We start from the raw sequence: 115,343 nt of genomic DNA on the forward strand, positions 1-115,343 counted from the left end.
GTTTCACTCCCCTGTGCGGGGTACTTTTCACCTTTCCCTCACGGTACTGGTTCACTATCGGTCTCTCGGGAGTATTTAGCCTTGCCGGATGGTCCCGGCGGATTCTCGCAGGATTCCTCGTGTCCCGCGATACTCAGGATACCACTATGCTTCCATCGGTTTCGGGTACGCAGCTTTCATGCTCTATGGCGGCGCTTTCCAGCGCCTTCCCCTCGCCTTTGTCTTGCAATCTCGTGGTCCTACAACCCCGCGGGTGCCGTAACACCCGCGGTTTGGGCTCTTCCCCGTTCGCTCGCCACTACTGGGGGAATCATTCTTATTTTCTTTTCCTGCAGGTACTAAGATGTTTCAGTTCCCTGCGTTAGCCTCTGTCATTGACAGATGATGTCCCTTCAGGACACCGGGTTGTCCCATTCGGAGATCCGCGGGTCAAAGGTCATTTGCACCTCACCGCGGCTTTTCGCAGCTTATCACGTCCTTCATCGCCTCCGAGAGCCTAGGCATCCACCATGTGCCCTTATCTACTTCCTTTCCGTCTTGCGGTATTGCTACCGCTACGGATTATACTCTTGGCTCTTGCGTCTTACTGTTATTGGGTTTGTACAACATGTCAAAGATCTTCTTCCAATTGACAATTGATAATGGACAATTGACAATTCTGGACTGTGGAGAATAACGGATTCGAACCGTTGACCCCCTGCTTGCAAAGCAGGTGCTCTAGCCAGCTGAGCTAATCCCCCTTCGTTTTCCGGGCGGCAAAGGTACGCTTTTCTGTACGTTCCGCAAGCGGATGCCCGGACTTTTTTTTTCGGAGTAGTCCCAGGCAGAGTTGAACTGCCGACCTCTACATTATCAGTGTAGCGCTCTAACCAACTGAGCTATAGGACTGTCAGTCTAACCTCAATCTGCCCGGACAGTGCCCGGCTTCTCTGGTTCTCCTTCATATCTTTACAAACAAACATCAGCAGTACAAGACCGGATAGAAAAGCCTACATCCTATCGGAATCTCAAAGCTCCAGAAAGGAGGTGTTCCAGCCGCACCTTCCGGTACGGCTACCTTGTTACGACTTAGCCCCAGTCACCGGTTTTACCCTAGGACGACCCTCGCGGTTACGTACTTCAGGTACCCCCGGCTCCCATGGCTTGACGGGCGGTGTGTACAAGGCCCGGGAACGTATTCACCGCGCCATGGCTGATGCGCGATTACTAGCGAATCCAGCTTCGTGGAGCCGGGTTGCAGGCTCCAGTCCGAACTGGGAGGGGTTTTCGGGATTGGCATCCTGTCGCCAGGTAGCGGCCTTCTGTACCCCCCATTGTAACACGTGTGTAGCCCCGGACGTAAGGGCCGTGCTGATTTGACGTCATCCCCACCTTCCTCGCATCTTACGATGGCATTCCCGGCAGAGTCCCCAGCATTACCTGATGGCAACTGCCGGCAAGGGTTGCGCTCGTTATGGCACTTAAGCCGACACCTCACGGCACGAGCTGACGACAACCATGCAGCACCTCCACAACCGCTATTGCTAGCTGTCGCGTTTCCGCGACATTCGGTTGCAGTTCAAGCCCGGGTAAGGTTCCTCGCGTATCATCGAATTAAACCACATGTTCCTCCGCTTGTGCGGGCCCCCGTCAATTCCTTTGAGTTTCACCGTTGCCGGCGTACTCCCCAGGTGGAATACTTAATGCTTTCGCTTGGCCGCTGACCATGTATCGCCAACAGCGAGTATTCATCGTTTACCGTGTGGACTACCAGGGTATCTAATCCTGTTTGATACCCACACTTTCGAGCATCAATGTCAGTTACAGCTTGGTGCACTGCCTTCGCAATCGGAGTTCTTCGTGATATCTAAGCATTTCACCGCTACACCACGAATTCCATGCACCTCAACTGCACTCAAGGCTCCCAGTTTCAACTGCAGTCCTACGGTTGAGCCGCAGAATTTCACAACTGACTTAAAAGCCCATCTACGCTCCCTTTAAACCCAATAAATCCGGATAACGCTCGCATCCTCCGTATTACCGCGGCTGCTGGCACGGAGTTAGCCGATGCTTATTCATAAGGTACATACAAACGCCTACACGTAAGCGACTTTATTCCCTTATAAAAGAAGTTTACAACCCATAGGGCAGTCATCCTTCACGCTACTTGGCTGGTTCAGGCTCGCGCCCATTGACCAATATTCCTCACTGCTGCCTCCCGTAGGAGTTTGGACCGTGTCTCAGTTCCAATGTGGGGGACCTTCCTCTCAGAACCCCTATCCATCGTCGGTTAGGTGGGCCGTTACCCCGCCTACTGCCTAATGGAACGCATCCCCATCCTTTACCGGTTCGCACCTTTAATTGAATCCCCATGCGGAGACCCAATACCATCGGGTATTAATCTTACTTTCGCAAGGCTATCCCCGAGTAAAGGGCAGGTTGGATACGTGTTACTCACCCGTGCGCCGGTCGCCATCCGAATTTCATTGCTGAAACCCTATGCTGCCCCGCGACTTGCATGTGTTAAGCCTGTAGCTAGCGTTCATCCTGAGCCAGGATCAAACTCTTCATTGTAATGAATTTCTTTAATCTCTTTTGCCCGGATTCCGATTTCCTTTTGACTTATTGTCCAGGTTTTGACGTTGACCTTTCATACCCATTCCGCTGATAACCAATCATCAGCAGAGCTCTTGTACTACTTGTCTGTTTGTTGCATTCTTTTCAAGTATCTAACGCTTTGCAGCGGCTTTCCTTATCGAAAGCGGATGCAAAGGTAGAGCTTTTGCATATTCCCTCCAAACATTCTACGCACTTTTTTTGAATATTTTTTGAGCCTTTCTCCTAAGGGTTTCATTAACAGATATGTTTTACAACATGTTTTTCGGGGATTGTTACGGGGATGTGACGGGAAAACGGGCGGGGAATGGTGGATTGGGATGGAGAGAGCAGGATGTTTGTTTGCGTTTGTTTACATTTTAAAAGGGAATTACAGAATTGACGGGTATGGAAAACCTATATAATAATGTAGGGGCGACCGGTCTGGTCGCCCGGTCCAATCATTATTGCCACGTTATTATGGGCGACAATATTATTTGTTGGCGATTGAATGGTGGTAATTGGATGTTGGCGATTGGTTGTTTATGGAATGTGCACTGATGAACCAACCATCCGTTATTGGGTCGGGCGTTATTGGACCATTCATTGTTGGACCGGGCGACCAGACCGGTCGCCCCTACATTCGTGTGGTGGACGTCCCGGAATTACGTTTTGACAAAATGTCAAACGAAGGTTCTGAGAGTGCCAATCCTCGCACCAAAATACGATTTGGTGGATTTCGTGGTATTCTCAGGCGATTCGCAAAATGCAGATTGTTGCATACAGGGGCGTTGGAACGACATTACGGAGGATGTTGAGGTTGAAGGAGTATCATTGTTCTGTTTCCCGTTCCTTACATCCCTCTTTTTATTACCTTCCGATTTGTTGACAGCACCCTTCTTCTAGAGAGTGAAACTCACTTCTTTTTACTTTCATTTTCCAAAGATTTGACTTCCGGGCACGAAACAATTGTGTTTGGCAGGTGAAACTATATTGTTTGAGGCGGCAAACTATATTGTTTGGCGCGCGAAACAATATTGTTCCGGGCACGTTTTGCCTGTTTTTCGAAAATGAAATGTATAGTTTTCTAAAATGAAGGGTATTTTCCCGGCATTCCGTTTGCAATCATTCACGTTTCGTCTCCAGATTATCGGATTTTTGAAAAGGACGAGTTAGCGAGAAAGGTCATTTTTCATGCCTGATGATAGTAAATACCTCAATTCGCTGACATCCTGTTATTTTTCCTTATCAGGAGAGCAACTTCCTTACTGCCCGACGGCAACGCTCCAAATCTTTTGCATCAACCGGTTTTTGACGCGTGCCTCCCCGCTCTATGCATACACGCAAGCGGAAGCCACTCCATTTCAATACTTCCTTCAAGGCACGAATCACCCCTCTCGTCTGATTAAACCATCTATTAAATGGATAGGGAGTCGTGGAAGTGCTCACCATAATCGCCAGCTTTCCTTTATGCAGCGGACGGGGACCATATTTCCCCTCTCCAATCAATCCATACACCATCCGATCAAGCAGGACTTTAAGCGTTCCCGGCATATTGCCCCAATAACAGGGTGCTCCTATTATCAAAGCATCACAACAATTAATCCGATGCAACGTGCGTTGTGCATCGTCTTCCGGTAAAACGCATTCCAAACGCGAACGACACACCATGCATCCGGTACAGGGAGCTACCTGCAAATCGGATACATTGACCCAATCGACATGTACACCGTGTGCCAGCGCTTCCTCACGCATGGCTTCAAGCATACGCGAGAGATTGCCCTTCCGACGTGGACTGGCATTGATAATCAGCAAATGTTCTACCTTACTCATGGATTAAATGATAATTTCCTCCCAAGCACGTTGATTCATAGACCTGCAGGGCATGCACCAACGTTTGTTTGATTTTCTGCTCTTCCCCTGAACCCGTTGTCGACAGAACCAGTAAAGGCAAGTCATACTTCCGGAAAACAGATTCTTTCAGTTCATCCCTCAGACTCTGCTCCGTCCCTTCGCGATGGAAACTGTAGCCATTCACTTCAATTCCCATGACCGGTAATTTACTGACTCTGTTAAACAGCAAAAAGTCCACATGGGTCTTTGCATGCGAAGTGTATTCATACTCCCGTTGCTCCAGCATCTGTTCTTTATGACGGAAAATAGAGCGTAACGGATAATGCAATACAACCTTCAGGTAAGCATATCCTCCTTCTTCCAGCACTTTCAGGATCAGCGGATAAAGTAAGTTTTCCGAATCATATTCCGAGACTTTCGGGTGCCGTTCCAGGTATTCCAGACGTTCTTTCGTGTAATGTTCATACAAATAATCAAAAATGGACGAGACCTTACTTTCAACGACCGCACAGTTCTGATAGCTGATGTAATGCAGCAAATCTGTGAGATTGCCCTCCTTTTCCTGCTTTTCTCCGGTCATCACCAGACAGAACTTCTTCTTTGCCCGGGAAACAGCCACATTCAGCATGTTATCATCATCACAAAAGGGTGTAATCTGATTATCCACAGCACTGAACACGATAGCGTCATTCTCCCGTCCCTGATACTTATGCACCGTCGCTGCCAGATCCGGTCTGCCAAACTCCTTATTGATGGCATCCACCTGATTATTGTAAGGAGTAACGATGCCCACATCATCAAAACCAGCCAGCGCGGGGAATACCTCACTCCTGATTACATCTATCTCCCGCTGGTTGCATTTATTCCGGGCATGATTGCCTGCAACTGTCGTGAAAGCACTCAAGACATTCTCTTCTCCGGAGTCAGGAGTCATAATCAGCAGTTGCCCTCCATAGAACTTCTGGTTGCAGAAATTGATGATACGCGGATGGCAACGGTAATGTTCGCACAGCAAGGTCTGCGGAACCTCTTTAATCACTGCCCCAATCGAGGTCAACAAACTGTAAGAGGCACAATCGTAACCTTCCGCCAAGTGATAACGCTCCTGCACAATCTTGAAACGCTTCCTGTCATCTTCCGTTACCACATTGGGCAACTGTTGCGAATCTCCCACAATCACAGCATTGCGTGCACACGTCAATGCCAGGAAGCCCGTCTCAACAGCTACCTGCGATGCTTCATCGACGATGACATAATCATAAATGGTATTTGCAGCCAGACAGGAACGTGCCGAAAAGGTCGTGCTCAAGACGATGGGATATTGCTTCAAGACTTCGGAAGAGCGTTTCCACAGGTCTTCCTCCGAAACCAAGACCGGACGTCCGTCACGATACTTCCGGCAAAGGGCATCTTTCAGCAGGAGCAAGGAGTTCTCAGTCAAGACTGTCATCAAGGCTCCGGCATCCTGACGCTCCAGCGCTGACTCCAAAGCAGCTATAGCCTCACAAAGTTCCCGGCGACGCTTCGGGTAATACAAGGTCTGCAACCTCGTAATCAACGGAAGCAGATTTTCCCGCTCCATCCGTTTGGTCAGCCGGAACCAGTAACGGCAGAGGAATTTCAGCAGAAGCCACCTGAATCGTCCGCTCCAGCCATGGATGCCGACAGCAGCATCTTCATCCACATAAGGCTGAAGCTCCAGCCACAACCTGAGCAACTTACCAGAAGTGAGGGAGGTGCTTTCCCGAGCGTCCTCTTCACCCAGAGCATGTTCCTGCTTGAAATGCTCCCATTCCAGGTTTGCAGCTTCCAGCTCCTGCCTCTTAACCGCCAAGTCATTCTGTAGGGAGAACACTGCATCCAACTGCCTGGAGGCTGTGTCTACCTTCTTTTGGGCATCCTGCACCTCCTCGCTTTGCCAGGAGAGCAACTCCTCGGGAAGAGGAGGTTGGGAACGGATAAATTCTCCCTTATTCTCCTTATTGCCTAAGGGAGCGACCATGAAATCAAGACCATACTTTGCCAGCTTCTCCCGGATATTATCTGTTGCCGAATTGTTTGCCGACACCACCAGGGCGGTCTTGCCACGCATCACGATGTTAGCCAGGATATTCAGAATCGTTTGCGTCTTACCTGTTCCGGGAGGCCCCTGAACGATGCAGACCTGATGGGTGAAGGCTTGTCTCACCGCCTCTTTCTGACTGGCATTGCTTCCAAACGGATAAATCAGGTTTCCCGGCTCGGTCCTTTTAGGGGACGCCGAATACCCCAGGTAAAGGGAAGCTACCGTATCGTCGCCTACATAGCTGATAGCCGCATACTGCTTTTCCAGTATTCCTTGCACCGCCTCGTTCTTCCGGGGTTCTCCATTCTTGCCCAACGGATTCAGCCCGGCGATATGCTTCAGATAATCAAAGACGTCGTTGCTCCTGGAGTTGCACAAGCAATTCGTCACGACCCGGATACATTCACCGGGATAATCCCGGTAACGCCCACTGTGAAAGACAATCCGCCAGAAGTCCTGCTCATCGTAAGCATAATGCCACACGTCCTTGAGTCCGGACAGTTCCTGGCCATTCAGAAAGATACGATTGACATCCGGGGCCGGGTCGACCCATTCACGCATCCGGTTGCCCAGGCATGCCAGGTTCTGCCGGCTATACCTGTAATATTTGCTGCTGTTCGTGAAGCGTACCCGGTACATGCCGGCATCATCCTGCTCGAAAGAGGAAATCTCGGCACTCTTCGGCACCCATTTCCCTTCCTTCTTAATCAATATATAATGGCTCGGTTCATTCATGGTCCTAAAACAAACAACGGGTTGACACGTTCATGAGGGGGACGAAGTTCCGGACGAACATTACACTCCTCCACTCATCAACCTGCCAACCCGTCACTAAGTTACTTGCTTGTATACGTGCTGACTCCGCACCGGCGTATGGCGGACATCAATAAGCTCGGGCAAAGAGCACACGGCGTGCCGACGGTTTACCGGTCAGCATGTCCACACCCGGCTGGAGACTTTCCTCGTCGGCATCAAACGGAATGCAACGGATGGTTGCCTTGGTTTCTTCCTTGATGCGCTCCTCTGTCTCGGTCGTACCGTCCCAGTGAGCCAGGATGAAGCCACCCTTCTCTATCTGCTCCTTGAATTGATCCCACGTATCCACCTTGAAGGTGTGAGACTGACGGTAATTCAGTGCCTTCTGATAGATATTGGCTTGAATCTCATCCAGCAGGTTCTTCACATATTCCTCGATACCGTCGCAAGAGACTGTATGCTTCTCCAGCGTATCACGACGCATGATTTCCATCGTGTTGTTCTCATAGTCACGGCCTCCCATCACCAGACGGACGGGAACGCCCTTCAGTTCGTAATCAGCAAACTTGAAGCCCGGACGCTTGTTGTCGGCATTATCATACTTCACCGAAATGCCCAATGCACGCAGACGGTCGACAATGCCAGCCACCTTTGCATCAATGAGCTTCAACTGCTCGTCACTCTTATAGATAGGCACAATGACAACCTGAATCGGAGCCAACTTCGGGGGCAGCACCAGTCCGTTGTCATCCGAATGGGACATGATGAGCGCACCCATCAGACGGGTCGACACACCCCATGACGTAGCCCACACGTAGTCCAGTTTGTTATCCTTGTCGACAAACTGCACGTCAAAAGCCTTGGCGAAGTTCTGTCCCAGGAAGTGCGAAGTACCGCTTTGCAATGCCTTGCCATCCTGCATCAAGGCTTCAATGGTATAAGTATCCAACGCACCGGCAAAACGTTCATTGGCAGACTTCACGCCTTTCATCACCGGCACTGCCATGTAGTTCTCTGCAAAATCCGCATAGACTCCCAGCATCTTCTGTGCTTCGGCCTCTGCCTCTTCACGAGTGGCATGTGCCGTGTGTCCCTCCTGCCACAAGAACTCAGCCGTACGCAGGAACAGACGGGTACGCATTTCCCAACGCATCACATTGGCCCACTGGTTGCACAAGATGGGCAGGTCGCGGTAAGAGCGGATCCAGTTCTTATATGTACTCCAGATAATCGTTTCCGATGTCGGACGGATAATCAGTTCCTCTTCCAGCTTGGCAGCGGGATCGACAATCACCCCACTCCCATCTTCGGCATTTTTCAAACGGTAGTGGGTCACTACGGCACACTCCTTGGCGAAGCCTTCCACATGTTCAGCCTCACGGCTCAGGTATGATTTCGGGATCAAAAGCGGGAAATAGGCATTCACGTGTCCGGTCTCTTTGAACTTGTCATCCAGCACACGCTGCATCTTCTCCCAAATCGCATAGCCATAGGGCTTGATCACCATACATCCACGCACGGGTGATTGTTCAGCCAGGTCTGCCTTTACGACCAAATCGTTATACCATTGCGAATAGTTCTCGCTACGCTTGGTCAGTTCTTTCAATTCTTTTGCCATTGCTTTATCTTGTTTTGATTATTACTCTTCGATTTTTGCGAATGCAAAAGTAGTAATTTTCTAAAAAAGAGGCTCCATCTTTGACTTAATAAGTTAGGCGGAAGCGCGTGCGGTATCCGTACATTATTCTTCTACCTCCTTCTGTCTCCTTGTCTACCCTTCTGCCGACAGAGCTGCTACCTCGCCATGAAGAAGCAGAAAATTAGACTAAATATTAATAAAAGCGGACTTTTTTAGCAACACTTTGTCAGATAAAGCCTATATTTGTCGATACAAAACGTGACATTAAATCATTAAAATTGACATGAATATGAAAGGTATCAAAACAACTTCCTTGTTACTCAGCGGCCTGTTGGTATTGGGCAGTTGCGGTAATATGAACAACACCACGAAAGGTGGATTAATCGGTGCCGGCGGCGGTGCTGCATTGGGCGGCATCATCGGAGGTCTCGTAGGCAAAGGCAAAGGTGCAGCTATCGGCGCAGCCATCGGTACGGCTGTCGGAACAGGTGCAGGAGTCATCATCGGCAAGAAAATGGACAAAGCTGCAGAGGCAGCCCGTCAGGTAGAAGGTGCACAAGTGGAACAAATCACCGACGCAAACGGCTTGCAGGCTGTGAAGGTAACATTCGATTCGGGTATCCTCTTCAACACCAGCAGCTCTGCCCTGAGCGCATCGGCACAAAGCGCACTGAGCAAGTTTGCCAACAATGTCCTGAAGCAGAACAACACCATGGATATTGCCATCAAGGGTTATACCGACAATCAGGGATGGCGCAACAGTACGGCTGAACAAAGCGTACAGAAGAACATCCAGCTGTCACAACAACGTGCACAAAGCGTTTCTTCCTACTTGCTGAACTGCGGCGTAGCCTCCAGCCAGATCAAGTCAGTTGAAGGTCTGGGCGAGGCTAATCCCGTAGCCGACAACTCGACCAAGGAGGGACAGGCACAGAACCGTCGCGTAGAAGTCTACATGTACGCCAGCGAACAGATGATTCGCGATGCCGAAGCAGGTAAGTAAAATCATCACATCCATATTAAATGAATTGTCAGAAAGGAGGCACCTCACGGCGCCTCCTTTCTTGGTTTTCAAAGGAAAGCTTCCCGGGCTGCAAGGGGGACAGACACCGGAAAGCTCTAGAGAAAAACATAAAGAGCATGCTATCAGTAACCTTAAACCCAAATCGGTCATTAGACCGCTCAAAGTTCTCTTTGTTTCAAAAGAGCAAGCTCTTTGAGCATCTTGTCCACCTCTGTCGGCATCTTCTTCCTCGTTCTGTCTCGACGTAGCCCGCTACGTCTTCAACAAAACGAGAAACAAGCTGCAGGACAGATGCGAACAATCTACTCAAACTCAAATGACCGATTTGGGTTAAACCCAAATCATGCTTATACTATCCGGCGGATAGACTTCGTCTATGCCGTACTTCAACCGACCAAAGTATGATACTTAGGCCCCCTAAGTATCATACTTTGGCAGGCTAAGTATTATACTTTGCCTCATCTAAGCCGGGCTTGTGTCTCATCTGTCCCGCCGATGTCTTCGATACGGAACTGATGGAATGTCAGACTGACGTTCCGGTCATTCGGATGCATACCCGGCTGTACCGCGACACAGACCGACATGCCATCGACAGCTTCCAGCACATAGGAGTGCCCGTCTCCGGAAAGCATCCGGTACCACATCCCGTTCTGGGTATACAGGAACTTGATGGCATTCGATGTCTCATACTCCCAGGTTATCCGGTAATGAGACAGCTCTCCTTTACTGAAGGTGAACATACAGGTCTGTTCGTCGTAGTCCACATAATCCAAGTCTGTCACATCTTCCTTCAAGAAGTTCAATACCGTCACCCTTGTCAGTGAATCCGTCGTGAAGGACACCAGGTTGGCATCGGTGCATTCATACTGGAAAGGTTCGTCCAATGTCAGCTTGGGCAAAGGCTGATACTCCGTTGTCACAGCGTCATCGTCGCATGAAGTCATGGAGAAACTCCCCAAAAACAAACCAGCCATCAATGCAAAACGTCCGTACATAAGTAAATCTCGTTTAGTTATATGAGTTATTTTGTTTGAAAAAGGTGAAGGGACCGGTTCACACTCCGTTCAAATCATCTCTAAACCCGTTTATTCCGGTCCCTTCGACCACTCAAACCGATGCAAAATTGAAAAGAAGAGCCTATAAACTGCTTGTTTGATTCTGTACTAAATTTGTCTATTACTAAACAACGTACTCCCTGTCCTACTATTTGGAAAGTCTGTTTGTCAATATGGAAATAATATGACAATACGAATGGAAACTATCAGTAGCGGAACTCTATCCGCGAACGAAGGAAGATGAAAGACTTATTTACCAATTCCGGTTACTTATCAATTCTATTTAACAGAAACACAAATCATTCGGTAACTTATCGATAGATTTTGGTCATTAATCTAGAGAAACTCTCCCTTTATCTATTTTAAAACTATCCTTTTTTACAAATTCCTATCTTTGCTTGCCTACTTATCCAATGATACGACTATGAAATTCGAAGAAATCCTCCATAACTACCAGATACGTTCCTATTCAGAGCATGGGATTGCCTTCCATCGCATCACCCCTTCGTTTTATGAGGAAAGTTCTGCGGATGTCATCATTGAGGAACACTCCATCCTCATCGTCACGGCGGGTCAGCTGAACATCGAACTGGCAGGCAAGCCCTATTGCCTCACCGGCAACAGCCTCGTGGACACCGGGGATGAAATGATTCCGCTGCGCATCCTGCAACAGTCGGCAGACATACAAGCCAGCCTGCTGATTCTATCGAAACAATTCCGGAGAGAACTGTTGGCACGACGCCCGACCTTTCCCATCTCCTATCTCATGCGTATCAAGCTACACCCTATCCTGACCGTCGACACGGAACGGCTCCCCTCCCTCCGCCGATGCCTGGACAACATCGTCTCATCCATGGACGAGTGTTCCCATCGGTTTCAGAAAGATATCCTGCTCTGCAAAACACATGTATTCCTGATGGAGCTGGCAGATATACGTCTGCAACCGCACCTGGCAGAGCTACCGGGCAACAAGCATGCAGAACGATTGTTCCTGGAGTTTATCAACCTGCTGTCCAGACACGTCCGGCAAGAACATGGAGTGGGATTTTACGCTTCGGAGCTGTGCGTCACCACCCAATATCTGGGACGCATCGTCCGTCAGTTTACCGGAAAGACTGTCTATCACTGGATTTGCGAAGCACTGGTCCGCGAGATTGCCCAGCTTCTGTCAGACACGGACGCCAGCCTGCAGGAGATTGCCGACCAACTGCACTTCTCCGACCAGGCCGTCATGTCCAAGATGTTCAAACGCCTCCAGGGTATCCCTCCGTCAGTCTACAGAGACCAGATCGCCCGAAGGAGGACCGAGCTGCCCGCGCCGCACAGCGTGTGCTGACCCCGAGGGGCGTCAGACACCACGCAGATTCTCCAGCTTCATCTTACGCAACTGGTAAAGCAGCATGCCAATGGCTGCCAGAGCCGCCAGGAAATCGGAAATCGGCATGCTGAACCACACTCCTTTCACGCCATAGATGGGAGGAAGCAGCGCCAGACCGGGTAAAAGGAACAGCAGCTGACGGGAGAGGGAAAGGAAAATGGATATAGCCGCCTTGCCTATGGACTGGAAGAATTGCGTAATGATGATTTGTGAACCGATGATGGGAAAGACTGCCACACCAATCTGAAGGGCAATCGTCGCCTGATGCGTCAGTTCTTCGTTGTTGGTAAACATGCCCACGAACAAGCCCGGGAACAATTCGCTGATAAGGAAACCGAATGTCGTGATGCACGTCGCTGCCACAATGCCCAGCTTCAGTGTCCGCTTCACACGGTCAATGTTTCCGGCTCCGTAGTTGTATCCGCTGATAGGCTGCATCCCCATCGTAATGCCCATTACAATCATTACGAACAGCATTTGAATACGGTTCAAAATACCAAAGGCACCGATAGCAAGGTCGCCTCCGTAGTTCAGCAACCGGTTGTTGATAAAGATCACAATACAGCAGGCACACACATTCATGATGAACGGCGACATGCCGATGCTGAAGATATTACGGATGATACGCGGACGCAGACGCAGGCTGACACGCTTGAAGCGGATGTAGCTTTTCTTGTTCACGAAATGCGAAAGTACCCAAATCATACCGGCAAACTGGGAAATGATGGTCGATATGGCAGCTCCACGGATTCCCCATTCCAGCACAAAGATACAGACCGGTGCCAGGATGATGTTACACCCGACGGTAAGCATGGCTGAAAACATGGCCTTTTTCGGATAGCCCGTGGCACGCATCATGTTGTTCAGACCGATGGTCACATAAGTAATGGGACTGCCCAGGAGGATCACCTGCATGAAGTCCCGTGCGTATGGCAACGTCTCATCACTCGCTCCGAAGAAGTAAAGCACCTCGTCCAGGAACAGCAAGGTGATGCCACCATATATAAAGGCATTGATAACACACAGGATAGCCACATTGCCCAACACATCTTCTGCCCCTTTCACATCCTTCTGTCCCAGACGAATGGACGAGATGGAAGCTCCACCCACGCCCACAAGGGTACAGAAAGCCACCAACAGGTTCATCAGCGGGAAAGTAATAGCCAGACCGGAAATTGCCAACGGACCGACGCCGTGACCAATGAAAATGCTATCGATAATGTTGTAGAGTGAGGTTACTGTCATGGCAATGATGGCGGGAACGGAATATTGTACCAATAATTTCCCAATGGGCGCACTGCCCAAAATGTGAGGATTGTTCTCTTCCATAAATAGCGCTTTTTGATTTTGGGGTGCAAAAGTACAACAAATTCACGTCGCTTGTCTACATTTTTGATTTGCATCAAGTGTGTTTCATGTTTTTTAATAACTTGCATTTCGCATACACATCGGGCTTGCAATGCACAGGCCCCGGTCACTGTCTGAAGACCGGAGAGCCTTGCGCCTTGCAAGCCCGATAAAATCAGTCTAAGAGAGTCTGTTACTTGGCAGGCAGCTCGTCCAGTAAGGTCTTGACAGCTGCTTCCAACTGTGCATCACGCCCTTGAAGGACATCTGCCGGAGAATTATAAATCAGCACATCAGGCTCCAGTTCATGATTCTCCGCATAGTTTCCTTCCATATCCACACAGCCCACTTGCGGTATACCGAACACGAGGCTGGGGTCAATCTGGTTCTCCCACCATACTGCTGTCATCGTTCCCGGTACGGGAGCACCGACGAGCTTACCCAGCTTCAACGCCTGATAGAGTTGAGGCGTGCCGTGGGCATTGCTGTAGTTGTCTTCACAAACCAACATACAGGAAGGTTTCGTCCACTGGTTGAACGGGTCGCTACCGATGTACTGACCCTGTGCCACAAAACGTTGATATTCCTTTCCGCCCAACAGAACCATCAGGTCTTCATGGAGCCATCCGCCCCCATTGTGACGTACGTCGACCACGACAGCCTCTTTGTGACGGTACCGTCCGAGCAACTCGCTGTAAGTCTCACGAAAGCTCTCGCTGTTCATTGCCTCAATATGGATATAGCCCAAACGACCTCCTGACAGACGCTCCACTTCAGCCCGGTTACGTTCCACCCAACGATGGTAGAGGACCTTGTTCCACTGACCGGCACCGATACCACGTATGGTCTCTTCAAAACGTTCCTTGGTATCCGGATTATAGACAGCCAGACGTATCTTACGACCGACCTTGCCCTCCAGCAAGGGGAAGTAGTCTTCTCCCTTCTTCACCTCACGTCCGTCAATCTGCTCGATGATACAGCCTTCAGTCACCTTTGTCTTGATTTGGGCAAACGGACTCTTTGCAGGAATCTCCTTAATCTTCAATCCGTCTCCCTTGTAGGTTTCATCATAGAAGACACCCAGCGAAGCCGTCGGCATCGCCCCTCCCCGACCGCTATAACGCGCTCCGGTATGAGAAGCATTGAGTTCGCCCAGCAGCTCGCTCAACATTTCCGCGAAGTCATAATTGTTATTAATGTAAGGGAGGAACTTCTCATAGACCTTCTTGTATCCATTCCAATCCACCCCATGCAGGTCCTTCATATAGAACTTGTCTTTCACCTGCTGCCAAGCATGTTCAAAGATATATTCCCGCTCGGCATACGGACGATAATTGAAGAATGCCTCAAATTCAATGTGTTCAGGACGTCCGGAGCGCATATCGATTTCACGCATGCCTCCACCGCCACAAATGAAGATGCCGCCCTGCTTGGACTGTACCAGGTAGCCCCTGCCAATACCTTTCACCAGAATACGTGTACTGCCCTCCTTCAGGTCCCGTACCCACAAGTCCTGCGGACCTTCGAAAGATGTCAGGTAGTAAAGCATGTTACCGTCTTTGGAAAGGAGTGCGTCGCCCAGCAAAGAAGAGTTTGCCGTCAGGCGCATGACACGGTCACGACAGTTCTCCAAGTCGAAGGTGAGTGTCTCCTCCTCTTCCTTCTCCTTCTTGTCATCCTTCTTATGCTTCTTGCCCTTCTTCTTCTTGTCCTGTTCCGCCTTTTCCTTTGCCTCTTTCATCTTACGCTCCTTTTCAGCCTCTTCATACAAGGCAAGGTCTTCGTCATTCATTCTGAACTTCTCATAGGCTTCCAGATCGAAGAACATGATGTAGACGTCGCTTTCGGCTCCCCAGCTTCCATGGCTACGGAATCCGGCACGGTCGCTGCTCCATATCATGGCTTTTCCACCGAGTACCCACTTGGCACGTCCATCGTTGTAACCGCTCTGCGTCAGGTTGTGCATCTCGCCTTTTCCATCAGCCTTCAGCAGGACGATATCCTTATTGTTCCATCCGCCGACACCGATGAAGTCTGAAAGAATCCATTTGCTGTCCGGACTCCATTGGAACCACTGGTCGCCATCGGAGTAGGAATACTGGTATTTCTTATCCATCACGGTACGGACCTTCTTGCTCTTCAGGTTCATGACTCTGATGGCAGTTCTGTCTTCCAGGAAAGCCACTTCCTTGCCATCAGGACTGTATTGCGGCTGAAAGGAGGTCTTGCTCGATTTGGTCAGACGCTCTTCCTTGATTTCGGTCGCATACGTAAATTGCTTTTCATCCTCCTTTACCAACGAAGCCTGGTAAATCTGCCACAAGCCATCCCGCTCGGAAGCATAGACCAGGCTGCGTCCGTCAGGAGAAAAGTCGACATCCCGTTCCTGCTCAGGCGTATCAGTAATCTGTTTGGTTGTCTTGTATTCCACCGAAGTCACATAGACATCTCCATGTACGATGAAGGCAATTTCGTCGCCATCAGGTGAAACAGCCATTTCTGACACCCCATTCTGCAATACCTGTCGGATGACATCCCGGTCCAGACGATCCGACATGATTTCAATCTTTACCTTCTTCGGCTGCTTGCCGGGAGTCAGGGTATAAATTTCACCATCCAACCCGTAGCACAATGTTCCATTCTCTGCAATGCTCAGGAAACGTACGGGATTCACTGTATGCCTGGTTATCTGAGTCGACGACGCACTGCCCAATCGGCGCTTGAACACGTTGAAAGTACCGTTCTCTTCACTCAAATAATAGAAGGACTCGCCATCGGGTGCCCAGACCGGATCACGATCCTCACCCCGGAACGCCGTCAGCTTGGCATAACTCCCCGGGGTGCCCGGCGTATACATCCAGACATCACGTGCAATGGAAGACTTATGGTGCTTGCGCCAAGGGTCTTCGTACCCTTTCTTATCCTGGTAAAGCCATTGTTTGCCGTCCTTGCGAATGGAGATGTGCTCCATGGGCATGGACGAGAACATCCGGGGACGTCCTCCCTCCACGCTTACCTCATAAACCTGATTGAATGTGCCTGAAGGGAACTGCATGTCCTCTGCAGACGGCTGGATAGCGGCAGCAAACAAAACATGTCCGTTATCTTTAAAAACAATCGGAGTCTCACTGCCAGAATGAGTGGTCAGACGTTGAGGAACTCCTCCCTCACGCGAAACGATAAACACGTCCAGACTACCCATGCGATCAGATGCAAAAGCAATCTTTTTACTGTCCGGACTCCACACCGGCGCTGTGTCGTATGCCGGATGAGAAGTCAGCTGCATGGCACGCCCGCCACTGACCGGCACCGTGTAAATATCGCCTTTATAAGTGAAGGCAATGGTCGTCCCATCCGGAGAAATGGCACAATCCCTCATCCACCAAGGCGATTCCTGTGCCAACGCCCATCCGGTCAGGATACAAGCTGCGGCACTCAACAAAATTTTCTTCATGTAGAAAAAGGTTTAATGGTTTAATGAATGTCTGCAAACGTCCATTGTCACCTGATATGCTTATCACTTACCCAGTAAAACAGAATTCTTACAGATATCCACTATCGTTTGTTTTATATGATAAATACACTCTGCCACAAAAGTAGTGAAGTTTTCCAAATAACAAAGCGCGAACTGCACATATATTGCAAGTAAAAATCCAAAACTTGCATCTTTTTGTGCAATTCGCGCCCTGTCAGGATACTCGGATCCCCAACTATCATTCTGCTGTCTCGTCCCCGGCAGAAGCATCTTCAAACTCTGTCACACCGGCATTGATGAGAATGTTATACCACTGAATAAGTTTCTTTATGTCATTTGCATAAACACGGTCCCGATCAAAGTTAGGAAGTACCTGCGCAAAAAATTCCTGCAATTCAGCAAGACTTGCCTTCTTGTAATCGAAGTCAACAACGGCTCCATTCTGCTTGTTCTTAAGGGCTGTCAGTACCTGGCTCAAGGGGACGTCATCTTCTTCTGTATACATGGAAATATCCCCCAATGAAGTCACTTTGTCACTTGCATAAATGGGGATACGCTTCTTGGTAGCATCAAGTGTCTCGACAATCAACATGTTTCTTCCTTGCGAAAGCAAACGGTACAGTCCCGGCTTTCCGGAGACAGATAAAATAGTTCTCAACATAATTTTGTGTTTTATCTCTTAAAGTAATTTGTTTTCATAACGGGGAGCAAAGATACAATGCCCCGGTCAAGATACAAAGCCCGTATTTAAAAAAATGAAGTAGCCGAAGCCATTCTCACGGCCTATCAATGGATTTCGGAAAAAGCATTCAGTTGAGCCAATATCTGTTCCAACTGAGGCAACAATGGCGTCACTCCGTCATTGCGCACCACAAAGTCAGCACGGGCACATAGCTCTTCGTCAGGCAACTGATGCTCCATGCGCTTCCGTATCTGCTCTTCCCGAGCTGCATCCCGCTTCATGGCACGACATAAACGGACATTCCAAGGAGCCGACACAGCAATCACCTTATCGACTGTGTTTTCAAACCCTGATTCATAAAGGATGGCGCATTCCATCCCCACCAGACGGCATTGCCTTTGCCGTTCAGACCAGTGTTCGAAATCGGTCTTTACACGTGGATGAATGATTGCGTTCACACGGGCTATACGTTCAGGAAAACCAAAAATATAAGATGCCAGCACCTCCCTGTTTAACGAACCATCCGACGCATAGACCGCATCGCCGACCAATGCCGACAAGTCACGACGGATATGAGGGTCTGCCACTGTGAGTCTTTTGGCTTCATCATCGGTTTGATAAACAGGGATATCCATTATCTGTAACAGACGGGATACAACCGACTTTCCACTACCGATGCCTCCGGTTATTCCTAGTTTAATCATGGCGTTTCGAACGTATTCACTTGTTCTATGATAAAGTCGACCTCCGGTGGGTCAATACGGATGTAGCTCACATTGTTTGGAAAGCTTTTCAACTTAACCCGGTATTTATCAGAATTACATTTCAACAGTTCATCATACGTAACTGTTATCAGAAAATCATTCTCTGTGACACTCTTGAAATGCGCCAATCCCACTTGAAAAGTCAGCGACACCTTTGACGGGAAGGTCTTGAGCATCTTGTCTGCCGGGAAGTTCACCGGGTGAATGGGAATTTCCAATTTCTTTTCCGTATACATATCTGTACAGATTTCCACATCCACTCCTTCCGGAACAAACTTTGCTCCGAAAACCGGAGCCAGTGTCTCGTGCCGACGAATCGTGTCGTCAACCTGCGTACAAGCAAAGCTTTTCGTATAGACAGCTGTCAATGTATCCAAAATCTCTTCCGGAGCATAAACCAATATGGAATCCGGACTGACATGCATCTCAGAGATATAGTATTGCTTCTCCGTGGTGACCTTGCTCTGCACGACCACGGGAACTTTCTTTGCTTTTCCCCGTGTATATACGATGTCAAAAGCATAAGGACGTATGGCACCGACCTGTGTCGTATTCATCAGCTGCGAAGTGACCATTTTCTGAAATGAAGAGCTCTCCACACGAACGCGTCCGCTCTCATTTTCCAACTCGCCAAAATCCAACGTGAGCGGATAAAACGAACGTCCCAACATATAATTAATCAATACGGTTCCACGGTCTTTCACCTGTACCCGGACCGATGCCGGAGGAGGCATCGTCATCACCACATTGTCCGGGACATTCTCCACCCTTACAGGGATGGCCAGTTCCATCTCATAAGTGTCATTCAACTTCTGCAACATCCAGAAGAAGAAGGCAACGACCAGGAAAAATAAAAAAATCAGAAACTCCCTGCTTTTGGGACTGAGCAGGAAGTTTCTGACTGTACGTAACGTCCTTTGAACAAGAACAGATATATCTCTTTTCGCGGACATTGATGTCTTGATATATTAATGGAACGAATGGAAGTAATCACTTGGCAGCATTCTGAGTCGATGCCATATCCGCAAAAATCGAGTTGCGATCAATGCGTATTTTTACACCGGCTGCAATTTCCAGCACCACCACGTTGTCTTCCAGTTCCTTGATCTTTCCATAGATACCTCCGGCGGTCACGACAGACTGTCCGACTTCCAGATTCTTACGGAAGTTCATTATTTCCTTTTGTTTCTTGTTTTGAGGACGAATCATGAAGAAGTACATGATTGCAAAGATTGCCACCATCATAATGATGAAGGACAAGCTGCTTCCGCCCCCCTGCAATAATACTGTCATTAGGTTCATAGCGTTTTCTTTGTGTGTGTTTAAAATAACGTTTAATTATCGGTCGAACAAATATAAATCAATTCTTTGTCAACTTGCCTTCTTTTTTCAATTGATTAACAATTGCATCCAACATTCCATTGATGAATCCAGGACTCTTCGGCGTACTGTAGAGCTTTGCCAGTTCCACATACTCATTGAGCGAAACACTCACCGGTATATTCGGAAAACTGAGAATCTCAGCCAATGCGATTTGCATGATAATCAGGTCCATGAATGCTACACGGTCCAAGTTCCAATTACGCGTATTTTCCATCATCAGATGGCGGTAGTAATCAGCATTCAGAATCGTACGACGGAACAAACGGCGTGCGTATTCCTGATCTTCTTCATCCTTATATTCGGGAAGCAAAGGCTGCTTGGCTCCAAGCTTAACATCAAAACGCTTGATGGTCTTCAGCACGAAAGTATCGACAATCTCCTTATCATCGTTCCAATAAAGGCTCTGTTCCTCCAACAATACATCCAACTCGGGATTGTTAAAAATCAGATTCTTATAAATCTTTCTCCACAATTCCCAATCAGCCTCATAAGAGCGGTAGGGATCTGCCATATATTCCTGATAATACTCTGTTTCCTGAATCTTCTCATAGAATGATTTCACGAACTCTTCATCATTGTCCCAGCTCTTCTTTTGTGTCTCGGTAAAGGCACACAACTGCTCGTTGCACTCCAATTGCGCTACAAATCTGTTTTCAATGAATTTCATGTTGGGATTTAATTCTTCAGGAGTGGGGCGCATCTTGCTCTTCCCGGCCAATACACATTTCTCTGCATATTTAGTCACTTCGACCATGAGAAGCAATAAATAGTTGTATAAGTCGTAAGCTTTGTTTAGGCTAAAAAACAATTCTTTTTCAGCTGTGTCCAAATTCTTACCGCCATTCTGGTAATAAGCGTAGACAATCTGTACAACTTTCAAACGAATAAGAGCTCTGTTAATCATAACGGTTATTTAAATTCTTGTATTAGAGTGTGCAAATTTACATAAATTCCACATATCCCTATAATATACACCTGACTTTTTCTCACATCCTCCACATTTCTTTCTGTGACTGCCAGTAAAAATTCATTCCTGTGAATCGGAGAATCCCATATACCTTATTATATAGTATTCATTGGGAACCGACGGTACTAATGGCAAGAGACCTTCCCCTCATCAAGAGCGCACACACCACAACGTCCGCAGGCCAAACCCTTCAAGTTGCATTTTTCAAAAAAAGAAATATGGAGCAATCACTTTTTCACACACAAGCTTGGCTAATTAGAAAAAATTAGCCACCTTTGAAGCACATTTTTATATTTTAAGTTATGGAAGAGTTTAAAAAGAAAGGTGCTGTTGATGCAGACAAAGAGATTGTATTCTCAAGGGCTATCAAAGCCGGAAAACGCATATATTATCTGGATGTAAAAAAGAACCGTAAGGATGAAATGTTCTTAGCCATCACTGAAAGTAAGAAAGTCGTGTCTGGCGAAGGGGACGATTCACAAGTCAGTTTTGAAAAACACAAGATATTCCTATACAAAGAAGACTTCGAGAAGTTCATGAACGGCCTTCATGAAGCCATCGGATTCATAGAACAGGAACAGGGACCTATAGAGCCGAAGCATGGCAACAGTAATACCGAAAATGAGACTGAGACTGCCCCGATGTCAGATGAAATTAAAATAGACATAGACTTTTAGAGCCACCTGTTTGGATATTTCACTGAAAAAGCGTACTTTTGCGCCGCTTTTTGACACATCGTGTGATGGTGAATTAAGCAAAACAAACTTAATTTAGAGTAACACAAACATTTACGACAATGAAAACTATCGACGTAAAAGGTACAGCCAGACCTGAAACTGGCAAGAAATCGACACGCGAAATCCGTAAAGCCGGTAGCGTTCCCTGCAACCTCTATGGTACTAAGAAAGATGAAAATGGCAATATCGTTGCAACTTCTTTCACTGTACCCAATGAAGGACTCCGCAACCTGATTTACACTCCGCACATCTACACTGTAAACTTGGACATTGACGGCAAGACCTGCAAAGCCATCATGAAAGAGATCCAGTTCCACCCGGTAAAAGACAACGTGCTTCACGTTGACTTCTACGAAATCACCGAGGATCAGCCCATCGTTATGGAAGTTCCGGTTCAGCTCGAAGGTTTGGCTGAAGGTGTACGTGCTGGTGGTAAGTTGCAGCTGCAGGTTCGTAAGCTGAAAGTAAAAGCTACTTACGACAAGATTCCTGAAAGACTGGTTGTTGACGTAACCAGCCTGGGTCTTGGCAAAACAATCAAAGTGGGCGAATTGTCCTTCGAAGGATTGGAAATCCTGAATGCCAAGGAAACCGTTGTCTGCGCTGTTAAGTTGACGCGTGCCGCAATGGGTGCTGCTGCCAAGGCAAACTAATGCTTTTGACAAAACCTTTTAATCCTCATCAATGAAATATTTGATTGTAGGGCTGGGAAACATCGGTGATGAATACCGGGATACCCGCCATAACATAGGATTTAACGTATTGGATGCCTTTGCAAAGGCATCCAATATTGTTTTTAAGGATGGACGCTACGGAGCGACGGCTGATTTATCACTCAAGGGAAGGCAGCTTGTATTACTCAAACCTTCCACTTACATGAATTTAAGTGGCAACGCCGTCCGCTACTGGATGCAACAAGAGAAAGTCCCACTGGAGAATGTACTGATTGTAGTCGATGATTTGGCCCTGCCGTTTGGCACCCTGCGTCTGAAACCTAAAGGAAGCGATGCCGGACACAATGGATTAAAACATATCGCAGCGACATTGGGCACGGAGAATTATGCCCGCTTGCGCTTTGGAATAGGTAACAATTTCCCTAAAGGTGCACAGATAGACTATGTGCTGGGACACTTCAGCGAAGAAGAAAAACAGCAAATGGGTGAACGGATAGATACCGCCTGCGAGATCATCAAAAGCTTTTGCCTTGCAGGTATCGCCATCACCATGAATCAATTCAACAAGAAATGAGTGAAGCCAGAATAGACAAATGGCTGTGGGCTACGCGCATCTTCAAGACACGCACCATTGCAGCTGAAGCTTGTAAAAAAGGACGTATCAGTGTAAACGGAAGCCAGGTGAAACCATCGCGTATGGTGAAACCGGGAGAAGTAATTCAGGTACGCAAACCGCCTGTCACCTACTCATTCAAGGTTCTTCAGGCTATTGAGAAGCGGGTCGGCGCCAAGCTTGTTCCTGAAATTTTGGAAAATGTCACAACACCTGACCAATATGAATTGCTGGAAATGAACCGTATCAGCGGATTCGTGGATCGGGCACGAGGAACCGGTCGTCCGACGAAAAAGGAACGTCGCAGCTTGGATAAGTTCAATGAACCTGAATTCCTGGAAGACCTTGACTTCGACTTTGATTTTGATGAAGAAGACGAAGAAGAGAACAATCAGCCTGAATAACTTCAGCTGGCTATGGGAAAAGATGGATGGCAAGCTACTGCGACAAATTCCAGTGTACAATACACTTAAAATTATGCTATATTTCAGGAGTGCAAACACGGGATATCCGCGATTGCACTCCTGATTTTTTTACTTTGATTGAATCGTAAATGACTTAAGCCTCTCCAAATCTCCATTGAATACATTCATATCCACTCTCCCCTTAATACCGGGCAAGAGTCCCAAATCCGTGTGTTGCCAGAAAGCCCATTCACCCTGATACGTCAATGAGTCCACATAATAATGGGCAATCCAGAAAGGATAAGTATCGAGAGAGTCATCACTCAAATAGCGTTCCTTAAATTTGCGGGATGTATAAATTATCGGCTTTACCCCGTAATGCTGTTCCACTCGCTTCAACCAGTTCTTCACTTCCAGACGCAACGAGTCTTCACTATAATTTCCACGTGTCTCTACATCAAGGACCGGTGGTAAGTCATTCACAGTCAGTTCAACCTGCTGACAAAAGAAGTCAGCCTGTTTAATGGCAGATGAAGTATTGCTGAAAAAATGGTATGCTCCACGAATAAACCCGTGTTCACGCGCCCTGACAAAATTATGCTGAAACGTCGAATCAATCCAGTCGGAGCCTTCAGTAGCCTTCATAAATACAAAATGAATTCCCGAACCGGTATGCTCCGCCTTTGCCAGCTCCCCCCAATCAATGCTACCCTGATGATGAGAGATGTCTATTCCATGTACGACCGGATGACCCGCATACATGTCCCCAAAATCCCATCGGTAGAAATAGGGCTTCAAATAATAGGTATATAGAATACAGCAGTAGATGACAACAACTATGCCGGTACCAGTCCAAATGAGCCAACGTGGTGTTTCTGCCCATAACCGCCAGCCTTTCCGACTATTCTTCCTCTTTCTGTTCTTCTTCCCTGCAGTAACCGACCGCACCTTCCGCCGTGAAGAAGAAGATGCCGAATTACGCTTTACACTACGCGTCTTACGCACCGGCCTATTGACTGCATCCATCGGAGTTCTTGACACCATAACTTACTATATTCTACAAGAAAACGCAGATTTCCGCATTTCATTCATCAGCGGAAACCTGCGCTCTTTCCTATTTGCTGCTGCAAAGTTAATCAGCTTTTTCTAACTGCAATGTTTTTGTCGGCTTATCACACAGTTCAGAAGGACCAAAATATTGTATCGGACCCGGGAAGACATATTCCGTCTCACGTGCCCACTCCTCACGGTGGGAAGCAAACTCCTTGAAAGGACGTCCCTCCAAGTCTACCAAAGCCTTCTTGATAACCGGATGCTCTTTTCCACGACGATGCTCCACATTCAGCATCATGCTTAGAGGAGCTCCTCCGGCAACCCATTCATTGGCAGGTGCAACCGTATTGCGTACCGACGCCATGTAACCGGTCTTACCCGCAAAAATCAACTGGGCAGCCGTGCATCCCAGTGCGTAACAATAATCAGCATCGTAATTGGATGGGAAACCGCAACGACCTTCATAGCCTAAGAAGTGATGCTGGGTTGCGAACTTCCCGACATACTTCCCTTCTGCCTTCCACTGAGCCAACTTCGTTCCGACCATGGAGGAAAGCAATACTTCCGTTTCAATACGCGAAACGCAGACATTACCATGGGGATCACGGTCAAGCGTCAGCTGAGCTGCCACGCTCTCAGGCAGACTGGCAAAAATTGCCGCATTTTTAGTCGACAGGCGGGAAATCACCCAATTACGCTGTTCCGACTGCTTGGCGGTCTGTCCTTCCGTCGTATCTGCCAACAAGTCGTTCAATTCCGCAATCAGACTCTTCATGGCCGGGATGAACTCAATCAGACCTTCCGGAATGAGCACCGTACCAAAGTTCAATCCACGTTCCGCACGTTCTGCGACAGCCTTGGCTATATAGGTTACGATATCATCCAAGGTCTGATTCTTGGCAGCGACCTCTTCGGAGATAATACAGATGTTCGGCTGGGTCTGTAGAGCACATTCCAATGCAATGTGCGATGCCGAACGTCCCATTAATTTAATAAAGTGCCAATATTTACGGGTGGAATTACAATCACGCTCAATGTTTCCGATAATCTCTGAATAAATTTTACAGGTTGTATCAAAGCCAAAGGATGCCTCCACAATATCATTCTTCAAGTCACCATCAATGGTTTTCGGGCAACCGATTACCTGAATGCCAGCCTGTTTAGCCTGATAATATTCTGCCAGAATAGCAGCATTCGTATTTGAATCGTCTCCTCCTACAATAACGAGCGCCTTGATATCGAGCTTCTTCATGATTTCCAAGCCTTTTTCAAACTGTTCTTCTTTCTCCAGCTTGGTGCGTCCGGTACCTATCAAGTCAAAACCACCTGTATTCCGATACTCATCGATGATGTCAGCAGTCAGCTCTTTGTATTCATGATTAATCAATCCGCCGGGACCCAGGATGAAACCGAAAAGACGACTATCTTTGTTGCTCGTTTTCAATCCATCATACAAACCTGAAATGACGTTGTGTCCACCCGGTGCAGGACCTCCGGATAGTATAATACCTACATTGATAGCAGGATACTCTTTTTGCTTCGTACTCTCTACAAACCGAAGAATTGGCATTCCATAGGTGTTGGGAAACAATTTCTTCAACTCTTCTTTGTGTGTTGCCGGTTCTGTTTTGCCAAGTTCGACCACTTCAATGGCTCCTCGCAAAGCTTTTGGCAGTTTGGGCTGATACGATTTTCTCGCCAGTTGAAGTGTACTCTGTGTATTATTCATGTTTTTACATTTTAAAAGGTCAATCTATTAACTTTCCTTATATGTGAGCAAATTTCGTTGATTTTTCTGAATAATAAAAATAAAATCCATATCTTTACCGGAAAAGATTTCAAGTATTAACTCTAAACACTTACAATTATGGCAAATAAACGGACTTTAAAGAAAACAATTAACTATATCGCCGGAGAATTATTTACGGAGTGCGTCGTATTGAAAAGCTTTATTCCCGAGGTGAACGTGGAGAAGACCAACGACATTATGACAAAAGTATTGTACATGCAAGATGAATTCCTGCGTCGTGCCAACCACCCGGAACCCGGAAATGTCAAAGGCTATTACAAGAAACTGCGCGAAGACTTCAACAAGCAACTGCATGCCCTCATTGAAGAAATCGGCACCTTACACTAATGGCATGGTAACTGATGAAGAAAGCCATCTACAGCTTTATTTATCATAAACTCTTGGGATGGAAGCATAAGGTTTCCATCCCCGATTATGATAAGTACATCATTTGCGCCGCTCCGCATACATCCAATTGGGACCTGCTCATTGGCAAACTTTTCTACGGAGCCATCGGACGAAAGACATTCTTCATGATGAAAAAAGAATGGTTTTTCGAACCGCTAGGGTCATTCTTTCGCTTTATCGGAGGGATTCCCGTCAACCGGAGCAAGAAGAACTCCCTGGTAGACCAAATGGCAGAAGAAGCCACTTCACGCAAGACATTCCATCTGGCTATCACACCCGAAGGTACCCGCTCAGCCAACGGAGACTGGAAGAAAGGATTCTACTACATCGCATTCAAGGCACAAATCCCCATCCTGCTCGCAGGTATTGATTACCGGACTAAATGTATCACCATCGAAAAGGAAGTGTTCCCCTCCGGCAATATCGAGGAGGACATGCGCACCATCAAAACCTATTTCAAGAGATTCCAAGGCAAACATCCTGAGAACTTTACCACTGGAGATATTTAATCACTCGCAATGAAACACATCGGCATCCTCCTTATGCTCGCAGCTTGTAGCTTCGGCACGGGCGTCCATGCCCAAGGATTGGAACGGACCGTCGAAGAACGGCTCAAGGACTTTTTCTCAAACTACTCCACTTCACAAGCTCATATTGGGAAGAGCAGCCTGAAGTCTTTCCGGCTGGACAATCAGAAACGAACCCTATCCATCTACTCCAATGCCAACTTCGGCTATCAACCCTTTACCGAAGAGAACGTCAAGGGCATCTATCGTTCCGTCAAGCAGTCGCTGCCCGGACCTGTCAACTACTATGATATCAAGATTTATGCCGACGGACGTCCCATCGAGGAACTTGTTCCTAATGCGTTACGCCGTCGGAGTGACCGGGACAAGAGCCGTCTGTGGGAAGACATCCGCTACGAGAGTGCCCCATGGGTGCACAATGCATCGCGTCCGTTTGACATCGGACGGGGACTGACAAACTGCCACATCGCTTTATGGCAAAGCCACGGGAAGTATTTCAAGAACGACAAGAACGAATGGAGCTGGCAACGCCCCCGCCTGTTCTGTACCACGGAAGACCTGTTCACACAGTCGTTCGTCGTCCCTTATCTGATACCGATGCTCGAAAACGCGGGTGCTGTCGTATTCACACCACGTGAACGTGACTGGCAGAAACGGGAAGTGATTGTCGATAATGACACCGATTCGCCGGGCTCCATCTACTACGAAGATACCAACCGTCGAAGTCGGTGGAAGAATGGCATGGGAACGGGATTTGCCCAACTGAAACAGGTTTATCTGGACGGGGAAAATCCGTTCAATGACGGCAGCGTCCGTATCGTACCCACCACACAACGGAAAAAGGCACAGACCTTTGCCGAATGGATTCCGAACATCCCGGAAACAGGACGCTATGCAGTCTATGTGTCTTACCGCACACAACCGGAAAGCGTCACTGATGCCAAATACCTGGTATTCCATAAAGGTGGAGTCACTGAGTTTACCGTCAACCAACAAATGGGAGGCGGCACCTGGGTCTACCTGGGCACCTTCGAGTTTGACAAAGGAAACAACGACTACGGCATGGTCGTACTGAGCAACGAGAGCCGTGAACAGGGAGTCGTCTGCGCTGATGCCGTACGTTTCGGCGGAGGCATGGGGAATATCGCCCGGGGGAACAGCCCTTCTGCTGCCCGTGTGAGCGGCCTGCCCCGTTACCTGGAGGGAGCACGCTATCAGGCGCAATGGAGCGGTATGCCCTATCAGGTCTACGGCGGAAGAAAAGGCAGCAATGATTATCCGGATGACATCAACACGCGCTCCAACATGCTCAACTATCTCTCAGGGGGTTCTGTCTACAATCCCGGACAGCAAGGACTGAAAGTGCCTTTTGAACTCAGTCTCGCCTTACACAGCGATGCCGGATTCTCTGAAGAAAATGAGCTCATCGGCTCACTGGGCATCTACACCACGGACTTCAATGAGGGCAGACTGGCAGCGGGATTGTCCCGCTATGCTTCGCGTGATTTGGCAGATATGGTCTTGTCTGGCTTGAAACGTGACATCAGCAGCACATTCAATATTGATTGGGCACGGCGCTCGATGTGGAACCGCAACTACAGCGAAACGCGACTCCCCTCCGTACCTTCGATGATTCTGGAGATGCTTTCCCACCAGAACTTTGCAGACATGAAGCTTGGGCACGACCCGCGTTTCAAATTTACGGTGGCACGCTCGGTCTATAAATCCATATTGAAATACGAAGCCGTCATGCACGACAGGGATTATGAAGTGCAACCACTGCCGGTAGACCATTTTGCCATCCGCTTCACCGGGAAGAAAAACACGGTGCAACTGACCTGGTCCCCGGTGAACGACCCTCTCGAACCAAGTGCATCCCCCCGGGAATACGTGGTCTACACACGCATCGGCTATGGAGGATTTGATAACGGAGAAATCGTACGCGGGACCTCATTCACCAAGAAGCTGGAACCGGGACTGGTATACAGTTTCAAAGTGACGGCTGTGAACCGTGGCGGAGAAAGCTTCCCGTCCGAAATCCTATCCGCCTATCAGGCACAACGCAGCCGGGGGACAGTCCTCATCGTGAATGGCTTCGACCGGCTGAGCGGACCAGCCACGGTCGAAACGACCAACCTGCAAGGCTTTGACCTCCGCACTGACCCGGGAGTGCCTTATCTCTACAGCCCTGCCTTCTGTGGCAACCAACTCTGCTTTGACAAGGACGGCATCGGCAAGGAAACGGCTGACGGACTGGGTTACAGCAACAGCAACCTGGAAGGTAAACTGATTGCCGGAAACACCTTTGACTATCCTTTTATTCATGGTAAAGCCATCCAGGCTGCCGGACGCTATTCGTTCGTGTCATGCAGCGATGAGGCTGTTGAAGACGGACGGGTCCGGTTGACGGATTATCACATGGTAGACCTGATTCTTGGCGTGGAGCTGTCTCCGTTCTCACCTGCCCTGAAACGTGCCCTCAGCCACTACTGCCAGAACGGAGGACGTCTGTTCGTCAGTGGGTCCCATCTGGACAAGGAGACAGACCGAGCGTTTACCAATCTGCTGAAATACATTCCGGTGGATAACCTGCTTCATTCCCAGGAAGCCGAAGTCTTCGGTACGGGCATCCGCTTCCGGCTGCCCCGCACAGCCAACGAACAGACCTATGCAGTCCCCTCTCCTGCCTGCATTGCTCCCCTCTCTCCTGCCATCCAAAGCTTTATCTATCCCGGGAGCAATCAGGGGGCAGGCATTGCCTATCGTGGGACAGACTACCGCACGTTCATCCTGGGATTTCCTTTCGAAAGCATCTCGGATGAAGGAAGCCGTGCCCACATCATGTCCGGCATCCTGCATTACTTTGAGGACTGATTCTCGTCTGCACATACGCTGAGAACTCAATAAGCACGGGTGACGCAGATTGTTTCCGAACGCCACCGGCAGCCTGCAGGAGATTACCTTTTCCCCATCACGCATCATCAGCAAACTGCTGTAGTACAAACACACGCATGCCGGTCTGCCCGCAGCTTCTACGGACAGACCGGCATGAAATGAAAGAAGTATCACTTATCCGCAGTGGAAGAAACGACGTACCAGGGCCAGCATCTGATTGCTGTCCTTGCTGACGGTCTCATGCAACCGCGTGTCATCAAAGGCACGGAGGGTGCGGATGATGCCGTCAATCATGCGCGGACTGAACACACCTGCCTCCTCATAGACTTCCCGCTGGCGTTCCAGGCAGGCAGCCGAGTCGACACAACATACGGGCAACTGCTCCAGGGCAGCAAGCTTGGCTGCATTTTCAGCCTTGTGGATGTCCACATTCACATACTTGTCAGCCGCAATCCGCAGCGCTTCCTCCTTCGGCATCTCCAGACCATGGCGGCAAGCGACGCACAGACCTGCCATCAGCTGGTACACATCCGCCGAACTGTCAGGAGAACGCATCTCGACAGTCTGCTTCTGAGTCGTGTCATAGTGTGCGGGAGTCTCCAAGGGATTAGCCAAGGCACTCATGTCCTTGTCAGCCGTCCATCCCAAGGGTACACGGACGAGCACAGAGCGGTTGCGGTCTCCCCAGCAGACGTTCGTCGGCGCTTCCTGGTGGGGCACCAGACGGAAGTAGGATGTCGGATTCTTGTTGCCGAAGGCGGTAATCGACGGTGCCAGCACCATCATGCCGGCAATGGCACGACGGGCTTCCTCTGACAGTTCTCCGTTGTGGAGCATGCAGTTGCTCCCCTCCTTCATCATACGCATGTGAATATGCAAGCCCGAACCGGCTTTCCCGACCGTAATCTTCGGGGCAAAAGTCACATTCAGTTCATGACGCCACGCCAGGTTGCGGATGACCCACTTGGCAAGCATCAGCTGGTCAGCTGCCGACTCCACCGGGTTCGGCAGGAACTCGATTTCATTCTGCTCATAGACCTTGCCGTCCAGTGTGAAGTTGCCCACTTCGGAGTGCCCATACTTGATTTGTCCTCCCGTCTGGGCAATGTAGGTCATGCACTGTTTGCGGAACTCGTTGAACTTGGCGTATGGAGCCGACTCATGGTAACCACGCTGGTCGGTAGCCGGGAACATGCCGTCGTCCTCGGCAATGACGTAGTATTCCAGTTCACCCATTGCCTCGAATGTCATCCCGGTGGATGCAGTGAAAGCCTGTGCGGCACGGTGCAGCGTCTGTTCAGGAGAACAGTCCAACGGCTCTCCCTCCTTATTGAAATAAGAACAAAGCATGCAAAGGGTCGGAATCTCGGCAAACGGGTCCATGAATGCCGTGCGGAAACGGGGAATGACATACAAGTCGCTGTTGCCGGCTTCGATAAATGAGGGGAAGAGGCTGGAACCGTCCACCCGTTCGCCACTCGTCAGGATAGCCTCCAGGTAAGCCCGGTTATTAATCATGAAGTTCAGCGTCTTCATGCGCCCGTCCTCGGCAGGATACATGAAGTTCACCATACGGATGCCCTTTTCTTCAATATAGGTCAGAATGTCTGCCTTTGTGAATTCGGCGGCAGGTTTCTGCAAGAATGCAACCAGTGGGTTGGCATTCATCTCAATCTCTTTGTTCATAACTCATGTGTTTTTAATGATATTATGGCAATACGACCGATTGCCGTGACAAATGTAATCATTAAACGGGTTCAAACAAGGGATTGAAGCGTTATTTTAATAACAAAATGTCAGAATTCAGCTAACGAAGCTCCCGCCACAGGTGGAGCAGCGCCGTCACGGGATGATGCCACAACATACGCGGTCCGGCATAACGCATCACGGCGCGCATCCTTTCCCGCTGGTCCGGCTTGTAGCAATGGATGCGGCACTGACGGCAACTGCCCTTCGCTTCTCCAAACGGGCAGTGCGACAAACGGCTGTGTGCATAGGCCAGGAGTTCCTGACACGACGGACACAGTTCGGCATGGGCTTCCTTCCCCCGGCAGTAAAGGCGAATCATCCGTTCGACAATCTGCTTCTCATCTGCTATGCGTGAATACTGTTCCATAAAGAAAGCGTTACATTGAATCTCTGCAAAGATAACAGTACTTCGTAAATATCATGCCATCCGTCCGGTAGAAATGCAGGAACAGGAGCTGAAGGTCCCGGGATAAAGCCGACATGAGTACGGCATCGATGAGATACAAGCCGGGCTTATACAGACCAAAGTATTATACTTAGGTAGGCTAAGTATTATACTTAGGGTGCCTAAGTATTATACTTTGCTCCGTCTATCCGCCACTTATACGATATCTCGGAAGCACATGGACGGGATTAACCCATCGTTTCCCCGGACCGGAGCACCTACAGAAAGAGGGCATGTCAATCGGAGCCTCAAGCCCGCCTTTGACATACCCTCTCTTTAGTCTCTTTAATGTTTATCTCCTACAAAAACATAGTGTGTAATTAGTCCCTTTAATAATATGTCTGTTTTTCCATAGGTGTGAATGGTTGTTTCTCTTTAAAGCCTCCCAGAGGGGTGAAATCAGGATGATTGTTTCTTTCGTCCTTGCACTTGCAAAGGTATCCGAAAGCTGTTAAAACACCCGACAAAGACTTCTCAAACCCTCCGAAAAGGGCATAAAAAGCACCCTAATACACCCTAAAATCACCCTAAAAACGCATTCATGCCCATATTTTCCCCGTCAGGGTGGAAAATATGAGCATGACAGACGCACTTAATTGAAATAGTAGAGGAAGGTGGCAATGCCCTCCAGGGCCTTCTTGGAGGCACCTTCGATCTCAATGACGAATTTGATTTCTGCTTTTGCCACTCCGCGCAGGTTGGCCAGCGAGTGCAGGGTAGCGACCAGACGGAGGCGGTCTCCGGTCAGGACAGCCTGCCCAAACTTCATCTTATCGATACCATAGTTGATCATCATCTTCAGGTTGTTCACCTCAATAATCTGATTCCAGAAATAAGGCAACAGCGACAGGGTCAGATAACCGTGCGCGATGGTCGATTTGAAGGGGCTCTCCACCTTGGCACGTTCCGGGTCGACGTGAATCCACTGGTGGTCGAGCGTCGCATCAGCAAACTGATTGATGCGTTCCTGAGTGACTTGCAGGTAATCGGACTTACCAATCTCCTGTCCGAGCAGTTTTGCAAAGTCCTCATAAGAGTTGATAATTACTTTACTCATAACGGTCTTCTTATTTTAATGACTGATATTTAGCATCTGTCTGACAAGTGTCAGTATCGGACCATCCGCCGCGGATTCCCATGCCAGGAACATCCCAGGCAAAAGACTTCCTCCAGGTTGAATCCGTCCAGGGAGGCTTCCGGGTCCTTCGGGACAATCTGTCCGTTGTCGGTCACATACACAGGAAGGCGGTCGCCTTTCTCATTCTTCACATACACTGCCGCAACCTTACACTGCGGGCATACCAATTTACGCATAAAATCAATTGTTTAAAGTTTCGCATCGGCTCAGCCTGCCGACTGAGCGTGCACAGGTTTAGTTATTCATCACGACACCCCGACTCTTCAAACGGCGATAAATCACTATAAAAGTCGGGACAAGAAACAGGTCGGCAGCCATCCATGCCGTCGGGTCACCGAAGCAGACGGCAATGTAACCGAAGGCAGGCACGGCAAGCACACTCACCAGAATACGGGCAATCATCTCCGACACTCCCGACAGCATCGCCAGTGTGGTATACCCCACTCCCTGAATGCTGTATCGCAGGATGCACAGCAGTCCCAACATGGGGAAGAAGGTCGCAGCGACATGCAGGAACAGCTCGGTGTCCTTGATTATCTCGACTTCGGAGGCTGACACAAACAGCAATGCCATGTACTTGGCACCGAACCACAGGATAAAGAAGTTAGCCACGACATAGACTCCCATCAGCAAAAAGCTCGCTTTGATGCCAGACCAGATGCGTTCGGGCTTGCCTGCCCCGTAGTTCTGTCCGCAATAGGTTGCCATCGCCATACCCAGGCTCTCCAGCGGACAGAGGAAGAACATCTTGATATGCATGGCGGAAGTGAAGGCTGCCACGCAGGCTGTTCCCAATGCATTGTTGGCACTTTGCAACATGATGCTGCCAATGGCGGTGATGGAGAACTGCAATCCCATAGGAACCCCGATACCCAGCATGTTCAATGCCAACCGACGGTCAAACCGACGTTCGGAGGGTGTGGCTTGCAGAATCTCGAACTTCCGCATCATGTAGTGATAACAGAGGAAAGCCGACAAGCCCTGGGAGACGACCGTGGCTATCGAAGCACCCGCCACTCCCCATCCCAACACCAGGATACAGAAAAGGTCGAGCAGAATATTGAGGATGGTGGAAAACAACAGGAACCAGAACGGTGTCTTACTGTCTCCCAACGCACGGATGATGCAGGAAAACAGGTTGTAGAAGAACGTACAAGGCACACCGATAAAGGTAATGAGCAGGTACAGGTACGCATCGTAGAAGATATTTTCAGGAGTACGCATCGTACGCAGGATAAAGGCACAAAGCAGACTCGTCACAATGGCGATCAGGACCGACATGACCATCGTCAGCTTCAAGCTCGCCCACACATACTTGCGCATCGTCGAATAGTCATGCGCTCCGAACTTCTGGGCAATCGGAATGCCGAAGCCTCCACAACAGCCGTTGCAGAACCCGAGAATCAGGAAGATGACCGAGCTGCTTGCCCCGACGGAAGCGAGGGCATTTATACCTAAGAACTTACCCACGATGGCAGCATCAACCAATGAATAGGTCTGCTGCAACAGGTTGCCTAATAACAGCGGAAGGGTGAAGTTCAAAATCAGAGGCAATGGAGCCCCTGACGTCATTTCTTTTGTGGATGCCATAGAGTCTTTGTCCTAAAAAATCGTGCAAAGATACACAAAAGGTCAAAGAGGTTGTCCCGAAGTGATTGTTAAAAAGTGCTTGTATCCTATAAAGCAAAGGTGCGCCGGACCAGCCTGTAAGCTATTCCCGGCACACCTCTTATGTCAGTCTTCTTCCGAATGTCAGAACGTGAATTTCTCCATCTTCATCTGACAGAGCTGTTCGATCTTCGGAACCAATGTCTTGAAATGCCCACTCGCCGAATGTGCCGCCAGAGCGGTTTCATCGGTCCATGTTTCGCAAATCAGCAAGACATCGGGACGTGTGGAACTTTCAAACAGGTCGTATGCCACACAACCTTTGTCTTTCAGGGAAGCTGCAACCAGCTCCTTTGCCACATTAATCACTTCGGCACGTTGTGCCTCTTTCACTTGGATAAAAACATTCAATCTAATCATAGTGTCATTATTTGGGTCAATCATATCAATAGTGTTCCATCGCACGCAGCGCCTCATCGTATTCGATCGTGATTTCCTTCATGACTTCAGCCACGGTCTGTGACTGACGGAAGAGGGAAGCCACCTGCCCCAGCTCCAGTTCGCCATTCTCCAGGTCACCTTCGAAGATTCCCAGCTTCGCACGTCCGCGTCCCAACAGTTCACGCAGCTCATCGGCAGAAGCTCCACGGGCCTCCGCCTCCTCCACAGCCTGCCGGAAACCGCCTTTCACCAGACGGGTCGGCGACAGCTTCTTCAGTAGCAACTTCGTATCTCCTTCTTCCAGGAAGAGTCCGTGTGCCTTGAATCCCGGATGGGCGGAACTTTCCTCCGTCAGGGCAAACCGCGTGCCTATCTGCACACCTTCCGCTCCCAGAGCCATGGCTGCCAGCATCCCCCGTCCTGTCCCGATGCCGCCTGCGGCAATCAAAGGCAGGGAAGTGGCACGTCTGACGGCCGGGATGAGACAGAGGGTTGTCGTCTCCTCGCGTCCGTTATGTCCTCCGGCTTCAAAACCTTCAGCTACCACGGCATCCACTCCCGCCTCTTCGCACTTGCGGGCAAACTTCGACGACGACACCACATGCACCACCGTCATGCCATGTTCTTTCAGGAAGGGGGTCCACAACTTGGGATTACCGGCGGAGGTAAAGACAATCTTCACCTCCTCCTCGACCAGCAGGTTCATGATTTCCTCAATCTGAGGATACATCAGAGGCACATTCACCCCAAAGGGACGGTCGGTAGCTTTCCGGCATTTCTGTATATGCTCACGCAACGTGTCGGGATGCATCGAGCCTGCGCCCAGCAACCCCAGTCCACCCGCATTGCTCACAGCAGACGCCAGACGCCAGCCGCTGCACCACACCATACCACCTTGGATGATGGGATGCTCTACTTGAAACAAAGAAGTGATTCGGTTCATAAATGGATATTCGAGATTAGGTTAAAATTGTCATTGCTTGGGATAGCCCACGGGATTGTTCAGCAGTGGTATCTGATGGTCAGCCAGGTTCAGCAGCCGACGTACAGCCGGTTCGTCCATCGAAGCCCTCGGCACCGTGCACAGCCCCACGGAGGAGCAGAAGAGATTCACGTTCTGCGACACAATGCCGGCGTCCATGGCGGCCATCAGCTTCACACGCTCTCCGGTCATTTCAAAACGGGACAGATCCGACACAAAGAGCAGAATCACCGGGAATGCCTTTACAAAGTCCTGTGTCCGTGCCGGAGAGGGAGGCCCGGCGAGCACTTCCCGATGGTCGCCCTCGGCCACCGGCTGCAAAGCATGACGCTGCGGGAGGTACAGGAACACGCCTTCATCGGTGAACACATACACATCGATGTCCTGCTTGTTCAGTGCCGAAGGAGCCGTACGCCGTCCTTCCTCCGGACGGTTGATGCCATTGGCTGCCCATATCACATCCGACAAGTCACGAAGGCTGAGTTCCTCCGGCGAACATTCACGCACCGACACACGGTCGGAGAGAGCTTTCATCACTGCAGTTCCCCTGGTCTTGTCCGGTTCGGGAAGCTGTATTTCCTTCAAATCCTGTGCTTCGGCCAATGTCATGCAGCCCATTGCCACAGCAGCCATAATCAGTTTCTTCATAGGTCATTCGTCTTTATACGTCGACGAATATAGCAGATTCTTTCGATACAACACTGTTTAAGGTCGTTAAAACATTGCAGCCTGCTCCACTTTTATCCAATGTCCCGTAACCGGATGACGGAATTCCAGTTTCTCGGCATGCAAATAGAGTCTGTCGGCTGCATGTCCGTAGAGCGCATCCCCCACGATGGGAGCATCCAATCCCAGGGGATGGGCAGCATGCACCCGGAGCTGGTGCGTCCGCCCGGTCAAGGGGTAAAGAGCAATCCGGGTATGTCCTGCCGCATCTTGCTCCATCACCTCATAGCGGGTCACGGCAGGCTTGCCATATTCCTCACTTACCAGCTGACGCGGACGATTATCCGGGTCGGGACATAAAGGCAACCGGACGAAACCCGACTGCGGCGACACCTCTCCGTCCAGCAACGCCACATACCGTTTCTTCACGGCACGTGTCTCAAACTGAGCCTGCAAGGCTGCATGTACTTCCTTGGTCTTCGCCAACAGAAGCAGTCCGGATGTCGCCATGTCAAGCCGATGCACGACCAGCGGTCCTGTCGCTTGCGGACAATAACGGCGCATCCATTCCCAGACAGAGAGTTGCCCATCCTTCCCGGGGACGGACAGCATGCCTGCCGGCTTATCGACGACCAGCAAATAATCATCTTCCCACACGACACGGACGTTCTCCCTGTATTGCGGAAGTGCCAAAGGATTCGGGTCGACCTCCAACCCCTCCAGCATGTGCTTCAGGATGGGCTCACACTTGGTACGGCAAGCAGGATAGTAATAACCGTGGCGTCGTAATTCATTCTTTGGAGAACCTCCCCACCAGAACTCAGCCATACAGACCGGATGAAGCTGATGGAGGTAGGCATACTGCAACAGCTTCGGCGCGGCACACTCTCCGGCTCCTGCCGGAGGGACCGAGCGTCCGGCTTCCTGGAAAATGGTACATAAATCTTTCGCTTCTCCCCTGGCGTTCAACATACGGAACTGACTGAACAGAGCCTGTTGCAATGCCGCCGACCGCCGGTGCCTCTCCTGTCTCCATGCCTCCAAGCGGGCATCATACTGCTGCAATGCCTGTCGGCAGGCGGCTATCTTCTCCATCCAACGGCGTTCAAGTCGTTTATATTCCGCCTTCTGATGCTGGCTTTCGCGTACCAGCCTGCCCTGTTCTGCTTCGCTCAGGCTCCCCTGTCTACGCTGGAGGTTGCGGGCGGCCTTTGCCTCTGCCAGCCGGGTCCGCTCTTTTTCCAATTCACACTTCGACTGCTGTTCAGCCTCATCCAAAGCCCATTGTGCTGTCCGGTAGGCTTCACTCGTCCGTAACGCTTCCACACGATGGTTGATGGCAGAGATACGACTCTCCTCTTCCCGGAAAAATCCATCCGGACGCAATAAGTCATAGACCGGAGGAACAAAGTACGTGTGCATGTTCTTTCCGGCAAGAATCCCGGAGAAAGCAGCCAAAAAGCCAAGCTGTCCATCCGTATCCTTCACGACAAGGACTCCAAACATTTTCCCTTCCGATAACTCTTCAGCCCAGTCACCCCGGGTGGAAAGGTAGGCTTGCACTTGTTTCACTGCCTGCACACATAGCGGATGGGGGACGTAATGGAAGGGATACGTAAAACGTGCTGGAAGAGGGATTGCCTGTACGTCTGACTCAAAATGATGTATATGGGACTGCATGATTCTATACCTTATATTATATATACGCTACATTGGAAGAAACCGTTTGGGCTTGCAAAGATAAGCAATGACGGGGAGGAAGAGAAACATGCGTTTGCTCAATTAGTTGAAATTTCCGGGAGAGATATTAGGCTATCTGAAAGTTTATACATACATTTGGATAATCTTCTAAAACACATTCAAATGAACATTGAACATTATCCCGAACGGAAACGCTTCCAGACAGTCGTGGACGGAATCACGGCTTACGTCACTTATACCATAGAGGCAGACGCCTTGGACATACGGCACACCATCGTCCCGATGGAAATCGAAGGACGGGGCATTGCCTCCGCTCTCGTACGTACCGCTTACGACTATGCACGCAGTCAGGGGCTCAAGCCTGTAGCTACCTGTTCGTATGCTGCCGTATGGCTTAAAAGGCATCCGGAATACGGAGGCACGGAGAGTAAGGACTTTGGCGGTACAGACAGCTGTGCCCTGTAGGAATCATCATTTCATTCATTTCTAAACTGCTCTCCTTATGAAGTTGTGCCCTGTTTTCCTCCTTGCCTGTCTGCATGTGGCATTTGCCGGATGCAAACACACTCCTTCCGACACGATTCCCGTAGTGCCGGATACCCTTCGTGTGGACACAATCGCACCCCCTCCGGCTCCTAAACCGTTACTGACGGCTGGAGATATCGAAGTAAAAAAAGAACTGCTCTACGACAAGTATACCCTAGAGGATACCTACCCATACAAAGACACGACAAGGAGCTTTAAATGGGAAACAATCCGCGAGAAGCTGGCTATCGTGGAAAACATGCAGCGGGATACAACTGAAAAGTGGCTCGTCATGCAGAATTACAAGAATCGTAACCGGGAAGCTCCGGTTGTACGCAACTACCGGCGCAATTCATACGGCAGGGTTGCCGATACACTCGGTGTAGAACGCTACCAGTCAGTACCGCTCTATCTGCCTGAAGACACAGTGACGCCTGAACGCTACGGGAAAGATGGCACGTTGGCTTACCACAGTGGAAAAGAGGGAAGCTTCATCCGCATCCGTCCCGTAGAAATCGAAGGCGAATGGCTTGTCCCCGAACGTTATCTGAAGCCACTGCCCGACAGTACACGGTTTCATCATGTCATCATCGTGGACCGGGGCGACCAGAACATAGCCACCCTGGAACGCATGGCGGAAGGACAATGGGAAGTGCGCAGCATGAATCCTTGTACAACCGGCAGAAGATTGCCGCCCTATGCCCAACCCACTCCATTGGGCATGTATCTGCTGCAGGAACAAAAACGCCGGATGGTCTATCTCAAAGACGGGTCGCCGGACAAAGGGGGCTTTGCTCCTTATGCCAGCCGTTTCACCAACGGTGCCTATATCCATGGAGTACCGGTCAATGTGCCCCGAACGAGCGAGATTGAATACAGCTACTCCCTGGGGACGACTCCCCGCTCCCACATGTGTGTACGCTGCGCCACATCCCATGCCGGATTTATCTACGGATGGGCTCCGGTCGGACAATCGCTTGTCATTGTCATCGAATGAGGTTACACAGGTCATTTTTAACGTATTGCATGAGTTCTTATCAAAGAAAATGATTTATATTTGCGCCGAATTTAGCCCAAGAACTACATGCACAAGACAATCCTTATCCTCATTTCTCTCTTCATCCCGGCATTGTTTGTCCTGACAGGCAGTGCTTCCGTAGAACCCGCTCCTGCTCTCCAGCCCACGGAGGACGCATCCGTAGACAGCTGTGAGATGCTTTATGAGAAGCTCCATCTGGACAGTGTGGTCAGTCGGAGGGCTTTCCGGCAAGCCGTGGAGGGATACAAGAAGATTGAGCAACGGAGAAAGGATATACTTACCCTCATTGACTTCTCAAAACCTTCCACAGAGCAGCGGCTGTTTGTCATCGACATGAAAGCCGAACAAGTCCTTTTTGCCACAGTCGTGTCACATGGCAAGAACAGCGGTGGCAATTATGCGACTTCCTTTTCCAACGAAGAAGGGTCTCTGAAGAGCTCCTTGGGCTTTTACCTGACCGGAGAGACCTACAAGGGACGTAACGGATACTCCCTAATCCTCGACGGACTGGAGAAAGGCATCAATGACCGGGCTCGCCAACGTGCCATCGTGATGCATGGCGCCGCCTATTCCAATCCGTCGGTAATCCGTGCAAACGGACGTTTAGGGCGCAGCTTCGGCTGCCCGGCTGTTCCACAGGCTCTGTCGCGTCCCATCATCGACGCCATCAAGGGCGGCAGTGTACTCTATATTTATGCTCCAATCCCTGAGTATCTGGCACAAAGCAGCATCCTAACCCCTCGTCCTCATGCGTAAGCCCCATCCCTGCTTACACGACGTCATCAGGTGGAGCATCCTATTCCTGTTACTTGCGTTTATCTTCACTTGCCGGTTTCATGCGGCAACAGGCGAATGGTATGCCATCCATATTTATCCGGTTGTTTCACTCACATTATCCCGGATTGCCTCCATCGTGCCTTTTTCACTTGAAGAGCTTTTGGCTGTCGGGGTACTCATCGGCAGCATCATCGGTGTCTTGCTGGCACGCCGACGGAGACGGAAGGTGCGCTTCATCCTCATCCGGCTGCTGGAAACGGCTGCCTGGCTCTACGTATGGTTCTACATCGGCTGGGGAGCAAACTACTTCCGTGCCTCCTTCTATGAACGCCTCCACGTAGAACCAGCCAACTACGAGGAACAAGCCTTCCGCTCGTTCCTGCAAACGTATACCGACAGCCTCAACGCCAGCTACATCCGCATAGACAGCCTCAATCCGATATCCACACAACGACTCATCCAGGCCCAATATCGGTCACTGCCCACGCACTACGGTTTACAGGCTCCACAGGAATGGCAAATACCCAAACGACTCTGTTTCAACAGGCTCTATTCCGGTGTCGGCGTACTGGGATTCATGGGGCCTTTCTTTTCCGAAATGCAGCTCAACGAGGACCTTCTCCCGTCGCAATACCCCTTCACCTATGCCCATGAACTGTCTCACCTGTTAGGCATCAGCAGTGAGGCCGAAGCCAACTATTGGGCTTTCCGCACCTGCATACATACAGACAATCCTGCCATCCGCTACAGTGGCTACATCGGACTGCTACCCTATGTCATCATAAATGCCCGTGCCACCTTACCTGCTGAAGATTATCGTCTTTGGGCACTCACCATACGGCAAGAGGTTGTCCGCGAGATGGGGCAACGCAGCGACTATTGGAAAGAGCGCTACAGTCCCTTCATCGGCGCAATCCAAGATAAAGTGTATGATCTCTTTCTCAAAGGGAATCGGGTGTCGACCGGAAAGAAGAACTATGCAGAGGTCATCCAAATGGTGATGTCTGCCGGAGTATGAACGAAAATCACGGCTAATGCTTTCTTCCATAGGACAAAGAACATATCTTTGCGCATCACTATGCCCGACTAGACAGAAATAAATCGAGGGACACAGCAATGTGTTTGCCATGTCCCTCGTCATTCTATTCAGATAGCGTCGTATTACTTGATAACTCCCAATTCCTTGCCAACCTTAATGAAAGCAGCAACTGCCTTATCAAGGTGTGCACGCTCATGACCGGCAGACAACTGTACTCGGATACGTGCCTGTCCCTTCGGAACAACAGGATAATAGAAGCCTGTCACATAAATGCCCTCTTCCTGCATGCGTGCGGCAAAGTCCTGTGACAACTTGGCATCATACAGCATCACTGCGCAGATGGCAGACTGAGTCGGCTTGATATCAAATCCGGCAGCCAGCATCTTGTCACGGAAATACGTTACGTTCTCCACCAGCTTGTCATGCAAAGCATTGCTTTCCTTCAACATCTTGAACATCTCCAGGCTGGCGCCCACGATGGCAGGAGCCACCGAGTTGGAGAACAGATAAGGACGTGAACGCTGGCGCAACATGTCGATGATTTCCTTCCGGCCTGTCGTGAATCCACCCATGGCACCACCAAAGGCTTTGCCCAAAGTTCCGGTAAAGATATCCACACGGCCGTAGACACCAAACTGCTCTGCCACACCGTGTCCCGTCGGACCTACGACACCGGCGGAATGCGATTCGTCCACCATGACCAGCGCATCATACTTTTCAGCCAACTCGCAAATCTTGTCCATCGGGGCTACATTGCCGTCCATTGAGAAGACACCATCGGTCGCAATGATGCGGTGACGTTGGGCCTGTGCCTCCTGAAGGCAGCGCTCCAGGTCTGCCATGTCCGCATTGGCATAGCGATAACGTTTGGCCTTGCAGAGTCGTACACCGTCAATGATGGAAGCATGATTGAGTGCATCAGAGATGATGGCATCCTCTTCGGTAAAGAGCGGTTCAAACAATCCACCGTTCGCATCAAAGCAGGCAGCATAGAGAATGGTATCTTCCGTTTTGAAATAATCGGAAATAGCAGCCTCCAATTGTTTGTGCAAATCTTGCGTTCCACAGATGAAACGGACCGAAGACATACCATATCCATGGGTGTCCATTGCACGCTTGGCTGCCTCGATGAGGCGCTTGTTGTCTGAGAGGCCAAGATAGTTGTTTGCACAGAAATTCAATACATCAGTTCCGGCATTGACTTTTATGTCGGCACGTTGGGGAGTCGTAATCACACGTTCATTCTTATACAATCCGGCTTCGCGGATGCTGTCCAATTCCTGAGTCAGGAATTCTTTCATTTTACCGTACATAGTCTTTTACTTGTTTATGTTGATACTGACAAAGTTCTACTTTTTTTTCGAACTTTCACTAAAAAACCTCCACTTTTTTTCACGCCATATACAAATATTGCCTTACCTTTGTTTCCAAAAGTAACTTAAAAACATCAACAGGTGATATGAAAAACGTATTGATTATCGGTTCTACCGGTCAGATAGGCTCAGAGCTGACCATGAAGCTCAGGAGCATCTATACCAATGGTAATATCGTAGCCGGTTACATCCCGGGAGCTGAACCCAAAGGCGAGCTGAAGGAGAGCGGACCTTCTGCCCTTGTAGACATCACCAATCCCCAACAGATTGCCGATGCCGTCGAGAAATACCAGATTGACACTATTTACAACCTAGCCGCCCTGTTGTCTGCCGTGGCTGAAGCCAAGCCGCAACTGGCATGGAAGATTGGCGTAGGTGGACTCTTCAACACGCTGGAAGTGGCACGCGAAAAGAGATGTGCCGTCTTTACTCCCAGCTCCATCGGTTCATTCGGTCCTGAAACTCCGAAAGACAAAACACCGCAAGACACCATCCGCAATCCACGGACCATGTATGGTGTGACTAAAGTTACAGGAGAGATGCTGAGCGACTACTATTTCCGTCATTTCGGCGTAGACACCCGCTCGGTACGCTTCCCCGGTCTGATCTCTTACGTGACTCCCCCGGGAGGAGGCACTACAGACTATGCCGTAGACATCTACTATGCGGCAGCCAAGGGTGAGAAATTCCTCTGCCCCATCGCCGCCGGCACTTTCATGGACATGATGTATATGCCCGACGCCCTGCGTGCCGCCATTGAAATCATGGAAGCCGACCCGTCCAAGTTCATCCACCGCAACTCTTTCAACATCGCGTCCATGAGCTTTGACCCGGAAATCATTTACCACAAAATCAAGGAATATCGTCCTGACTTCCAAATGGAATATCAGGTTGACCCGCTCCGTCAGAGCATTGCCGAGTCATGGCCGAACTCCCTCGACGACACTTGCGCCCGGGAGGAATGGGGTTGGAAACCCGAATATGACCTGGATGCCATGACCCGCGACATGCTGGACAAGCTCAGCGCCCGTTTTGGTAAGCAACAATAAACGGTAGCACAATACCTATTGCATCAAGCCGGAGACGGATTTTATTCATTCAATCTTCTGATGAATAAAATCCGCCTCTTCTTTATGGCTGCATGGGACCACACCGGTCTTCAGCTTCCGTAAATCATGGAAAGGTACGGGACAGGCTCTTGAGAGAGTTGTCAGAGCCGTACATCCTGATAGAGGTAACGCTTGATGCTCTTCTTGGCGGTCTTCTCAAACTCCTCGGGCCATAACTTGATGCGCGAGATTTGAGCATAGCCGGGCAACTGGGCATTCAGTTCCTGACGGTTCTTCTCCATCAGCTCCTCAATTCGTGCCGGAGAACGGCTTGCCTCACCCAACTCCGACCAATCGGGATATACCAATGCCACCAGACGGTCGTGATTCAGGATGACAATGCTCTCCGAAACATAAAGCATATTGTTCAGCTTGGACTCTATCTCTTCCGGATAAATGTTCTGTCCCGAAGCTGTCAACAACATATTCTTGCACCGTCCCTTGATGAACACATGACCTTCCTCGTCCATGATGGCCATATCGCCGGTATGGAGCCAACCGTCCTTGTCAATAATCTGATGAGTTGCCTCCTCATTCTTATAATAACCCAGCATCACATTGGCTCCCCGACAGACAAGCTCACCGGGAACCGTATGCGGGGAAGGCGAATCAATCTTAAGCTCCATGCGCGGCACAACCTGACCACAGGACATATACTTCAGATTCGTCCAAAAATTATGGCAGATGATCGGACCGCATTCCGTCATGCCGTATGCAATGGTATAGGGGAAGTCTATCAGGCGCAGGAAGGCTTCCACCTCGGCATTGAAGGGAGCACCCCCGATGATGATTTCAATGAAATTTCCACCGAACGTCTGCATCGCCTCCTCGCGTGCCTTCATCTTTATCTTGTCATTGATAATGGGCACCTTCAGCAGGAAACGTCCCAGCTTGGTATCGACACGCGGCAGGATATTCTTCTTGAAAATCTTCTCTACAACCAGCGGTACGCTCGAAATGACCCGGGGACGTATCTCTGCAAACGACTCAGCGATGACTTTCGGCGAAGGCATACGGGTCAGGAACCACAGATGGGCACCCTGACAGACGCCGAACAAAAAGTCGAAGACCATACCGAACACATGTCCCAGGGGCAACATGGACACGATGCTGTCACCCGGACGGAGGGCAATCCGTTCCCGGCAAAGCATCACATTGGAGAGGATGCTGCGGTAAGGCAACATGACTCCCTTGGAGTAACCCGTCGTTCCCGAAGTATAGTTGATGATGGCAAGTTCCTCAGGCTCTTCCCGCCGATAGGCTACCTGCTCCGCACGGAAACTACAGGGGTAATGATGTCCGAAACGCTCGTTGCGATGTGCATGCGCTGCCGAAATCTGTTCCGAACGTGACACCAACAACGAAAAATCAGGCAAGGAGGCAATCGCTTCCAGTCCCGGCATGAATGCCTCGTTCAGGTTCTCCCACACCTGGTCGCCGACAAAGAGCAGGCGTGCTTCAGAGTGGTTGACGATATGATGTACGTTGTCCGGCTTGAACTCATGCAAAATGGGGACTGCCACCGCACCATAAGTGATTACTCCCAGGAAAGCGACCACCCAATGGGCACTGTTACGCCCGCAAATGGCAACCTTGTCACCCGGACGGATTCCTCCATCCTCCAATATAATATGCATCTTGGCTATCTTACGTGCTACGTCCTTATAGCGTAATGTGGCCCCCTTGAAATCGGTGAGCGCATCCAATTCCCAATTCTTCTTAATGCTCTCTTCAATAAGTGCGATAAAACTGTTGTCCATTGTCCTAAGCTTACTATTTAACGGTAAGAATGCGCATTTCTTACCAAAATGTGCACAAACATAGAAAAATAGTCGCGGAGTGAAGGATTAGTCAATAGAAGTTTACATTCTTTTAACAAGGAAGTCTTCGCCAATCCCCATGCTCTTTCGAACTTTGCACGCGGAAAAAGACTTGTTTTTTATGGATAATAATCAACCTATCGCTGCCCTTTTCGATTTGGACGGCGTCATTGTGGATACAGAATCGCAATATACCCTCTTCTGGCGCAGGCAGGGAGAAGCCTACCGTCCGGACATGCCGCACTTTGAACAGCGCATCAAAGGCATGACCCTCACCCAAATCCTGGAGTTCTTTGCCGACCAGCCGGGCATCCCCGAGCGTATTCAGGAGGAGCTCAATCAGTTTGAAACCCGAATGGACTACACCTATATCCCGGGAGCAACAGATTTCATCCGTGCCCTGCGTATACAGAATATCCGCACGGCGGTGGTGACCAGTTCGAATACGAAAAAAATGGAGAATGTCTACCGCGCCCATCCGGAATTCACGTCCTTGTTTGACCGCATCTTTACCGCAGAAGATTTCCAACATTCCAAGCCCGACCCGGACTGTTACCTGCTCGGAGCCCGCGTGTTCGGCACTGTGCCTGAACGTTGCTTCGTTTTCGAAGACTCGTTCAACGGACTGCTGGCAGGCAGACGTGCCGGAATGACCGTCATCGGCCTGTCTACCACCAATCCCGAAGCCGCCATCCGCGACCTGGCAGACGTGGTCATCCCCGACTTCACAGGCTTCAGCGTTGAAAAGATGCACGCACTCATACGGCAATGACACAAAAAGTATAACTTTGCATCCGCTTTACAAGAAGCTCTTGCACATTTATCTAACAAAACGACTAAAAAAAAATCATGTCAGGCTATATTTGCAATGATACGAAGAAAGTGACTACTCACCGGTTGCTGGAAATGAAAGAGAATGGTGAGAAAATCTCCATGTTGACTTCCTACGACTTCACTACCGCCTCCATCGTCGACGGGGCCGGTATGGATGTCATCCTCGTAGGCGATTCTGCCTCCAATGTCATGGCAGGCAACGCCACAACCCTCCCCATCACCGTCGATGAAATGATTGTCTACGGACGTTCCGTGGTGCGGGGCACCCGGCGTGCACTCGTGGTCATCGACATGCCTTTCGGCTCTTACCAGGCTGCTCCTTACGACGGTGTGGCAACGGCCGTCCGCATGATGAAGGAAACCGGAGCCGATGCCCTTAAGCTGGAAGGCGGGGAAGAGTTCATCGATGTCATACGCAAGATAATCAATGCTGGAGTACCGGTCATGGGACACTTGGGACTCATGCCGCAATCCATCAACAAATACGGGACGTACGGCGTACGTGCCAAAGAGGATGCCGAAGCCCAGAAGTTGCTCCACGATGCGCACCTGCTGGAAGAAGCCGGTTGCTTTGCACTCGTTCTGGAGAAGATTCCGGCAACGCTGGCGGCACGTGTCACTGCCGAACTGCACATCCCGGTCATCGGTATCGGTGCCGGAAGCGATGTGGACGGTCAGGTGCTCGTGGTCACCGACATGCTGGGCATGAACAACGGCTTCCATCCGAAATTCCTCCGGCGCTATGCCGACCTTCATACGGTCATGACAGATGCCGTCGGACAATACATCCGCGACGTGAAAGACGGAGATTTCCCTAACGAGAATGAACACTATTAAGCACATGGAAACACCTGTGACCGGTTCGCAACGACCGCAGCGGACAAGACTCTGGACAAACAACATCTGGCTGATTTGCCTGTCGCACCTGCTCTTGTCCACCTCGCTCTATATGCTCATCCCGACCCTCCCCGTATGGCTGGTGGTGAGGTATGGTGCCAATTCGTTTGAGATAGGCGGCATCCTCGCCCTTTCCGGCCTGGTCGCCTTCATGCTGGGCCCATTCTTCAACTACCTGGTTGACCGTTTCCCCCGGAAAAGCGTCTGCGCCTGGGGACTCCTGGGTGTAGCAGCCTGCTCCCTGGGTTTCTATTGGGTTCCCGTTTTGGGCTGGGTCGTCGCATTGCGTGTCGTACAGGGCATGCTGCAAGGCGTGGCACTCATGGCGTCGGGCAGCACACTTGCCATCGACCTGACGACCTCTCCCCACCGCACGGATGTGAACAATGCATTTGCCTGGTTCGGACGCCTGGGACTGTCCGTCGGGCCGCTGATGGGCTTGCTCGTACAATACCTGTTCGGATTCCACAACGTCTTTATCGCTTCCTTCGTCATCGGCATGTTAGCCTGCCTGTGCGTCCTTTGTCTGAAGGTTCCCTTCCGGGCTCCCTTGTGTCCCCCGAAGTTCTCCCTCGACCGCTTCTGGCTGCCCAATGGATGGCTGATGTTCCTGCAGACCATCCCGGTCGCTGCCGTCACCGGCATATTGCTCGGGACCATCCACCGTTACGAGTTCTACGTCTTCATCATGGTCGGCTTCTGCCTGGCACTGCTCGCCCTGCATTTTGTGTTCCTCAATGCCGACATCCGCTCGGAAATCGTCAGTGGGAACATCCTGTGGGCTGCCGGACTGCTGCTCCTGATATTCCGCGAAGGGACTCCCGCCTTCTATGCCTCCTCCATTCTGATAGGCATGGGTATCGGACTGACCGTAGCCCGTCTGCTGGTGTTCTTCATCAAGCTGTCCCATCACTGTGAGCGCGGCTCTGCCAACACCTCGTACATGTTTGCCTGGGAACTGGGTATCGGACTGGGACTATTCCTGGGATACACGGTCTTCCCCGATCCTTTGGAAAGCTACTGGGTATGCCTGTGGATACTTGCCGGAGCACTCGTGTTCTACCTGCTGCTCACCCACCGCTGGTTCATGGCACACAAAGTGCGGTGAGGACGTCATGACATATTCACACCATTTGTTTGTCCCCTTCCACAAAATGCGTTAACTTTGGCGGACATACTTTAAATACCCTATAAACATGTCAGTAAATAAAGTCATATTGTTAGGAAACGTCGGGAAAGACCCGGAAGTGAGATACCTGGACGGTGGTGTCGCTGTAGCAACTTTTCCGCTTGCCACCACGGAACGGGGGTATACACTGCCCAACGGGACAAAAGTCCCGGACCGCACCGACTGGCACAACATCATCTTGTGGAGAGGATTGGCACAAGTGGCCGAGAAATATGTGCATAAAGGCGACAAGCTCTACATCGAAGGGAAACTCCGTCCCCGCACGTATGACGACCATAACGGAATCCGCCGCTCCGTCGTCGAGATTTATGCCGACGTGATGGAGATGTGCTCCTCGCCGCGCCCTGCCGCTCCTGCCAACACGGCGACGGCGTCCGCTGAACCGAACACGGCAACGGCTTCGGAGGCTACTGACAGCAACGACGGCTTGCCCTTCTAACCCTATTGTTTCACTAATTCATCAGTTTTGGACTCAGATTCGTATTCGCGCTTTTGGACAGACATTGCCAACCAAGTGACAGTAACCATGCCCGATGTGGGGACGTGGTTCATCCTTCTGCTGACCCTGCTCCTGCTCATGGCTTCGGGCATGGTGTCAGCCTCTGAAACAGCCTTCTTCTCGCTCACACCGGGCGAACGCAACCGGATTGAACAGGGGGAATCAGCCGCCTACCGGCGCATCCACTCCCTGTTGAAGGATTCGGAACGCCTGCCCGCCACCCTGCTCATTGCCGACAACTTCATCAACGTCGCCTTCATCATCCTGGGCAACCATGTGCTCATGCAGTCGCTCGATTACGGCGTGCCGGCCGCTCTCACCCTCTTCTTCAATACCCTTATCCTGGCGGTTCTGATTCTCCTGTTCGGGGAAATCATGCCCAAGACCTATGCCGCCCGGCATGCCTTGCCCGTCTGTCGTACGGCCTCCCCCTTCCTCACCTTCTTCCGACGCCTCTTCCGCCCCGTCTCCGGAGTGTTGATACGTGCCCATCGGACGGTCAACCAGGTAGTGGTCAAGGAGAACTACAACATCTCGGTCGATGAACTCTCGCAGGCACTGGAGCTGACGGACAAGAACGACATATCCGACGAACAAAGCATGCTGCAAGGCATCATCCGCTTTGGAGGAGAGACCGCCAAGGAAGTCATGACACCCCGTCCCGACATCGTCGGCCTGGACATACAGACTCCCTTCCCGGAAGTAATCCGCTGCATCATCGACAATGCCTATTCGCGCATCCCCATCTACCAACGGTCACGCGACAACATCAAAGGCATCCTCTATATCAAGGACCTGCTGCCGCACCTGGACAAGGGGAACACCTTCCGTTGGCAGTCACTGATACGTCCTCCTTACTTTGTTCCTGAAACCAAGATGCTCGACGACCTGCTGCGCGAGTTCCAGCAGAACAAGGTGCACATGGCCATCGTCGTCGACGAGTTCGGAGGAACATCGGGACTGGTCACCATGGAAGACATCATCGAGGAAATCGTGGGCGAAATCAACGACGAATACGATGAAGACGAACGCACCTACATCAAGTTCAACGACTCGACCTACATCTTTGAAGGCAAGACGCTCCTGTCCGACTTCTACAAGATTGTCGGGACCGATGAAGACAGCTTTGAAGATGTGGTCGGAGAAGCCGATACCTTGGCCGGGCTTCTGCTGGAACTGAAGGGCGAGTTCCCCAAACGGCACGAGAAACTGACGTACCGCAACTTCACCTTCGAAATCCTGGAAATGGATGAACGGCGCATCCTGAAAGTAAAAGTCACCTTGTCCCCTCTTCCGGGTAAAGACGAGGAAACAGCTCATTCCTGATTCGCTCCCCATGCCTCTCTATCGTTCAGCACCCCTGACTGACGACGGCGGATGGGCCGTCTGGAAGGTAACGGAAACGGAAGCGACACTACGCTCCCTGTTACCGGCGGAAGGAGCCTACCTGCAGGAACTGTCACTGTTTCAAGCTCACCCCAAGCGTAAGTTAGAGCGCCTCGCCGTCCGCACGTTGATGTTCAACTGCTGGAAGACAGAACACCCGGTGGCTTACACTCCCGACGGCAGACCTTATCTGACGGACGGCACTTACTCCATCAGCATCTCCCACACCGACGGCTACGTCGCGCTATGCTGGCATCCGCATCACGACGTGAGCATCGACATCGAACGCCTTTCTCCCAAAGCCCTCCGCCTGAGTACCAGATTCATGCATCCGGACGAACATGCCGAAGGCGACCCACTGACGGCAGCCGTACTACATTGGAGCAGCAAGGAGACTCTGTACAAGCTCCTTCGCCGGCAAGAAGACACAGACTTCCTCCACCACCTCCGTATCCATCCTTTCATCCTTGCTTCCCAAGGTCAGCTGACGGGAGAAGACCTTCGCGACAGCCGGGAGCGCTTTACCATTGATTACCTTTTGGACACAGACTTTGTACTGACACGAGCCATGCGCCAGCCATTCTAACGAAACGAAGTCCAAGCTTTCAGTTCCACGCCGTGGGAATCGTAGTCCCACGCCGTGGGAATCACAGTTCCACGCCGTGGGAATCACAGTTCCACGCCGTGGAACTCACAGTCCCAAAGCCTGGAACTCACAGTCCCAAAGCCTGGAACTCGCAGTCCCAAAGCCTGGAACTCGCAGTCCCAGAATATGGACTTCCGATTGGGACTGCCATTTCAGGATACAGGCAGGAGGAAACAACTGATTATGAATCACTTTTCAGCATCTGTAAACGAATCGGTCATTCACCGTCTGAAGTTCAGTCTCATATCAGGAAAAGACTTCAGGCAGTGAATGACCGACAGGGAATACATGTGATAGCCGGATAAGAGGAACACCTCACCGGATGGTTACCTTAATCTTTGCTCTTGGGCAGGATGAAATTGAGGATGACGCCGACGATCGCCGCCAGGCCGATACCGGATAGCGAGAATTCACCCCAGGTGAAAGTCGCTCCTCCAATTCCAACGGTCAGCGTAAGGGAGAAAATAACAATGTTACGCGTATTGGACAAGTCAACCTTATGTTGCTGGATATTGGCAACCCCCGCCGTGGCAATGGTTCCGAAAAGCAAGAGCATGATGCCTCCCAGGACAGGACCGGGAATCGACTTTAGCAGAGCACTCACTTTTCCGACAAGCGAAAAGACGATGCCGGCAACGGCAGCGATACGGATGACCTGCGGATGGGTGACCTTGGTAATCGACATGGCACCTGTAACCTCGGCATACGTGGTAACGGGAGGACCGCCCAGGATGCCCGCGGCAAAACAGGCAAGGCCATCGCCGAGAAGAGTCCGGTGCAGTCCGGGATCCTTGACAAAGTCCTTTTGTGCCACCGTATTGACCACATAGATATTGCCGATATGCTCAATCACAGGAGCAATGGCAACGGGGAGCATGAATAGGAGTGCCTCCCAGGAGACCGTCGGATGTACAAAACGGGGAAGACCAATCCAGGCTGCCTCGCGCACACCGGTCAGGTCCACGTCCCCGGTAGCAAGGGCAACCAGGTAACCGGCAACAATTCCGCAGAAAATGGGAATCAGACGAAGCAACCCACGCCCCTTGACCGACACGAGCACGGCTACAGCCAGTGAGATGAGGGCAAGGGGCCAGTCGGCTTCCGCCATCTGAACCCCGGTACCTGCCAACGAAATACCGATGAGGATGATGACGGGACCAATGACTACCGGAGGAAAGAGACGGTTGATGACGGCAATGCCCTGCCAACGGACAAGCGCACTCATCAGGAAATAGACGAGACCCACGCCCGTGAGTCCAAACAACGTCCCGGAAAGTCCATAAAGCTCGGTAGCTTTGACAATAGGTGCAATAAAGGCAAAGCTGCTACCGAGAAAGATAGGAACTTTGCCTTTGCTGACAAGATGAAAAATAAGAGTACCGATGCCTGCCGTAAAAAGAGCCGTCGAAGGGTCAAGCCCTACAAGCAAGGGAACAAGCACCGTAGAACCGAAGGCAACGAAGAGGAACTGAACGCCGACGATGCCTTTGCGGAGAGTGGTGAGCTGGTTTGTTTCTGTTTTCATGAGGTTTGGTTTAACAGTTGCAAAGGTAAGTTTTCTAATCGACAATCGGGCATCACCTGTTGGCTATTTTGAGACGACAGAGGCAACTCTCCGCATCCGGACAAAAAGACGGATAAAAGGCGACTTGAAAGGGGGGATGAATCCTTCAAGTTTACTATCTTTGGAGACTTCAATCCTAAGTTATACAACTAAAAACAAAGTACTATGACCAACAAACACATGCGTAACTGGCTGTTGCTGGGCGGACTGTTTCTGCTGTCTCTCGCCGCATCGGCAGCCAATGATTCTCTACGTATTGCCCAACGCGACGCCATCCTGGCGCAAATCACCGGGGCTTCCCTTCCTGAACGTACGTTAACCATCACTTCTTTCGGCGCCAAAGGGGATGGAAAGACGGACTGCAAGCCTGCCTTCGACAAAGCCATGAAACGGGCTGCCAAGGTGGGTGGAGCCCGTATTGTCGTACCGGCAGGTACCTATTGGCTGGAAGGACCTATCCATTTTGTGAGCAATGTCAACCTGGAGCTTCAGGAAGGTGCCACACTGAAGTTCTCGCCCGAACCGTCGAGTTATCTGCCGCTGGTAAAGACCAGTTGGGAAGGAACGTTCGTACAGAACTACAGTCCGTTCATCTACGGCTATGGACTGGAGAATGTCGCCATCACAGGGCGGGGAACCATTGACGGCAATGCCGGAAGCACGTTTGCCACCTGGCGCAGCAAGCAACGTGAAGGGCAGCAGCTCAGCCGTCAGATGAACCATCAAGAGGTTCCCGTTGCCGAGCGCAACTTCGGCGAAGGCTACTGGCTGCGTCCGCAACTCATCCAGTTCTTCAACTGCCGGAACATCACCCTCTCGGGGGTATTCATCACGAATGCGCCTTTCTGGTGCATTCACCTGCTGAAATCAGAGAATGTCATCTGCCGCGGCTTGCGCTATGATGCCAAGCTGGTTAACAATGACGGCATTGACCCTGAATATACACGCAATGTCCTGATCGAGGACATCGAATTCAATAATGGCGACGACAATGTAGCCATCAAATGCGGACGAGACAACGACGGCTGGGCAACAGCCACTCCCTCAGAGAACATCATCATCCGCCACTGCAAGTTCAAGGGACTGCACGGCGTAGTCCTGGGCAGCGAGATGTCGGCAGGCGTACAACGTATCTTCATAGAAGACTGCACATATGCAGGCTATTGCAAACGAGGCATCTACATCAAGACGAATCCTGACCGTGGAGGCTTCATCCGCGACATTTATGTGAACAACTGTGAGTTTGATGAAGTGGAAGACTTGTTCTATGTGACTTCCATGTATGGAGGAGAGGGACTGGACAACGTACACTTCACGGAGGTATCGGGCATCCATGTCGACAACCTGCGTTGCCGCAAGGTCCGCGCCGCAGGACTGGTGCTTCAGGGCACGGAAGCAAAGCCTATCACCGACGTGACTTTCAACCGGGTGAACATCGGGGAAGTAAAGACCGCATTGAGTTTCTCCAACACCATCGGTGTCAAGGTGGATAATTGCCACCTGGGTGGAACGGTTGGCGTGCCGTCCATGGCCAAATAAAATGAGGGGTTCTTGAGTATGTCAGGCAGGCCAGAAGGGGCTATCCTGCAATCTGGTCATCCCAGATTTCCCAACCTGCCTGTACAAACTCAAGAACCCTGTACTTTAGAAACTATATCGAAACAGTTCTCCGGTCGTTACACTTACCGTTGAGCCAAAGGAACATACTCAACCGTATCAAGCACATTCTTGTATGCCGGACGGATGATACGTTTGCCTTCGAAGTTCAGTTCCTCATTGCGGTGTGCACACCATCCCACGATACGGGCCATCGCGAACAGAGGCGTGTAGATCTCGCGAGGAAGTCCAATAAGCTCATAGATGAATCCGGAGAAGAAGTCAATGTTGCTGCTGACCGTCTTGCCGTTGTTCTTCACACGATAGAAGGTGTCAATCGCGCGTTCCTCAAGCAGCTCCAGGAAAGCAAACTCTTCTTCCCTGCCCTTTTCCTTTGCCAAGGCATGTGCCAGGTCCTTCAGAAGGAGTGCACGCGGGTCGGAGATGGTATATACGGCATGACCGATACCATAAATCAACCCCTTCTTGTCATAAACCTCCTTATTCAGCATGCGAGTAAAGTAAGTGTCGATTTCATCGGCATTGGTCCAGTCATGAATAGCCTCTTTCAGGTGGTCAAACATGGCTGCCGCCTGCAGGTTCGCACCTCCGTGAAGAGGGCCCTTGAGCGAACCGATACCCGCAGCAATTGCCGAATAGGTATCTGTTCCTGTGGATGAGGTGACACGTACGGTGAAAGTAGAGTTATTACCACCACCGTGCTCTGCCTGGAGCACAAGCAGAAGGTCCAGCATCCGTGCATCAAGCTCGGTATAGCGGTGCTTCAGCATATAAAGGAAGTTCTCGGCAATCGAAAGGTTCTCTTGCGGATGGCGGATATGGAGTGAACGCCCGAAGGTCGCATGGCGTAACATGTTGTAGGCATACGCAATGATGGTGGGGAACTTCGATATCAGTTCGATGCTCTGACGGACGAGGTTGTCGCGTGAGGTATCATCAGCCTTGGGGTCAAATCGGTACATCTCCAGCACACTCCGTGCAAGGATGTTCATGATGTTCGTCCCTTCCAATTCGATGATATTCATCTTTGTCTTCTGTTCGAGCGGCATATTCTCATTGATCAACTCCTTGAAGTTAGCCAACTCTTCCTTATCGGGAAGTTTGCCCGAGAGCATCAGGTAAGCCACTTCCTCAAAGCCGAACCGTTTCTCCTTCAGGATGTTTCCGGCGATGTCTTCCAAATCATAGCCCCGATAATAGAGCTTACCGGGAATGGGCTTAAGTCCTCCGCCGGGAATACGTTCGTATCCGACCACATTACCTATCTTCGTCAGACCAACCAGCACGCCGGTACCGTCTTCGTTGCGTAAGCCACGCTTCACGTCATATTTGGAGAACAGCTCCGTATCGATACGGGTACAGTCTTTCACATCCTCCGAAAGCTTGTAAACTAAATATTCTTTCTTCATCTCTCTGGATTTTTTATGGGTTAGATTCTTTTAGCGGACGAAGTCACCAGCGACAAGCAGCCACCGCAACAGTCAGAGACCTGCCTGACCACCTGTCGGCTGACGCTTTCATCCTTTAGTCAACAATACGTTTTACTATCTCTTGGGCAAATACCGAGGTCGGGAGTGCTACGCCACCGTCCATGAAACGTGCCAGATCGCGTGTTGCACGACCTTGCGAGAAGCTGTCTTCCAATGCCCGGGTAATCAGTGCGGCAGGCTCCTTCCAGCCCATGTATTCAAGCATCATCACAGCCGAGAGGACCAGCGAACAAGGATTGACGGCATCTTGTCCGGCAAGAGCAGGTGCCGTTCCGTGTGTTGCCTCAAAGATGGCATGTCCGGAGTTGTAATTGATATTTGCTCCCGGTGCGATGCCAATACCTCCCACCATGGCAGCCAGCTGGTCGGAGATATAGTCACCATTGAGGTTCAGCGTTGCCACTACCGAATATTCCGTGGGCTTCAGCAATGTATTCTGCAAGAAGGCATCAGCGATGCAGTCCTTCATTACCAGGCGTCCGTCAGCCAGAGCGTCGCCAAACTCACGTTCAGCCAACTCATACCCCCATTTGCGGAAACACCCTTCGGTAAACTTCATGATATTTCCCTTATGAACGAGAGTTACCGAAGGCAATCCGTGTTCCAGAGCATAACGGCATGCAGCACGAACAAGTCGCTCCGTTCCCTCTTTCGAAACCGGCTTCACACCGAACGATGAGGTCTCGGGAAAGCGTACCTTCGTAACGCCCATCTCATTATGAATGAAATCGTAAAATTTCTTCGCTTCAGGAGTACCTGCCTCCCACTCAATCCCGGCATAAATGTCTTCCGTATTTTCACGGAAGATATGCATGTCGACCTTCTGCGGCTCCTTAACCGGAGACACCACGCCCCGGTACCAGCGCACCGGACGCAAACAAACATACAAATCGAGTGTCTGTCTGAGTGCGACATTCAGCGAACGTATGCCTCCTCCTACAGGAGTAGTCAAAGGACCTTTAATTCCCACCAAATACGTCTTGAAAGCTTCCATCGTCTCATCAGGAAGCCACGAACCGGTCGCATTGTAGGCCTTCTCTCCTGCCAGGACCTCTATCCACTCGATGGACCGACGTCCCTCATAAGCCTTTTTCACTGCGGCATCGACAATAAGCTGCATTGCCGGCGTTATCTCTGCTCCTACACCATCTCCGGTAATATAAGGAATGGTAGGGCAATCGGGCACATGAAGTGTCCCGTCTGCTGATTTGGTAATCTTACTCATTTTCTGTCTTCTTCTCCTTATTATATATGTATCGTAAATACTCACACCATGATGGGTGCTACTTTCATTCTATTTGTGTTGGTTTGCATTCAAAGCCGATCCGGCACGGAACCAGGCAATCTGCTGTTCATTATAAGTATGCTGTACAGCAAATGTTTCTTCAGTCCCATCCTCATGCAATACACGTACCTGCAAGGGACGTCCGGGTGCAAACTCCTTCAAGCCGATAACCGAGAGGCGGTCCTTTTCGCGGATACGGTCATAGTCCGCCTTGTCTGCGAATGTAAGGGCAAGCATTCCCTGTTTCTTCAGATTGGTCTCATGAATGCGGGCAAAGCTCTTGGCCAGAATAACCTTCACATTGAGGAAGCGCGGTTCCATTGCAGCATGTTCACGGCTGGAACCTTCGCCGTAGTTCTCCTCAGCCACAACAATCGAAGAGATGCCTTGAGACTTGTATTGTTTAGCGACAGCCGATACAGCCTCATACTGACCGGTCAGACGGTTCCACGCGCTGTTGGTCTCCCCATTGAATGCGTTCACTGCGCCCATCAGCATGTTATCGGAAATATTCTCCAAGTGTCCACGGAAACGCAACCACGGTCCGGCCATGGAAATATGATCGGTCGTACACTTCCCTTTCGCCTTCAGCAACAGCGGCATATTGAGCAAATCATTGCCATCCCATGCAGGGAAAGGCATCAACCGTTGCAGACGCTTCGAGTCAGGAGCAATGACAACCTCCTGCCCGGCACCGGTCGGAGCGACATATCCCTCACTGCCCCGAGCAAATCCTGCCTTCGGCAATTCATCTCCCTGAGGAGGATCCAAGCGGACAGCCTCACCGTCCTTGTTCACCAAGGTATCAGTCAACGGATTGAAGCAAAGGTCTCCGGCAATCGTCAGTGCCACCGTCAGTTCAGGGGAGGCAACAAAGGCATGCGTATTCGGATTTCCATCAGCCCGTTTGGCAAAGTTCCGGTTGAACGAAGTCACGATGGAGTTGGGACGTGTCGCATCACCCACCCGCTTCCATTGTCCGATACAGGGACCACAGGCATTGGTCATTATGGTTGCCCCCATCTCTTGGAAGAGTTCAATCAAACCGTCACGTAAAGCTGTTGCACGTATTTTCTCCGAACCGGGATTCACAATCAGAGGCGATGCGCTCTGCAGATGCTTCGTCTGCACCTGACGCGCCAAGGAAGCTGCACGACTCAGGTCCTGGTAGGACGAGTTGGTACACGAACCAATCAAGCCCACCTCCATCCGCTGCGGGTAGCCATTCTCCTTTACCTTACGGGCAAACTCCGAAATAGGGCAAGCTGCATCAGGAGTAAACGGACCATTAATATAAGGTTCCAAGGTTGAAAGGTCGATGTTTATCACACGATCATAATACTGCTCCGGATTCGCAGTAACTTCGGCATCGGCACGCAGGTCTCCCTTCACATCATCTGCCATACGTGCTACGACATCACGTCCGGTTGCACGAAGGTAAACAGCCATCGATTCGTCATAGGGGAAAAGTGAAGTGGTTGCTCCTACCTCGGCTCCCATGTTACAGATGGTAGCCTTACCGGTAGCAGACAGGCTGTCAGCCCCTTCACCGAAATATTCAATGATGGCATTTGTTCCACCCTTTACGGTAAGGATACCTGCCAGTTTGAGAATAATATCCTTTGGAGATGCCCAACCGGAAAGTTTGCCGGTAAGGTGCACACCGATAAGGCGTGGCATCTTCAGCTCCCATTCCATCCCGGTCATTACATCGACGGCATCAGCCCCTCCTACTCCGATTGCAACCATACCCAGTCCACCGGCATTGGGAGTATGCGAGTCAGTTCCAACCATCATACCGCCGGGGAAAGCATAATTTTCCAGCACGACCTGGTGAATGATACCGGCTCCGGGCTTCCAGAACCCGATACCGTAACGGGAAGCAACCGATTGCAGGAAGTCGTAGACCTCCTTATTCGTAGTCAGTGCCTCAGGCAAATCGACTTTGGCTCCACGATAGGCTTGAATGAGGTGATCACAATGAACCGTTGACGGAACAGCCACCCGATCTTTTCCTGCATTCATGAATTGCAGAAGGGCCATCTGCGCCGTTGCATCCTGCATGGCCACGCGATTGGGGCGAAAATTCACATAATCTTCTCCCCGTTTGAACGAGCGTAAGTCTGCGTCACCATAGAGATGTGTATATAATATTTTCTCCGCATAAGTCAGCGGGCGAGCTAATTTCTCTCTAATTCTCCCGATTTTAGCCGCATACGCTTCATAGAACTCCTGTAACATTGATAAATCTTGTACCATATTTTCCCTTTCCATTTGTTAGTTTATTTCAGAATTGTATTAATTACTACCTCGCAAATATAAGAGTTATAATATCAATTCAAAAGTTTTAGTGCGATAAAATGCAATTATTTTTAGGGTGTCATACGTACACAATACTCCGTTCCATGGTATTCCTGCCCATAATTCTCTCTCCAGATTCCCAATCTTCATACGCAATAAGCACCTCTATTCAGCAGGGTAAAGGGAAAGCCATGCATCCAGCGGCGCAGGCATAAAAAAAGTGCCGTGACAACAGGCTGCTTCTTTTGGCAACACCTTTGTCACGGCACCTCTATTTATGTTTCAAGCAAGCTTCTAATCAAGTAAACCAGCGTACATAGCAGAAGTCTTGACGATGAGGCAACTCAGGATGCTTCGGGAACATACGGTAGGAAAGGCTGAAGCTTCCGGCATTGTTCAGCACATGCACACACTGGAAGGTGTACAAGTTGCCTTCCTGCTTCACGACTTCCATCGGTTCTACCGAGTAGATGTGCTCCTGACCATCCTTGTCCTTATGCATGGTTACCAGCTCTACACCGATGGCGTCATTCAGACCTTTCTCATCCAGTACGAGCGTCATTGTATATTCCTTACCGCTCTCAACGCCTCCTTCAAGCAACGCTTCCGAACGTGCTGTCGAGATGACCTGAATGCTGTCCCAACGTTCAGCTACAGCCAACTTCCATGCTGCAAGTTCTTTTGCCTTGGCATAGTTGTCTTCCAGCAGGTGGTGATAACGGGCAGCCTCCTTGCAGTAGAACTTCTCATAGTAATCATCCAACTGACGCTTCATGGTGTAGTGAGGAGCAATCTGTGCAATCGAATTCTTGATGGTACGTACCCAACCTTCTGAATAGCCTTTCCGGTTGCGGGCATAATACAACGGCAGAATTTCTGTCTCAAGCAGACTGTAGATGGTAGCAGCATCCAGTTCATCCTGATATGCCTGATTTTCATAGGTACGTTTATCCGTTAACGCCCATCCGGCACCTTCGCGGTAGCCTTCCAGCCACCAGCCATCGAGCACGGAGAAGTTGATGACACCATTCATCAAAGCCTTTTCACCCGATGTACCGGATGCTTCCAGCGGACGGGTCGGCGTGTTCAACCAAATATCCACACCTGAAATCAGGCGACGTGCCAACTTCATGTCATAGTTCTCCAGGAAGATAATCTTGCCCAGGAACTCGGGACGGCGGGAAATCTCAACAATCTGTTTGATCAAGCCCTGACCGGCTCCATCGTGCGGGTGAGCCTTACCGGTAAAGAGGAACTGTACGGGATAATCGGGATTGTTCACGATTTTTGCCAAACGGTCCAAATCGGTAAACAACAAGTGGGCGCGCTTATAGGTAGCGAAACGACGTCCGAAACCGATGAGCAGTGCATTCGGGTTGATCTTCTCCATCACCGAAACAACACGAGAGGGATCACCTTGACGCTTCAACCAGTCTTCACGGAACGACTTGCGGATGTAGTCAATCAGTTTCTTCTTCAGAATCTGACGGGTAGCCCAAATCTCTTCATCGGGTACATCGTAAATCTTCTCCCAAATCTTCGGGTTTGACAAATCAGACAAGAAGTGGGCATCGAAATGTCTGTTATACAAATCCTGCCACTCCGTAGCACACCAGGTCTGGAAGTGTACACCGTTCGTCACATAGCCGACATGGTTCTCTTCCGGATAATATCCTTTCCAGATACCGGCAAACATCGCCTGAGACACTTTACCGTGCAACTTGCTCACGCCGTTCACTTCCTGACATGTATTGCAAGCAAAAGTTGACATGCAGAACCGTTCGTTGTGGTCACCCGGGTTCATACGGCCCAAATCCATCAAGTCATCCCAGCTGATGCCCAACATCTGCGGGTAACCGCCCATATACTTGCCAAACAAACCTTCATCAAAATAATCGTGACCGGCAGGAACCGGAGTATGTACCGTGTAGAGGGAAGAAGAGCGAACCAGTTCGAGTGCTTCGTCGAAAGTCAGACCCTTCTCTACGAAATCGCACAGACGTTTCAAGTTACAAAGAGCGGCGTGACCCTCATTGCAGTGGTAGATATCCTTCTCAATACCCAAAGCTTCCAGCGTCAGCATACCACCGATACCCAGCAGAATCTCCTGTTTCAGACGGTTTTCCCAGTCACCACCATACAGCTGTGAAGTAATCGGACGGTCAAACTCACTGTTCATCTCATTGTCCGTATCCATCAGGTACAAAGGAATACGGCCCACATTCACGCGCCAGATATAAGCATGTACCCAATAGTTCATGTAAGGAACCTTCACAACCAACGGCTGGCCATTCTTGTCCATGACGCGCTCAATCGGCAGGCTTCCGAAATTTTGGGCTTCATAGTTTGCAATCTGCTGTCCGTCCATTGCCAACGTCTGGGTAAAATAGCCATGACGATAGAGCAGACCAATACCGCACATGTTGACATTACTGTCCGAAGCCTCCTTCATGTAGTCGCCGGCCAATATACCCAAACCTCCTGAATAGATTTTCAGCACATGGCTCAAACCATATTCCATACAGAAATAAGCCACGGAAGGACGGGTCTTGTCCGGTTCCACATCCATGTAAGCACGGAAGTTGTCATAGACCTCATCCATGCGCTTAAGGATGACTTTATCCTTTGCCAGCTCTTCCAACTGTTCGTAGCTCAAATGCTCCAGCAACAAAACCGGGTTCTGACCAACTTCTTTCCAAAGAGCAGGGTTCAAATCCTCAAACAGATCCGTTGCCTCATGATTCCACGACCACCACATGTTGCGTGAGAGTTCCGACAACTTCTTCAGTTCATCAGGGATTCTAGACTTTACAGTAACCTCTTTCCAACTTGGAATATTTGCGTTACTAATCTTGACTTTCATAATAAATCGAAGTTATTTGTTTAGTTCTATTTTTAATTGCATCTCAAGACAGACGGGCTTTCACTTTCTGCAAAGCCACATCGTATGCGTCGTAATAATATTCGATGAAGTGTTTCCACAATGCCTTCTCCGAGATGGCGGCAGCCCGTTTCCGTATATCCTTTATCTCCTTGTCTGAAAGATGGGAGAAATCCGTCACCGTATCCTTGATGGCATCCGCCACTTCTGAATAGTTATAGTCCGAACGGTGGATCACTTTCACCCCGTCAGCCAACGTACTATAGCTGCCATCTGTCTTCAAGGAGTTTGCCCACAACCCGAAACCTGCCAGATCGGTCGTAATGGTCGGTACGTGGAAAGCGATACTCTCCAGCGGGGTATATCCCCACGGTTCGTAATAGGAAGGATAAATCGTCAGGTCATTGCCCAAGATAATATCATAATAGGAGAAATTCAGGATACCATCGTTCCCATCCAGATAACACGGAAGGAAGATAATCTTCACTTTGTCTGCCGGAGCATTCGCCATGCCCAGGTATTTCAGCTGGTCCAGCACTTTGTCATTGCTCATGTCGTGCAACCAGTGAGTTACGAAGGGACAATAAAGAGGAGTATCGAATGTCTGCTTGCTGTTCAACCGTTCTTTCAGGTCTTCGCGAGGTTCACCGACCCAACCGGGGACAGTGACAAAGGCAACCACATCCTTGTTCAGGTTCTTATCGCGGTTCAAACGGTTCATGGCTTCCAAATAGACATCCTGTCCCTTGTTCTTGAACTCATAACGTCCACTGGTACTTACCAGAATCGTATCATCGCCCAGATTTGTCCCCAACAACTTGTTTGCCAGATTAAGCAAAGCCGCACGTGCCTTTTTACGCTTGGCTGCATAGCTGTTGCCCTTCGGCACGAAATCGTCTTCAAAACCGTTCATCAAGACTACATCCACCGGCTTGTCCAACAATTCCCGACATTCATTGGCCGTAATTTCGCTGACAGTTGTAAAACAGTCGACATGATGTGCGGTCTGCTTCTCTATGGAGTGTTTGGACTGCATATTCAGCTCTTCAGCCATCTGGTCGCCATTGTAAGCGAACAGATAATCATACAAAGGTTTGTTATTACCGGCAATGGAACGACCGATTGAAGTAGCGTGCGTCGTGAAGATGGTTGCTATTTCAGGGACATGCTTATGAATATAAAGGGCACCCAGACCGGTCATCCATTCATGAGCCTGGTAGATGACCTGATCGGCAGCGGTCAGCTTATGGTAACGGAAATAGCTTTCAACAACCCTTCCTGCTGCGTAGGAAAACATCGAAGCCTCGTCATAATCGCCGTAGGCATGCAGTGAATCGACCTTGAAATCGAGCCAGGCTTGCGTGTATATTTCATTCTTTACTGCATAAAAGCCATTGAAATCAACCAGGAAGACAACAGGTTTCCCGGGAATGTTCCAACGTCCTGCCCGTATTTCCAGCTGCTCTTGCTCACGGGCACTTGACAACCACTCTTTATACAGCTCATCATCTTCTAAAAATAAGGGATTGCTCTTCCCTTTCCATACATCCGGTCCTATAAAAAAGAGGTGATCTCCAAACTTCTCATGCAGGGTCTTTGCTCTTGTTGAAAGAACGGTATATATGCCACCCACCTTGTTACATACTTCCCAACTTGATTCGAAAATGTAACCGGGGCTTAAGTTATGTACTCCCATAATCTCGAAAATTTTTTGCAAAGATATAAAATCTCTCCGATAAAAATAAAAAAACATTATATTTTTGGCTCTCAAAGTGAACGATTTATCTCCTGAAAGCCTTCAGTTTTCCAACAGCAACATCAAGCTGCTTTCTCCTTTTGGCGCTTCAACTGTGTCCCCACAATTGCCAGAATTACGGCAAACAGTACCACGACGATGCCCATAACCTGCAACAGGCTGCACGTCTCGCCCAAGAAGGTCACACCCATCACCACTGCCGTCAACGGCTCCATACAACCCAAAATGGCAGTCGTCGTGGAGCCTACCCGCTTCACGGCAAGAATCAGGGTCAAATCGGACACCAGCGTAGGAACCAATGCCAACAGGACCAGATGAATGCCTGTCGAGACATCGGGGATAGGCGAAAAGCTTCCATCCTGAACCAGAACATTGATGAAGAAGATAATGGCACAATTGAGCAAGACGTAAAAGGTCATCTTCAGCCCGTCCATGTCACGTAAGCGGAACTTCTGGATACCTACAATATAGGTGGCATACGTGCAGACCGTTATCAGGGCGAGAGTCAGCCCGACGGTATTGAAGCTTGCCCCCTCACCGGAATTGCCCAGAAAGCCTACACCGACCACCGCCAGTGCAGTGGCCAGGTAAATGACCCAATTTCCACGTTCCTTGAACAGCAATATCATAATCAGTGTCACCAGAACCGGATAGAGGAAATGGATGGTTGTTGCCATCCCACTGGGAATGTACAGGTAGGAAAGCGTCAGCAACATGGAAGTTGCCGCATAGAAGATACTGAGCAGACACAGCATCTTATATTCATTCTTTGTTACCTTGAACGAGGTTCCCTTTATCAGCAGGACGACTCCCATCGCCAGGAACGAGAGAAAGAAACGGAGGAACACAACCGTATTGACTGCCACCCCGGCATGGATAGCCGGCAATGCGAAAAAAGGTACAAGTCCGAATGTAGCGGACGACACAATTGCGTAAACAAGCCCTTTGACTGACTTCATAGACAAACAGAATTTTATCGCAGATGCCTCAGGCGTTGTCTCAAACGCTCGCGCACCGGTTTTTCTACAACTATTAAAGTGACGGCGGTCAGAACCATCAGAATACCCAACATAATCTTCGGCGTCAGTTGCTCATGGAACAAGGTTACCCCAAAGAAGAGGGCGGTGACCGGCTCTAAGGCACCGAGAATGGCTGTCGGCGTGGAGCCTATGTGATGAATGGCAGTGGTCGTACACATCAGCGAGACGACCGTCGGGAGTGAAGCCAATGCCAACACATTGCACCATCCGCCGACCGAACGCACCGGCACAAGGTTCATGCAGAAGTCCAGGCGGACGACATAAATCAAAACTCCGAAAACCAGCGCATAGAAAGTCAGGCGCATGATGGAGATATTTTTCAGAATGGACTGGTTGACGCCCACAATATAAACGGCGTATGACAAGGATGACAACAGGACAAAGGCCAGACCGACCAGGCTCAATGGAGCACCGTCGGTTCCCTTTGAAAGGAATGAGATACCGCACAAAGCCAACAGGATGCCTCCCCACACAATGGGTGAGATGCGTTCATGAAAGCAAATCATCATGATGAGAGCAACCAGAACCGGATAGACGAACAGGATGGTCGAGGCAATGCCGGCATCCATATAGTTATAGCTCAAAAACAACAGCAGTGATGAACTGGAGAAAATCAACCCGGCAAGCACCAGAGGAATAATTTCCTTCTTCTGCAACCGGAACGACTCGCCCTTCCACTTCATCAACAGGGCCAACAAGACAATTGCCAATCCATAGCGATAGAACAAGACGGAGTCGGCATTCAGACCTTCCTCATACAACGGAAGGGTAAACAAAGGATTCATCCCGTAGGTGACGGCAGCTATGATGCCACACGTAAAACCTTTCGTTTTAGCACTAAACATTACCTCTATCATTTAAAAGTCCGCAAAGGTACATATATTCACGGGAACTCCTTCCCTGAATCTGCCGAATTTTTCGCCTGACGGCAACACGGAATCATCAGGCAGGGCGGGATGCCCGGTCAAACTGTTTTTCCCGCCCGCCGATAATTTCCGGTTGGACCTCGGGACTGGAGGTCCCATCTGCCTATACCGGCTCCCAGGCCTCAATCTCCCCGCCGATTTCTATCTTCACCTGTTCGGGGTTCTTGTCGATGACCACGGAGAGCACATGCTCTATGCCCGGCTTAAATACAAAACTGCTTTCAACCAAATAAGATACTCCTTTCATGACTACTTCCAACAGAGGACGACGACCGGGCAGCCGTTGCGGAACAATGATGGCAGCATATTTATGCCCGCCCAAGGAACGGGCACGAATCGTCTGCTCGGACCCATAGGCATATTTTGTGGCAATCCCCACACTGAGGTCAATGGTTGCCGAGGGGACAGTATGATGGATATAGACTTCAGCATCGTCAGGCAGCTCGCCTTCAAAATCTTCTCCTTTGATCAGACGGACCTGAAGCTTGCTCAGGATGTGACGGAACTGCAAGGTCACGGATTCTGTTCCAGCCTCCTGACCACGGGCTGAGGCAAAGAGGAAATCACTTGCCTCGTATCCGCCCGGACGCACATCGGTGGCAGGACGGTTCTGGTCCAACTCAACTTCAAAAGGATAGTCGTCAACGGAAGTGACGGACGACGTGTAAGGGTAATAGGCAAATACGTCATACGTCCCTCCATTCCAATAGATGGGTTGGGGAGCCTGCCAACCGGAGGTGTCCTTCCACGTCAGCGGAGCATTGTTCACCTCGTTGCCCGCCGGCTCCAACGGCTGTCCGGAAACAGCGACGTAGAGACCGATGCTGTCACCGGAATCAAAGTGATTGTCCGCAACCCGGGAAGGCGCTGTTCCGACTTCCGGATAGCGGACGTCAAACCGCATCCTGTCTGCCGTGCTTTCCGGTTGCATCATTTCCGGCTCCTCCTGTCCGGTGCAGGCTGCTACCGACAGGAATGTCCAGGCTATACTCAAAAATAGAACTGTTTTCATCGTTTTCCTCATTTAATCTTACTACTGAACCGAACGGCGGATGGAAGGCGAGCCCCGATGTATCTGCGGAGCGTAATGAGCTCCCCTGGCACCATATCCGGCGTAGGGTGGAACGACAACACGTGTGGCAGCACCGGCACTGCGCTTGTCGTTGGCGACAAATTTCTCGAACGTGTATTCCTCGCCGGCGTATGTCAGGATACGGCGCACGATTGATTCGCGGCTGATGGTACTGTAATAGGGTATGTCGTTATTCATACAGCTGTTTTGCTCTGAACGCCATACCCCGCGATTGTGCATGAACCCTCCTTCGAACACGTCTACAATGTCACTATAACGGTCGTCAAAGATGAGATGACTCCAGGGCACCTCGTGCATCTTGCCCGTCAGGGCCAGGTTGTCATACCAACCATTGGCTTTCGCCACATTGAAGGCTTCGACATGTCCGCAACAAGTACATGAACAGAAGTCTATGAATTCGTTGTGATAGATGTATTCATCACCCAGTTTGCCAAAGCCATGTCCACCAGCCTCATGCTGGATGACTCCGCGTGCATCATACGGGTAACCGTAGTTGCTCATGGGACAGAACGCAATGGCAGAACCGTCATCCCACATCTGGCAGATGCCGCCGTAATCGGTCGTGTTGGGAGTCATCACAATCAAGGCCCGGTTGAGATTGTCCCGGGTTACCGGAGTGCGCATGTCCACCACATACTGGAACACGGCATCATAGTCACACCGCAAACCGACTCCTCCCGTGAACGTCGTCCCAAACTTGGAGTAACGGATTGTATTGACCGTCCCGATTCCACTCTCCGGAGAGAGGGCGATGGCCGTATAGACGTTGAAGTAGTCGCGATAGGTCGTATAAGGCTCGATGGCGAAGAAATGTTCCACCTGCTCGTTCATGGCTTTCAGGTAATCTCCGCGCGCAATGTCTTCTGCATTGAAGCCATCTCCCAGGAAGACCAGATTGACCCCGTTCCCCTTGGTCGCACGCTGCAAGGTGACCACTTCATCTTCATCATATTCATAGTCATACTGGGAAACAGTGCATCGGGCGGTATAATCCTTGTCCGTCAGACGGAAGACAATCTCGCCGGTGCGCTGTTGTGCACCTCGGTTCATGGCATGGATGGTCAGTGTCAGCTCGGTCTTCCGATTGCCTGACGTAGCAGACAGGCTGCACCAGTCCGGCATGGAGTCTACCGTCCACTCGCCCTCGGAGTCAATCACCAGCGTACGCTTGCACTCGGTATTGATGGCACAAGCCAGTGCAGGACGGCACACCAGCTCATGATGAGCCGTGATGCGTTTGAACTCACTCCATCCCGGTTCTGCTTGATACTGTTGCACCGACGACTCGGGCACCTCCACGGCAAAGTTGTCCTTGGGCACCCCGTCAAAAGCTTTCCCCTGGACATAAGGCGGAACGGTCCCCTTGCAAACGATACCGCCCAGTCCGGTACACATATAGAACGCATTGTTCATGATGCTCTCCACCCCGGCAGAGAAGACAATCCCTTCAAGTCCCTTACATTCATAGAAGGCATACTGCCCGATGGTCAGTACCTCTTCCGGAATTTCCAGTATCCCCGACAAACGCCAGTTGGAGCCCCCGTCCGGACTTCCAAACACATAGTTTCCAATGGAACGGAGCCTCTTCGGCAAGACGAGCACGCCCGAAAAGTCGCATCCGTCAAACACATAGTCATTGAGCACCAGCAAGTCTTTCGGCAGGACAAGCTCTCCCTTGAAATGGCATCTGCTGAACGCATGCTTGCCGATGGTGGTAATGCCGTCATGCAGTTGCAGGGTCCCGTCAAAGCCACAACGTTCGAACACGTTGTCCATAAGAGTCGTCACGCCTTGGGGAATCTCCAGGCTGCCGGTCAGTCCGGAACAGTCGGCAAACGCATAATCGCCGATGTGCTGCAAGTTCTCCGGCAGATGCAGGCTGCCATACAGATTGGCACAGAACTCAAAACAGTTGTCGCCAATGTACTCCAGCCCGGTGGGCAGTTTCAGCTCACAGGCAAACTTGCAATTCTTGAACGGACCGCCATACCAATACTTCTCCTCCCCGTGCCCCAGCCGTTTCAGCGTAGAGGGCAGGGTGAGTATCCCCGTGAACGACTGGCAGTCTACGAAAGCGCCGGCATAGATATCCGTCACACCCTCCGGAATAGTCAACGAACCGGAAAGGTTCTTGCAGCCTTCGAAGGCGGCACAATTGATTACTTTCAGGCGGTCGGGCAGAATCAGGCGGTACAGGCTCTCCTTGCCTCCCAATGCCCCTTCGGGTATCTCGTCCTCATCGTACGTACGGCGTTGCAAGGCGCCCGTACCATAGTGGAGCAACGTGTCCGTACGGGCTATCTTGACCTCTTTCAGGTTGAGGGACTGCAGATAGTCCATCGAGTCGCGCATGAAGTAAAAGTCCACTCCGTTTATCTCACCGGTAATCTTCAGGTTACGCAGTTCACGAAAATCCTTATTGGCAGCAAGGATGGCCTCCCGCAAATGCCCCGCTTCCGAATCAATGATGATGTACTCCTTCGCCGTCGCATCATGCGAGGCAAGGTCCGCCTCCCACGGCGTGACGGACTCTCCCGTCAGTGTGAACACATACTCTCCTGCCGGACTTTTCTTGTCCACCCGGATGGTGAAGTTATGCATCCTGCCGACCTGATAAGTGAAATCGTCAGCCTTTTTAAAGGTATAGTTGACTCCACCGACAGTCAGGACGAACAGCTCCTTCCCGGCAGGGATCGTCTGTGGAACGACAATGGCGCGATATTCACCCCCGTGAGTGTAAGGGATGGTTCCGGTCTCTTCGGGGTCTCCCACGGGGGTCACCGTCCCCGTAGCCAGGTCGATGGTTGCATCGCGGACGGTATTCTTCACCAGCACCATCTTTTCCAGCCGCTCCCATTCACCGTCCGCAAAGCCCTCTCCTTTTGCCAGAGTCACGCGGGCATTGCTCATGCGGTGACGGAGTGACAGACGGATGACCTTCTCCGTCGGAGCAATCTTCTCGGCTTTTCCCCAAAGGAAATCACTGGCTTCATAACCTCCCAGTGCCCCTCCTTCGGCCGCACGCGACTGGTCCTTCTGCACCGTAAACTCGTACGCATTGACATCCCCGGGGGAAGCAAACGGATAATAGCCATAAATGTCGACGGGAGTATGTTCGTCCTTCCAATAGATGTCGTAGGCAGCATCCCAACGGTAGGCAGCCTCATCGAATGTATGCTTTACATTGGTGGCACGGTTGCCGGCGTCCTGCAAGATTCCGGGGACATTCCCCTGGTAATCGACGACATACACGCCCATGACGTCACCGTCACAGAAACCGCCGTCGTCCACACGCGTCAGTGCCAGCTGGTCAATCTCTCCTGCCAGGGTAATCGGCACTCTTTCTGCCTGTCCCGACAGGACCGCCTCTTCCTTGCAGGCGGACAGCCCGCCCAACAGGACGAGACAGAGAATCCCCATATAATGATAAATGATGTTCTTCATAGCTTGTATTCTTTCTGTTCATCCGATGTTCATTCAGCCACTCCCCCGTGGTCCACTCCGTCGTCTTCCCAACCGCCGATGCCCACATTGATTCCATTACTTGTCTTGTTGACCGTGATGGTGAAAGTATGTCGATAGCCGGAACGGAAGGTCATCTCGGAGGGCTGTTCCCCCTGCGTCAGGTTGTAATCCTTGCCGTCGACGGTGATGGTCACCAACCCTTCCACGGCAACCGTCTGCGGGACAACGAGTGCCTTGTAGCCCGCTTGTTCTTTCAGCGGACGCAAAGCCTGCGGTTTACCGTTTGCCACCACCTTCCCTGTCGCCAGGTCGACAGACGCGCGTGTCTGCAATCCGTTGAGCGTTACCGAGACTTCGGCCTCCGCCAGGCTCTCCTCCGTAAAGCCATTCCCGGGTTTGACCAAGATGTGTGCCTGGCTGAGCACATGATTGACCGTCACACTCACAGCACGGTTCGTCGGAGATACCCCGACGGCTGTCCCCCACAGGAAATACCCCGACTTATAGCCGGCAGGTGTCGACTGGTCGGCAGGGACGTCCACTGTCAGGTCATGCACAGAAACCGTCTGCCGATAAGGATAGTATACATAAAAGTCCGCCTTGGTCCGATTGTCCGACCAATAAATCGGTTCGTCAGGCGTCCAGGAACCGCCATAGCTGAAACGCATATTGTGCACATGGTTGCCGGAAGGCTGCAACGCGCCCGCCTGCTCCCGGTCGTAATTCACCACAAACACACCGACGGCATCTCCCGCCTCAAAGCCGTCGTCAGTTGCCCGCGCCACGGCATAACCTGTCGAAGAGCAGTCCAACGCAATGGGCAGGGGTTTCTCAGGTTCAGGTTCCGACGGTGGAAGAATCTCGTCAGTTCCACCTCCTCCCGATGAGCAGGCTCCCAGCAGCAGGCACATTGCCACCGTCTGCATACAATTTGTTATTCTTTTCATAAAGGTTCTTTTCTGATGAGTGGATGACAAAAGTAGCAAACTATCGCACGACGGTCAACTTTTAGTAAGGTTCAATTAAGTCCAAACATGAAAATAGCTCCACACAACCCAGTTCCTCTCCCAACCCAACACAAAGGTTTAATCCAATAACCCTGGGGGGATTGACCCGATAAGCCCTGGGGGTTGATGGACCAAAGTATTATACTTAGGCACCCTAAGTATTATACTTAGCCTACCTAAGTATAATACTTTGGTCTGTCTAAGCCGGGGTTTAATCCGGTCTATCCCGTACTTTAGTCTGCCAAAACCCCAGGCTTGGTTTATCAAACACTTACGTTTCCCCTGCCAGAGCCCTGTCTTTGCCGCGTCAGACCACAGAGACCGGCTCTCCCAACACGCCATTCAAGCCCTCAATCCGTCATTGGACGTTGGGTAGATTGCTCTGTTGGAACGAGAGGAAACTTTAAATGGTCGAATGACCAAGTTGGATTAAATAAATTACCCCTTCTCTGCATTGCCGAAAGCAAGAGAAGGGGTAATCGGAATCGTACTATTTGTAAAAATCATTTCAGCTGGAGGGCAAATCTTCCTTCAGATAATGAGCAAAGCCGTATGCTGAGGACCTATCGGCATATCCTCCGACACTTGACGAAGAAGCTTTACTTTGTTCACGCAGGCTGCGTTGCCGTTCATTGTCACGGGCATATTCACGCAGAGTTTTTTGTTCGCCCGGCTGGTACAGCGAACTTTCCAGCACGACGTAATCGAGGATGTTGCCAACCGGAGTCAGGTGGGGCAGCAACTTCTGATCCAACAGTCCACGGAAGGCTCCTTCATATTCGCAGCAGACCTTCCCATCACGTTGGAAAATACGATAAGTGAAGTTCGACCATGCCGTGTGGATGACAATCTCTTTAGGCAAGACTTCTGCCGTTGCCGACAAATCGTAAGCATGGTCTTTGATTCTGATGATTTTCTTGCCGGGCAAGCATTGAATCTCCGTTGCCCAGAAGTCGGAGTTGGAGAGTTGATCGACGATGTCACTCAAACTCTCTCTAATTACAAACTGAATTTTCATGGCTCTCGCCTTTCTGCAAGGACTTTATTATGGCATTAGACATATCTCTGATGTAAAAATAAAAGAGAAAAGAATGTCTTGAACTTTTCATTACCATCTTTTAACAAAAAGAAGACAATAGGCATACAAATCAAGACAAAATGACAAAGGCGGCGCCCAATGAGCCATAAGATATTTCAAAAAGAATACAATTACATGACAACAATCAGCCTCATTCAAACCGGATGGACTTGGCCGGATGGATACGTGATATCAGATAGGAAGGACCTATCAGGATGGCTACCGAAATAATCAGCGTAGCCACATTCAGCAGCAGCCACAAGCCCACATTGAAATGAATGGGAACCGCGTCCAGGTAATAATTCGCAGGGTCGAGTTTTATCCAACGGAAGTATTTCTGCGAAAGGCAAAAGGCAAGGGCAATGACATTCCCCCACAGCATGCCTTTGCCGATAATGAACGTAGAAAAGTAGAGAAAGATTTCACGGATGGAACGGTTATTGGCACCCAGTGCCTTCAAGACGCCAATCATATTCGTACGTTCCAGGATAATGATCAACAGCCCGGAAATCATCGTAAAACCTGCCACTCCCAGCATCAGGACCAGAATGACCCAGACGTTGACATCCAGCACGTCGAGCCAGGCGAACAGTTGGGGGTTGAGGTCGCGAATTGTCTGTGTGAAGTAGGTGTTTCCATAGCGGTCCACCAACGTATCGACCACTTTGCCCACATCGTAACGCATGTCCTCCAACTTGTCATAATCGGCAATGGAGACCTCGATGCCGCTCACCTGGTCCGGCTGCCACCCGTTCAATCTGTTGACCGTATAGAGGTCGCCTATCAGAAACAATTTGTCGTACTCGGAAAAATTCGTTTCATAGATGCCGGCAATCTTCAGCCGACGGGCACGCACGTTGTCATTGATATAGTAGGTATAGATGGCATCTCCCAACTTCAGCCGGAGCTTGTCAGCCAACAAACGGGAAATCAGCACCTGGTTCGATGCCGCGCTGTCGGTAAATGCCGGTATCTCTCCTTCCAACAGGTAACGTCGGTAGAAATCCATCTGATATTCACCGGCAACACCTTTCAACACCATCCCCTGGAAACTGTCATCGGTCTTGATAATGCCCGGCTTCGTGGAGAAACGTTGCACGTGCGACACACCGGGCACATCGGCCAACCGATGCAGCAGGGTGTCATTTGCCGAGATGGGATAGGTCTCATAGGATTGTGTTCCCCGGAAATTACTGATTTGAAGGTGAGAGCCGAACCCAATGACTTTGGAACGCACCTCATCCTTAAACCCGATGACCACACACACCGACACCAACATGATGGCAAGTCCCAGCGACATGCCAATCATTGCAATGCGGATGGCAGGTTTCGCCACCTGACGTTTGTTTTCGCCTTGGGCATAGATGCGTCGTGCCAGAAAGAATTTATAGTTCATCGTTCTAGGAGTTTCTTACGTCGCACAAAATAAGGAAGTTTCCCGTAAAAAAGAAAGCCCCGTCCCGGTTTATTTGCAGCTGTCCGCTCACTCCGTCCTCCCGGGATAAGCTTCCAACGCCTTGCGAAGTACAAACAAGGCACGAATCAGGTCTTCTTTCTTCAAGACATACGCGATGCGCACCTCGTTGCGTCCGGCTCCGGGTGTCGTATAGAATCCGGCAGCCGGCGCCATCATGACGGTCTCTCCTTCATAAGAGAAATCAGACAGACACCAGGCACAGAATTTCTCGCTGTCATCGACCGGCAACTTGGCAACCGTGTAAAAAGCACCCATCGGGATGGGCGAATAAACTCCGGGGATACGGTTCAGTCCGTCAATCAGGCATTTCCGACGTTCCACATATTCATCATATGTATCACGCAGGTAATCCTCGGGAGTTTCCAACGAGGCTTCGGCAGCAATCTGACCGATGAGCGGAGGACTCAGGCGAGCCTGACAGAACTTCATCACAGCCTGACGTACCGCCTTGTTCTTTGTAATCAGGGCACCGATGCGGATACCGCATTCAGAGTAACGCTTCGACACGGAGTCGATGAGTACCACATTGTCCTCGATGCCTTCCAGATGGCATGCAGAAATATAGGGAGAACCGGTATAGATGAATTCCCGGTACACTTCATCGGAGAAAAGATAAAGGTCATACTTCTTCACCAGATCACGAATCTGGTTCATCTCCCGACGTGTATAGAGATAGCCCGTCGGGTTGTTCGGATTACAAATCAGGATGGCTTTGGTCCGTTCATTGATCAGCTCTTCAAACTTCTCTACTTTGGGCAACGCAAAACCTTCCTCGATGGTCGTCGTGACCGTACGGATCACAGCTCCCGCCGAAATGGCAAACGCCATGTAGTTGGCATAAGCCGGTTCAGGTACGATGATTTCATCTCCGGGATTCAGGCAGGACAGGAAGGCAAACAGCACGGCTTCCGACCCACCGGTCGTGATGATGATGTCGTCGGCATCCAGATGAATGTCAAAACGCCGGTAATATCCCGTCAGCTTCTCACGGTAACTGCGATAACCCTGACTGGGACTGTACTCCAAAATCGTACGGTCAATGTTGCGAATCGCATCCAAAGCAACTTGGGGTGTAGGCAAGTCCGGCTGTCCGATATTCAAATGGTAAATGTGGGTTCCGCGCTGTCTGGCAGCCTCAGCAAGAGGTGCCAGCTTTCTAATCGGAGATGAGGGCATCTCCGTTCCTCGTATAGATATTTGTGGCATGATACGATTCTGATTGTAACTGATGTTATTGATGTCCGTTATTGGTGTGCAAAGATAAGGGCTAACGGCTAATCGGGCAAACAAAACCCTGATTTTTGTTCTTCCGGGCAACAATAAGACAGGAGAAAGCACTGTTTCCTGTCAAAAATGCACAACCCATACCGGACCATGATGCACCGTTCTTCCGCTACCGTTCACTTCCACTTCTTTCTCTTCAGGTAAAGCGCTACGGCAACCCCCAGCACCAGCATGATGCCCCATGCCAGCAGATAGCCATACCGCCAATCCAGCTCCGGCATCCACTTGAAGTTCATTCCCCATACTCCCGCCAGGAAGGTCAAAGGGATGAAAATGGTTGAAACGACCGTCAGACGGGTCATAATGTCATTCATCCGCAAATCATTGTTCGAAATATAAAGGTCCATCAGGGACGAGAGTGTCTCCCGGCAGCTGTCGATGGTCTGCACAACGTACAGCAGATGGTCGTTAACATCATTGAAGAAGGCACGGTTATTCTTCTGCAACAAGGCCGAATCGGAATGCAACAGTCTCGAAAACTGTTCTTTCAGAGGGTAGACCGTCTGCTTCATCACCAGGTATTGTTTCCGCAAGAGACGGATGCGGATACCCGTATCCCGGTCGTCGGCGTTCTCGAACAAGGCAGACTCCAACTCCTCCAGGTCATCATCAATGCGTGAGACCACCGACACATAATTGCCCACCAGGCTGTTGAACAGGACACTCAACAGGAAGTCACTGTTGCGCTCACGGACTTTCAGGATATTGCCACGGATGGCCTGCACTACATCGTCAAAGAAACGGTTCTCCTCCTCCATGAATGTCAGCACAAAGCCATTGCCCTGCACCAGGCAGAGGTGGGTCTGGCGGATGTCCCCGTCCTCCTCATCAGTGGGAACAGCCGACAATTTGCTGATGACCACATTGTAGGATTCACGTTCTTCTATCTTACTGGGATGCCCGACATTGAGGATGTCCTGCATCGTGAGGAAGCTTATCTGGAAATGGGCACATACCCGACGCACCGTCTCCGTATTACGCAGTCCGTGGATTTGCAGCCAGTGGATGCGTCCGGGAAGCAACTTCTGCTCAATGGAAGCAAAATCGTCCGCCGACGTTTCTTCAAAACTCTTGGCATCGTAGGTACACAGATGGAAATGCGTAGGTGTTTCACTTTCGCCGTTATACACCAGATGTTCACTCAACAGATTGTTCTTCATAGCGTCTAAAACCATTTAATCCGACGGAATACAATGAATGTCAAAGCCGACAACAGGACCGAAGCGGCAACTATTGCCACGAAGGCATGGGGAAAACGGTCCAAATGAATGTCTACGTTCATCCCGTAGAAGCTGGCTATCAATGTCGGAATCATCAGCGTAATGGAAAGGCTCGTCATGCGTTTCATGATGGCATTCACATTGTTTGAGATAATCGATGCAAACGCATCCATCGTCCCCGTGAGAATGTCGCTGTAGATGTTGACCGTACTGTTTGCCTGCCGCAACTCGATCAGTACATCTTCCATCAGTTCCACATCGAGGAAATCCGTATCCTGAAAAATGGACTTCAGGCGCCCGATCATCACTTCGTTTCCACGAATCGAGGTATTAAAGTAGACCAATGTCTTCTGCAACCGCATCATACGCAGCAGGTCCTCATTGCGGATGCTTCTTTCCAGTTCCTTTTCCGCCTCATTGACATCGTTGTAAATCTGCTTCAGGTATTTCAGGAACCAGACCGCCGAGGAGTAAATCAGCCGCAGAATCAAATCGAGCTTATTACGTACAAAGACATTCTTACGACGTGTATGCTCGATGAAATCAGGCAACATCTCCGTGTGATAATAACAGACCGAAACAATGATGTCATTGTTCGTCATGATGCCGATAGGTACTGTCGTAAAAGGAATCCCATCCGGTGCGTCATGCACGGGGACCGGTATACGCAGGATGGTGAGCAACCAGTTGTCCTCCATTTCCGTACGGGGACGCTCATCCGTATCAGCCACATCGTCCAAAAAAGATTGGGGAACATGCAATGTCTCGGTGAGAAACTTGAAGTCTGCCTGATCCGGGCATACTACATTCACCCAGCTGTTGGGTTGCCATTCGGTTTTCTCCACAAAACCGGCCGACTCGCAATAAAGATATTGTCTCATCTTATAGCCTCCTTTCATTTCATTCCGCAAAGGTCCGGTTTACCTCCAGACGAGAAGCTGTCCCTCCTCCTTGTAAACCGAAGCTCACGAAAGCTCAATCATTCATAGTTCTGTTCGGCAGTGCCGTCCTTCCCATGAATGATTTAAAGGAAAAGCCCTGCCGATGATTAATAATCTGTATTCTGTTCTCGCGAATAAGGGTCGTCCATAAAGTCTGACTTGTTAAAACTGCCGCAAAAGTACGTAAAATCGTCGGATTCTATTTCGCAGGAAAACCTAAAATTATTTGTTTCCGGAAGGAGTGTCTCCCTTAAGTACCGGTAACGCCCAATGATACTTCACAGCCAGAATGCGTGCCATGAAGACACTCACACCGCTCACCAGCTCGGTCACCGTCATCGCCAGTCCCAGCCAATGACACAAGCCGTAAACCAGCCCCCCGATGACACAGGCAATGGCATAAATCTCCTTACGGAAAATCAACGGGACCTCATTGATAAACACATCCCGGATGACACCGCCGGCAGCTCCGGTTATGGTACCCATGATAATCGCCACCCACAACGGGAAATGAAGCGCCAAGGTCTTCTCTACTCCCACGACGGTAAACAAAGCCAAACCGATGGTGTCAAACAGAAAGAACGTGTTCTGCTGACGGATGAGGAACTTTCCGAAAAGGATGACACCAACAAGTGCCAGGGCAGAACAGGTCAGGTAAATGGAATTTGTCATCCAGAAAGGAGTCACGTCAAGCATCAGGTCACGGATGGTTCCGCCGCCAATAGCGGTCGCCACGCCCACGACATAGGCACCAAACCAATCGAACTGTTTGGCAGAAGCAAGTCGGATGCCACTGATGGCGAAAGCAAAGGTCCCGATGAACTCAAGGACCTGCACAAAGGTAGGTATGTACATCATGTTTAGTTGCAGTTAAAAAAGAATCAGGATACTACATTCACGGGGGCACCTCTCAGGTATTGCTTCAGGTTGGTTACAGCCTGCTCCATCAGTCGTGTACGGGCATCGAGCGTTGCCCAGGCAATATGAGGCGTAATGTAACAGTTGCGGGCCGTAAGCAACGGGTTATCCCCGGCAGGAGGCTCGGAAGAAAGCACGTCGAGACCGGCGGCATAAAGCTTGCCTGCGTTCAATGCGTCTGCCAGGTCCTGTTCGTTAATCAGTTGTCCACGTGCCGTATTAATCAGAATAGCCGTAGGCTTCATGGAATTGAGCAAGGCAGCATTGACCATGCCTGCATTATCGGCACGCAAAGGACAGTGCAAGGTCACGATGTCACATTCCCGGAACAATACTTCCAGCTCCGCTTTGGTAGTCCCTGCCGGCAGCCGGTTGATGTTCGCCGAAGTACATATATAAATCTCCATGCCGAACGCTTTCGCCAGTTTCACCACCGCACGTCCGATATTGCCCATTCCAACAATGCCGATTCGCTTGCCGGCCAGTTCCACCAACGGGGTATCCCAATAACAGAAGTCCCCTTTCGCTTGCCATACACCCCGCCGGTTCTGTTCCGTGTAGTGCGAGATATCATACAGGATGTTGAAGATATGTGCAAAGACTGCCTGCGCCACAGAGTCCGTACTGTAGGCAGGTATGTTGGTCACGGTAATGCCATGACGGGCTGCGGCCTGAATATCCACCACATTATAACCCGTTGCCAACACACCAATGTATCGCAAGGAAGGCAGGTTATCCATGGTGTCGGCATCCAGAACCGTTTTGTTTGTAATCAGTATTTCGGCTCCCTTCGCCCGTTCCAACACCTCTTCCGGCCGGGTGCGGTCATAAATCGTACATAGTCCCAACTCTTCAAAACCCTGCCATGATAAATCACCGGGATTGAGGCAATAACCATCTAATATAACAATGTTCATTTCAAATTCTCCGTTTTATGTTTGTTACTTGCTTGCTTCCTCCGGGAGGGAGGAGCAGTCGTTTATTTATATTTGTCACCCCATAAAGCCTGCATCCGGTCTTTCAGCTTTTGTTCAGCAGCATTGGCCTGCGGTTGCCACAAACGTGCCTCTGTCAACTCATCGGGCATGAACTGTTGCTTTACGAAGTGTCCCTCATAATCATGGGCATATTTATACCCGTCCCCATACCCCAACTGCTTCATCAGTTTGGTCGGCGCATTGCGCAAATGGAGCGGGACAGGCTGATTGCCGGTCTGACGCACGAGCTCCAATGCACGATTGATTCCTTCATAAGCAGAATTACTTTTAGGACTGGTAGCCAGATAAACCGTCACTTCCGCCAAAGGAATACGTCCTTCAGGCCATCCGATTTTCATCACCGCTTCAAAAGCCGCATTGGCAAGCAACAGTGCATTCGGATTTGCCAAGCCGATATCTTCCGCAGCGGAAATCAGCAAGCGCCGGGCAATAAAGGCAGGGTCCTCTCCCCCCTCAATCATACGTGCCAGCCAGTACAACGCTCCGTCGGGATCACTGCCCCGAATGGACTTGATGTAGGCAGATATGATATCGTAATGCATCTCGCCATCCTTGTCATAGGCCAGCGGGTTCTGCTGGAGACGTTCCACAACTTTCTCGTCAGTGATGACCACCGGTTCGTCTGAATCTGCTTCAACGACCAGTTCCAGGATATTCAGCAACTTGCGTGCATCTCCCCCGGAATAACGGAGCATGGCATCAGTCTCCTTCAGCTCGATGGCACGTTTGGAAAGTTCCACGTCCTGCGTGACGGCACGGTGCAGCAACTCCAGCAGGTCCTCTTTCTCCAACGACTTCAGTACATAGAGCTGGCAACGCGACAGCAGCGGTCGTATGACTTCAAACGAAGGATTCTCGGTCGTCGCCCCAATCAGTGTGATGACCCCTGTCTCTACTGCGCCCAGCAACGAATCCTGCTGCGATTTGCTGAACCGGTGAATCTCGTCAATAAACAGAATCGGACTCGCCTGCGAAAAGAACCGTCCGTTCTTCGCACGTTCGATGACGTCACGGACATCTTTCACACCCGATGTCACCGCACTCAATGTGTAGAAAGGTGTTTCAAGTTTATGGGCAATGATTTGTGCCAACGTCGTCTTCCCCACCCCGGGTGGTCCCCACAGGATGAACGAGGAGATACGTCCGGAGTCAATCATCTTGCGCAAAATGGCTCCGGGGCCTACCAGATGTTTCTGCCCTATATATTCGTCCAAGGTCTTTGGACGCATACGCTCTGCCAATGGTTGCATGTCTCAGTTGGTTTTAATGTTTTAGGTATGTTGTTCAATCCTTATTCAAATGCCATTCGAAAGTCTCTTTCCCGGACTTCGCTAGAACGTCAGCTTCACTGCCAGGCGGACACCGTGCTTATGGACACCGGGATGGTCCAGGTAATTCACACGACGCACATAATCCACCTGCAACAGACGGAATATGTTATGTACTCCTACCATCAGCTCCACATAGGGCTTTCCGTGTTCCATGATAAAGCTTGACGGCTCACCATCCCGCACAGGAAAGAGATAGAGACTCCCGTCCTGGTTGAGGCTGGGATTGTTTTTGTCGGTCAACGTTCCGTAGAATGCCTTTACTCCGAAATGTTCACGCCATTTCAGACGACGCAGGAAAGGTATGCGGTTAAGAATTTTGCCGTTCATGTCATAATCCACATCAATGGAGGCGTAGCGGTCGCTCAGGAACTCCATATTGGTGAGCATGCTGAAGCTGCCCCGTTGAAGAAAATACGAAGTATTGGCCGGCGCCATCAGCAGCAAGGGGAAAGGAACCTTGTTCCACTGCGCACCCGCCTTCAGCGTAATGTCCATTTTGCCCCACGACGAAAGCCAAAGTCGTTTGTAGATGGAAGCTTCCGTGAGGTGATAGGAATAATCGCCTCCCATCACCCCTTTCAATCCCACGGTATGTCCCAAAGTGAAGACAGGGGCATTACGGTTTACCGGACGACGGGACTGCTTGGTATTAATATAGGTCTCATGCGGTGCATAGCGCAGGGTGACGGATGCTTCGGTTGTAGTCAAGCGGTCAACCAACGTAGGCGTCACATTCCCGTCGTTGAGTATGTATTGCAATTTACCAGTCGGTTCATCAACGGTACGGCGCAGCTCCAGCTTGGTCGAGAAACCGCTGAACGATTCATACTCATACCGAAAAGCAAGTTTGCGGAAATACATCATCTGGTCCACGGTAGTAGTCTTAAGTGAACCGAACATATTATCCTTGTCCATCGTCAGGAACTTGTCAAGCGGGGACATCACATCCGACTGATAAGTCAGCGCCACAGAATGACGCGGGAACTCAAAAGGCATATAGGCCTTCTTCTCGAAAGAATATTCCACTTCGCCCATGTATTTGGAACGGTGGTCTTTAAACCCATAAGCATAATAGCCTTTGAAAAAGAGATGGGGATGGAGGTTCGCAGTCGTAGCTCCTCCCATACGCAGGCGCAATCCATCGACATAATTACTGGATACGACCGTACTGAGAGGGCCTATGTCAACCTTACTCGGCGTCTTCTCGGAGCCGGTTTCCACATAGTTCTCGGCGAACAGTCGCAGAATCCAGATGACAGGCTTGGCACCGGGAGTCTTCTGCAGATTATCTACAAAATGATCCATCTCTGCTTCCTTTTGGGTCAACGGGAGTGAACGGGCATCCTGCCAGAACCCCTCGTTCTTCAGATAAGCATCCGGACGCATTTCCTCCTTGCGGGCATTTCCGAAGGCCTTCTCATCAATCGGGTCAAACGAAAAATCCGAATAGCGTGTCAACCTCCGCACGACCGCTCCCTGGAATTTCTTGAACGGATAGATTTTGGTCGACATATCATCTACAGACAAACCCCAATAACCGTTAGGCATCTTCTCGTAGTCCTGTTTCAAAGACAAGTCTTCCACAAAGTTCACCCCGGTATGTTTCGGCAGATTCATGATGCACCGACGCACCGTGTACGAAGAGTCTGCCAGGACATACAGATGACCGGTAAAGCCAAAATCCTGGGAATTATAGGGTACGAATGTCAGGTGAAAACACTTCTCACGCTCCACGTAAGTCGTGTCCATGATATAATATTTATAGAAGGAGATGGCACCGTCAGCAATCGGACTGACAAATTTCTTACGCAACAGGTAGATACTGTTGTCATAGATATCCACGTCGGCAAATACGTCCTGCAACACTTCATCGACGACATCACCCAAGTGGAACAGATCGTCAATACCCGACGAACGGACGCCTTCTACCAGGGTCTTCTCACGACGCGGGTCTTTGCGATAGAGCACCTCTGAAGAGGTTTCCTTGACCGAGACCGGGAGAACCAGGTTATCCCCCTCCGGACTGACTTCCAACTGGTCCAGCAGAAAAGGCATCTTCTTCAGTACTCCCTTGTTCAGCGACATGGGATTGATATCATCCAAAGAAATGTTCAGCTTTTCATACTTGTGATAGCGGTAATAATCGTTATCCTCCAAACGGTTCCGCTTCTTGGCAGCAATGACCTTACGCATCATCACCACAGCCGGATTATCTTTTTTCCGGTAACGTTCCCGTCCGGGACGCACGACCATCTCCTGCAACAGTACATTATCCGGCGCCAGCTCAATATTGAGACGTTTGGTTTCTCCCGGAATGATGGCAACAGTCTTCGACTTATAACCAACGGCTGAAAAAGTCAATGAATGCCAGTCCTCTCCAATCCGGACATAGTAGTCTCCACTGTTGTCTGTACGCCCCACTCCCCGTCCTTCATGAGAAATGGATATGTAAGGCAACTTTTCCCGAGTCAAGGAGTCAACCACCACTCCACGAATCTGTGCATTCAAAGGCAGAAACATACTTATCAACCATACGATCAGACCTATTTTATGTACATCACGTCTTGTCATCTTAGTTAGCATTGTAAAGGATGAATTGGCAAAAGTAATCCTTCGCGAACAATATCAGGGAAAAGCCGAATCAGATTAACTATTAATAACATGAGCCTTGAATTCTTGAAAACAGTGTCCAGACACTCTGTTTGTATGGGATTATGCAAATTTCCGGATGTAAAAACAGATTAACAAACTTCCGTAAATGCCTACACGAAAGAAAGCACACGATATCCCTTACCACGTGCCTGGAGGCATAAAAAAACGGGCTCTTTTCCCAAAGCACCCGTTTTAAGTTTTCAATAGGTATTAGTTTTTTTAAGGTAAAAAGATTGTTTTCAGGATAACGATGCAAAGGAACACCCTTTTTTATAGTATCCAAATATATTTTCATGTTAAAAAACATGTTTTGCATGGATAAGTGTCTTTTTAACAATTGGGCTTCTTCCTTTGCCTGAAGAGGTTTCAAAGATAACGGAAAAATACAGGAACCGTGCATATCCATTGGAAAAAAATTGTGACGCAAATGCAATATCCGGTCCGCCTTGCCGACCTTCTATAAAAGGTCAGGATAAGACAAACGGAACGATCAGGGACAGACAAACAGAAAGTACGCGTACAGTTAAAGACGTAAAGAACTTAAGAACTCAAAAACTTAAGACGGAATAAACTGCATCCCAAAAAGAATCATTACTTTTGCTGCCAATTAGATAACAATGACTTACTATGACTGAAAAAACATCGGAAACAGTAGAGAAGAAAAGCTTGAACTTCATCGAGCAAATGGTTGAGAAAGACTTGCAAGAAGGTAAGAACGGAGGAAGGATACAGACCCGCTTCCCGCCCGAACCTAACGGATATCTACACATCGGACATGCCAAAGCCATCTGCATGGACTTCGGTATTGCAGCCAAGCACAATGGTGTATGCAACCTCCGCTTCGACGATACGAACCCTACCAAAGAAGATACTGAATACGTGGATGCCATCAAAGAGGACATCGAATGGCTGGGCTTCAAATGGGGGCATGAATATTATGCCTCTGACTACTTCCAGCAGTTGTGGGATTTTGCTGTGCGCCTGATCAAGGAAGGCAAGGCCTACATCGATGAACAGCCGGCTGAAGTCATCAGCGAACAGAAGGGCACACCGACCCAACCGGGAGTGGAGAGCCCTTACCGCAACCGCCCCATTGAAGAGAGCCTGGCACTCTTTGAAAAGATGAACAGTGGTGAACTGGAAGAAGGTTCTGCCGTACTCCGTGCAAAGATTGACATGGCAAACCCGAACATGCACTTCCGTGACCCTATCATCTACCGCATTGTAAAGACTCCCCATCACCGTACCGGCGACCAGTGGAAGGCTTATCCGATGTATGACTTTGCACATGGACAAAGCGACTTCTTCGAAGGAGTAACCCACTCACTCTGTACCTTGGAATTCGTATCGCACCGTCCTCTTTACGACTTGTTCATCGATTGGTTGAAGGAAGGTAAAGACCTTGATGACAATCGTCCCCGTCAGACTGAATTCAACAAGCTCAATCTGAACTATACCCTCATGAGTAAACGAAACCTGCTCACCCTGGTGAAAGAGGGGTTGGTCAGCGGATGGGATGACCCCCGCATGCCGACCTTGTGCGGATTGCGCCGTCGTGGTTACTCCCCAGAATCTATCCGTAACTTTGTGGACAAGATTGGCTATACGACCTATGATGCCCTGAATGACCTCGCTCTGTTGGAGAGTGCCGTCCGGGAAGACCTCAATGCACGGTCAACACGCGTATCGGCTGTCATTAACCCCGTCAAACTGGTCATCACCAACTATCCCGAAGGACAAGTGGAAGAGATGGAAGCCATTGACAACCCGGAAGACCCGAACTCCCCGACTCACACCATCGAATTCGGACGGGAACTGTGGATGGAGCGTGAAGACTTCATGGAGAATGCACCCAAGAAGTATTTCCGCATGACACCGGGACAGGAAGTACGCCTCAAGAATGCCTACATCGTGAAATGTACAGGATGCAAAAAGAACGCAAACGGTGAAATTGAAGAAGTCTACTGCGAATATGACCCGCAGACCAAGAGCGGAATGCCTGATAGCAACCGGAAAGTAAAAGGCACCCTCCATTGGGTGAGCTGCGCACACTGTGTGCCTGCCGAAGTACGTCTGTACGACCGTCTGTGGAAAGTAGAGAATCCGCGTGACGAAATGGCTGCCATACGGGAAGCAAAGAACTGCTCTGCCCTCGATGCCATGAAGGAGATGATCAACCCGGATTCGCTTACCATCCTGACCAACTGCTATGTGGAGAAGTATGCCGCCGGCAAGAAGCCGCTGGACTACCTCCAGTTCCAACGCATCGGCTACTTCACTCCTGACAAGGACTCCACCCCCGACCATCTGATCTTCAACCGTACCGTGTCACTCAAGGACACTTGGGGCAAGATGAACAAATGAGCATAAGACTGACGAGCCAACAAGGAAGCCAATCGGACTGTAAACACAATCCCCCTGCATGGGAACATGTCCTCCCCTCTTTGTTGGCTCCTCAACTTTCACCCTCATAACCTATTACCTACATTGTAGACCAACATGAAGACAAGAGAAACTATCCAGATTCTGGAACGACAACTAGACGAAGCACCACACTCACCCCAATTATGGGAGGATCTCGGAGACATGTACATCCAGGCGGAGCAGGTCGACAAGGCCATCGAGGCATACGAGTTTGCCTTGGCTCTCGAACCTGAACGGGAGAGTGCAAAGTGCAAGAAGCACATTGCCTATCTGGCGACACAAGACCCCAAAAAGCAACAGGCAGGCAAGGCTTTCCTGCAAAAATATTGCGTGGAGCACCCCGAGGACGATGAACTACAGAATATTGTCGACCACTTCGAACTGCTGGACAACGTAAAAATCGAGACTTCCCTCTCTCAAGAAATCCAAGAGCTGGAAAAGGATATTCCCTTCGAAGGGGAGCTGAACTGGGAACTCATCCGGGACCCACAGGCAACGACAACAGATTATGACCCAATCATCGACGCACTATGGGTTCATCAGCACTTCAGTACCCTCCACGAAGTAATCAATGTACTGATACACCTCCATCCTGAAGATGCCAACCTCTTTATGATGTACGGACGCCTGCTGATGTGCAGGCATGAATACGACCAGGCCAGACGCTACTTTGAAAAAGCGCTTCTCAAAGCGGATGACGACCCTCAACGTGATTACTACCTCAGTATCTTTGGCTACGAATTCCATATCCGCCAGTTCTACCTGGAGGCCTTTGACTATTACTGCCAGATCCGTACGGACGAGGAGCGGTGCGAACAACTCCCCTACATGGCACGTTGCTGTCTGGAACTGGATTATAAACCGCTTTATGGCTATTTTATCGGTCAGCTTGACCCGGCAAACAACGGAGACGACTACAGGAATGTCATCCGTGCCTTTCATGACTGTCTGCCCATGAACTTGAGCAACACAGAAGTCAAGGAATTCCTGCTCAAACTGTTCGACCGCTATAATCCTTAAACCTTTCTATTTATTATGGGCTCTATTGCATTCTATCTTCAGTGGTGTCTCGACCACCTGAATTACTGGACCATCACGTTGCTGATGGCCATCGAAAGTTCTTTCATCCCGTTTCCTTCAGAAGTCGTCGTGACCCCGGCGGCCTACAAGGCTGCTGAAGGCGAACTGAACGTTGTCTGGGTAGTGGTGTTTGCCACACTCGGCGCCAACATCGGCGCATTGTTCAACTATTACCTGGCTTACTTTGTCGGACGCCCCATCATCTATCGCTTCGCTGCCAGCCGATGGGGACGCCTTTGCCTGATTGACGTGGACAAAGTGAAAAAGGCAGAGGCCTTCTTTGACCGCCACGGTGCCGTATCGACTTTTGTCGGACGTCTGTTGCCCGCCATCCGCCAGCTCATCTCCATCCCGGCAGGACTGGCACGCATGAAACTGTCGACCTTCCTGCTCTACACGACATTGGGAGCCGGTATCTGGAACAGTGTGCTGGCCACCGCCGGTTTCTACTTCCAGAAAGCGATGCCGCTTGACGAACTGATGGCAAAGGTGACGGAATACAACGATATATTCAAGTACATTGTATTCGGCATTTTGGGACTTATCGTACTCTATTTCGTTTACCTGGCTCTTACCCACAAACGGTCACCCAAGGCGGAATAAAGCCAGCTCACTGCCTGTCGGCTTTTCGGGAAGCAAACAACCAGTCATACAGGAACGGCACGTAACAAACAATCTCTGAAAGAAGCTCAAAGGGGACATGCATCCACACGGCAAATCCTGTATACTGGAACATGGCAAGCCATTGGATGGCGCAAAACAAATAGACAAAGAATCCTGCCATGGAACGGAACAGGGAAGACAGGCTCTGCAACAGGTCAACAACTCCACGGAACTCTCCTGCAGCCAACCCGTAGACGGCACCCGGCAGAGCCACAGCCAGCGACAACAATAACGGCCAACCTGCCAGGAAGGGAGAGCGCTCCAACGTGCCGGTGACACCCAACAGAATTTCATGGCGGGAGAATGTCACCCAACAAAGTATGATCAGATAAAACACCAACGATGCGCCGCCCAACAGCAAGGCCTGCCGGCGCTTGGGAGACAGGCCGCCTCTGCGGCGACGGGAAATCACCCGGAATATGGCTTGTGACAAGCCTGACTCGCGCCATACTCCCAGTCCCAACGTCAGAATGAACAGCGTAAACCAGGGCGATGCCTCCACGTTGGGCAACAGGCTCTGCAGCATCCAGCGGAATCCCTCCGGACTCAGCATGTTGCGCACGGGCCAGTCATAGAGATTGCCTATCCAGGAAGCCAGGGCAAGGACAATGCCCGCCAGCAATACCACCAGCGTGGCTCTTCCGCTGTTCCACAGACTACTCATCATCCGGCTCCAGATTATTCAAGTCAAGTATACCCAGTTCAAGTGCACGCACAACCAGACGTACAGCATTCACCCCACTCCGCTCACCCGGTGCAAAGAGCCGGTTGACCAAATCGTTCTGGCGCTTCTCCAGGGACTTCACGCCGAAGGGGATACCTTTCAATCCTGTAATCATCTCCTTGGTATAACCTAGAGCCAGGTGGCGGAGCAGACGCTCGTCGTACTCATCGATGTCATAGTCGATGACAGATTGCTGACGGCGGACCTCGGCTAGCACAGCCTGACGGAACCGCGCCACAATCTTCTCCAGGATGGGCTGGTTGAACACCCATTGCTTGCCCTCCATGACACTTTGCACTTCAGTTTTCGTCAGCAGCTCACCGGTCTTCAGGACAATACCGCTGGCACCGGCATCAAGCGCATCTACCCACAGTTTCTCATTCAGAATCTCGCCCGTAAAGATGAGCACCTTGACCTTGGGGTAACGCTTGCGGATGTTTTTGCAGATATCAATACCCACGGTTGTCGAACCGCCCAGTCCCAAGTCGAGCAGCACCATGTCAGGCAAGCCCTGCTCCATCAGCGACCAGAAGTCCTTCTCGGTCATGGCTGTTCCCATGACTTCGGCTTCGGGTATTTCATTGCGGAAGATTTCTTCCGTACCTTTCAATTCCAGCTTTACGTCTTCGACGATAATTACTCTAAACTTTCTATCCATAGTTCTTTTATTAGTTGACGAGTTGACAAGGAGTACGAGCGGCCCAGGTGTCCGCCAGCAATCCGCTAACGGGATACAGCTTCTCCGGCACGACCTTTACCGGCTTTCGGCACCGTGAACCAGACGGTAAAACCTCCCCCGACTGCCGGCTCGGCATTGATGCGGCATCCTCTCAGTCCGGTAAACTCATCGTGTTCGCGTATGATTTGCTTGCATACCAGATATTCTGTCCCCGTCAGCTGACCATCAGGTCCCTTCATGCGTTTCAGGTCGGGATAAAACAGCTCGTTCAGAACTGCTGACGGGAGTGACTGCCGCCGGTCTGTCAGACTGAAGCGGACAAAGTCACCATCCGGTTCCACTTTCAGCTCCAACGTCCCCTCCTCCGGACAGGCATACGCCGCCTCCAGCAGATTCTCCAGGAGGAAGGACAACAAGACCTTGTCGCCCGTCACTCGGACGGCTGCCGACTCTACCTGCAAAGCTAATGTAAAAGAGGATTTCTTATTCCGACGTTTCACATATTTTACTGCTGCTCCTGTCAGGACTTCCACGTCCACAGCCTGCCTGCGGAACGTCACGGCATCCAGCTGTCTCACCGCACAGGAGGTGAGCAACGTAAAGACTCCTTTATAGTAACCCACGAGCTCCTCCATCGCCTTCACTTGTTCCTTCTCTTCCGTGTGGGGCAATCCAGCCAACAGCCGGTCGGCTATCTGCTTGATGCGGTTGGGGTAATAGAGCGTCTCGTGCTTGATGGTCGAGAGGCAATTGTCAAGCACCAGATTCTGCACATGAAGGATGGTCTCTTCACGATAAGCACGTGCCTTGTCGTCGCGCACCAGTTCCAGGTCACGGAACGTCTGTCTCACCCGGATGGTGTTGTTGACCAGCAGGATGCTCACATAGCGTGCCATCAGTTCCAGCAACAAGACCTCTTCGGCACGCAACCGACGCACCGACTGGACCACGAACACACCCGGACACTGCTGCTCGCCGTCCTCTTCCACCAGCAAGGGGAAGCATCCCAGACATCCGTCTTCCGAGAATACGTTGGACTGGGAGGAGATGCACTCATCAACCCAGCGCGTCAACTCACCGTAAGCAGGCAAGGCAGGCCAGAAGACTGTCTCCGTACGGTGTGTTTCTTCACGGCGGAGCCCCACGCCCCATGTCTGCAGAGGCAGGAGGTCATTCATTTCATCAAATGCTTCGTGCAAGAGAGCCTTCCATGCCAATCGCCAGTCGGCATCCGTTCCTGCGTCAAGGTTACGCATCGAGGCACGCAGCAGGATGCGGTTGACCCGCAGGAGTTGTTCCAGGTTGAAACGGTAGAGCATCCGGTGACGGAAATAGAGCAGGTAGTAGCCTGCCAGGAAGACCAGCAACAACGCAATACAGAGAATGATGCTCACGGTGGTGTTGCCCGACGAGTGCTCCATCTCCGTACAGTACGCCTCCAGCGACGCATCACGGCTCAACAGTTTGTAGAGATAAGCGTATGCCGTGTTGTTGTAATGGTATGTATCCCAGTCCTTCAATGCCAAGGCTGCCACGGCAACCTCGTTGCGTATATCCAGGATGACATAGTAGTCGGTATCAAAATGCTCGCTCCACCAGGCTATCTCTGCGGCGTCGCCTGTTCCGTAGAGTGTCATGAGCGGGGCGGAACGAGGCACATGTTCCGTGAAATGAAGGTTGAGGTAGCGGATGGCTGAATCGGCATAAGCCAAGGCACGTCCGTGTTCCCGGTATACATTGGCAAAGTAAACGGAGTCGGCATAAGCATCAGCCCGCTCCAGGTGTTCATCGTAATAGGAAGCCAGTCCGCCTCCTCCCGATGCCGGAGCGGAAGAACGGTTGCACGAGCTCCCCACTCCCATCGCCAACAGGCAGAGCAGGACTCCGACCGTCTTGCGCACCCCACGGGGCAGGCGGAAATAGAAACGGCAGCCCTCTCCCTGACGGCTCTCGACCGAGAAGAGACAGACACGGAAGAGTTCGTTGGTCTTGCGGTATTTCTCAATGATGCCCTTGCAGTTCATCAGACCGAAGCCACTTCCCTTGTTACGCCTCAGCTCTTCGTCGGCATCCGTCCCATGCAGTCCGATGGACGCCGGGTCGTAGACTTTCTCATGCACAATGCGCTCCACATCATCAGGCGACAGTCCCCGCCCGTTGTCCGTCACCGAAATCTCCACATAGCTGTCGGTCTCTACCGCCTTCACCTCGATATGTCCGCCCTCGGGAGTGTACTTCCGGGCATTCTCCATCAACGTATTGATCATGAAGAGCGTCAGAGCCTTGTCCGCCTTGACACACGCGTCAGTAGGTTGCATGTCGAGCGTCTGCCGTTTCGTGTCGAACGCCTTGCGTCCCTTTGCCAGGATGTCAAACAGTTCCATCAGGCTGAACGTCTCAATGTTCAGGCTCAGCGTCCCCTGACGCATCTTTATCCAGAGCGCCAGAATCTCATTGTACTCATTGATGCGGGTTGCCAGTTCGTCGATGTAGCGGTACTTCTCCTGCTTCACCTCGGGACGCTCCAGGTAGCCCAACGTCAACAGCTTGTGCACCTCGTTGATGATGCGGTCGATGTACGGGACAATGCCCGTCACAATACTTACGCACGCCTTTTTCACCAGATTCTGCCGCTTGTTGTCGACGATGTGCTGCTCATGAATGTATTTCTCCGACTCCAGCTTCCGGTACTCGCCTCCCAACATGGCAAAGTAGCGTGCATTGCGCACGGCATGTGTCCAGTAAGGACGAATCACCTCCAACAGGGCGCGCTCGTCCTTCGGAAGCCGACGACCGGCTTCAGGCATCATCTCCCCTTTCTCGTCAAGGGTGAAACGACAGCCGAAGAGAGACTCGAAATCAGCCTGCACCGCCTCTGACAGGCAGGTTGCCACCTCTTCTTCGTCCGCGTCCTCGTCAGGGACAGCCACAAGCAACCGACGGCTGAACTCCAGTGCCTGCCGGAGCTTCTCCACGTGCTGTGCGTTGTTCTTCCGCCACCGTCGGTTCAAACCGACGAAGACGGCAATGACTACCACAATGGTCAGGATGACTGCCAGCAGCCAGGCATCCAACTGGGCAGACTCCCGTTCCAGCCGTTCGTAGCGGCTCTCCAGCTCTTTGTCCTGACGGGTCACATCGAGGATGTCGAGGTAGATGTTGCGGTTGTAGTCCGACTGGTCCTTCAGACCCATTCCGGCATAGGCTATGCTGAGCTGCTCACGGATGCGGGCAATCCACTCGGGGACGGTCTGTACCTCGCGGCTGTTCATCCAGCGCAGTTCAAGCGGAATGCTGTCCTGCGGATGGTAAGCATACAGGTGATGGATGGAATCGGAACAGGCATAGTAATGATAGTGGTGGTAAGTCACATAGTCAAGCGCCCGCTGCAGGGAGTCGACGGCTTCCGCATAGCGTCCGCGACGGATAAGGCAAGTCCCCAACGTCCGGTAAGCTCCGGCAATCTGATAAATGTCGCCATAATCGCGGAAACGCTGCAAGGCACGCCGTGCCAGGGACATGGGCAGCAGAGAATCAGGGACTCCGTCAGGATTGAGCATCTTCAGTCCGGGCGCCCGCTGTTCCTTCAAGACCTCCATCCGACTCCGGTCCGCCAGCATCTCGGCAAATGCCTGGAGACTGTTCGCCTCAAAATAGTCATAGGATTCCCCTTCGGCAAGACAACGGCTCAGGTAGTCGAACTCCTTCACGGTGATATCTGCCGCATCAACCCCCGGGCACAGCCCCCCGGAACCTTTCATATAAAGGTAGTAGAGCCATTGTCCGGTGTCAAAAGGCAGGGCAGCCACGTGGGCCTGTTCGATTTCTTCCAACGACTGGGGCAACTGCTGCAAATAGAAGAAATAGATGCTCGACACGATGTGGAAGTCGGTACGGGCAAAGAGCATGCGCAGACGTTCCGCCCGGCTCAGCTCGGTCTGTTCCTCGTCGATGCGCTCCGTGCGCCGCAGGGCGCTGTTACGGTAATCATAAAATCGTTTGTTGTCCGACGTCCGCTGACAAATCTTCATCATCCCCACGTCGGCTACCAATAGCTCTATCTCGTTGCGACAGGAAGCGTACACCTTATCCAGCCAGGAAGCCGACTGCTCAAAGTCCATCTGCATGAACGCATGGAACGCCAGGTTATTGTATGCCTGCGCCATGACCATAGGGTCATCGTGCGACAATGCCAAGGCTCTCTCGGCATAGTAACGGCACGAATCCAGATTACGATAATGACAACGATAGGAAAGCACGTTCAGCGAGTCGGCTACAGACACCGACACATCCTGCTGCATCCGTCCGCAAGAGAAGAAAACGACGGAAAGCAAGGCAGTCAACAGACAGAATCGCAATGAAAACTTCATAGCATACAGGCAAATAATTGAACGCATGAAGCAAAGATAGGAGGTTTTGATGAAGTAACCGCATTCCCGGACAGAAAAACCTTGTGACCAGCAAGGAATGCATGCGCCAGGCTCATTTGATAATCAACCTTTCGCGCATCATCCACAGACCCAGATGAGCATACCAATCAGAAGACCACGGCATGGGAATCTGAGTTCCACGGCGTGGGACTGTGAGTTCCACGGCATGGGACTGCGAGTTCCACGGCGTGGGACTGCGAGTTCCAAAGCGTGGGACTGCGAGTTCCAAAGCGTGGGACTGCGAGTTCCAAAGCGTGGGAACCTTTAGGCCTTGCTAAAGACAAAAATAAATACCCGAACGAATCACTTCGGCCGGGTATCCTTGATAAACTTGGCAGAGTTTATGCAATCTATTATAATCTTACAGTAAATCCTGTGTTTGACGGCCGTCGGTCCGGGACGCATGCAGATACACTACGCCCAAGAATGACACCGTTCTTCTGTCGGGTAACCAACAAATAAAATATAATCGTATGATTCGTCACGTGCTCCGCCTCTTTCCTCGAAAGACGGATACCTTTGTGCAGGCATGGCAGGTCTTCTGACTTGTTTCTGTAAGCAGCGCCTTCCCGACCCTTAGGTCAGTGGCAAGAGTAATTGCTCTTACAATGTATAGAAACTCACAGCAGCGGGACTGTTCAGGACTTTCACCTGATTCCCTTTTAATCGCTCCCCTGAACAGGTTCGCGAGCCAATGCGGCACAAAAGTAGGGGTTATTTTCAAATCGCCAAAGCTTTTATCACTATATTTGCGCCAGCAAACTTTAATTTTTCGCACTATGCTAGAGAAAGGACTGACTTTTACCGCCCACACGACGGTGACGGAAAACAATACGGCAGCCACACTTGGCTCCGGAGATATGAACGTGTTTGCCACCCCTGCCCTGGTGGCGCTGATGGAGCATGCCGCCATGCTGTGCGTGGCACCCCACCTGCCTGAAGGCAGTACAACCGTGGGCAGCCTCATCCACACATCGCATCTCAAGCCGTCTGCACTGGGTGCTTCTGTAGAAGCTACTGCCGAACTGACGGAAGTGGATGGACGCAAACTGACTTTCCGTGTCTCCGCCCATGAGGGAGACAAGCTCGTCGGTGAGGGTACTCACGTGCGCTTCATCGTCGACCGCGAACGGTTCCTGGCAAAACTGTAAGAAAGGGACGGACAAACGAACCCGAAAGACGGATGGACAAGGGCTGAATTCTCTGAAACAGCAACCTTGTCCATCCGTCTTCTTGTCTCCTCATCCTCACCCGGACAATGCCCGACTTTAACAGAACAGAATCAAGAATATCGCTTCGGATAGCGGAAGAAAATACAAAGCAAAGCCATGATGCCCATACAGAACGGGTAATACAGATAGCGTATGATGCTCAACGGAGAGAGCGAAGCCAGTTCAGCAGCCATCAGCATTTGGGCGCCATAGGGGATGATGCCCTGCACCAGGCAGGAGAATGTATCAAGCAGACTGGCACTTTTGCGCGGGTCAAGATGAAACTTCTCGGTAATGTCCTTAGCTATCGGACCTACGGTAATAATGGCAATGGTATTGTTGGCCGTACAGCAGTTGGCAATGCTGACCAACGCGGCAATCGTCAGTTCAGCACCTCGCTTACCATTGACATGACGGGTCAGCTTCTCGATAATGTATGCGATGCCTCCGTTGTATCGGATGAGTTCCAGCATACCACCAGCCAACAGCGTAATGATAATCAGCTCTCCCATTCCACTGATGCCTTGTCCCATCGCTCCGAACCACCCGAAAAAGTCCATTCCTCCCTCCAACATGCCAAGAAGTCCGGTTGACACAATGCCCAGAAGAAGGACCAACATCACATTGACACCCATCAGTGCCGTGACGAGGACAATGACGTAGGGAATCACTTTCACCCATTCCACCTGCTGGAGACTGTCAGGTGTCTGTACCCGATACCCTTCAATAATATAGAAAAGGAAGACCACGATAGCAGCCGGCATGACAATGCGACTGTTGACCCTGAACTTGTCACGCATCTCGCATCCCAACGTCTGCGTGGAAGCGATGGTCGTGTCGGAGATGAATGAGAGATTGTCACCGAAAAAGGCACCGCCGACCACAATGGCGACCATAAATGGTATGTCGACTCCGGTCTTCTCTGCCAATCCCAAGGCTACGGGAGTCAGTGCCACAATGGTGCCGACTGATGTCCCTACGGAAGTCGAGATAAAACAAGCTGCTAGAAAGATACCCGCCAGCAGCAACTGGTCAGGAAGAAGATGCAGCGTGAGGTTTACAGTGGCGTCGACCGCACCCATGGCTTGGGCGGACTGGGCAAATGCTCCTGCAAGGATGAAAATCCAGAGCATGAGCATGATGTTCTTGTTGGAAGCCCCTTGTGAGAAGAGAGTAACACGTTCCGCCGGAGTGATACCACGGGTAATGAACAGGGCATAGACAGAAGATACCACGAAAGCTACGGTGATGGGCACCTTATAAAAGTCGTTGACCAACAGGGACACGACCAAATACAAACAGAGAAAGACAAGCAGCGGACTCAATGCCCACAAACTTGGCTTTCTCTGTTGACGGATATTCGGATTCTCGTTCATTGCGTTCCATTTGTATTCAAACGGGCGCAAAGATAACGTTTTTCCGGCTTATATGCGAATGATTAGAGAGTCACTCCATTCTTGAAGATGGCAATCTCACGATAGCCTTTCTTTTCATTATTGGTCAGCTCGCCGCTGGCTACCTTAATAATATAGTCCGTAAAGCGACGGCAAGTCTCTTCCATCGGTTCGTTCTCAACGATGACACCGGCATTGAAGTCAATCCATGTCGGCTTGTTTTTTGCCAACGTGGAGTTGGTCGAAATCTTCATGGTCGGGACATACGTGCCGAAGGGGGTTCCTCGTCCGGTGGTAAACAACACCATGTGGCAACCGCAAGAAGCCAGTGCGGTGGCTGCCACCAAATCGTTGCCGGGAGCAGAGAGCAGGTTCAACCCCTTTACCTTCAGGCGTTCACCATAAGGCATCACGCCCATTACATAGCTCTTACCACACTTCTGCGTGCAACCCAATGCCTTTTCTTCCAACGTAGAGATACCTCCCGCCTTATTTCCCGGTGACGGATTCTCACCCACCGGTTCGCCGTGTGAGAGGAAGTAAGACTTGAAGTCGTTAATAAGATGTACAGTCTGGTTGAAGAGCTCCTCGTTCTTGCAACGGTTCATCAGGATGGTTTCCGCACCGAACATTTCAGGCACCTCGGTCAGCACAGACGTTCCACCCTGTGCAATCAGATAATCGGAGAACATGCCCAAAAGCGGATTGGCGGTAATACCAGAAAAGCCGTCCGAGCCACCACACTTCAGACCGACACGGAGTTCTGACAAGGGCACTTCTTCACGCACATCTTTGCTGGCAACAGCATAAAGCTTACGCAAGATGCGCATACCCTCTTCGATTTCATCCTCCACTTTCTGGCTGACCATGTATTGTACGCGTTCCGGGTCTACCTCACCGACAAACTCCTTGAATACGTCCGGTTGGTTGTTCTCGCAACCCAATCCGACCACAAGCACAGCTCCGGCATTGGGATGAAGCACCATGTCACGCAAGATCTTCTTGGTATTTTCGTGGTCATCACCCAACTGGGAACATCCATAATTGTGTGTATACGCCATGATAGCGTCCACTCCCTTACCACCCGTTTCCTGACGGAGCTTCTCGGCAAGCTGGTTGGCAATGCCATTCACACAGCCTACAGTCGGGATAATCCAGATTTCATTACGGATACCCACATCACCGTTTTTGCGGCGGTATCCCTTGAAGGTACGGTTCTCATGGGGGATGCCCAGCTCTACATTCACGGGATTGTAGGTGTACTCAAGCAGTCCGGCAAGGTTGGTCTTGATTTGTTTCTCATTGATCCAGTGTCCTTGTTTGACGGGCACTTGTGCATGTCCGATGGGGTAACCATACTTGATTACCTGATCTCCTTCGGCAAAATCCTTCAGCGTGATTTTGTGTCCGGCAGGGATATCTTCGGCTACGGTGATAGTTATGCCGTCTACGGTGATGGTCTCACCGGCCTTGAGTTCCGATATGGCTACAGCCACATTATCAGCAGGGTTGATTTTTAAATACTTGGTTTCCATAATATACGCTTATGTTCTTTAATAATATGATTTCCGAACTGTGTTCTATTAGGGCACGAATTTAAACATTTATTTCTGAATGCGGTTCAATCCAGTCCGAAAAATCTTTGAAAAGGAACAATAATCCGAGCATACTCAGAGCCGGTAAAACGGAAAATACGTGCTCGAACACGGAAGAGCGATAAATTTTGTCCTCAAATAGTTGGCTTTTCGTTTTTAATGACTACATTTGCATGATGTTTAATCGAATCTACTAATTCTAAGGTATAATTACTAAACACACACAATTATGGGAAAAATCGTAACATTAGGCGAGATCATGCTGAGACTCTCTACACCGGGTCAGAAACGTTTTATCCAATCAGATGTATTTGATGTAGTATATGGCGGCGGCGAAGCCAACGTAGCTGTAAGCTGTGCAAATTATGGTCATGATGCTTATTTTGTAACCAAATTGCCCAAACATGAAATTGGCCAGTCGGCTGTCAATGCACTTCGTAAATATGGTGTGAAGACCGACTACATTGCCCGTGGTGGTGACCGCGTAGGTATCTACTATCTGGAGACCGGCGCTTCCATGCGTCCGAGCAAGGTAATCTACGACCGTGCCCACTCAGCGATTGCAGAAGCTGAGCCTAGTGATTTCGATTTTGATGCCATCATGGAAGGTGCTGACTGGTTCCACTGGTCAGGCATCACACCGGCTATCTCGGACAAGGCTGCCGAGCTGACCAAACTCGCTTGTGAAGCTGCCAAGCGTCACGGTGTGACCGTATCCGTTGACCTGAACTTCCGCAAGAAACTGTGGACTAAGGAGAAAGCACAGTCCATCATGCGCCCGTTGATGCAATACGTTGACGTATGTATTGGTAACGAGGAAGATGCTGAACTTTGCCTGGGCTTCAAACCCGATGCTGACGTTGAAGGTGGCAATACCGACGCAGAAGGCTACAAGGGAATCTTCGAGCAGATGGCCAAGACCTTCGACTTCAAGTATGTCATCTCTACCCTTCGTGAATCATTCTCTGCTACACACAACGGCTGGAAAGCAATGATTTACAACGGCAAGGAATTCTATACCTCCAAGCGCTACGACATCAACCCGATTATCGACCGTGTTGGTGGTGGTGACTCCTTCTCCGGCGGTATTATCCATGGTCTGTTGACGAAGCCCAACCAGGGTGAGGCTCTTGAGTTTGCCGTTGCTGCTTCCGCCTTGAAACATACCATCAACGGTGACTTCAACCTGGTTTCCGTAGAAGAAGTTGAAAGCCTTGCAGGTGGTAATGCCAGTGGTCGTGTTCAACGATAAACCATGGCTTCAAGCAAGAATGTAGAAACTTTATAAGCATCTAAGAATAAAAAATATATGGCTAAGTTTGATAAAGTAGCCGTGCTGAACAAGATCGGTTCAACCGGTATGGTTCCTGTGTTCTATCACAAGGACGTTGAAGTAGCAAAGAAGGTAGTTAAAGCCTGCTATGAAGGTGGTGTACGTGCATTCGAATTCACCAACCGTGGCGATTTTGCCCATGAAGTCTTTGCCGAAGTCGTAAAATTCGCAGCAAAAGAATGCCCGGAAATGGCCATGGGTGTGGGTTCTGTAGTTGACCCGGCAACAGCTGCCCTCTATATCCAGCTGGGAGCCTGCTTCGTGGTAGGTCCGTTGTTCAACCCCGAAATTGCCAAAGTCTGCAACCGTCGTCTCGTAGCTTACACCCCGGGCTGCGGTTCCGTATCCGAAGTAGGTTTTGCACAGGAAGTAGGTTGCGACCTCTGCAAGGTATTCCCCGGCGATGTTTACGGTCCGAACTTTGTAAAGGGTATGATGGCTCCGATGCCTTGGTCAAAGATTATGGTGACCGGTGGCGTAGAACCTAGCAAGGAGAATCTCACCGCATGGGTGAAAGCAGGTGTATTCTGTGTAGGTATGGGTTCCAAGCTCTTCCCGAAGGATAAAGTAGCTGCTGAAGATTGGCAATATGTAACCGACAAGTGCAAAGAAGCATTGGGTTACATCGCTGAAGCACGCAAGTAATCCGTCTATCGGCATATTCCCAAAACGGGTTGTTTTCAACAAGAGGTTGAAGGCAACCCGCTTTTTTTATGGCAATAGATGTGGAACGACCTCTTTTCTTCCTATCTTTACCTCCCCTACCCTGAGCCTTACTACCTATTTCTTGGTAGACAAAGGCTGGAAATACCTACAAATGGGGATTGGCTGTTCAAACAGTTTCATGTTCCTTTGTATACTAATTATTGGATATCCACTAAACGGATATTCAGCATAAAAGCTCTATGTATGGATTATAAAAGCGTCAAATTCATGCCCTCCGACAAGATGGGCGATTTAATAAACCACGATTACAAGTTGTTGTTGGTGATGAGCCGTTTCGGATTGCCATTAGGCTTTGGTGACAAGACGGTGGAACAGGTCTGCCGAGAGAAGGAAGTCAATTGTCCGACTTTTCTGGCAGTAGCAAACTTCATCCATGAAGGGAACAACCTGTTGGAAGGCAACCTGTCACAAATCTCCGTCCGTGACTTGATGGACTATCTCAAGCAGGCACACAGCTACTTCTTGGATTTCTTCCTGCCTTCCATCCGCGAACGGCTCGTGCAAGCCATCAGCAAGTCCATACACAGCGAAATCACCTACCTTATTCTGAAATTCTTCGACGAATATGTGGCAGAGGTCCGCCGACACATGGAGTATGAAGAAATGAATGTATTCACTTATGTCGACGCCCTGCTGGACGGTACTCCAGACAGTCGCTATACAATCAGTGTCTTTGCCCGCCGCCATAACCAAATCGGGATGAAGCTAGTGGAGCTGAAGAATATCATATTAAAATACTATCCTGAACAAGGAAACAATAATCTGCTCAACGCCGTATTGATTGATATCTTCAGTTGTGAAGAAGACCTTGCGTCACATTGTAAGATTGAAGACTTCCTGCTCGTGCCGGTAGTCCGTCAGTTGGAAAAGAAAAAAGGAATATTATGAAAGACGATGTAATGTGGATTGCTGTCGCCGAGTCATCGGCAATCGTGCGTCATGGGATGCTTACCATCCTGAAGCACATGCCCGAGACAGCACATGCCATCCAGCTGATTGAAGTCAGCTCTTTGGAAGCTTTGGAAAATTGCATGCAGAGTCATGTCCCCGATGTCCTGATTGTCGACCCGGCTTTTGAAGGATGGTTCAACATTGACAACTTCAAAGCCGACCAGCAGGCTGCTTCCGTCAAGTGTATAGCCTTACTGTGCAACATGACGGACCAGAACCTGTTGAAGAAATATGATGAGTCAATCACTCTCTATGACAACGAAGAAGTAATTTATACGAAAATAAATGCGCTTTTCCAGTCTCAGAAAGAAGAGGAAGATACCGACACCGATACACTGAGTCAGCGGGAACGGGAGATTATTACATGTGTAGTCAAGGGAATGACAAACAAGGAGATTGCCGAAAAGCTTTTTATCTCCATCCACACCGTGATTACTCACAGACGGAATATCTCCCGCAAACTTCAAATCCATTCTCCCGCCGGACTAACTATCTATGCGATTGTCAATAACCTGGTTGAATTGGGTGATGTAAAGATGTAAACTGTTCGTTTTTGCGCCCCATTCTACCTATAAATAGGGATTCGGCATGTGTAATATACCTTCTAATAGGGATTGCAGGAACAGTGAAACCCCTCTATCTTTGCAATGTCATTAAGAAAGATAAGTTAGTTAGTCATAAAAATTACGTAACCACAATTTATTAATTATTAGTACATAAATTGCAGGCTCGCCCCCCGAAGTGATTTCGCGGGGCGAGCCTGTTTTTGTTAAAGCAGAATACAACCAGCCTCAGGTTACTATTTTTGAGCCATCAGCGTTTCCGTCCCTGCTGGACGAGAACGGCGAACGAAAGACGTTTGAACGCTTTTTGAACGACGTTCGGAAGGTCGACGAGACCTACAACTCCAACTATCTGCGGGCGGAGTACAACTTCGTGCAATCATCGGCGGAGATGGCAGCCCGGTGGGAGCGGTTCTCGGAGGACGGCGACCGCTACAACCTGCAGTATCGCACGGCAGGTGACGACAAGGTGCGTCCGGAACATGCCGCGCTGAACGGTGTGACCCTGCCGCCCTCTGACCCGTTCTGGGAGGAGTTCTACCCGCCCAACGGCTGGAACTGCCGCTGTACCGTGGTGCAGGTGCGCAAGGCGAAATACCCCGCCACGCCCCACGACGAGGCGATGGCACTTGGCGAGGAAGCCCTGCAACGGGACACGAAGCGAATGTTCCGGTTCAACCCCGGCAAGGAGCAGAAGACCTTCCCTGACTACAACCCTTACACCATCCGCCGGTGTCGCGACTGCGACATCCCCAAGGGCAAAGTCAAACTGGCAAGGTTCGTTCCGGAGAATGAGGTATGTGAGGCGTGTAAACTACTTCGAGGCATCAAAGAGGTTCAAAAAGAACAAATAGAAAAGAACCGCTCCTTGTACGGTAAACTCATCAAAGACGAGAAATATAAGGATGTCGTCTTTGACGAAAAGAACGGTGGCCTGAAAGCCACCCACATTGGGCACAACTTAGACAAAGACAAAGGCTGGTATGAGACCACAATACAAAATGTAGGATATAAGCATGGACACTCTGTAATTTTGGAAGAAGAGCCACAAAATGTATATAAGGGTAAAAGTTGCGAGGGACTTTGGGACAACCTTAAATTTGAGGTTGCAGGTGCTGAAAGCGGCACACCTAACAATATAAGGAATGCACTCAAACATTGCGCATCAAAGCCTGAATCAAGAATTGCGGTTCTGTTCTTCCCTAATGGAAACTTCTCTTCGGAGAACTTCCAAACCGGTCTTGCAAAATTCAATGGTCTAAAGGGAACCTCACAGTACAAAAAGTTTGATTTGATTTACTGCATCCAAGGTGATGAAATCATACAAATAAAAAAGCCAAGTTAGAAACTTGGCTGGAGCGAGAGCGGGTCTCTAAAGGTTGCCCCATCCCTCGCACTGCAAAGGTAATAACAATTTTCTAAACCACATCAAGATATGGAGGAAAAGATACAAGATGAGAAAATCAGGAAGGCTCTCAACGCCTCAGTAGAGCATACGCTGCGCTTGCCGATAGGAGGACTATCCCCACGCACAACAGCCAAGGGAAGATTTTTGCAAGCCATGAGGCGGTTGACGAGGAGACCTGTCCGACGACATCCACAGAACCTTCTTGATATTGCCTTAAAGTATTCGAAAGCGCTTTCAACCTTAGTTTGTACTGCAAAAAACAATACAATACACCGGCAAGGACTGTCAGCAACAGAAATAACACACTCGCTACTGTCAGGCAGCGAAGAAGCATATTCCCTCGTGACATGTCACCAAAAACAGAGATTATGCCTATTAAGGTTGCGGCTGTGCCTGACAGATGGCGTATTAACGATTCATGCTGAAGCTCCACTTTCTCTTTGGCTTCAATCAGCTCTCGAACAAAGCCATTCCAACCTTCTCCTGTATCATGTAGTACTGTCATCTTTTTTAGGCACAAAGGTATAACATTTCATGTAAAAGCCCCGGCGGTAACTGTCCGTCGGGGCTTCATCGTTGCGACTCGTGCGCCCTATCGCAACAGGTAACGCACGGCATAGCTGTCGATGCTCTCAAGTATCTCCTCGTGGTTGTGGTTCGTGTTCGTCTCCACCAGCGACAGTCCGTTGAAGCTCTCCCCGCTCAGTCCGTCAAGAGCCTTATAGACCCGGTGGGCGAGGTCGAAGGCTGCATCGTACCCACCCTCTGTCCAGTCGGTCACCAGGTGGATGGTGACGATACCTCTGCCGCGTTGGCTGCCGCCCTGGAACGGAGCCCACTCGATTTTCCCAAACTCTAATTGTACTTTTGAGCTATCAGAGACAGCTCGCTTGGTGTTCGGACACAAAAAAAGCCGGTTGTGATTTGCTTCTAAATTACTACCTTTGAACTATCAGAGACAGCAATTATAGATGTGACACATTGTGTCTTGATGTTGTGATTTGCTTCTAAATGATTACCTTTGAACTATCAGAGACAGCGTAGTCTATCTATTCTAACCGACAGAGCTAGTTGTGATTTGCTTCTAAATGATTACCTTTGAACTATCAGAGACAGCTGACGCGGCTCTCTCGTCCGTCGGAGGGGAAGTTGTGATTTGCTTCTAAATGATTACCTTTGAACTATCAGAGACAGCGATGCCCTTGTCGTGCGGAAGGCGGGCAGGGTTGTGATTTGCTTCTAAATGATTACCTTTGAACTATCAGAGACAGCAGATTATATACTATTCTCTGAATATAAACAAGTTAAATACCCTATTAGGAAAATAAAAAAAGGCTGTTTCAAAACAATAAATCCCACTCTGAGGTGGGATTTATTGTTTCTAGAAGAGTTCCAATTGCTGTTCTGCCCCAACAGCTATCATCAAAGGACTCCTCTTGCCAGATATTTGCACATCTAGCGTAGGGATAGACAGCAACTCCGCTTTTTGACTTTTCGTGAGTTCTACTTTGCTCATATCATATCGTCCAGACATTTGAAAGACCAACCTATCAACATATGGACGATAAGGTTCCATAATATCATCAGCCAAACAATATGCATTGTAACGATTATAATGATGGATGCCAAGAGTAGGGACTGTCGTTTAATTCCATCATTATGAGTAATTCGGCAGACAGTCCCTGTATTTTTCCGTTTGAACTCATCATTTTTTATATCATCAGCTTCATTTGGAATCCGATTTTTTCATTTTCCGCCACAACTGGAGACAATACTCCTATAAAGGTTCCGTTCCACATATAGAACATCAGGCAGTCTGAACAATTTCGGCGACTTCCCTCCGAAAAAGCTGGACTACATTCGCCGTGTGAATGCCAAAGAAAATGTACGGGATTTCGATCTATCTCGTCCTTGCCTTGATTCATTTCAAGCCATAGTATTCCTTCTGCATTCCGAACGACCCCTCCATCTTTGTCGCCCTCACCCTCGCCAATTCTTTGCGGATGATATCATTCTTTTTCTTCACGAGCTCCGGACGACCTCTCTTTACAAACGAAGTCTGTATCCCTCTTTCCCTGCAGTACTCCTGGTTGGCTTTACCAGCATAGCCGGCATCTCCTCCGACTTGCGCCGCATCCACCCCAAAAAGCCTCCGGTGTATCTTCAGGCAGTGCTACAGTCTGGTTTCCTCATTGAAAGCATTGAACGACAGCTTCTCGATGAAGGAGAGTCCGTCAATCAGGATATTGTTGCACTTTGCTCTGAACTTCACTCTCTTCACTTCCTTACCTCTCACGATCGGTCTCACATAGGGTTTGCTGATGCTCACTATCCTGTCTTTCACGATCTATCCTCACATCGCAGAATAGCTGGTAGTGGATGTAAGGGAAGCTTAAGAGATATTCCATAGAAATTTTATACCTTAGCCATATAAATTTGTTTTTGTAATACAGTAAATGTTACTGAAACATTTAGCAAACGAATAATGAGAACTACAAAAATACTTTTCCTCCACGGTTTCTTTGCCTCGGGCAGTTGCATACCTGCCCAAGCATTGAAGCAGGCATTCGAAAGTAAGGGGGAAGTCCTCACGCCCGACCTTCCGCTTCACCCTCGCGAAGCTCTCACATTCATTACAAAACTTTGCTAACGTGAGCATCCAAATGTATTGGTGAGCAATAGCAACGGCTCATTCTTGGGGCAGATAGTGGCATCACGTTTGGGAATACCTGCCTTGTTGGGTAATCCCCATTTTGAAATGACCCGTTTCCTTTCCGAACGCATTGGAGCGCATGAGTACAAATCACCACGAGCGGACGGACAGCAACATTTCGTGATAGACCAACCGCTGATAGATGAGTTTGCCGATATTCAAGCCCATCAATGGGACGATTGCCGGCCAGAAATGACCAACCATATTTGGGGACTTTTCGGAAAGAATGACCATTTGGCTCACTTCGAACCGCTGTTCTTGCAACACTACACCCATGCTTATCACTTTCCCGGTGCCCATACACCTACGGCAGAAGAGGTACGAGAGTATTATGTGCCATTGGTAGAAAGACTTATAGAATAAGGTCACTCTCTACCCCATACAACGGAAAGAAGTGACCCTAACATTAATCTTCAGTAGATTCCCGGATAATACGCAAAGTTTCTTTCTTATACTCTCTACGGTTATACTCTTCTCCCCTGCATATCCAGCAGCTACATGGAGTTCCCGTAGATTGATAAACTTTTGCCCATTTTTCTTTTGCCAACTCAAACCAATGTGGATGATTGTCCATACTTCCATCCTCATGGATAATAGGAGTTCCATAAGCTGCATAAAGAATCATGCGAGCCTTAAACACACGCGACATCTGTTGACGTCTCCAAAGTTTGTTTCTTTTGTCCATCGTCTCTTTGTATTAAAGTTAGGATGAACAATGACTTTACTTTTGTGAGACTTAATGTATCCATAGCTATTCCTTTTTATTATTCCAAATTCAAAACAACTTCCTCAAATCCATCGAAAGAAAATCCTCCGTACTGAGGCCACCCTCTTCCACAATAAACGCTGATTGCGGATGGAACAGCTTGCGGAATTTATCCAATCCCTTCGTACACTTCTCCACATTGCTTTTCAACCCAATGGCGACCACCGAACCTTTCTTGCGCAGGACGAAATTCACTTCATACCTCTACATTTTACTCAGTGGACTAAGTATTCTTGCTCAATGCAAAATATCATTTATATTTTATGCAACAAACATTGTTGTTTGAATAAAAAAACAGTAATATTGTATTTGAATAGTAACATCATACGTCTTGTTCAGATATGTCATGATATGAGAGTCCTGAAACGTACAATGAAGAAAGACGGTTATAAAATAGATGTTGTGCCAATCACAGAGTTTTAACTATATGGATGTTCTGACACATTTCAGAAGCATAGAAGAATTGACCAAGACACTCTCGCGTGAACAAGGATTACTAAGCGAGATGTTTGAAAAACGGAAGCTCATGAAGTTTCCGGTTGGGCTTGCCATAGAACTTGTCGGAGGAAATGAAACAAGATTGAGGAGACTGGTTGACTATGGCGTATTGGTGGAATCTGGCAATACGGTTGAGATAGAGAGTGACTACCTGAACTTTTTCGAAGAAGTACTGAATGTCAATGAGGAAATCAGTGTGTTGAGCGTACAGGAGTGTATCAACACCTTGAAGGAGTATATAGGGTATTTTCTGCAAGAGACTAATTCCAATCGTAAAGCCGGATATCAGGATAGTGTGCGCCAGCTCTTAAAGAAGACCGGATTCAGAACCTTGAAGAATGTGGTGGATTTGAAGCGTAATATGGACAACGCCTATAAGCAGGAACCCAATTATATCATTAAAAAGAAGAAGCTGCAGAATCTGGATGAGAAGGGAAATAGTATTCGCGCAATGATACGTGAATGTGAAAAACTGATGGATAATGAGCAAGCCTTCTTTATCATGGCAAATGATCCGCACATGGCCAAGACGTGTAGCGAGGTGAAGCATGATTTTGTTGAAGCTTATCATGCGCTAATGGAGATTGACAGACAGATTATTTCCTACATCAATCAGATAGACCAGCAGAACAGACTTTACAAAAAGATACGAAAGCTGAAGTATCTGCAAGATCAGTTGCTCATCAAGACTGATACGAATATCCTCAATGTATTGGAAGAAAGAAATCCTCTTTGGATGGAATCCCGACAATACAATAGGATTCGTCTGTCTCTGGAAATGCTGAGGGAAAATGAACAGGTAGTAAAGTTGCTGAAACGAATTGCCGAACGGAATGGAATACAGAAGATGGCAAGAACGGAAGCTGCTCCCTTGACGGAAGACGACCTGCAAGAACATGTCCACCAGTTGAAGGAGGTGGATTCTGCCGAAGTATGGAATGCGTTTTTAGCATCAAGCTATAATCTGTTTGAATTCATTCTGAAGTATGACTACAAAGTAAAACGTAATATAGAAGAGCATGCTACCCTCTTCTGCCAGTTGGTTATCTTGCACCCTGATGAATGCAGGATAACAGGCGAATATGCAATTTACCAAAACATTGAATACCCTGTAATTTATGCGAAATAATACTCAAAGAATATACGAGCGGTTAAGCCGAGGGGAGTTCCTTTCGGTAGACAGTGCAGACCCCTCTGTCCGCCATCTATATGAGGATATTGAGGAAAATCTGGAGGATTATACGGAATACTTCAAGGAAATCGGTCTGCAACTGGAATCTGGTAATGGTTACTTCTATTTCTCAAGAATGGGAGAGAGTAAACAGACGATAGAGCAGAAATTGGACAGCTTCTCAAAATGGCTTGACTATCTGGATTTTCTGAAATGCTATAATCAGTCATTTGCTGCAGGATATCAATTCCGTAAAAGCCATTTGATAGAACAGATCAGTCTGGATATCGAACTGAAGGAAAAGGCACAGCACCTGTTCAGGAAATACGGTATGGGCTCAAATGTTGAGATAGTGAACAAACTACTCCAGGAAATGCAGAATATGGGCTTTGCTGAATGTATCAGTGAACTTGATGAAACCTATAAGATTACTTCGGCCTTCCGTTATGCCGAGGAACTAGTGGATATAATTCAAATAGCAAACGAAGATGAAATACCTGAATAAGATAATCTTTATCAATAGTGCCAATATTCCGTATGCAGAGATTTCCGTAGATGGAAATGTGCATTTCACGGGAACTCAGGGTGTCGGTAAAAGTACGGTATTGAGAGCACTGCTGTTTTTCTACAATGCGGATAAACAACATTTGGGCATCCAGCAGGGACAGAAATCGTTTGATGATTTCTATTTTCATCAATCGAACTCTTATATACTTTATGAGGTGATGCGTGATAATGGGGCCTATACGATACTTGTCAGCAGGTATCAGGGGCGTGCTTCGTGGAGGTTCATTGATGCTCCTTATCAACGTGAATGGTTGATTGACAACGGCAAGCAGGTATTGAGTGACTGGGTGAAGATTCGTGAACGTATAGACAAGGATGTGGCTGTGTCTGCTAGAATAGAATCCGGTGTGATGTTCAAGGATATAATCTTCGGTAACACTCATGACTATAAATATACACGTTATGCACTGGTGCAGAGTTCACATTATCAGAATATCCCACGCAGTATTCAAAATGTTTTCCTGAATACAAAGCTCGATGCGGACTTTGTCAAGAATACCATCATACAATCGATGACAGATGAAGATTTGCCCATTGATTTGCAGACCTACAGACGCCTTGTTACGGACTTTGAGCGTGAGTATGACGAGATAGACTGTTGGTTCCGCCAATCACGTGATGGCAGTTATCCGGTGCGTCAGCAGGCATTGAAAATAGCCGAACAGGGGCGTACAATCGTAGCACTTGACCAGCAATTGCTGGACGTATGGCGTATGCTCAATTATGCTGTAGCTTATAATGAAGAGCATATACCTCTTTTGAAAGCCCAAGCAGCAGATATTGGAGCGGACCTGGAGAAAGAGCATAACCGTGGGAAAGAACTTACCGCAGAATATGAAAAAGAAAAAGACTCGCTGAATCAGGACCTTGGTGCAAAGAAAAGTAAACTAAAGGAAATAGCGCAGGCAAGAAAGGATTTCGAATCCATGGGTATTGAGGCTATACTCGCTCGTGCCGACCGGGAGACAGCTGTCAAGCAGGAAATGACGGAGAAACAAACACTATTGGATGATTTATTGAAAACCCATGCATCGATAGAAGAAAAGTACAACATTGCAAGGGGTAAACTGGAAAATGCACGTCAGGCATTCGAGAACATCCAGAAAGAGGCGTATTATCAGAAACAGGACGAACTTCAGATAAGGCGCAAGAAGGTAGAGGAAGAACGTACAAAAAGCAGGAATCAGATTATGGAAGCTTTCAACAGCTGGAGACATGACTCGGACGAGCGTCTGCAAATGTTGTTGGCTGAACAGAGTAAGGCTGATAACGCACTGAAGGAACTTCGTCAGTGGCATCCGAAGGCTGTTGAAATAAAACAGGTTGATGATGAATTGCAGCAATTGGATTTTATGGAGAAGGAGAACGCCATACAACAAGTAGCTGTACGAAGTCAGATTGATCGGATTACTGCCGAGTATGAGATGAAAGAAACGGAAATAAAACAGGAGTTCCAGCGTGAGCAGGAACGTCTTGAAACTGACCGGACACAAACGCGTGAACAAATCACGAAAATCAATAACTTATTGGCTCATTTGGACGGCTCTCTTTACAAGTGGCTTTGTGAGAATGCCGAAGGTTGGGAAAACACAATAGGCAAAGTCGTTGACGAAGAAAGGATTCTGTATGCTCAAGGGCTTGAACCTCAGTTGGACACTGGGACTGATGGTATGTTTGGCGTAAAGTTAAACCTGGATAATATTGCCTACGTACATCGTACGCCTGACGAATATAGATCGGAGAAGAATAACTTGGAAGAGCTAGTGCGACAAATCAACCGTCAGCTCACACAATTACCTGTTACTCTTGAGGGAGAAATTTCTAAACTTGGTAAGAAATATGCTGCACAAGTGAATCCACTTCGTCAGAAAATGACATCGTTGAAGGTGGAAGAAGGACAGATTCCTGTAAAGCGACAGAATCTGCAAACCCACAGACACAAGCTGGAGATGGAAGAGCAGGAGCAAATTAACCAGGAAAAAGAAATCCGCAAACGTGCTTTTAATGAAGCAGTACTGAAAGTGAATTCAGAAAAGGATACTCGTAATAAGAATGAAATAAAGAATAAAAAGGACCTTAAGGATCTTGATTTATCATTTAATAAGGCTGTGAAGGTTCTCGAAGAGGAATTGCGCCTTTTCAAAGAAAGACAAGAGATTGAGGCTACCACACGTAATCATGAGTTCGCTGTGCAGAAGAAACAGCTTGATGAACAGCTGGTAGCTGAACTTGCAGGCAAAGGTGTTGACACGAAACTGCTCGAACAATATCGTAAGGCTTTGGATGAATTGAAGGAACTATTAAAGAGTATTGAAAATGAACGTGCAATTGTCATCAGATACCGCGACACTGAGCAAAATCTCTTTGCTAAGGAACCGGAAATCAAAAAGGACATCAAGACCATTGAACAGCAACTCACAATGATACGTCAGCGTTATGAAGACAAGCGGACGCGTATCGAGAAAAAATGCAAAGAAATGGACGAACGGCTGAAGCGGATTCTTAAGGAACTCACGCATCGAAGGGAAGGTTTGGAACTTTATCATCAGGTGGTAGAGAATGAACATCTGGTACCTGATACTTTCCTCTCTGATGACAAAACGAAGAGTACCGAGCAGGATTGTCAGCAACTGTTGAGTCAACTTAGAGGCACGGTCAATCAGAAACGTGAATCGATAGACAAGCTTAAATACATCGTTGTCAGTTTCAATCGTAACTTCAAGCCTCAAAATGCTTTTCATTTCAATACAATGCCCGTAACAGACAATGACTATCTGCAGATTGCCGTGGATTTGCAGGAGTTCATGGACAACAATAAAATCGAGGAGTTCCGCAGGCGCACCAGCGAACATTATAAGGATATCCTGGGACGTATTTCAACAGAAATCGGCTCACTGATGAAGCGCAGATCGGATGTAGACGAAGTGATACAAGCCATAAACCGTGATTTTATAGAAAAGAACTTTGCAGGTGTAATCAAGAGTATTGAACTCAGAGCAAATGAGTCTTCAGACAAGCTTATGCAACTGCTCATATCCATCCACGATTATGCGGCAGAAAATGCCCTTTCAATCGGCGAATTGAATCTTTTCTCAAGTAATAACCGGGATGACGTGAACCGTAAGGTTGTGGATTATCTGAAGAGTTTGTCTCACCAGTTGCAAAACGAGCCCAATCGTCCGACAGTATCTTTGGGGGACGCTTTCCGTTTACAGTTCCGTGTGAAAGAAAACGACAATGACACCGGTTGGGTTGAACGTATTAACAATGTAGGATCGGATGGTACAGATATTCTGGTGAAAGCGATGGTCAATATCATGCTCATCAATGTTTTTAAGAAAAAGGCAGCCAAAAAAAGTGGCGATTTCATTGTACACTGCATGATGGATGAGATAGGACGCTTGCACCCCAACAATATAAAAGGCATTCTGCAGTTTGCCAATTCACGCAATATCTATCTCATTAACAGCTCACCGACATCGTATAATCCTTACGATTACCGCTATACGTATCTGTTAAGTAAACATGGGGTAAAGACGAGGGTGGAAAAATTGTTGAAACGAATAAACTAGTCCGTACCATGGCTATAAGTACATCGATACAAGCATTGCTGGCTGGTGAACAAGTCGCCGGTTCAAAGCTAAGCCGTAAGTTACTTGACGAACTGTTGGCAGAAGGTATGCTATGGGTAAGTTCGCATGGTTCCAGGAAATCCTATCGTGCTCGCGACACGGAAGCCCTTAAAAGATTTCTTATGGATAAGGATGAAAGTTATCGGATTCTTGAAGTAAATCTTACTGATTCCCGTGCGTCAATGGCAATGGGGACAGGGAACTCCAAACTGGTTACGATTCGCTCCTGCCCCGGATTCCCGGTAAACAGCTACGAACCGATTGAATGTTTTCTTGACGAAAAGCCTTTTATGGTCAATCCACAGGAAGGAAGCTTTCTCTTTGTTTCAGACTGGGAAAAGCTTACAATTCCGGAAAACGTGGTAGTAATTGGTGTTGAGAATATGGAGAACTTCAGGATGATTCGTAAGCAAAGAGCTTTCTTTGAAGCATATCTTACAGCACATGACTTTTCCAACAGAATACTCTTTGTATCCAGATATCCACAATCCACAGATCTTAGAAGATGGCTATGCTCCATTCCCAATCATTATCTTCACTTCGGCGACTTTGATTTGGCTGGAATAAATATATTTCTCGTTGAATTCCAACAATATCTAGGTAAGGAACGGTCTTCCTATCTAATTCCGGGCGACATTGAATCCCGCTTGAAGGCTGGTTCCAACAAACGATATGATGAACAGTATAGCTATTTTAAGGATATCAAGTCAGACGTATTCGAGTTGCAGCAACTGATAGCTTTAATTCATCGGGAGCGAAAAGCCTATGATCAAGAGGGGTATATATGCTGTCATTCGAATCAAACTTCCGATTGATTATGCTCTTTCGGTATAATTTAACCCGAATCGGTCATTAGACTTCTATGTTGGTGGGCGGATAGATTACTTCATCCTCTGACTTCTGCCCTCCAACGAGGTGTTCGCAGCATTCAAGGTGCACCGCATGCAATCTGACATAGGCTGGCTTCTCACCGATTCAAACGGTGATTTAAAGCTGTTCGAAACCATGCTTCGTAAATGGCTAGTTTATAAAATGACAACAGGGAAGCCTGAAAACAGACCTCCCTGCGATGCGACGTGCCGCAGCACACGCTAACTCCTTGTGGAGCTGTTGCAAACATAGTGATTTTATTTTAAATAGCAAGCCATGGACGACAAATTTTCATCAATCAACTCAAAATGCACCAACGGGAGCTCCATCAGCTCATGCACCGTCGGCTTCCGTCCTCATCGAGCGCATGGCAAAAAAAACGGACGATTTAATATCCGGTATAAAATAGAAAAAGACAATGGAATGCGTTAACCCGGGTCCTAAGCCCATTGGGCGCGTTTACCTCCACTGTCTTTTTCGCAAAACTAGATATTTTATTTTAAATAGCAAGCCATGGACGACAAAATTTTCATCAACCAACAAGCGTACCAACGTGAGCTCCATCAGCTCATGCACCGCCGGCTTCCCGTCCACATCCACCACACGGAAACGTCCCAGTTCTTTTTGAACCCATTTGGCAAAGTTGGTAATCTTACTATTGTAATATTGTGAAGTAGTTCCGTATTTCAACCCCATGACACTACATGTTCCCTTATGCTCCGGTTCCCGTAAGAAGCATAGCAATACGTCAATATAGGGTGCTGCTTTTTCTTTATTGAGCAAATACGTCCATTCTTCCATAGAGATACCGATATCACCACAGGTATAGAAACAAACCATCCTCCCCCCCCTTGACATTCTGTCAAACGAAGCCCTTCACAGTGCCTTTCCTTGCACCGAAATAGGAGTTGGTGGATTTCGAGGGGCTTCTCAGGCGATTAGCGAAATACACTTTGTCGGCGAAATGCGTCTGGCGCTTTCTTTCGGGAAGGCGGAAGGCTATGGATGCTCACCGATCGCATCCGGCACGCAAGACTCCGCACATCGTGTTACCTTCCGATTTGTTGACACGGCACTCCTTCTGGAAAGCGAAACTCACTATTCTTTACCTCCATTTTCCAAAGATTTGACTTCCGAGGACGAAACAATAATGTTTGGAGGGGGAAACTAATGTGTTTGACGCGGCAAACTATATTGTTTGGCTCGCGAAACAATATTATTGCGGGCACGTTTTGCCTGTTTTCCGGGAACAGAATGTATAGTTTTCTAAAATAAAGGGGTGTTTTCCGTATTTTCGTTTGCAGATGTTCACATTTGAAGGCTAGTTTATCGAAATCTGAGAAAAGATGAGTTAGCTGAAACCGTTGTTTCGGAGCTTTCTGTATGGCAATTATCCGCTTTGGGTTACAAGATGGTCAGGGACGCTTCCTGACAAATCGCCGCCTTCCAATTGCTTTCTTACGCTGTCTTCGACCATAAGGAAATGGCATGTGAAAGGAACGTTGCATTCACTTTCACATGCCATGTCATATTCTTCAGGAGACGGAAGACCGGACAACCGTCCGCGAACCGCTCTCATGCGTCGGCTGCTCGCCGCGCATCATTCTTCCGGACGGACGAACTTGAAGTCGGAAGGAGCAATCTGCTGGATGACCGTCGAACCGTTGCGATAACGTTTCATCAGCTTGGTCACCG

Annotated in this window: 90 protein-coding genes, 2 tRNA genes, 2 rRNA genes, 2 pseudogenes, 1 CRISPR repeat array and 1 riboswitch (2 of these 98 cut by a window edge); of the genes and pseudogenes, 35 read left to right on the forward strand and 61 right to left on the reverse strand. The window is 49.7% G+C overall.

Annotated features, from left to right (window positions below):
• The 7 genes from C8275_RS10215 to proS form a co-directional block, all read right to left on the reverse strand.
• Window positions 1-531: ribosomal RNA gene (locus tag C8275_RS10215) — 23S ribosomal RNA — on the reverse strand; it reaches 2,353 nt to the left of the window's first position.
• 135 nt (window positions 532-666) lie between these two features.
• Window positions 667-740: transfer RNA gene (locus tag C8275_RS10220), tRNA-Ala, on the reverse strand.
• A gap of 74 nt (window positions 741-814) precedes the next feature.
• Window positions 815-888: transfer RNA gene (locus C8275_RS10225), tRNA-Ile, on the reverse strand.
• Between the two features lie 131 nt (window positions 889-1,019).
• Window positions 1,020-2,553 (reverse strand): 16S ribosomal RNA (locus C8275_RS10230).
• Together the 16S and 23S rRNA genes with 2 tRNA genes alongside form the textbook arrangement of a ribosomal RNA operon.
• Window positions 2,554-3,822: 1,269 nt before the next feature.
• Window positions 3,823-4,407: a flavodoxin family protein gene (locus C8275_RS10235; protein ID WP_106485034.1), complete on the reverse strand. Its 585-nt coding sequence runs from the start codon at window positions 4,405-4,407 to the stop codon at window positions 3,823-3,825.
• A complete protein-coding gene (locus tag C8275_RS10240) occupies window positions 4,400-7,228 on the reverse strand; it encodes an AAA domain-containing protein (RefSeq protein ID WP_106485035.1) in 2,829 nt (942 codons plus the stop codon). Before C8275_RS10240 ends, C8275_RS10235 begins: the two co-directional genes overlap by 8 nt.
• A 148-nt stretch (window positions 7,229-7,376) precedes the next feature.
• Window positions 7,377-8,867, reverse strand: a complete 1,491-nt coding sequence (gene proS / locus C8275_RS10245; protein WP_022385720.1) for a proline--tRNA ligase — start codon at window positions 8,865-8,867, stop codon at window positions 7,377-7,379.
• A 310-nt stretch (window positions 8,868-9,177) separates the two neighbouring features.
• Here proS and C8275_RS10250 point away from each other — a divergent pair, with 310 nt between their 5' ends.
• A complete protein-coding gene (locus tag C8275_RS10250) occupies window positions 9,178-9,891 on the forward strand; it encodes an OmpA family protein (RefSeq protein WP_106625803.1) in 714 nt (237 codons plus the stop codon).
• Window positions 9,892-10,370: 479 nt separating this feature from the next.
• Here the strand turns inward: C8275_RS10250 and C8275_RS10260 are convergent, their stop codons facing one another.
• Window positions 10,371-10,907: a hypothetical protein gene (locus C8275_RS10260; protein WP_106485037.1), complete on the reverse strand. Its 537-nt coding sequence runs from the start codon at window positions 10,905-10,907 to the stop codon at window positions 10,371-10,373.
• 484 nt (window positions 10,908-11,391) lie between these two features.
• On the opposite strand from C8275_RS10260, the gene C8275_RS10265 reads away from it, so the two are divergent.
• Window positions 11,392-12,303, forward strand: a complete 912-nt coding sequence (locus C8275_RS10265; RefSeq protein WP_157948242.1) for an AraC family transcriptional regulator — start codon at window positions 11,392-11,394, stop codon at window positions 12,301-12,303.
• Between the two features lie 12 nt (window positions 12,304-12,315).
• On the opposite strand, the gene C8275_RS10270 is transcribed toward C8275_RS10265, so the two are convergent.
• The 7 genes from C8275_RS10270 to nusB form a co-directional block, all read right to left on the reverse strand.
• Entirely contained in the window at window positions 12,316-13,674 is a 1,359-nt protein-coding gene (locus C8275_RS10270) for an MATE family efflux transporter (RefSeq protein WP_022385724.1), read from the reverse strand.
• A gap of 211 nt (window positions 13,675-13,885) precedes the next feature.
• Window positions 13,886-17,146: a S41 family peptidase gene (locus C8275_RS10275; RefSeq protein ID WP_106485039.1), complete on the reverse strand. Its 3,261-nt coding sequence runs from the start codon at window positions 17,144-17,146 to the stop codon at window positions 13,886-13,888.
• A 259-nt stretch (window positions 17,147-17,405) separates the two neighbouring features.
• Window positions 17,406-17,828, reverse strand: a complete 423-nt coding sequence (locus C8275_RS10280) for a DUF5606 domain-containing protein (RefSeq protein ID WP_106485040.1) — start codon at window positions 17,826-17,828, stop codon at window positions 17,406-17,408.
• A gap of 125 nt (window positions 17,829-17,953) precedes the next feature.
• The gene (coaE, locus tag C8275_RS10285; protein ID WP_106485041.1) at window positions 17,954-18,553 is read right to left on the reverse strand and encodes a dephospho-CoA kinase; all 600 of its coding nucleotides are present in this window, start codon (window positions 18,551-18,553) and stop codon (window positions 17,954-17,956) included.
• On the reverse strand, window positions 18,550-19,566 hold the full coding sequence (locus tag C8275_RS10290) for a CdaR family protein (RefSeq protein WP_106485042.1): 1,017 nt from the start codon (window positions 19,564-19,566) through the stop codon (window positions 18,550-18,552). Before C8275_RS10290 ends, coaE begins: the two co-directional genes overlap by 4 nt.
• Before the next feature lie 37 nt (window positions 19,567-19,603).
• Window positions 19,604-19,915, reverse strand: coding sequence for a preprotein translocase subunit YajC (gene yajC / locus C8275_RS10295; RefSeq protein ID WP_106485043.1), 312 nt, complete (start codon window positions 19,913-19,915; stop codon window positions 19,604-19,606).
• A 58-nt stretch (window positions 19,916-19,973) separates the two neighbouring features.
• Window positions 19,974-20,900, reverse strand: coding sequence for a transcription antitermination factor NusB (gene nusB / locus C8275_RS10300; protein WP_106485044.1), 927 nt, complete (start codon window positions 20,898-20,900; stop codon window positions 19,974-19,976).
• Between the two features lie 365 nt (window positions 20,901-21,265).
• Here nusB and C8275_RS10305 point away from each other — a divergent pair, with 365 nt between their 5' ends.
• The 4 genes from C8275_RS10305 to C8275_RS10320 all read left to right on the forward strand — a co-directional run bounded on the left by C8275_RS10305 (window position 21,266) and on the right by C8275_RS10320 (window position 23,391).
• Complete coding sequence (locus C8275_RS10305) at window positions 21,266-21,640, forward strand: PUR family DNA/RNA-binding protein (RefSeq protein WP_106485045.1); 375 nt, start codon at window positions 21,266-21,268, stop codon at window positions 21,638-21,640.
• A gap of 119 nt (window positions 21,641-21,759) precedes the next feature.
• The gene (locus tag C8275_RS10310; protein WP_022385732.1) at window positions 21,760-22,353 is read left to right on the forward strand and encodes a 50S ribosomal protein L25/general stress protein Ctc; all 594 of its coding nucleotides are present in this window, start codon (window positions 21,760-21,762) and stop codon (window positions 22,351-22,353) included.
• Between the two features lie 31 nt (window positions 22,354-22,384).
• Window positions 22,385-22,948 (forward strand): aminoacyl-tRNA hydrolase, encoded by a 564-nt coding sequence (gene pth / locus C8275_RS10315; protein ID WP_106485046.1) that lies wholly within the window; start codon window positions 22,385-22,387, stop codon window positions 22,946-22,948.
• Window positions 22,945-23,391: an RNA-binding S4 domain-containing protein gene (locus C8275_RS10320; protein ID WP_106485047.1), complete on the forward strand. Its 447-nt coding sequence runs from the start codon at window positions 22,945-22,947 to the stop codon at window positions 23,389-23,391. Before pth ends, C8275_RS10320 begins: the two co-directional genes overlap by 4 nt.
• Window positions 23,392-23,520: 129 nt before the next feature.
• On the opposite strand, the gene C8275_RS10325 is transcribed toward C8275_RS10320, so the two are convergent.
• Together C8275_RS10325 and C8275_RS10330 are read right to left on the reverse strand one after the other, a co-directional pair.
• On the reverse strand, window positions 23,521-24,417 hold the full coding sequence (locus tag C8275_RS10325; RefSeq protein WP_369861215.1) for a glycoside hydrolase family 25 protein: 897 nt from the start codon (window positions 24,415-24,417) through the stop codon (window positions 23,521-23,523).
• A gap of 106 nt (window positions 24,418-24,523) precedes the next feature.
• Window positions 24,524-26,173: a diphosphate--fructose-6-phosphate 1-phosphotransferase gene (locus tag C8275_RS10330; protein WP_106485049.1), complete on the reverse strand. Its 1,650-nt coding sequence runs from the start codon at window positions 26,171-26,173 to the stop codon at window positions 24,524-24,526.
• A 138-nt stretch (window positions 26,174-26,311) separates the two neighbouring features.
• Between C8275_RS10330 and C8275_RS10335 the strand changes: the two genes are divergently transcribed.
• The 3 genes from C8275_RS10335 to C8275_RS10345 are packed head-to-tail and all read left to right on the forward strand — an operon-like array spanning window position 26,312 to window position 30,042.
• The gene (locus tag C8275_RS10335) at window positions 26,312-26,581 is read left to right on the forward strand and encodes a hypothetical protein (protein ID WP_022385738.1); all 270 of its coding nucleotides are present in this window, start codon (window positions 26,312-26,314) and stop codon (window positions 26,579-26,581) included.
• 14 nt (window positions 26,582-26,595) lie between these two features.
• Window positions 26,596-27,150 (forward strand): 1-acyl-sn-glycerol-3-phosphate acyltransferase, encoded by a 555-nt coding sequence (locus C8275_RS10340; protein WP_106485050.1) that lies wholly within the window; start codon window positions 26,596-26,598, stop codon window positions 27,148-27,150.
• Between the two features lie 9 nt (window positions 27,151-27,159).
• The gene (locus C8275_RS10345; protein WP_106485051.1) at window positions 27,160-30,042 is read left to right on the forward strand and encodes a xanthan lyase; all 2,883 of its coding nucleotides are present in this window, start codon (window positions 27,160-27,162) and stop codon (window positions 30,040-30,042) included.
• A 195-nt stretch (window positions 30,043-30,237) separates the two neighbouring features.
• Here the strand turns inward: C8275_RS10345 and C8275_RS10350 are convergent, their stop codons facing one another.
• The 9 genes from C8275_RS10350 to C8275_RS10390 all read right to left on the reverse strand — a co-directional run bounded on the left by C8275_RS10350 (window position 30,238) and on the right by C8275_RS10390 (window position 38,772).
• On the reverse strand, window positions 30,238-31,749 hold the full coding sequence (locus C8275_RS10350; RefSeq protein WP_106485052.1) for a glutamine synthetase family protein: 1,512 nt from the start codon (window positions 31,747-31,749) through the stop codon (window positions 30,238-30,240).
• Window positions 31,750-31,870: 121 nt separating this feature from the next.
• Window positions 31,871-32,179 carry a nitrous oxide-stimulated promoter family protein gene (locus tag C8275_RS10355; RefSeq protein ID WP_022385743.1) on the reverse strand — a complete coding sequence of 103 codons (309 nt, stop codon included), beginning with the start codon at window positions 32,177-32,179 and terminating at the stop codon, window positions 31,871-31,873.
• 670 nt (window positions 32,180-32,849) lie between these two features.
• Window positions 32,850-33,314 (reverse strand): MaoC family dehydratase, encoded by a 465-nt coding sequence (locus tag C8275_RS10360; protein WP_106485053.1) that lies wholly within the window; start codon window positions 33,312-33,314, stop codon window positions 32,850-32,852.
• A 50-nt stretch (window positions 33,315-33,364) separates the two neighbouring features.
• Window positions 33,365-33,571: a hypothetical protein gene (locus C8275_RS10365; protein ID WP_022385745.1), complete on the reverse strand. Its 207-nt coding sequence runs from the start codon at window positions 33,569-33,571 to the stop codon at window positions 33,365-33,367.
• A 58-nt stretch (window positions 33,572-33,629) separates the two neighbouring features.
• The gene (locus tag C8275_RS10370; protein WP_106485054.1) at window positions 33,630-34,985 is read right to left on the reverse strand and encodes an MATE family efflux transporter; all 1,356 of its coding nucleotides are present in this window, start codon (window positions 34,983-34,985) and stop codon (window positions 33,630-33,632) included.
• 162 nt (window positions 34,986-35,147) lie between these two features.
• Window positions 35,148-35,423: a putative quinol monooxygenase gene (locus C8275_RS10375; RefSeq protein WP_022385747.1), complete on the reverse strand. Its 276-nt coding sequence runs from the start codon at window positions 35,421-35,423 to the stop codon at window positions 35,148-35,150.
• Window positions 35,424-35,448: 25 nt separating this feature from the next.
• On the reverse strand, window positions 35,449-36,387 hold the full coding sequence (locus tag C8275_RS10380; protein WP_106485055.1) for a nitronate monooxygenase family protein: 939 nt from the start codon (window positions 36,385-36,387) through the stop codon (window positions 35,449-35,451).
• A gap of 30 nt (window positions 36,388-36,417) precedes the next feature.
• Window positions 36,418-37,074, reverse strand: a complete 657-nt coding sequence (locus C8275_RS10385; RefSeq protein ID WP_106485056.1) for a SagB/ThcOx family dehydrogenase — start codon at window positions 37,072-37,074, stop codon at window positions 36,418-36,420.
• A 66-nt stretch (window positions 37,075-37,140) separates the two neighbouring features.
• On the reverse strand, window positions 37,141-38,772 hold the full coding sequence (locus tag C8275_RS10390; protein ID WP_106485057.1) for an RluA family pseudouridine synthase: 1,632 nt from the start codon (window positions 38,770-38,772) through the stop codon (window positions 37,141-37,143).
• A 183-nt stretch (window positions 38,773-38,955) separates the two neighbouring features.
• Here C8275_RS10390 and C8275_RS10395 point away from each other — a divergent pair, with 183 nt between their 5' ends.
• The 4 genes from C8275_RS10395 (at window position 38,956) to C8275_RS10410 (ending at window position 42,152) form a co-directional block, all read left to right on the forward strand.
• Window positions 38,956-39,258, forward strand: a complete 303-nt coding sequence (locus C8275_RS10395) for a GNAT family N-acetyltransferase (protein ID WP_022385751.1) — start codon at window positions 38,956-38,958, stop codon at window positions 39,256-39,258.
• 37 nt (window positions 39,259-39,295) lie between these two features.
• On the forward strand, window positions 39,296-40,315 hold the full coding sequence (locus C8275_RS10400; RefSeq protein WP_106485058.1) for a L,D-transpeptidase: 1,020 nt from the start codon (window positions 39,296-39,298) through the stop codon (window positions 40,313-40,315).
• A gap of 87 nt (window positions 40,316-40,402) precedes the next feature.
• Window positions 40,403-41,113 carry a murein L,D-transpeptidase catalytic domain family protein gene (locus C8275_RS10405; protein ID WP_106485059.1) on the forward strand — a complete coding sequence of 237 codons (711 nt, stop codon included), beginning with the start codon at window positions 40,403-40,405 and terminating at the stop codon, window positions 41,111-41,113.
• The gene (locus tag C8275_RS10410; protein WP_106485060.1) at window positions 41,106-42,152 is read left to right on the forward strand and encodes a DUF3810 domain-containing protein; all 1,047 of its coding nucleotides are present in this window, start codon (window positions 41,106-41,108) and stop codon (window positions 42,150-42,152) included. Before C8275_RS10405 ends, C8275_RS10410 begins: the two co-directional genes overlap by 8 nt.
• A gap of 143 nt (window positions 42,153-42,295) precedes the next feature.
• On the opposite strand, the gene kbl is transcribed toward C8275_RS10410, so the two are convergent.
• Window positions 42,296-43,486 carry a glycine C-acetyltransferase gene (gene kbl, locus C8275_RS10415; RefSeq protein WP_022385755.1) on the reverse strand — a complete coding sequence of 397 codons (1,191 nt, stop codon included), beginning with the start codon at window positions 43,484-43,486 and terminating at the stop codon, window positions 42,296-42,298.
• 146 nt (window positions 43,487-43,632) lie between these two features.
• Between kbl and C8275_RS10420 the strand changes: the two genes are divergently transcribed.
• Window positions 43,633-44,595 carry an NAD-dependent epimerase/dehydratase family protein gene (locus C8275_RS10420; protein ID WP_022385756.1) on the forward strand — a complete coding sequence of 321 codons (963 nt, stop codon included), beginning with the start codon at window positions 43,633-43,635 and terminating at the stop codon, window positions 44,593-44,595.
• Between the two features lie 161 nt (window positions 44,596-44,756).
• Here C8275_RS10420 and C8275_RS10425 read toward each other — a convergent pair whose 3' ends face one another.
• Entirely contained in the window at window positions 44,757-46,415 is a 1,659-nt protein-coding gene (locus C8275_RS10425; protein ID WP_106485061.1) for an AMP-binding protein, read from the reverse strand.
• A gap of 181 nt (window positions 46,416-46,596) precedes the next feature.
• On the opposite strand from C8275_RS10425, the gene C8275_RS10430 reads away from it, so the two are divergent.
• The 6 genes from C8275_RS10430 to C8275_RS10455 all read left to right on the forward strand — a co-directional run bounded on the left by C8275_RS10430 (window position 46,597) and on the right by C8275_RS10455 (window position 51,866).
• Entirely contained in the window at window positions 46,597-47,247 is a 651-nt protein-coding gene (locus tag C8275_RS10430) for an HAD family phosphatase (RefSeq protein ID WP_106485062.1), read from the forward strand.
• A gap of 77 nt (window positions 47,248-47,324) precedes the next feature.
• Complete coding sequence (gene panB, locus C8275_RS10435; RefSeq protein WP_106485063.1) at window positions 47,325-48,146, forward strand: 3-methyl-2-oxobutanoate hydroxymethyltransferase; 822 nt, start codon at window positions 47,325-47,327, stop codon at window positions 48,144-48,146.
• Complete coding sequence (locus C8275_RS10440) at window positions 48,133-49,314, forward strand: MFS transporter (protein WP_022385760.1); 1,182 nt, start codon at window positions 48,133-48,135, stop codon at window positions 49,312-49,314. Before panB ends, C8275_RS10440 begins: the two co-directional genes overlap by 14 nt.
• An 88-nt stretch (window positions 49,315-49,402) precedes the next feature.
• Window positions 49,403-49,834: a single-stranded DNA-binding protein gene (locus C8275_RS10445; protein WP_022385761.1), complete on the forward strand. Its 432-nt coding sequence runs from the start codon at window positions 49,403-49,405 to the stop codon at window positions 49,832-49,834.
• A 27-nt stretch (window positions 49,835-49,861) separates the two neighbouring features.
• The gene (gene gldE, locus C8275_RS10450) at window positions 49,862-51,220 is read left to right on the forward strand and encodes a gliding motility-associated protein GldE (RefSeq protein ID WP_369861189.1); all 1,359 of its coding nucleotides are present in this window, start codon (window positions 49,862-49,864) and stop codon (window positions 51,218-51,220) included.
• Window positions 51,221-51,230: 10 nt separating this feature from the next.
• On the forward strand, window positions 51,231-51,866 hold the full coding sequence (locus C8275_RS10455) for a 4'-phosphopantetheinyl transferase superfamily protein (RefSeq protein ID WP_106485065.1): 636 nt from the start codon (window positions 51,231-51,233) through the stop codon (window positions 51,864-51,866).
• A 391-nt stretch (window positions 51,867-52,257) separates the two neighbouring features.
• On the opposite strand, the gene C8275_RS10460 is transcribed toward C8275_RS10455, so the two are convergent.
• Window positions 52,258-53,451, reverse strand: coding sequence for a uracil-xanthine permease family protein (locus C8275_RS10460; protein ID WP_106485066.1), 1,194 nt, complete (start codon window positions 53,449-53,451; stop codon window positions 52,258-52,260).
• 219 nt (window positions 53,452-53,670) lie between these two features.
• Between C8275_RS10460 and C8275_RS10465 the strand changes: the two genes are divergently transcribed.
• Entirely contained in the window at window positions 53,671-55,029 is a 1,359-nt protein-coding gene (locus C8275_RS10465) for a glycoside hydrolase family 28 protein (RefSeq protein WP_106625805.1), read from the forward strand.
• Between the two features lie 143 nt (window positions 55,030-55,172).
• On the opposite strand, the gene C8275_RS10470 is transcribed toward C8275_RS10465, so the two are convergent.
• The 19 genes from C8275_RS10470 to C8275_RS10560 form a co-directional block, all read right to left on the reverse strand.
• Window positions 55,173-56,516 carry a citrate/2-methylcitrate synthase gene (locus C8275_RS10470; protein ID WP_106485067.1) on the reverse strand — a complete coding sequence of 448 codons (1,344 nt, stop codon included), beginning with the start codon at window positions 56,514-56,516 and terminating at the stop codon, window positions 55,173-55,175.
• Between the two features lie 115 nt (window positions 56,517-56,631).
• Window positions 56,632-57,822, reverse strand: a complete 1,191-nt coding sequence (gene icd / locus C8275_RS10475; RefSeq protein WP_106485068.1) for an NADP-dependent isocitrate dehydrogenase — start codon at window positions 57,820-57,822, stop codon at window positions 56,632-56,634.
• A gap of 69 nt (window positions 57,823-57,891) precedes the next feature.
• Window positions 57,892-60,141: an aconitate hydratase gene (locus C8275_RS10480; RefSeq protein WP_106625806.1), complete on the reverse strand. Its 2,250-nt coding sequence runs from the start codon at window positions 60,139-60,141 to the stop codon at window positions 57,892-57,894.
• Window positions 60,142-60,481: 340 nt separating this feature from the next.
• Complete coding sequence (glgP, locus tag C8275_RS10485; protein WP_022385769.1) at window positions 60,482-63,046, reverse strand: alpha-glucan family phosphorylase; 2,565 nt, start codon at window positions 63,044-63,046, stop codon at window positions 60,482-60,484.
• A gap of 43 nt (window positions 63,047-63,089) precedes the next feature.
• Entirely contained in the window at window positions 63,090-64,760 is a 1,671-nt protein-coding gene (locus C8275_RS10490; protein ID WP_106625807.1) for a glycogen/starch synthase, read from the reverse strand.
• 122 nt (window positions 64,761-64,882) lie between these two features.
• Window positions 64,883-65,779, reverse strand: a complete 897-nt coding sequence (locus tag C8275_RS10495) for a DMT family transporter (protein ID WP_106485069.1) — start codon at window positions 65,777-65,779, stop codon at window positions 64,883-64,885.
• Window positions 65,780-65,793: 14 nt separating this feature from the next.
• On the reverse strand, window positions 65,794-66,705 hold the full coding sequence (locus C8275_RS10500; protein WP_106625808.1) for a DMT family transporter: 912 nt from the start codon (window positions 66,703-66,705) through the stop codon (window positions 65,794-65,796).
• 184 nt (window positions 66,706-66,889) lie between these two features.
• Window positions 66,890-67,798: a fimbrillin family protein gene (locus tag C8275_RS10505; protein WP_157948244.1), complete on the reverse strand. Its 909-nt coding sequence runs from the start codon at window positions 67,796-67,798 to the stop codon at window positions 66,890-66,892.
• Window positions 67,799-67,819: 21 nt separating this feature from the next.
• The gene (locus tag C8275_RS10510) at window positions 67,820-71,323 is read right to left on the reverse strand and encodes a fimbrillin family protein (RefSeq protein WP_106485071.1); all 3,504 of its coding nucleotides are present in this window, start codon (window positions 71,321-71,323) and stop codon (window positions 67,820-67,822) included.
• A 29-nt stretch (window positions 71,324-71,352) separates the two neighbouring features.
• Window positions 71,353-72,291, reverse strand: a complete 939-nt coding sequence (locus C8275_RS10515) for a fimbrillin family protein (protein WP_106485072.1) — start codon at window positions 72,289-72,291, stop codon at window positions 71,353-71,355.
• 568 nt (window positions 72,292-72,859) lie between these two features.
• Window positions 72,860-73,369 carry a hypothetical protein gene (locus C8275_RS10520; RefSeq protein ID WP_157948246.1) on the reverse strand — a complete coding sequence of 170 codons (510 nt, stop codon included), beginning with the start codon at window positions 73,367-73,369 and terminating at the stop codon, window positions 72,860-72,862.
• Between the two features lie 211 nt (window positions 73,370-73,580).
• Complete coding sequence (locus C8275_RS10525; RefSeq protein WP_022385777.1) at window positions 73,581-74,825, reverse strand: FtsX-like permease family protein; 1,245 nt, start codon at window positions 74,823-74,825, stop codon at window positions 73,581-73,583.
• A gap of 87 nt (window positions 74,826-74,912) precedes the next feature.
• Entirely contained in the window at window positions 74,913-76,112 is a 1,200-nt protein-coding gene (locus C8275_RS10530; protein WP_106485074.1) for a pyridoxal phosphate-dependent aminotransferase, read from the reverse strand.
• A gap of 194 nt (window positions 76,113-76,306) precedes the next feature.
• The gene (gene corA / locus C8275_RS10535; protein WP_022385779.1) at window positions 76,307-77,350 is read right to left on the reverse strand and encodes a magnesium/cobalt transporter CorA; all 1,044 of its coding nucleotides are present in this window, start codon (window positions 77,348-77,350) and stop codon (window positions 76,307-76,309) included.
• 5 nt (window positions 77,351-77,355) lie between these two features.
• Window positions 77,356-78,291, reverse strand: a complete 936-nt coding sequence (locus tag C8275_RS10540) for a magnesium transporter CorA family protein (RefSeq protein WP_106625809.1) — start codon at window positions 78,289-78,291, stop codon at window positions 77,356-77,358.
• Window positions 78,292-78,573: 282 nt separating this feature from the next.
• The gene (locus tag C8275_RS10545) at window positions 78,574-79,200 is read right to left on the reverse strand and encodes a trimeric intracellular cation channel family protein (protein WP_106625810.1); all 627 of its coding nucleotides are present in this window, start codon (window positions 79,198-79,200) and stop codon (window positions 78,574-78,576) included.
• Between the two features lie 32 nt (window positions 79,201-79,232).
• Window positions 79,233-80,186, reverse strand: coding sequence for a D-2-hydroxyacid dehydrogenase (locus C8275_RS10550; RefSeq protein WP_106485075.1), 954 nt, complete (start codon window positions 80,184-80,186; stop codon window positions 79,233-79,235).
• 62 nt (window positions 80,187-80,248) lie between these two features.
• On the reverse strand, window positions 80,249-81,517 hold the full coding sequence (locus C8275_RS10555) for a replication-associated recombination protein A (RefSeq protein ID WP_106485076.1): 1,269 nt from the start codon (window positions 81,515-81,517) through the stop codon (window positions 80,249-80,251).
• A gap of 81 nt (window positions 81,518-81,598) precedes the next feature.
• On the reverse strand, window positions 81,599-84,181 hold the full coding sequence (locus C8275_RS10560; protein WP_369861190.1) for a DUF5686 family protein: 2,583 nt from the start codon (window positions 84,179-84,181) through the stop codon (window positions 81,599-81,601).
• A 696-nt stretch (window positions 84,182-84,877) separates the two neighbouring features.
• On the opposite strand from C8275_RS10560, the gene C8275_RS10570 reads away from it, so the two are divergent.
• The 3 genes from C8275_RS10570 (at window position 84,878) to C8275_RS10580 (ending at window position 88,357) form a co-directional block, all read left to right on the forward strand.
• Window positions 84,878-86,614 (forward strand): glutamine--tRNA ligase/YqeY domain fusion protein, encoded by a 1,737-nt coding sequence (locus C8275_RS10570; RefSeq protein WP_022385785.1) that lies wholly within the window; start codon window positions 84,878-84,880, stop codon window positions 86,612-86,614.
• A 135-nt stretch (window positions 86,615-86,749) separates the two neighbouring features.
• Window positions 86,750-87,694, forward strand: a complete 945-nt coding sequence (locus C8275_RS10575; protein WP_157948248.1) for a hypothetical protein — start codon at window positions 86,750-86,752, stop codon at window positions 87,692-87,694.
• A 15-nt stretch (window positions 87,695-87,709) separates the two neighbouring features.
• Complete coding sequence (locus C8275_RS10580; RefSeq protein ID WP_022385787.1) at window positions 87,710-88,357, forward strand: DedA family protein; 648 nt, start codon at window positions 87,710-87,712, stop codon at window positions 88,355-88,357.
• A gap of 7 nt (window positions 88,358-88,364) precedes the next feature.
• On the opposite strand, the gene C8275_RS10585 is transcribed toward C8275_RS10580, so the two are convergent.
• The 3 genes from C8275_RS10585 to C8275_RS10595 form a co-directional block, all read right to left on the reverse strand.
• Window positions 88,365-89,084, reverse strand: coding sequence for an AbgT family transporter (locus tag C8275_RS10585; protein WP_106485079.1), 720 nt, complete (start codon window positions 89,082-89,084; stop codon window positions 88,365-88,367).
• Entirely contained in the window at window positions 89,074-89,799 is a 726-nt protein-coding gene (locus tag C8275_RS10590) for a DUF5932 domain-containing protein (protein WP_022385789.1), read from the reverse strand. Before C8275_RS10590 ends, C8275_RS10585 begins: the two co-directional genes overlap by 11 nt.
• Window positions 89,800-89,864: 65 nt before the next feature.
• A complete protein-coding gene (locus C8275_RS10595; protein WP_106625811.1) occupies window positions 89,865-94,190 on the reverse strand; it encodes a DUF5113 domain-containing protein in 4,326 nt (1,441 codons plus the stop codon).
• Window positions 94,191-94,763: 573 nt separating this feature from the next.
• Window positions 94,764-94,961: riboswitch (cobalamin riboswitch) on the reverse strand.
• Window positions 94,962-95,029: 68 nt separating this feature from the next.
• On the opposite strand from C8275_RS10595, the gene C8275_RS10600 reads away from it, so the two are divergent.
• Window positions 95,030-95,401: a thioesterase family protein gene (locus C8275_RS10600; RefSeq protein ID WP_106485080.1), complete on the forward strand. Its 372-nt coding sequence runs from the start codon at window positions 95,030-95,032 to the stop codon at window positions 95,399-95,401.
• Between the two features lie 131 nt (window positions 95,402-95,532).
• Here C8275_RS10600 and C8275_RS10605 read toward each other — a convergent pair whose 3' ends face one another.
• Together C8275_RS10605 and C8275_RS10610 are read right to left on the reverse strand one after the other, a co-directional pair.
• Entirely contained in the window at window positions 95,533-96,837 is a 1,305-nt protein-coding gene (locus tag C8275_RS10605) for a Na+/H+ antiporter NhaC family protein (RefSeq protein ID WP_106625812.1), read from the reverse strand.
• Window positions 96,838-96,899: 62 nt separating this feature from the next.
• Window positions 96,900-98,390, reverse strand: a complete 1,491-nt coding sequence (locus C8275_RS10610; protein WP_106485081.1) for a UxaA family hydrolase — start codon at window positions 98,388-98,390, stop codon at window positions 96,900-96,902.
• 289 nt (window positions 98,391-98,679) lie between these two features.
• On the opposite strand from C8275_RS10610, the gene C8275_RS10615 reads away from it, so the two are divergent.
• From C8275_RS10615 to C8275_RS10635, 5 genes and pseudogenes are all read left to right on the forward strand, one after another.
• A complete protein-coding gene (locus tag C8275_RS10615; protein WP_022385795.1) occupies window positions 98,680-99,702 on the forward strand; it encodes a sugar kinase in 1,023 nt (340 codons plus the stop codon).
• Between the two features lie 57 nt (window positions 99,703-99,759).
• A complete protein-coding gene (locus tag C8275_RS10620; protein WP_106485082.1) occupies window positions 99,760-100,428 on the forward strand; it encodes a bifunctional 4-hydroxy-2-oxoglutarate aldolase/2-dehydro-3-deoxy-phosphogluconate aldolase in 669 nt (222 codons plus the stop codon).
• Window positions 100,429-100,692: 264 nt separating this feature from the next.
• Window positions 100,693-101,397, forward strand: coding sequence for a hemerythrin domain-containing protein (locus C8275_RS10625; protein ID WP_022385797.1), 705 nt, complete (start codon window positions 100,693-100,695; stop codon window positions 101,395-101,397).
• Window positions 101,391-102,002: a response regulator transcription factor gene (locus C8275_RS10630; protein ID WP_199881962.1), complete on the forward strand. Its 612-nt coding sequence runs from the start codon at window positions 101,391-101,393 to the stop codon at window positions 102,000-102,002. The genes C8275_RS10625 and C8275_RS10630 overlap by 7 nt, the downstream gene beginning before the upstream one ends.
• 274 nt (window positions 102,003-102,276) lie before the next feature.
• Window positions 102,277-102,847 (forward strand): annotated as a pseudogene (locus C8275_RS10635) (phage minor head protein); the annotation flags it as partial.
• Between the two features lie 651 nt (window positions 102,848-103,498).
• Here the strand turns inward: C8275_RS10635 and C8275_RS10640 are convergent.
• From C8275_RS10640 to C8275_RS14870, 5 genes and pseudogenes are all read right to left on the reverse strand, one after another.
• On the reverse strand, window positions 103,499-103,936 hold the full coding sequence (locus C8275_RS10640) for a hypothetical protein (protein WP_106485083.1): 438 nt from the start codon (window positions 103,934-103,936) through the stop codon (window positions 103,499-103,501).
• Window positions 103,937-104,023: 87 nt separating this feature from the next.
• On the reverse strand, window positions 104,024-104,338 hold the full coding sequence (locus C8275_RS14655) for a hypothetical protein (protein ID WP_157948250.1): 315 nt from the start codon (window positions 104,336-104,338) through the stop codon (window positions 104,024-104,026).
• A gap of 9 nt (window positions 104,339-104,347) precedes the next feature.
• A CRISPR array of direct repeats spans window positions 104,348-104,703; the repeat unit is 47 nt; unit sequence GTTGTGATTTGCTTCTAAATGATTACCTTTGAACTATCAGAGACAGC.
• 136 nt (window positions 104,704-104,839) lie between these two features.
• Window positions 104,840-105,070: pseudogene (locus C8275_RS10650) on the reverse strand (CRISPR-associated endonuclease Cas1); the annotation flags it as partial.
• Window positions 105,071-105,352: 282 nt separating this feature from the next.
• Entirely contained in the window at window positions 105,353-105,571 is a 219-nt protein-coding gene (locus C8275_RS14985) for a transposase (RefSeq protein ID WP_369861191.1), read from the reverse strand.
• Between the two features lie 33 nt (window positions 105,572-105,604).
• Entirely contained in the window at window positions 105,605-105,739 is a 135-nt protein-coding gene (locus C8275_RS14870; RefSeq protein ID WP_369861192.1) for a hypothetical protein, read from the reverse strand.
• Between the two features lie 363 nt (window positions 105,740-106,102).
• On the opposite strand from C8275_RS14870, the gene C8275_RS10660 reads away from it, so the two are divergent.
• Window positions 106,103-106,507 (forward strand): hypothetical protein, encoded by a 405-nt coding sequence (locus C8275_RS10660; RefSeq protein ID WP_234395747.1) that lies wholly within the window; start codon window positions 106,103-106,105, stop codon window positions 106,505-106,507.
• Between the two features lie 43 nt (window positions 106,508-106,550).
• Here C8275_RS10660 and C8275_RS10665 read toward each other — a convergent pair whose 3' ends face one another.
• Window positions 106,551-106,829, reverse strand: coding sequence for a hypothetical protein (locus C8275_RS10665; RefSeq protein ID WP_022384404.1), 279 nt, complete (start codon window positions 106,827-106,829; stop codon window positions 106,551-106,553).
• Window positions 106,830-107,337: 508 nt separating this feature from the next.
• Here C8275_RS10665 and C8275_RS10675 point away from each other — a divergent pair.
• From C8275_RS10675 to C8275_RS10690, 4 genes are read left to right on the forward strand one after another with little or no spacing between them, the layout of a single operon-like run.
• A complete protein-coding gene (locus C8275_RS10675; protein ID WP_106625813.1) occupies window positions 107,338-108,537 on the forward strand; it encodes a hypothetical protein in 1,200 nt (399 codons plus the stop codon).
• Complete coding sequence (locus tag C8275_RS10680; RefSeq protein WP_106485085.1) at window positions 108,527-109,084, forward strand: hypothetical protein; 558 nt, start codon at window positions 108,527-108,529, stop codon at window positions 109,082-109,084. Before C8275_RS10675 ends, C8275_RS10680 begins: the two co-directional genes overlap by 11 nt.
• Window positions 109,068-112,718 carry an ATP-binding protein gene (locus C8275_RS10685; protein WP_106485086.1) on the forward strand — a complete coding sequence of 1,217 codons (3,651 nt, stop codon included), beginning with the start codon at window positions 109,068-109,070 and terminating at the stop codon, window positions 112,716-112,718. The genes C8275_RS10680 and C8275_RS10685 overlap by 17 nt, the downstream gene beginning before the upstream one ends.
• Window positions 112,719-112,726: 8 nt before the next feature.
• Window positions 112,727-113,593, forward strand: coding sequence for a hypothetical protein (locus C8275_RS10690; RefSeq protein WP_106485087.1), 867 nt, complete (start codon window positions 112,727-112,729; stop codon window positions 113,591-113,593).
• 514 nt (window positions 113,594-114,107) lie between these two features.
• Here the strand turns inward: C8275_RS10690 and C8275_RS10700 are convergent.
• Together C8275_RS10700 and C8275_RS10705 are read right to left on the reverse strand one after the other, a co-directional pair.
• Window positions 114,108-114,449 carry a hypothetical protein gene (locus tag C8275_RS10700; RefSeq protein ID WP_157948251.1) on the reverse strand — a complete coding sequence of 114 codons (342 nt, stop codon included), beginning with the start codon at window positions 114,447-114,449 and terminating at the stop codon, window positions 114,108-114,110.
• A gap of 799 nt (window positions 114,450-115,248) precedes the next feature.
• Window positions 115,249-115,343, reverse strand: the end of a protein-coding gene (locus C8275_RS10705) for a hypothetical protein (protein ID WP_106485090.1). Its footprint extends 304 nt past the window's final position; 95 of the gene's 399 nt are visible here — the last part of the coding sequence; its start codon lies beyond the right edge, outside the window; it ends in the stop codon at window positions 115,249-115,251.

It is taken from the genome of Bacteroides sp. Marseille-P3684, from assembly GCF_900291465.1.
Classification (GTDB): Bacteria; Bacteroidota; Bacteroidia; order Bacteroidales; family Bacteroidaceae; genus Phocaeicola_A.

Bases quoted from the DNA above. Each gene is read 5' to 3' on its own strand.
- C8275_RS10425 (WP_106485061.1), bottom strand. From the start codon at position 46,415: ATGGACAACAGTTTTATCGCACTTATTGAAGAGAGCATTAAGAAGAAT.
- C8275_RS10360 (WP_106485053.1), bottom strand. From the start codon at position 33,314: ATGAGTAAAGTAATTATCAACTCTTATGAGGACTTTGCAAAACTGCTC.
- coaE (WP_106485041.1), bottom strand. From the start codon at position 18,553: ATGATTAAACTAGGAATAACCGGAGGCATCGGTAGTGGAAAGTCGGTT.
- glgP (WP_022385769.1), bottom strand. From the start codon at position 63,046: ATGAAAGTCAAGATTAGTAACGCAAATATTCCAAGTTGGAAAGAGGTT.
- C8275_RS10265 (WP_157948242.1), top strand. From the start codon at position 11,392: ATGAAATTCGAAGAAATCCTCCATAACTACCAGATACGTTCCTATTCA.
- C8275_RS10430 (WP_106485062.1), top strand. From the start codon at position 46,597: ATGGATAATAATCAACCTATCGCTGCCCTTTTCGATTTGGACGGCGTC.
- C8275_RS10410 (WP_106485060.1), top strand. From the start codon at position 41,106: ATGCGTAAGCCCCATCCCTGCTTACACGACGTCATCAGGTGGAGCATC.
- C8275_RS10550 (WP_106485075.1), bottom strand. From the start codon at position 80,186: ATGAACATTGTTATATTAGATGGTTATTGCCTCAATCCCGGTGATTTA.
- pth (WP_106485046.1), top strand. From the start codon at position 22,385: ATGAAATATTTGATTGTAGGGCTGGGAAACATCGGTGATGAATACCGG.
- C8275_RS10380 (WP_106485055.1), bottom strand. From the start codon at position 36,387: ATGAACCGAATCACTTCTTTGTTTCAAGTAGAGCATCCCATCATCCAA.
- C8275_RS10250 (WP_106625803.1), top strand. From the start codon at position 9,178: ATGAAAGGTATCAAAACAACTTCCTTGTTACTCAGCGGCCTGTTGGTA.
- C8275_RS10370 (WP_106485054.1), bottom strand. From the start codon at position 34,985: ATGGCATCCACAAAAGAAATGACGTCAGGGGCTCCATTGCCTCTGATT.
- C8275_RS10275 (WP_106485039.1), bottom strand. From the start codon at position 17,146: ATGAAGAAAATTTTGTTGAGTGCCGCAGCTTGTATCCTGACCGGATGG.
- C8275_RS10555 (WP_106485076.1), bottom strand. From the start codon at position 81,517: ATGCAACCATTGGCAGAGCGTATGCGTCCAAAGACCTTGGACGAATAT.
- C8275_RS10260 (WP_106485037.1), bottom strand. From the start codon at position 10,907: ATGTACGGACGTTTTGCATTGATGGCTGGTTTGTTTTTGGGGAGTTTC.
- C8275_RS10625 (WP_022385797.1), top strand. From the start codon at position 100,693: ATGGATTATAAAAGCGTCAAATTCATGCCCTCCGACAAGATGGGCGAT.
- C8275_RS10515 (WP_106485072.1), bottom strand. From the start codon at position 72,291: ATGAAAAGAATAACAAATTGTATGCAGACGGTGGCAATGTGCCTGCTG.
- C8275_RS10605 (WP_106625812.1), bottom strand. From the start codon at position 96,837: ATGAACGAGAATCCGAATATCCGTCAACAGAGAAAGCCAAGTTTGTGG.
- C8275_RS10465 (WP_106625805.1), top strand. From the start codon at position 53,671: ATGCGTAACTGGCTGTTGCTGGGCGGACTGTTTCTGCTGTCTCTCGCC.
- C8275_RS10495 (WP_106485069.1), bottom strand. From the start codon at position 65,779: ATGAAGTCAGTCAAAGGGCTTGTTTACGCAATTGTGTCGTCCGCTACA.
- C8275_RS10540 (WP_106625809.1), bottom strand. From the start codon at position 78,291: ATGAGACAATATCTTTATTGCGAGTCGGCCGGTTTTGTGGAGAAAACC.
- C8275_RS10460 (WP_106485066.1), bottom strand. From the start codon at position 53,451: ATGAAAACAGAAACAAACCAGCTCACCACTCTCCGCAAAGGCATCGTC.
- C8275_RS10400 (WP_106485058.1), top strand. From the start codon at position 39,296: ATGAAGTTGTGCCCTGTTTTCCTCCTTGCCTGTCTGCATGTGGCATTT.
- C8275_RS10345 (WP_106485051.1), top strand. From the start codon at position 27,160: ATGAAACACATCGGCATCCTCCTTATGCTCGCAGCTTGTAGCTTCGGC.
- C8275_RS10235 (WP_106485034.1), bottom strand. From the start codon at position 4,407: ATGAGTAAGGTAGAACATTTGCTGATTATCAATGCCAGTCCACGTCGG.
- yajC (WP_106485043.1), bottom strand. From the start codon at position 19,915: ATGAACCTAATGACAGTATTATTGCAGGGGGGCGGAAGCAGCTTGTCC.
- C8275_RS10420 (WP_022385756.1), top strand. From the start codon at position 43,633: ATGAAAAACGTATTGATTATCGGTTCTACCGGTCAGATAGGCTCAGAG.
- C8275_RS10365 (WP_022385745.1), bottom strand. From the start codon at position 33,571: ATGCGTAAATTGGTATGCCCGCAGTGTAAGGTTGCGGCAGTGTATGTG.
- C8275_RS10355 (WP_022385743.1), bottom strand. From the start codon at position 32,179: ATGGAACAGTATTCACGCATAGCAGATGAGAAGCAGATTGTCGAACGG.
- panB (WP_106485063.1), top strand. From the start codon at position 47,325: ATGTCAGGCTATATTTGCAATGATACGAAGAAAGTGACTACTCACCGG.
- C8275_RS10610 (WP_106485081.1), bottom strand. From the start codon at position 98,390: ATGGAAACCAAGTATTTAAAAATCAACCCTGCTGATAATGTGGCTGTA.
- C8275_RS10390 (WP_106485057.1), bottom strand. From the start codon at position 38,772: ATGCAGTCCCATATACATCATTTTGAGTCAGACGTACAGGCAATCCCT.
- C8275_RS10685 (WP_106485086.1), top strand. From the start codon at position 109,068: ATGAAATACCTGAATAAGATAATCTTTATCAATAGTGCCAATATTCCG.
- C8275_RS10490 (WP_106625807.1), bottom strand. From the start codon at position 64,760: ATGGGAGTACATAACTTAAGCCCCGGTTACATTTTCGAATCAAGTTGG.
- C8275_RS10500 (WP_106625808.1), bottom strand. From the start codon at position 66,705: ATGTTTAGTGCTAAAACGAAAGGTTTTACGTGTGGCATCATAGCTGCC.
- C8275_RS10480 (WP_106625806.1), bottom strand. From the start codon at position 60,141: ATGGTACAAGATTTATCAATGTTACAGGAGTTCTATGAAGCGTATGCG.
- C8275_RS10615 (WP_022385795.1), top strand. From the start codon at position 98,680: ATGGGAAAAATCGTAACATTAGGCGAGATCATGCTGAGACTCTCTACA.
- C8275_RS10290 (WP_106485042.1), bottom strand. From the start codon at position 19,566: ATGTCCGCGAAAAGAGATATATCTGTTCTTGTTCAAAGGACGTTACGT.
- C8275_RS10310 (WP_022385732.1), top strand. From the start codon at position 21,760: ATGAAAACTATCGACGTAAAAGGTACAGCCAGACCTGAAACTGGCAAG.
- C8275_RS10675 (WP_106625813.1), top strand. From the start codon at position 107,338: ATGGATGTTCTGACACATTTCAGAAGCATAGAAGAATTGACCAAGACA.
- C8275_RS10325 (WP_369861215.1), bottom strand. From the start codon at position 24,417: ATGGATGCAGTCAATAGGCCGGTGCGTAAGACGCGTAGTGTAAAGCGT.
- C8275_RS10510 (WP_106485071.1), bottom strand. From the start codon at position 71,323: ATGAAGAACATCATTTATCATTATATGGGGATTCTCTGTCTCGTCCTG.
- C8275_RS10470 (WP_106485067.1), bottom strand. From the start codon at position 56,516: ATGAAGAAAGAATATTTAGTTTACAAGCTTTCGGAGGATGTGAAAGAC.
- C8275_RS10270 (WP_022385724.1), bottom strand. From the start codon at position 13,674: ATGGAAGAGAACAATCCTCACATTTTGGGCAGTGCGCCCATTGGGAAA.
- C8275_RS10440 (WP_022385760.1), top strand. From the start codon at position 48,133: ATGAACACTATTAAGCACATGGAAACACCTGTGACCGGTTCGCAACGA.
- C8275_RS10320 (WP_106485047.1), top strand. From the start codon at position 22,945: ATGAGTGAAGCCAGAATAGACAAATGGCTGTGGGCTACGCGCATCTTC.
- C8275_RS10590 (WP_022385789.1), bottom strand. From the start codon at position 89,799: ATGGATAGAAAGTTTAGAGTAATTATCGTCGAAGACGTAAAGCTGGAA.
- C8275_RS10280 (WP_106485040.1), bottom strand. From the start codon at position 17,828: ATGTTGAGAACTATTTTATCTGTCTCCGGAAAGCCGGGACTGTACCGT.
- C8275_RS10395 (WP_022385751.1), top strand. From the start codon at position 38,956: ATGAACATTGAACATTATCCCGAACGGAAACGCTTCCAGACAGTCGTG.
- C8275_RS10530 (WP_106485074.1), bottom strand. From the start codon at position 76,112: ATGCCACAAATATCTATACGAGGAACGGAGATGCCCTCATCTCCGATT.
- C8275_RS10620 (WP_106485082.1), top strand. From the start codon at position 99,760: ATGGCTAAGTTTGATAAAGTAGCCGTGCTGAACAAGATCGGTTCAACC.
- C8275_RS10680 (WP_106485085.1), top strand. From the start codon at position 108,527: ATGCGAAATAATACTCAAAGAATATACGAGCGGTTAAGCCGAGGGGAG.
- C8275_RS10560 (WP_369861190.1), bottom strand. From the start codon at position 84,181: ATGCTAACTAAGATGACAAGACGTGATGTACATAAAATAGGTCTGATC.
- C8275_RS10600 (WP_106485080.1), top strand. From the start codon at position 95,030: ATGCTAGAGAAAGGACTGACTTTTACCGCCCACACGACGGTGACGGAA.
- C8275_RS10335 (WP_022385738.1), top strand. From the start codon at position 26,312: ATGGCAAATAAACGGACTTTAAAGAAAACAATTAACTATATCGCCGGA.
- C8275_RS10240 (WP_106485035.1), bottom strand. From the start codon at position 7,228: ATGAATGAACCGAGCCATTATATATTGATTAAGAAGGAAGGGAAATGG.
- C8275_RS10585 (WP_106485079.1), bottom strand. From the start codon at position 89,084: ATGATGAGTAGTCTGTGGAACAGCGGAAGAGCCACGCTGGTGGTATTG.
- C8275_RS10570 (WP_022385785.1), top strand. From the start codon at position 84,878: ATGACTGAAAAAACATCGGAAACAGTAGAGAAGAAAAGCTTGAACTTC.
- icd (WP_106485068.1), bottom strand. From the start codon at position 57,822: ATGAGTAAGATTACCAAATCAGCAGACGGGACACTTCATGTGCCCGAT.
- C8275_RS10520 (WP_157948246.1), bottom strand. From the start codon at position 73,369: ATGAAAATTCAGTTTGTAATTAGAGAGAGTTTGAGTGACATCGTCGAT.
- C8275_RS10525 (WP_022385777.1), bottom strand. From the start codon at position 74,825: ATGAACTATAAATTCTTTCTGGCACGACGCATCTATGCCCAAGGCGAA.
- C8275_RS10330 (WP_106485049.1), bottom strand. From the start codon at position 26,173: ATGAATAATACACAGAGTACACTTCAACTGGCGAGAAAATCGTATCAG.
- C8275_RS10595 (WP_106625811.1), bottom strand. From the start codon at position 94,190: ATGAAGTTTTCATTGCGATTCTGTCTGTTGACTGCCTTGCTTTCCGTC.
- kbl (WP_022385755.1), bottom strand. From the start codon at position 43,486: ATGTACGGTAAAATGAAAGAATTCCTGACTCAGGAATTGGACAGCATC.
- C8275_RS10455 (WP_106485065.1), top strand. From the start codon at position 51,231: ATGCCTCTCTATCGTTCAGCACCCCTGACTGACGACGGCGGATGGGCC.
- C8275_RS10340 (WP_106485050.1), top strand. From the start codon at position 26,596: ATGAAGAAAGCCATCTACAGCTTTATTTATCATAAACTCTTGGGATGG.
- C8275_RS10375 (WP_022385747.1), bottom strand. From the start codon at position 35,423: ATGATTAGATTGAATGTTTTTATCCAAGTGAAAGAGGCACAACGTGCC.
- corA (WP_022385779.1), bottom strand. From the start codon at position 77,350: ATGAAGAACAATCTGTTGAGTGAACATCTGGTGTATAACGGCGAAAGT.
- C8275_RS10575 (WP_157948248.1), top strand. From the start codon at position 86,750: ATGAAGACAAGAGAAACTATCCAGATTCTGGAACGACAACTAGACGAA.
- C8275_RS10350 (WP_106485052.1), bottom strand. From the start codon at position 31,749: ATGAACAAAGAGATTGAGATGAATGCCAACCCACTGGTTGCATTCTTG.
- C8275_RS10640 (WP_106485083.1), bottom strand. From the start codon at position 103,936: ATGACAGTACTACATGATACAGGAGAAGGTTGGAATGGCTTTGTTCGA.
- C8275_RS10580 (WP_022385787.1), top strand. From the start codon at position 87,710: ATGGGCTCTATTGCATTCTATCTTCAGTGGTGTCTCGACCACCTGAAT.
- C8275_RS10700 (WP_157948251.1), bottom strand. From the start codon at position 114,449: ATGGAAGAATGGACGTATTTGCTCAATAAAGAAAAAGCAGCACCCTAT.
- proS (WP_022385720.1), bottom strand. From the start codon at position 8,867: ATGGCAAAAGAATTGAAAGAACTGACCAAGCGTAGCGAGAACTATTCG.
- C8275_RS10445 (WP_022385761.1), top strand. From the start codon at position 49,403: ATGTCAGTAAATAAAGTCATATTGTTAGGAAACGTCGGGAAAGACCCG.
- nusB (WP_106485044.1), bottom strand. From the start codon at position 20,900: ATGATTAACAGAGCTCTTATTCGTTTGAAAGTTGTACAGATTGTCTAC.
- C8275_RS10665 (WP_022384404.1), bottom strand. From the start codon at position 106,829: ATGGACAAAAGAAACAAACTTTGGAGACGTCAACAGATGTCGCGTGTG.
- C8275_RS10505 (WP_157948244.1), bottom strand. From the start codon at position 67,798: ATGAAAACAGTTCTATTTTTGAGTATAGCCTGGACATTCCTGTCGGTA.
- C8275_RS10690 (WP_106485087.1), top strand. From the start codon at position 112,727: ATGGCTATAAGTACATCGATACAAGCATTGCTGGCTGGTGAACAAGTC.
- C8275_RS10305 (WP_106485045.1), top strand. From the start codon at position 21,266: ATGGAAGAGTTTAAAAAGAAAGGTGCTGTTGATGCAGACAAAGAGATT.
- C8275_RS10385 (WP_106485056.1), bottom strand. From the start codon at position 37,074: ATGAAGAAACTGATTATGGCTGCTGTGGCAATGGGCTGCATGACATTG.
- C8275_RS10405 (WP_106485059.1), top strand. From the start codon at position 40,403: ATGCACAAGACAATCCTTATCCTCATTTCTCTCTTCATCCCGGCATTG.